The sequence below is a fragment of the Methylobacterium sp. C1 genome, from assembly GCF_001854385.1.
In the GTDB taxonomy this organism is placed as follows: domain Bacteria; phylum Pseudomonadota; class Alphaproteobacteria; order Rhizobiales; family Beijerinckiaceae; genus Methylobacterium; species Methylobacterium radiotolerans.
In genome coordinates this window covers 4613522-4725645 of sequence record NZ_CP017640.1, presented here as the reverse complement: position 1 = coordinate 4725645, position 112124 = coordinate 4613522, and the positions used below count along the sequence as shown (strand labels likewise).

105 protein-coding genes, 1 tRNA gene and 4 pseudogenes (1 of these 110 cut by a window edge) are annotated in these 112124 nt (G+C 72.3%); 62 read left to right on the top strand and 48 right to left on the bottom strand.

All coding sequences use genetic code 11. The features are described 5' to 3' along the window. A protein-coding gene (locus BKE41_RS21900; RefSeq protein ID WP_234740868.1) for a hypothetical protein crosses the window boundary here: on the top strand, window positions 1-66 show its 3' end. It extends 513 nt beyond the left edge of the window; the window shows 66 of its 579 coding nt (coding positions 514-579); its start codon lies beyond the left edge, outside the window; it ends in the stop codon at window positions 64-66. Further along, entirely contained in the window at window positions 63-305 is a 243-nt protein-coding gene (locus BKE41_RS30480) for a hypothetical protein (protein ID WP_083374401.1), read from the top strand. Before BKE41_RS21900 ends, BKE41_RS30480 begins: the two co-directional genes overlap by 4 nt. Window positions 306-577: 272 nt before the next feature. Here the strand turns inward: BKE41_RS30480 and BKE41_RS32625 are convergent. From BKE41_RS32625 to BKE41_RS21880, 4 genes and pseudogenes are all read right to left on the bottom strand, one after another. Then, window positions 578-769: pseudogene (locus BKE41_RS32625) on the bottom strand (DUF3734 domain-containing protein); the annotation flags it as partial. A gap of 240 nt (window positions 770-1009) precedes the next feature. Then, on the bottom strand, window positions 1010-1396 hold the full coding sequence (locus BKE41_RS21890; RefSeq protein WP_071000103.1) for a hypothetical protein: 387 nt from the start codon (window positions 1394-1396) through the stop codon (window positions 1010-1012). A gap of 165 nt (window positions 1397-1561) precedes the next feature. Continuing rightward, entirely contained in the window at window positions 1562-2116 is a 555-nt protein-coding gene (locus BKE41_RS32225) for a hypothetical protein (RefSeq protein WP_012321099.1), read from the bottom strand. A gap of 1092 nt (window positions 2117-3208) precedes the next feature. Continuing rightward, on the bottom strand, window positions 3209-3565 hold the full coding sequence (locus BKE41_RS21880) for a hypothetical protein (RefSeq protein WP_024828930.1): 357 nt from the start codon (window positions 3563-3565) through the stop codon (window positions 3209-3211). Between the two features lie 296 nt (window positions 3566-3861). Here BKE41_RS21880 and BKE41_RS21875 point away from each other — a divergent pair, with 296 nt between their 5' ends. Together BKE41_RS21875 and BKE41_RS31730 are read left to right on the top strand one after the other, a co-directional pair. Next, a complete protein-coding gene (locus BKE41_RS21875; protein ID WP_024828931.1) occupies window positions 3862-4128 on the top strand; it encodes a hypothetical protein in 267 nt (88 codons plus the stop codon). A 78-nt stretch (window positions 4129-4206) separates the two neighbouring features. Further along, the gene (locus BKE41_RS31730) at window positions 4207-4380 is read left to right on the top strand and encodes a hypothetical protein (RefSeq protein WP_012321096.1); all 174 of its coding nucleotides are present in this window, start codon (window positions 4207-4209) and stop codon (window positions 4378-4380) included. Between the two features lie 422 nt (window positions 4381-4802). On the opposite strand, the gene BKE41_RS21870 is transcribed toward BKE41_RS31730, so the two are convergent. After that, on the bottom strand, window positions 4803-5036 hold the full coding sequence (locus BKE41_RS21870; protein WP_063111290.1) for a DUF2171 domain-containing protein: 234 nt from the start codon (window positions 5034-5036) through the stop codon (window positions 4803-4805). A gap of 278 nt (window positions 5037-5314) precedes the next feature. Then, the gene (locus BKE41_RS21865; RefSeq protein WP_245295825.1) at window positions 5315-5839 is read right to left on the bottom strand and encodes a PAS domain-containing protein; all 525 of its coding nucleotides are present in this window, start codon (window positions 5837-5839) and stop codon (window positions 5315-5317) included. Window positions 5840-6561: 722 nt separating this feature from the next. Between BKE41_RS21865 and BKE41_RS21860 the strand changes: the two genes are divergently transcribed. From BKE41_RS21860 to BKE41_RS21855, 3 genes are all read left to right on the top strand, one after another. Next, window positions 6562-6792 carry a hypothetical protein gene (locus tag BKE41_RS21860; protein WP_012318280.1) on the top strand — a complete coding sequence of 77 codons (231 nt, stop codon included), beginning with the start codon at window positions 6562-6564 and terminating at the stop codon, window positions 6790-6792. A gap of 490 nt (window positions 6793-7282) precedes the next feature. Further along, window positions 7283-7480: a hypothetical protein gene (locus BKE41_RS31275; RefSeq protein WP_012321092.1), complete on the top strand. Its 198-nt coding sequence runs from the start codon at window positions 7283-7285 to the stop codon at window positions 7478-7480. A gap of 39 nt (window positions 7481-7519) precedes the next feature. Continuing rightward, window positions 7520-7990 carry a tellurite resistance TerB family protein gene (locus BKE41_RS21855; RefSeq protein ID WP_024828933.1) on the top strand — a complete coding sequence of 157 codons (471 nt, stop codon included), beginning with the start codon at window positions 7520-7522 and terminating at the stop codon, window positions 7988-7990. Here BKE41_RS21855 and BKE41_RS30470 read toward each other — a convergent pair. Both BKE41_RS30470 and BKE41_RS30465 read right to left on the bottom strand, forming a co-directional pair. Further along, window positions 7965-8204, bottom strand: coding sequence for a hypothetical protein (locus BKE41_RS30470; RefSeq protein WP_199825808.1), 240 nt, complete (start codon window positions 8202-8204; stop codon window positions 7965-7967). The two genes, BKE41_RS21855 and BKE41_RS30470, sit on opposite strands and share 26 nt — an antisense overlap. A gap of 16 nt (window positions 8205-8220) precedes the next feature. Next, complete coding sequence (locus BKE41_RS30465) at window positions 8221-8391, bottom strand: DUF3606 domain-containing protein (RefSeq protein WP_012321090.1); 171 nt, start codon at window positions 8389-8391, stop codon at window positions 8221-8223. A 477-nt stretch (window positions 8392-8868) separates the two neighbouring features. On the opposite strand from BKE41_RS30465, the gene BKE41_RS21850 reads away from it, so the two are divergent. Continuing rightward, the gene (locus tag BKE41_RS21850; RefSeq protein WP_012321089.1) at window positions 8869-9093 is read left to right on the top strand and encodes a hypothetical protein; all 225 of its coding nucleotides are present in this window, start codon (window positions 8869-8871) and stop codon (window positions 9091-9093) included. Window positions 9094-9123: 30 nt separating this feature from the next. Continuing rightward, the gene (locus BKE41_RS21845; RefSeq protein WP_012321088.1) at window positions 9124-9342 is read left to right on the top strand and encodes a hypothetical protein; all 219 of its coding nucleotides are present in this window, start codon (window positions 9124-9126) and stop codon (window positions 9340-9342) included. 54 nt (window positions 9343-9396) lie between these two features. Here BKE41_RS21845 and BKE41_RS32485 read toward each other — a convergent pair whose 3' ends face one another. The 3 genes from BKE41_RS32485 to BKE41_RS21835 all read right to left on the bottom strand — a co-directional run bounded on the left by BKE41_RS32485 (window position 9397) and on the right by BKE41_RS21835 (window position 10806). Continuing rightward, a complete protein-coding gene (locus tag BKE41_RS32485) occupies window positions 9397-9525 on the bottom strand; it encodes a hypothetical protein (protein ID WP_268821210.1) in 129 nt (42 codons plus the stop codon). A 174-nt stretch (window positions 9526-9699) separates the two neighbouring features. After that, window positions 9700-10053, bottom strand: coding sequence for a hypothetical protein (locus BKE41_RS21840; RefSeq protein WP_071000102.1), 354 nt, complete (start codon window positions 10051-10053; stop codon window positions 9700-9702). A gap of 676 nt (window positions 10054-10729) precedes the next feature. Then, window positions 10730-10806 (bottom strand) — tRNA-Arg (locus BKE41_RS21835). Between the two features lie 178 nt (window positions 10807-10984). Here BKE41_RS21835 and BKE41_RS21830 point away from each other — a divergent pair. Next, on the top strand, window positions 10985-11617 hold the full coding sequence (locus BKE41_RS21830; RefSeq protein WP_029359235.1) for a DUF4102 domain-containing protein: 633 nt from the start codon (window positions 10985-10987) through the stop codon (window positions 11615-11617). Window positions 11618-12269: 652 nt separating this feature from the next. Here the strand turns inward: BKE41_RS21830 and BKE41_RS21820 are convergent. The 3 genes and pseudogenes from BKE41_RS21820 to BKE41_RS21810 form a co-directional block, all read right to left on the bottom strand. Beyond that, entirely contained in the window at window positions 12270-12485 is a 216-nt protein-coding gene (locus BKE41_RS21820; RefSeq protein WP_012321069.1) for a hypothetical protein, read from the bottom strand. Window positions 12486-12697: 212 nt separating this feature from the next. Then, window positions 12698-13000, bottom strand: a pseudogene (locus tag BKE41_RS31725) (IS5/IS1182 family transposase); the annotation flags it as partial. A 413-nt stretch (window positions 13001-13413) separates the two neighbouring features. Further along, complete coding sequence (locus BKE41_RS21810) at window positions 13414-14118, bottom strand: IclR family transcriptional regulator (protein ID WP_041372383.1); 705 nt, start codon at window positions 14116-14118, stop codon at window positions 13414-13416. Between the two features lie 173 nt (window positions 14119-14291). Between BKE41_RS21810 and BKE41_RS21805 the strand changes: the two genes are divergently transcribed. From BKE41_RS21805 to BKE41_RS21770, 8 genes are all read left to right on the top strand, one after another. Then, complete coding sequence (locus tag BKE41_RS21805) at window positions 14292-15617, top strand: MFS transporter (RefSeq protein WP_012321067.1); 1326 nt, start codon at window positions 14292-14294, stop codon at window positions 15615-15617. A 5-nt stretch (window positions 15618-15622) separates the two neighbouring features. Beyond that, a complete protein-coding gene (locus tag BKE41_RS21800; RefSeq protein WP_071000735.1) occupies window positions 15623-18676 on the top strand; it encodes an FAD-binding and (Fe-S)-binding domain-containing protein in 3054 nt (1017 codons plus the stop codon). Between the two features lie 17 nt (window positions 18677-18693). Beyond that, the gene (locus BKE41_RS21795; RefSeq protein WP_012321065.1) at window positions 18694-19602 is read left to right on the top strand and encodes a DUF1932 domain-containing protein; all 909 of its coding nucleotides are present in this window, start codon (window positions 18694-18696) and stop codon (window positions 19600-19602) included. A 38-nt stretch (window positions 19603-19640) separates the two neighbouring features. Further along, on the top strand, window positions 19641-20315 hold the full coding sequence (locus BKE41_RS21790; protein ID WP_024828950.1) for an RraA family protein: 675 nt from the start codon (window positions 19641-19643) through the stop codon (window positions 20313-20315). 131 nt (window positions 20316-20446) lie between these two features. Then, entirely contained in the window at window positions 20447-21721 is a 1275-nt protein-coding gene (locus tag BKE41_RS21785) for an MFS transporter (protein WP_043074502.1), read from the top strand. 34 nt (window positions 21722-21755) lie between these two features. After that, a complete protein-coding gene (locus BKE41_RS21780) occupies window positions 21756-22676 on the top strand; it encodes an SMP-30/gluconolactonase/LRE family protein (RefSeq protein ID WP_024828951.1) in 921 nt (306 codons plus the stop codon). A gap of 13 nt (window positions 22677-22689) precedes the next feature. Continuing rightward, on the top strand, window positions 22690-23628 hold the full coding sequence (locus tag BKE41_RS21775; RefSeq protein ID WP_063111294.1) for an amidohydrolase family protein: 939 nt from the start codon (window positions 22690-22692) through the stop codon (window positions 23626-23628). Window positions 23629-23657: 29 nt separating this feature from the next. Continuing rightward, window positions 23658-24620 (top strand): amidohydrolase family protein, encoded by a 963-nt coding sequence (locus BKE41_RS21770; RefSeq protein ID WP_029359244.1) that lies wholly within the window; start codon window positions 23658-23660, stop codon window positions 24618-24620. 146 nt (window positions 24621-24766) lie between these two features. Here BKE41_RS21770 and BKE41_RS21765 read toward each other — a convergent pair whose 3' ends face one another. The 5 genes and pseudogenes from BKE41_RS21765 to BKE41_RS21745 form a co-directional block, all read right to left on the bottom strand. Then, the gene (locus BKE41_RS21765) at window positions 24767-26224 is read right to left on the bottom strand and encodes an MmgE/PrpD family protein (RefSeq protein ID WP_053621922.1); all 1458 of its coding nucleotides are present in this window, start codon (window positions 26222-26224) and stop codon (window positions 24767-24769) included. A 13-nt stretch (window positions 26225-26237) separates the two neighbouring features. Then, window positions 26238-27119, bottom strand: a pseudogene (locus BKE41_RS21760) (amidohydrolase family protein). 89 nt (window positions 27120-27208) lie between these two features. Further along, complete coding sequence (locus BKE41_RS21755) at window positions 27209-28450, bottom strand: CoA transferase (RefSeq protein WP_012321057.1); 1242 nt, start codon at window positions 28448-28450, stop codon at window positions 27209-27211. Next, entirely contained in the window at window positions 28447-29304 is an 858-nt protein-coding gene (locus tag BKE41_RS21750) for a CoA ester lyase (RefSeq protein WP_012321056.1), read from the bottom strand. The genes BKE41_RS21755 and BKE41_RS21750 overlap by 4 nt, the downstream gene beginning before the upstream one ends. A gap of 18 nt (window positions 29305-29322) precedes the next feature. Continuing rightward, the gene (locus BKE41_RS21745; RefSeq protein WP_071000100.1) at window positions 29323-30687 is read right to left on the bottom strand and encodes a 2-hydroxycarboxylate transporter family protein; all 1365 of its coding nucleotides are present in this window, start codon (window positions 30685-30687) and stop codon (window positions 29323-29325) included. A 129-nt stretch (window positions 30688-30816) separates the two neighbouring features. Here BKE41_RS21745 and BKE41_RS21740 point away from each other — a divergent pair, with 129 nt between their 5' ends. Both BKE41_RS21740 and BKE41_RS21735 read left to right on the top strand, forming a co-directional pair. Then, entirely contained in the window at window positions 30817-31764 is a 948-nt protein-coding gene (locus BKE41_RS21740) for a LysR family transcriptional regulator (protein ID WP_012321054.1), read from the top strand. A 404-nt stretch (window positions 31765-32168) separates the two neighbouring features. Next, on the top strand, window positions 32169-34394 hold the full coding sequence (locus tag BKE41_RS21735) for an FUSC family protein (protein ID WP_063111298.1): 2226 nt from the start codon (window positions 32169-32171) through the stop codon (window positions 34392-34394). Between the two features lie 66 nt (window positions 34395-34460). Here BKE41_RS21735 and BKE41_RS21730 read toward each other — a convergent pair whose 3' ends face one another. Further along, the gene (locus BKE41_RS21730; protein ID WP_012321052.1) at window positions 34461-34691 is read right to left on the bottom strand and encodes a hypothetical protein; all 231 of its coding nucleotides are present in this window, start codon (window positions 34689-34691) and stop codon (window positions 34461-34463) included. A 289-nt stretch (window positions 34692-34980) separates the two neighbouring features. Here BKE41_RS21730 and pth point away from each other — a divergent pair, with 289 nt between their 5' ends. The 3 genes from pth to BKE41_RS21715 all read left to right on the top strand — a co-directional run bounded on the left by pth (window position 34981) and on the right by BKE41_RS21715 (window position 37971). After that, the gene (pth, locus tag BKE41_RS21725) at window positions 34981-35589 is read left to right on the top strand and encodes an aminoacyl-tRNA hydrolase (RefSeq protein ID WP_071000734.1); all 609 of its coding nucleotides are present in this window, start codon (window positions 34981-34983) and stop codon (window positions 35587-35589) included. Window positions 35590-35816: 227 nt separating this feature from the next. Further along, entirely contained in the window at window positions 35817-36914 is a 1098-nt protein-coding gene (gene ychF / locus BKE41_RS21720) for a redox-regulated ATPase YchF (protein WP_012321050.1), read from the top strand. Window positions 36915-36981: 67 nt separating this feature from the next. Then, entirely contained in the window at window positions 36982-37971 is a 990-nt protein-coding gene (locus BKE41_RS21715) for a MaoC/PaaZ C-terminal domain-containing protein (protein WP_029359248.1), read from the top strand. A gap of 13 nt (window positions 37972-37984) precedes the next feature. Here the strand turns inward: BKE41_RS21715 and BKE41_RS21710 are convergent, their stop codons facing one another. Then, a complete protein-coding gene (locus BKE41_RS21710) occupies window positions 37985-38680 on the bottom strand; it encodes a class I SAM-dependent methyltransferase (RefSeq protein ID WP_012321048.1) in 696 nt (231 codons plus the stop codon). A 234-nt stretch (window positions 38681-38914) separates the two neighbouring features. Beyond that, entirely contained in the window at window positions 38915-40018 is a 1104-nt protein-coding gene (gene mtnA, locus BKE41_RS21705; RefSeq protein WP_012321047.1) for an S-methyl-5-thioribose-1-phosphate isomerase, read from the bottom strand. 169 nt (window positions 40019-40187) lie between these two features. Here mtnA and BKE41_RS21700 point away from each other — a divergent pair, with 169 nt between their 5' ends. The 6 genes from BKE41_RS21700 to BKE41_RS21675 all read left to right on the top strand — a co-directional run bounded on the left by BKE41_RS21700 (window position 40188) and on the right by BKE41_RS21675 (window position 45993). Next, the gene (locus BKE41_RS21700) at window positions 40188-42851 is read left to right on the top strand and encodes a DNA translocase FtsK (RefSeq protein ID WP_071000099.1); all 2664 of its coding nucleotides are present in this window, start codon (window positions 40188-40190) and stop codon (window positions 42849-42851) included. Between the two features lie 363 nt (window positions 42852-43214). Further along, window positions 43215-43697: an Hsp20 family protein gene (locus tag BKE41_RS21695; protein ID WP_012321045.1), complete on the top strand. Its 483-nt coding sequence runs from the start codon at window positions 43215-43217 to the stop codon at window positions 43695-43697. A 132-nt stretch (window positions 43698-43829) separates the two neighbouring features. Then, the gene (locus BKE41_RS21690; protein WP_012321044.1) at window positions 43830-44348 is read left to right on the top strand and encodes an Hsp20/alpha crystallin family protein; all 519 of its coding nucleotides are present in this window, start codon (window positions 43830-43832) and stop codon (window positions 44346-44348) included. A gap of 162 nt (window positions 44349-44510) precedes the next feature. After that, entirely contained in the window at window positions 44511-44930 is a 420-nt protein-coding gene (locus BKE41_RS21685; protein WP_029361625.1) for a hypothetical protein, read from the top strand. A 16-nt stretch (window positions 44931-44946) separates the two neighbouring features. Next, window positions 44947-45291, top strand: a complete 345-nt coding sequence (locus tag BKE41_RS21680) for a hypothetical protein (protein ID WP_043074483.1) — start codon at window positions 44947-44949, stop codon at window positions 45289-45291. 24 nt (window positions 45292-45315) lie between these two features. After that, window positions 45316-45993 carry an NADH dehydrogenase ubiquinone Fe-S protein 4 gene (locus BKE41_RS21675; RefSeq protein ID WP_071000098.1) on the top strand — a complete coding sequence of 226 codons (678 nt, stop codon included), beginning with the start codon at window positions 45316-45318 and terminating at the stop codon, window positions 45991-45993. A gap of 75 nt (window positions 45994-46068) precedes the next feature. On the opposite strand, the gene BKE41_RS21670 is transcribed toward BKE41_RS21675, so the two are convergent. From BKE41_RS21670 to BKE41_RS21660, 3 genes are all read right to left on the bottom strand, one after another. After that, the gene (locus BKE41_RS21670) at window positions 46069-47109 is read right to left on the bottom strand and encodes an aldose epimerase family protein (RefSeq protein ID WP_071000097.1); all 1041 of its coding nucleotides are present in this window, start codon (window positions 47107-47109) and stop codon (window positions 46069-46071) included. Between the two features lie 4 nt (window positions 47110-47113). Beyond that, window positions 47114-48385, bottom strand: a complete 1272-nt coding sequence (locus tag BKE41_RS21665) for a nuclease (protein ID WP_071000096.1) — start codon at window positions 48383-48385, stop codon at window positions 47114-47116. Between the two features lie 208 nt (window positions 48386-48593). Continuing rightward, complete coding sequence (locus BKE41_RS21660) at window positions 48594-49469, bottom strand: hypothetical protein (protein ID WP_071000733.1); 876 nt, start codon at window positions 49467-49469, stop codon at window positions 48594-48596. Between the two features lie 305 nt (window positions 49470-49774). On the opposite strand from BKE41_RS21660, the gene BKE41_RS21655 reads away from it, so the two are divergent. The 3 genes from BKE41_RS21655 to BKE41_RS21645 are packed head-to-tail and all read left to right on the top strand — an operon-like array spanning window position 49775 to window position 52306. Further along, a complete protein-coding gene (locus tag BKE41_RS21655; RefSeq protein ID WP_012321037.1) occupies window positions 49775-50728 on the top strand; it encodes a lipid kinase in 954 nt (317 codons plus the stop codon). After that, a complete protein-coding gene (locus BKE41_RS21650) occupies window positions 50725-51495 on the top strand; it encodes a TerC family protein (protein ID WP_012321036.1) in 771 nt (256 codons plus the stop codon). Before BKE41_RS21655 ends, BKE41_RS21650 begins: the two co-directional genes overlap by 4 nt. Before the next feature lie 16 nt (window positions 51496-51511). Next, window positions 51512-52306 (top strand): ABC transporter substrate-binding protein, encoded by a 795-nt coding sequence (locus BKE41_RS21645; RefSeq protein WP_083374395.1) that lies wholly within the window; start codon window positions 51512-51514, stop codon window positions 52304-52306. A 231-nt stretch (window positions 52307-52537) separates the two neighbouring features. Here the strand turns inward: BKE41_RS21645 and leuS are convergent, their stop codons facing one another. Further along, window positions 52538-55123: a leucine--tRNA ligase gene (gene leuS, locus BKE41_RS21640; protein ID WP_071000095.1), complete on the bottom strand. Its 2586-nt coding sequence runs from the start codon at window positions 55121-55123 to the stop codon at window positions 52538-52540. Window positions 55124-55581: 458 nt separating this feature from the next. On the opposite strand from leuS, the gene BKE41_RS21635 reads away from it, so the two are divergent. Then, on the top strand, window positions 55582-56289 hold the full coding sequence (locus tag BKE41_RS21635) for a YggS family pyridoxal phosphate-dependent enzyme (RefSeq protein ID WP_199825859.1): 708 nt from the start codon (window positions 55582-55584) through the stop codon (window positions 56287-56289). Between the two features lie 14 nt (window positions 56290-56303). On the opposite strand, the gene BKE41_RS21630 is transcribed toward BKE41_RS21635, so the two are convergent. Next, the gene (locus tag BKE41_RS21630) at window positions 56304-56861 is read right to left on the bottom strand and encodes a L,D-transpeptidase family protein (RefSeq protein WP_071000093.1); all 558 of its coding nucleotides are present in this window, start codon (window positions 56859-56861) and stop codon (window positions 56304-56306) included. A gap of 378 nt (window positions 56862-57239) precedes the next feature. On the opposite strand from BKE41_RS21630, the gene BKE41_RS21625 reads away from it, so the two are divergent. The 9 genes from BKE41_RS21625 to holA all read left to right on the top strand — a co-directional run bounded on the left by BKE41_RS21625 (window position 57240) and on the right by holA (window position 66509). Beyond that, complete coding sequence (locus tag BKE41_RS21625) at window positions 57240-57926, top strand: response regulator transcription factor (RefSeq protein WP_012321031.1); 687 nt, start codon at window positions 57240-57242, stop codon at window positions 57924-57926. Window positions 57927-57991: 65 nt separating this feature from the next. After that, entirely contained in the window at window positions 57992-58483 is a 492-nt protein-coding gene (locus BKE41_RS21620; protein WP_012321030.1) for a Crp/Fnr family transcriptional regulator, read from the top strand. A 36-nt stretch (window positions 58484-58519) separates the two neighbouring features. Beyond that, window positions 58520-59395, top strand: coding sequence for a 2,3,4,5-tetrahydropyridine-2,6-dicarboxylate N-succinyltransferase (gene dapD / locus BKE41_RS21615; RefSeq protein WP_071000092.1), 876 nt, complete (start codon window positions 58520-58522; stop codon window positions 59393-59395). Window positions 59396-59420: 25 nt separating this feature from the next. Continuing rightward, window positions 59421-60275 carry an alpha/beta hydrolase gene (locus BKE41_RS21610; RefSeq protein ID WP_071000091.1) on the top strand — a complete coding sequence of 285 codons (855 nt, stop codon included), beginning with the start codon at window positions 59421-59423 and terminating at the stop codon, window positions 60273-60275. 161 nt (window positions 60276-60436) lie between these two features. Further along, window positions 60437-61324, top strand: coding sequence for a phosphatase PAP2 family protein (locus BKE41_RS21605; protein ID WP_024828974.1), 888 nt, complete (start codon window positions 60437-60439; stop codon window positions 61322-61324). Window positions 61325-61454: 130 nt separating this feature from the next. Further along, window positions 61455-63686 carry a TonB-dependent siderophore receptor gene (locus BKE41_RS21600; protein ID WP_029361174.1) on the top strand — a complete coding sequence of 744 codons (2232 nt, stop codon included), beginning with the start codon at window positions 61455-61457 and terminating at the stop codon, window positions 63684-63686. Window positions 63687-63793: 107 nt separating this feature from the next. Beyond that, window positions 63794-64753 (top strand): AEC family transporter, encoded by a 960-nt coding sequence (locus BKE41_RS21595; protein WP_071000090.1) that lies wholly within the window; start codon window positions 63794-63796, stop codon window positions 64751-64753. A 166-nt stretch (window positions 64754-64919) separates the two neighbouring features. Next, on the top strand, window positions 64920-65465 hold the full coding sequence (lptE, locus tag BKE41_RS21590) for an LPS assembly lipoprotein LptE (RefSeq protein WP_071000089.1): 546 nt from the start codon (window positions 64920-64922) through the stop codon (window positions 65463-65465). Between the two features lie 6 nt (window positions 65466-65471). Continuing rightward, window positions 65472-66509 carry a DNA polymerase III subunit delta gene (gene holA / locus BKE41_RS21585; protein ID WP_024828977.1) on the top strand — a complete coding sequence of 346 codons (1038 nt, stop codon included), beginning with the start codon at window positions 65472-65474 and terminating at the stop codon, window positions 66507-66509. 6 nt (window positions 66510-66515) lie between these two features. On the opposite strand, the gene BKE41_RS21580 is transcribed toward holA, so the two are convergent. The 5 genes from BKE41_RS21580 to mnmG all read right to left on the bottom strand — a co-directional run bounded on the left by BKE41_RS21580 (window position 66516) and on the right by mnmG (window position 71633). After that, window positions 66516-67250, bottom strand: a complete 735-nt coding sequence (locus tag BKE41_RS21580) for a class I SAM-dependent methyltransferase (RefSeq protein ID WP_071000088.1) — start codon at window positions 67248-67250, stop codon at window positions 66516-66518. 40 nt (window positions 67251-67290) lie between these two features. Beyond that, on the bottom strand, window positions 67291-68184 hold the full coding sequence (locus BKE41_RS21575) for a ParB/RepB/Spo0J family partition protein (protein ID WP_024828979.1): 894 nt from the start codon (window positions 68182-68184) through the stop codon (window positions 67291-67293). Between the two features lie 61 nt (window positions 68185-68245). Further along, window positions 68246-69103 (bottom strand): ParA family protein, encoded by an 858-nt coding sequence (locus tag BKE41_RS21570; RefSeq protein ID WP_012321019.1) that lies wholly within the window; start codon window positions 69101-69103, stop codon window positions 68246-68248. Further along, window positions 69100-69735: a 16S rRNA (guanine(527)-N(7))-methyltransferase RsmG gene (rsmG, locus tag BKE41_RS21565; protein ID WP_071000087.1), complete on the bottom strand. Its 636-nt coding sequence runs from the start codon at window positions 69733-69735 to the stop codon at window positions 69100-69102. The genes BKE41_RS21570 and rsmG overlap by 4 nt, the downstream gene beginning before the upstream one ends. Continuing rightward, window positions 69732-71633 (bottom strand): tRNA uridine-5-carboxymethylaminomethyl(34) synthesis enzyme MnmG, encoded by a 1902-nt coding sequence (gene mnmG / locus BKE41_RS21560; RefSeq protein WP_071000086.1) that lies wholly within the window; start codon window positions 71631-71633, stop codon window positions 69732-69734. Before mnmG ends, rsmG begins: the two co-directional genes overlap by 4 nt. A gap of 406 nt (window positions 71634-72039) precedes the next feature. On the opposite strand from mnmG, the gene BKE41_RS31720 reads away from it, so the two are divergent. Then, window positions 72040-72189: a hypothetical protein gene (locus tag BKE41_RS31720; RefSeq protein WP_012321016.1), complete on the top strand. Its 150-nt coding sequence runs from the start codon at window positions 72040-72042 to the stop codon at window positions 72187-72189. Window positions 72190-72245: 56 nt separating this feature from the next. Here the strand turns inward: BKE41_RS31720 and BKE41_RS21555 are convergent, their stop codons facing one another. Both BKE41_RS21555 and BKE41_RS21550 read right to left on the bottom strand, forming a co-directional pair. After that, on the bottom strand, window positions 72246-72467 hold the full coding sequence (locus BKE41_RS21555) for a heavy-metal-associated domain-containing protein (protein WP_012321015.1): 222 nt from the start codon (window positions 72465-72467) through the stop codon (window positions 72246-72248). 67 nt (window positions 72468-72534) lie between these two features. Then, window positions 72535-73413 (bottom strand): MipA/OmpV family protein, encoded by an 879-nt coding sequence (locus BKE41_RS21550; protein ID WP_083374394.1) that lies wholly within the window; start codon window positions 73411-73413, stop codon window positions 72535-72537. 191 nt (window positions 73414-73604) lie between these two features. On the opposite strand from BKE41_RS21550, the gene BKE41_RS21545 reads away from it, so the two are divergent. Next, window positions 73605-75176, top strand: a complete 1572-nt coding sequence (locus tag BKE41_RS21545) for an EAL domain-containing protein (RefSeq protein ID WP_245295824.1) — start codon at window positions 73605-73607, stop codon at window positions 75174-75176. Window positions 75177-75203: 27 nt separating this feature from the next. Here BKE41_RS21545 and BKE41_RS21540 read toward each other — a convergent pair whose 3' ends face one another. The 5 genes from BKE41_RS21540 to bla all read right to left on the bottom strand — a co-directional run bounded on the left by BKE41_RS21540 (window position 75204) and on the right by bla (window position 79365). Further along, window positions 75204-76454, bottom strand: coding sequence for a porin (locus tag BKE41_RS21540; protein ID WP_245295823.1), 1251 nt, complete (start codon window positions 76452-76454; stop codon window positions 75204-75206). 153 nt (window positions 76455-76607) lie between these two features. Further along, complete coding sequence (gene panC / locus BKE41_RS21535; protein ID WP_059410247.1) at window positions 76608-77456, bottom strand: pantoate--beta-alanine ligase; 849 nt, start codon at window positions 77454-77456, stop codon at window positions 76608-76610. A 97-nt stretch (window positions 77457-77553) separates the two neighbouring features. After that, entirely contained in the window at window positions 77554-77910 is a 357-nt protein-coding gene (locus BKE41_RS21530) for a hypothetical protein (RefSeq protein ID WP_024828984.1), read from the bottom strand. A 67-nt stretch (window positions 77911-77977) separates the two neighbouring features. Beyond that, window positions 77978-78475, bottom strand: coding sequence for an aminoacyl-tRNA deacylase (locus BKE41_RS21525; RefSeq protein WP_053621252.1), 498 nt, complete (start codon window positions 78473-78475; stop codon window positions 77978-77980). Between the two features lie 11 nt (window positions 78476-78486). Continuing rightward, on the bottom strand, window positions 78487-79365 hold the full coding sequence (gene bla, locus BKE41_RS21520) for a class A beta-lactamase (RefSeq protein ID WP_071000084.1): 879 nt from the start codon (window positions 79363-79365) through the stop codon (window positions 78487-78489). Between the two features lie 121 nt (window positions 79366-79486). On the opposite strand from bla, the gene mnmE reads away from it, so the two are divergent. After that, a complete protein-coding gene (gene mnmE / locus BKE41_RS21515; protein ID WP_071000083.1) occupies window positions 79487-80812 on the top strand; it encodes a tRNA uridine-5-carboxymethylaminomethyl(34) synthesis GTPase MnmE in 1326 nt (441 codons plus the stop codon). A gap of 81 nt (window positions 80813-80893) precedes the next feature. Here the strand turns inward: mnmE and BKE41_RS21510 are convergent, their stop codons facing one another. Together BKE41_RS21510 and BKE41_RS21505 are read right to left on the bottom strand one after the other, a co-directional pair. After that, window positions 80894-81373: a hypothetical protein gene (locus BKE41_RS21510; protein ID WP_071000082.1), complete on the bottom strand. Its 480-nt coding sequence runs from the start codon at window positions 81371-81373 to the stop codon at window positions 80894-80896. A 196-nt stretch (window positions 81374-81569) separates the two neighbouring features. Then, window positions 81570-83192: an ABC-F family ATP-binding cassette domain-containing protein gene (locus BKE41_RS21505; RefSeq protein ID WP_053621249.1), complete on the bottom strand. Its 1623-nt coding sequence runs from the start codon at window positions 83190-83192 to the stop codon at window positions 81570-81572. A 194-nt stretch (window positions 83193-83386) separates the two neighbouring features. On the opposite strand from BKE41_RS21505, the gene BKE41_RS21500 reads away from it, so the two are divergent. Beyond that, entirely contained in the window at window positions 83387-83647 is a 261-nt protein-coding gene (locus tag BKE41_RS21500; protein ID WP_012321004.1) for a hypothetical protein, read from the top strand. A gap of 136 nt (window positions 83648-83783) precedes the next feature. Here BKE41_RS21500 and BKE41_RS21495 read toward each other — a convergent pair whose 3' ends face one another. Then, window positions 83784-84695 (bottom strand): neutral zinc metallopeptidase, encoded by a 912-nt coding sequence (locus tag BKE41_RS21495; RefSeq protein WP_024828987.1) that lies wholly within the window; start codon window positions 84693-84695, stop codon window positions 83784-83786. Between the two features lie 155 nt (window positions 84696-84850). Further along, complete coding sequence (locus BKE41_RS21490; RefSeq protein ID WP_107645310.1) at window positions 84851-85750, bottom strand: uracil-DNA glycosylase; 900 nt, start codon at window positions 85748-85750, stop codon at window positions 84851-84853. Between the two features lie 237 nt (window positions 85751-85987). Between BKE41_RS21490 and BKE41_RS21485 the strand changes: the two genes are divergently transcribed. The 4 genes from BKE41_RS21485 (at window position 85988) to BKE41_RS21470 (ending at window position 92911) form a co-directional block, all read left to right on the top strand. Next, a complete protein-coding gene (locus BKE41_RS21485; protein ID WP_024828989.1) occupies window positions 85988-87661 on the top strand; it encodes an electron transfer flavoprotein-ubiquinone oxidoreductase in 1674 nt (557 codons plus the stop codon). A gap of 328 nt (window positions 87662-87989) precedes the next feature. After that, a complete protein-coding gene (locus BKE41_RS21480) occupies window positions 87990-89858 on the top strand; it encodes a tetratricopeptide repeat protein (RefSeq protein WP_012321000.1) in 1869 nt (622 codons plus the stop codon). A gap of 168 nt (window positions 89859-90026) precedes the next feature. Then, window positions 90027-90977, top strand: coding sequence for an OmpA family protein (locus BKE41_RS21475; RefSeq protein WP_058606416.1), 951 nt, complete (start codon window positions 90027-90029; stop codon window positions 90975-90977). 260 nt (window positions 90978-91237) lie between these two features. Continuing rightward, window positions 91238-92911, top strand: a complete 1674-nt coding sequence (locus BKE41_RS21470) for a formate--tetrahydrofolate ligase (RefSeq protein WP_012320998.1) — start codon at window positions 91238-91240, stop codon at window positions 92909-92911. A gap of 81 nt (window positions 92912-92992) precedes the next feature. On the opposite strand, the gene BKE41_RS21465 is transcribed toward BKE41_RS21470, so the two are convergent. Beyond that, window positions 92993-94360, bottom strand: coding sequence for an 8-oxoguanine deaminase (locus BKE41_RS21465; RefSeq protein ID WP_012320997.1), 1368 nt, complete (start codon window positions 94358-94360; stop codon window positions 92993-92995). 216 nt (window positions 94361-94576) lie between these two features. Here BKE41_RS21465 and BKE41_RS21460 point away from each other — a divergent pair, with 216 nt between their 5' ends. Next, the gene (locus BKE41_RS21460) at window positions 94577-95095 is read left to right on the top strand and encodes a MarR family transcriptional regulator (protein ID WP_043074459.1); all 519 of its coding nucleotides are present in this window, start codon (window positions 94577-94579) and stop codon (window positions 95093-95095) included. Next, window positions 95092-95799, top strand: a complete 708-nt coding sequence (locus tag BKE41_RS21455) for a response regulator (RefSeq protein ID WP_012320995.1) — start codon at window positions 95092-95094, stop codon at window positions 95797-95799. The genes BKE41_RS21460 and BKE41_RS21455 overlap by 4 nt, the downstream gene beginning before the upstream one ends. A gap of 27 nt (window positions 95800-95826) precedes the next feature. Here BKE41_RS21455 and BKE41_RS21450 read toward each other — a convergent pair whose 3' ends face one another. Further along, complete coding sequence (locus tag BKE41_RS21450; RefSeq protein WP_012320994.1) at window positions 95827-96057, bottom strand: hypothetical protein; 231 nt, start codon at window positions 96055-96057, stop codon at window positions 95827-95829. A 101-nt stretch (window positions 96058-96158) separates the two neighbouring features. After that, window positions 96159-96983, bottom strand: a complete 825-nt coding sequence (locus BKE41_RS21445; protein ID WP_071000081.1) for a hydratase — start codon at window positions 96981-96983, stop codon at window positions 96159-96161. A 341-nt stretch (window positions 96984-97324) separates the two neighbouring features. Between BKE41_RS21445 and BKE41_RS21440 the strand changes: the two genes are divergently transcribed. The 8 genes and pseudogenes from BKE41_RS21440 (at window position 97325) to BKE41_RS21405 (ending at window position 108877) form a co-directional block, all read left to right on the top strand. After that, a complete protein-coding gene (locus tag BKE41_RS21440) occupies window positions 97325-99682 on the top strand; it encodes a TonB-dependent siderophore receptor (protein ID WP_071000080.1) in 2358 nt (785 codons plus the stop codon). A gap of 10 nt (window positions 99683-99692) precedes the next feature. Next, window positions 99693-101312 carry a PepSY-associated TM helix domain-containing protein gene (locus BKE41_RS21435; RefSeq protein WP_071000079.1) on the top strand — a complete coding sequence of 540 codons (1620 nt, stop codon included), beginning with the start codon at window positions 99693-99695 and terminating at the stop codon, window positions 101310-101312. Window positions 101313-101662: 350 nt separating this feature from the next. Beyond that, window positions 101663-102106: a nickel-responsive transcriptional regulator NikR gene (gene nikR / locus BKE41_RS21430; RefSeq protein WP_053621247.1), complete on the top strand. Its 444-nt coding sequence runs from the start codon at window positions 101663-101665 to the stop codon at window positions 102104-102106. Between the two features lie 316 nt (window positions 102107-102422). Continuing rightward, on the top strand, window positions 102423-104447 hold the full coding sequence (locus BKE41_RS21425) for a TonB-dependent receptor (protein WP_245295979.1): 2025 nt from the start codon (window positions 102423-102425) through the stop codon (window positions 104445-104447). A gap of 237 nt (window positions 104448-104684) precedes the next feature. Beyond that, window positions 104685-104927 carry a hypothetical protein gene (locus BKE41_RS21420; protein ID WP_071000078.1) on the top strand — a complete coding sequence of 81 codons (243 nt, stop codon included), beginning with the start codon at window positions 104685-104687 and terminating at the stop codon, window positions 104925-104927. Then, window positions 104924-105880, top strand: a complete 957-nt coding sequence (locus tag BKE41_RS21415; protein WP_071000077.1) for an aliphatic sulfonate ABC transporter substrate-binding protein — start codon at window positions 104924-104926, stop codon at window positions 105878-105880. The genes BKE41_RS21420 and BKE41_RS21415 overlap by 4 nt, the downstream gene beginning before the upstream one ends. A 439-nt stretch (window positions 105881-106319) precedes the next feature. Then, a pseudogene (locus tag BKE41_RS30455) lies at window positions 106320-106780 on the top strand (hypothetical protein); the annotation flags it as partial. Between the two features lie 405 nt (window positions 106781-107185). Continuing rightward, on the top strand, window positions 107186-108877 hold the full coding sequence (locus tag BKE41_RS21405) for a methyl-accepting chemotaxis protein (protein ID WP_058606401.1): 1692 nt from the start codon (window positions 107186-107188) through the stop codon (window positions 108875-108877). Window positions 108878-108882: 5 nt separating this feature from the next. Here BKE41_RS21405 and BKE41_RS21400 read toward each other — a convergent pair whose 3' ends face one another. Beyond that, entirely contained in the window at window positions 108883-109572 is a 690-nt protein-coding gene (locus BKE41_RS21400) for a DUF2239 family protein (protein WP_245295822.1), read from the bottom strand. Between the two features lie 72 nt (window positions 109573-109644). Between BKE41_RS21400 and BKE41_RS21395 the strand changes: the two genes are divergently transcribed. Next, window positions 109645-109980 (top strand): GIY-YIG nuclease family protein, encoded by a 336-nt coding sequence (locus tag BKE41_RS21395; protein WP_012320985.1) that lies wholly within the window; start codon window positions 109645-109647, stop codon window positions 109978-109980. Further along, window positions 109977-110936, top strand: coding sequence for an alpha/beta hydrolase (locus BKE41_RS21390; protein ID WP_071000074.1), 960 nt, complete (start codon window positions 109977-109979; stop codon window positions 110934-110936). Before BKE41_RS21395 ends, BKE41_RS21390 begins: the two co-directional genes overlap by 4 nt. A gap of 28 nt (window positions 110937-110964) precedes the next feature. On the opposite strand, the gene BKE41_RS21385 is transcribed toward BKE41_RS21390, so the two are convergent. Further along, a complete protein-coding gene (locus BKE41_RS21385) occupies window positions 110965-111900 on the bottom strand; it encodes a helix-turn-helix domain-containing protein (RefSeq protein WP_043074455.1) in 936 nt (311 codons plus the stop codon). Window positions 111901-112124: the final 224 nt, after the last annotated feature.

Below are 112124 nucleotides of genomic sequence, written 5' to 3'. Positions count from 1 at the left end.
CTCGAACGGTCCCCAGCCTATGGGGCCCGTCATCAGCAGTCCCCGGTTCGGGGGGCAGGCGGGTGATCGGCGGGACGCGGCACGACCATCGCCACGCCGCCGACATCTGCCGGGAGAACGGCTGGGGCGTAGGAACTCGCCTGATCGGCGACGCAGGTCTCGGGGCTACGGTGATCTGCATCACGGCGCTCGGCACAGAGGTGATGCTCGCACGCATGATCAGCCATGATGGCGATCCCGTTGTCTATTGCGGTGAGCAGGCCTGGCGCCTCGGAGCGCGCGATTGGTGCCGGATCGGGTGCTGACGTGACCTTGCTCAGAGTCGTGCGCCGGATGCCCCTGCGGTCGAGAAACCCGGGCGCGCCCAGTTCCCTGGACGTGGACTGCATCGGAGAAGTTCGGTCCCGAGGGCCGCTGCGGTGGCAGAGCCCTTGACGGACAAGCCGAAGCGGGCTGGCCGGGCACGCCGGGCCAGGAGGTTGGTGAGGCCTGATAGCTGTCAGGCCGAGCCTCACTCGATGTGGCGGAAGCGTTGCCCTTCAGGTCGGGGCTCGATCAGTCGGGCCAGCCTGGCCGCCATATCGCTGTGCCCTGCCGCCCAGCGATCGCGGATCGAGGAGGGCGAGTAGTCGAAGCTCTTGGTGGCAAGCTGGTCGGGGCCTGCTCGATAGACGAGGTGAAGCAGCGTCACCGCCGGACCGCTCGGATCGAGCTGTTGCCGCAGGTCGTACTCGCGCTTCAGGCCGGCGATCGCCCGGCGGGGGGCGCTCCCATGCAGAGCCTCATAGGCTCCGGCGTGATAGGCGCCCACCGCGTTTCCGCCCGCGAGCACGAGCACGAGATCCTGAGGCGATCCGGACCGGCTCTGGCGGTGGACATGCAGGCCATCCTCGCACGACGGACGCTGATTTTCCCGCGAAGCCGGAGCCCCGCGGAAGGTGAGTCGTCACGGGCTGAACCGCTCGAACGACCTGTCTGTTGCGGCTCCTATGGAAGCTTCACGCGGTTTCTACAGGAACCCGCTCCCCGAATGCCCCGCGAAGGCGTTTGCCCGCCGGATACAGCCGACCACGGTGCGCGGATCTCGGTGGCCCGACTGGTCCATGACGCGGGCGGGATCCGCCCCGCGCCCCGCGGCCGCGGTGATGTAGCCGGCGCGCAGGCCGCGCGCTCCAGAGGTCGACGCATCGAGGCCAGCTGCCGGGGCGACGCCGGCCTTGCGCCGGGCCCCCGTCATGGCAGCCCGCCCGCCATCATCGTCCGCCGGATCGGCGGCGCCGGCCAGCTTGTGCGCGCAGCGGATTGCCGCGAGCCGGCGGCCGAGCGTCGAGGCGGCGCGGCCGGCTACCGCTTCCGGGACGATGAACCCCGCTACAGCGTCCGGGCTCGCCGGCAACGGCCCGGACCCGCGCCGGGCGCACCGGTCCCGAAACGCGCGGGCATCCGACGGACAGGCCCGCACAATCGCGTCCGCCCTGCCGCCACGGTGATCGGCGCGAAGGAGGCTTCGGCCCCGGCTGGCAGCCTCGCCGCGACCCCCAGAGCCTCAGTAGGCCGACTGTCAGGCATCGTCCTCGGGCGCGAACACCTCGCCCTCCTCTGCCAGGCGCGTGTTGTCCGCGTCGGCCCGAAGCTCGCTCAATGCGCGATGCTCGGAGAGCAGGCGCCGCATCGTCCGATCCGCGTCCGAGCAATCGGCCGGCTCGGACGAGGCAGGGTCGCAGCCTTCGATCGTCTCGGCGGTCTGCCGATCGACCGCGGCACGCTCCTCTCGACTGAGCCCCGCGAGATCTCCGAGCCCCAGGTCGCGGGCAACATGGGCGGCGATCTCCTCGCGCTTGGCATGAAGGGCCAGAACACGCGCCTCTGCCGGGTCCTCGGCATCATCGCGCCCGACCTGTCGCGCGAGTGCGAGGCGCCAGCCGCGCGGGAGCGACGCGCCGCGCATCCGCATCCTGTCTGTGACGCTGGCCACCACGAGCTGCCAATGCTCGGGGCACAGCTCGGCGAGAGGTCTGCCCTGACCGAGGTTGCGTGCGGCCTGCTCGGCGGCCTCTGTCCACTCCGATGGCAGGGAGAGCGTCTCGGTCGGGATGACGACGGGTACCTCAGACATGCCGAACCCCTCCTGCTCACTTTACGACATACCAGCACCGGATGCCGGCCGCGCGCCAGTGACCGGCGACGCGATGCCTCCACCACACGCGCTATAACCGAGGTTTCACTTCTTCATTGCTCTGGCAGTTCACCCTGATTCTAACGTTTCAGAATGACGATTGTCGCAAAATACAGGGTCAGAGAGACACCTGCAATTGGACGTCTCGCCGTTCTGTCGCCACGTGCGCGCGGCGACGCCTGAGCATGAACGCTCGCGAGCAAGTCCAGCATTTCGGAAATGCCGCGATCCGTGTTCCTGGCGCGGACACCCGCTCCGAGGTCGGATCATCGGACCGGCGCGTGCTTCCGGTTCTCCCGGCAGACCGACGCGATCCATCTGCGCTGGGGCACGACCGACAAGGCGTGTCTGAGCTGTGGCTGCGCTCGTCCGTGCAGGTCTCGGCGCCCTGGCCGGCCCCGCCTAGGCCGTGCCGGCCGGTCCTGTGACCGGCATCTCGTCGCCGTCCGGCAGGCTGACCAACGTTCGGATGCGGCGCCATCAGGTGCGGCGACATTCCATGGCGCGGGTCCCGCAGCGGTAGCCCGGTGCGGGCTTCCGCGTGCGCTGCATCCGCCACCGGACCTCTCACCTTCGACATCGTGCAGAGCTACAGCGGCCGATGGCGAAGGCGGAGTCGATCAGCCACCGCCGCCGCCGCCGCCGCCGGTCCCGGGACCGCCGAGGTTGCCGTCCTTGTTCGGCGTGTTCCAATGGATAATGCCGTCGTCAGGCGGCCGCAGCGTCGTGGTTGGTGGCCGCAGGGATGAGAATGGCGGCGCCGCAATGGCCCCCCGAGGAGAAGTACTGCTGGCTCGATGGCGCCGCGCGAAAGCTTCGGTGCTCCAGAAACCTGCGAGCGCGACGACGAACCATCTGACCGCCGCGCCTCTCATGGTCGACCCGCCTCGTGCTGAGTTGCGCCACACAGCGGCGACGGCTGTGCGCAGGTTAGCGCACCCTCCGGCAGCGGCAACCTGTTCCGGCCTGCTGCGCCCTATCGGCCGGCGGGCTGTCTCGATGCCGAGGTAACCAAGCGGTCGGCCTCCGCACTCAGCAGCTCAACTTCCGGCCTTCCGCCATCCCGACCTTCCGGTAGTGTTCCAGCCCGGACTTGATTGCGCGACCGATGACAGCCCGGCGCACGTCCGGATTGCAGCGCAGATACTCCTCCTCGTTGAAGGCGTAGTCGCCACGTCCGCCCCGCGCGCCTCGGTCATAATCCCGATCGTAATCGCGGCGATCGCGCTCGCCGTAGCCGCGATCGCCGCGATCTCCGTAGCCTCTGTCGCGGGAGCCGTAATCGCCGCGGTCGTAACCGTAGTCGCGCCCGCCGTAGGGCTGCGCGAAGGCCGGAGCTACGCCGCTGAGGAGCGCCAAGCCGAGGACCGTCGTCGAGATCACCTTCATATCGCGTTCCTTGCTGCTGAGACTGTGGAACGCCCTCAGCGTAGGGTGGTTCGCTGCGAGCCGCCATCCCGGGCGCCGCGGCCACGACCGCGACGGCTGACAACCTATTCCGCGACGCGGTGCAGAACCATGGACGGCAGGTGGCCGAGACGGATGGGCAATCGGGCAATTCGTGACTGCTTAGGTTCTGCGTAATCCGAACCCTCGGCACTGCATGATTTCCCGTTGAGGTCGCGCCTTCGGGATGTATACCACTCTCGGTTGCATCAGTTGACCGGAACAGGGCGGCGCGTCCGATGCCCCAAGTCATCCTCGCACGCGGGCAACTGAGCGAGTGGTTGCCCAGGAGCAGTCCGGGTCTTCTGATCTTCGCGCTCGGCGCACTGCTATGGGTCTCGATCGTCCTCTGCATGCTGCCGATCACCGTGCTGGCATTTCCCGCTGGATGGATGTTCAGGAACAAGCCGCAATTGCACGCGAAAGCTGTGATGATCCTGGTCTGTATCGGAGCAGCCAATGTGGTGATCGCTCCGGCGAGTGCGCTCTATATTCTATATGCCTGAACGGCCGGCTGCGCGGGCGCTTCGCCGCGGGAACGGAGCTTGCGGCATCGACTCGGTACGCTGATTAGACGGTGAATTATGGCTCACATCGAGACAGTGTCGGTTCAGGATCAATCCACGCGTCCCTGGATGGACCGCTTTCTCACGATGATCATGGTTGCAGGCGGCGTGGCAACGGTGGCGTGGATCGCCGCGATCTTGGTCGCTGGCTGGCAAATGGCCGCGGTGCTGATGGGCCTGAGCGCAGTCTGACCGTCGTCCTCGCCACGGGGTCGCTGCCATCGCTTCCGGGCAGCCTGTTCCGCGACGCGGTGCAGGACCACGGGCGCCCGATTGCGCCGCTGAGTCGGTCAGCCTCCACCGATGCCACCTCAGGAGACCTCGGTCTCGGCGCTTTCCCGAGCGAGCCGCCTTGCTCGCAGCTCCGCTGCCCGCACTTCCAGCTCGTGCTTCTCGGCGTCGAGTTCCTTCTGGACCTGCTTTGCCAGCGTCCGGCGGGCCTCGTACCGGGCTGGCGGCGTCGGTAGATGGCCGAAGGGGCCGCGACCGCATCGAGTCTCGACGCCGCTCGATGCACGAAGCGGAGCCGGGCTGTCGGCTGAGCCGGGCGAGCCGTGATGATATGGCCGCCCGGAGAAGTTCTACGGTTCGCGTCCATCGTCGGCGCGGGCGTCTCAGGACGTCGACCACTCACGCATGACCTCATCCGCCGGCCGGTCCAGGCGAACCTTGCCGCCGTCGATCGATTGCACGAAATCGACCGGGATGAAGTGGTGCAGGCCACCGGCAGAGGCGTCCTTCTTCGTCAGCTTGATCTCGCCCTTATCGATGTGATCGACGGTCCCGACATGTTTGCCGTCCGAGCCGACCACCTCGGCATGCTCCTGGATCTGTGCGACATCGACCATCGGCTTCACTCCCTGTTGAGCTGCCGTAACCGGCGGCCGAACGGCGATGTTCCGGTTCGGTCGGTCGGCACCGACTGAGCTGGCGCTGAGCCATGTCATGGACGGGACAGCGGAGCCGCGTTAGCTCTCTGGCCTGGCCACAGTGATCCCGAGCGTCGGCGACTTGCGCCGCAAGTCCGAGGTGACGGACGACGAGATCGCGGCGGCGGCGACCGCCTACCTGAAGGACGAGAACGCCAAGCCGTTCGCCTTCGAGTCTGGCCACACCGATGCAAGTCTCAGTGGAAGCGGTCGCTGCCATCAGGCGAGATCATCTTGCGCGCCAGCAGAACGCCGGCCACCATCAACGCCTGCCGCAATATCGGCAGCATCTCCTTGGCGTGGTCCTGTTCGATCAGCCCGTGCGCGATCAGCAGATGGTCGGCGACCGCCTCCAGCGTCGAACCGGGCGGCGTTGCCGGATGCATGGGCGGCGGGACGAAGCGTGCGAGCGTTCCGTAGGCACCGATGGGTTCAGAACCGGTCGGGGTGATCTCTGTGAGTGATCCCAGATAACCCAGGAAGGTGTGGCCCGGCGGTCCATAGGAGGGGACGGCGCCAATCATCACCCAGGCGTAGCTGCCATCCGCACGACGCAGGCGGAGGCGCAGGCTGTATTCGCTCTGCTGATCACGGGCGGTGCGCAGGAAGGTGACGGCGGCCCCGTAATCCTCAGGATGGATGCAGGTGAGCCAGCCCAGTTCGGCGGCTGCCGTGGCGGCTTGGCCGGTGAACGCGGTCCACTCCGGGCTGACGTAGGTCACGCCGCCGTCCGCCCTCGTAACGAAGATCATCTGAAACGCCCCCAGCTCCGATTGTTCGGCGCCATCGAAGGCCGCACGTCGACGCCGAGACTGGTGAGCCTAACGAGGGCGACATCAGTATAATTCAACCGCTGCGATCGGTATCTGGCGGCGGCACGGCGCCGGAACAGAACTTTTCAGGCTTTGATTTTTCTCGTGTCATGGAAAAAGATCGATAAGCCTGGTTGGGCCGTTTTGAACCGGCTTGCCGATGTGCTGGGCGTTGCCCCAGAACATTTCTTCATCGATGCTTCGCCGACAGGTCCGGCCGCGAGCGCGGAGGAATGCATGCGCTGGTGGTCGGAAATCGCGACGGAGGAAGGGCGTCGGCAGGCTCTCCGAGCCCCTTCAGCGATCGTAGAACGTGATCGCGAGTAGCCCCAGCGAACGCTGCTCTGGCCGGTCGCAGAGGCCGTTCTACGACCGCGTTGACGGCGGAGTGAAGTCCCGGCCCTGCCTCCGCATCCGGGAATACAGAATAGCACCAGTAGCTCGCCGATGGGCAGGATGTGTCGCGGCGCACAAAACCCGGCGAACGATCGGCGGAGTACGCCGTTGAGAGGTCACAGCCGGCCAAGCACAGCCGCCGCGATCGAGACCGCCGCACCGACGATCTTCCTCACGCGACCCGACTGACCGGATGGCTTCCCCGCGAAGTCGAACGAACCCGCATGGAGATCGTCATGAAGCTGCATCTGCTCGCTGCGGCCGCCCTGGTCGCCGTCGCCACGCCCGCCCTGGCGCAGGGCATCGACAGCAGGCACAGCCCCTATCCGGCTTCGGCCTACTCGGGCTACGCCGGCAACGCCTCGGTGGTCCTGCCGGACATCTCGGTGACGCACTATCGCACCGCCCCGGCCTACCGGTACTCGGGCCAGCATGCCGGTGGCCCGGCCGACGCTTTGGCCCGCTGACGGCCGACACGACTGCGTCTCCCGCGAAGCTAGGTGAGACGCGGCCCCGGAACGTTCCGGGCGCCCGAGCCATGGTGTGGAAGCGCACCTGAGCGGGCGTCCAGCGCCACTTATGCACGCGACGAAGCCTAACGGCGGTTGTGCGCCGCACCGTGCAGGCTTAGGTCGGCGGTGCGAGACCGCGATGGCGTCGCGGTCTGGCAGCCCTTCCCAAGGGCGTTTCCTCCCAAGACTTCGGGCCGCTCCCTCGGGAGTGGCCTTTTTTCTGCGCGCCCGGTTGCTACAGCGACGCTTTCCCTCTGCCGACGGGCCCGAGGCGTTCGCGACACCGCACGGCGCTGTTGCAGGCGGACACGCCACGATGGCCCGCGACCCTGCCCGAGGTTGAGCGCAGCCGATCCGCTCGTGGCTCCCTCGAAGAGGCCGTTTTCGGGCTTCCTTCCGACCCGGCGCAAGGGTTCGCTAACCCTGCCGCACCAGGCTGGCGCGTATGTCGAAGCGTCCCCTCCGCACCTTCCGGGCCCTCCTATGGATCGCCGCCCTGATGCTGTGCTGCTTCTCCGCAGCCATGCTGGCCGAGGCGAACAGACCGAACACGGAAGGGGATCAGCGCCTCGCCGGCGATCCTGCCGTCACCGGCTCGGTGGCGCGCATGCGCTGGTGCGGCGCCGCGCCTTGGTGTCGTTAGCGATCCGTCTTCGATCCACCTCGCTCAGCAGCGCGTCACATGCCCCTCATACGAGACCTGCTCGCCCGCTTCCGCCAGACGGTGACCGCCTATGCCGGCGACGACGCGCTGATGCAGGCCGGCGTCTCCGCGGCTGCCAATGTCATCGTCGCCGACGGCGAGGTCGCGGGCGATGAACTGGAAACGGCCCTCGCCGGCGTCCTCGCCAGCCCGATCCTGGAGAAAGGCTACGACGTCCTGATGCTCGATGAGGCGCTACACGAGGCGATCGGTCGAGCCGGCACCCGGGCTGGCCGCGCGGAGAACCTGCGACGGGTCGCGGCGATTGCCGGTCGGCCCATGGACCAACGCGCGGGCGTGTTTCGAGTGGCGGCCGATGTGGCAGATCACGACGGCATCGCCGCGATCGAGCGCGCGGCCCTGTCCGAGATCGCCGCCGCGCTTCTCGTCGACGCGGATGCGCTCCGCGAAGCGGCGGCGCAGCCTAAGCGATCGCGGATGGCGGTGTAGCGCCATCGTCGACGAGCTCACCGATCAACGCCCACACCGCCTGATGCTCGGGGCCTCCGCGATCGGCGGCGAGAAAAGCCACCAATGCCACGTCGGTGACGTGTCCGCCCGAAGCTGGGTTGGCCTCGTGCCGGACGAAGCTGCGACCGTCGGACGGATCGCGCAGCAGGAGCCAGCGATCTCCGTTCGGACTCAGATAGAGGTCGCGGCTCAACGGCGGGCGGCCCATGTCAGCGGGCAGACTGACCGAGATACGCCGCGACGCTGGTGACGCGGGATCCGACCATCCTCACGGCCTTGCGCAGGCGGTCCTCGGTCACTCCGAAGTGCAGGGACCAATGCTCGCGGGCGGCGCGGTCGAAGACGTCGATGTGGGCCTTGTCGTGCAGCTCGGTGGGCATGGCTGAACCCGAGGATGTGGGAGCTACGATGGGTGTCCGGCTTTCAACGCCGAGCCACGATCCCGGTTGCAGCTATCGTCGTGCCCGCCGCGATCGCGCCGTGTTCGGCGCGCCTCCGGGGCGCACCGGCGGTGGCGGACCGCCGATCCCACTCCGTTCGAGCGTGCACCGCGTGCTGAACACCCTCTTGGCGCGTCTCGCTGTCCTCGCTGTCATGGCCGCCCACACCGTCTACAGGCTCGCGCGGCTGCCCTCGCCGACTCGTGCGCGGTCTGCTCCGGCACGGGGTTCGGCCAGCCTCGCCCACGGCGCACGAGCCCAGTCTTGTCCCCGAGCGGACGGCCCGCGTTGCGTATCGGTCCGCGCGTGGGATCGGACGCGTCCCCGGCCCGTGATCAGATCGAGGCGGGGCCGAGCGGCCGGGAACCCCGATTGCGCCTCGCGCCTTGGCTTCTCGCAACATCGAGGGAGGCCGGCATGGGTCAGGACGTCGACGCGGCGCGCGAGGCCTTCGGCACGGTACCGCCGGGCCGGCCGATCGGCGAGGTGGGGAAGCCGGATCCGGCGACTGGCGGAACCGGCCCGCACTCGCCGGGCAGTCCGGAGCCTGAGGCCGGCGTGGGGCCGGAAAGCGGCGGCTACGACAACCGACCGGATCTTCCCGGGCCCGACAACGCCAAGGGCGGTCACGGCGCCGGGTGACGCGTAACGATCCTCCCGGAGAGGCCACCGATGGAAGCCAGCGACCTGAGACACCCAACCTTCCGCGTGCTCACCTTCCGAGACGGGCGGCAGGTGATCGCCGAGGATGTGGAGACCGAGATCGCCGCGCGGACCCGCTTCGCTTCGGCCGTTGACCTCTGCGAGACCCGGGACGATGCCCACAGCCACCATGTCGAGCTGCGCGCCGGGTCGCGCGTGCTGGACAGGTGGCCCGGCACCGGCACCTGACGGCGCGGTGATCGTTCCGGCAGGCGTCGCGCGGGCCGCTCTGTAGCTCGGGGGCTAGTCTCGGATCTCCTCGACGTCGAGGCCGCCAGCGCGGAGGTCGTAGCAGCCGGCCTCGTGGGCCATGGCGTCGCGTGCCGCGAGCGGGTTCGTGGCCGATCCGGTCCAGAGGATGGCTCCCGTCACCTCGTGCCGGATCCGAAACACCTTCATCGCCGTCCGCCCGTGCCGAGCGCGCAGATCCGCGCGGCGGTGGCAGGCTGTTCCGGTATGGAGCGTGCGGCGCACGATCAGTGTGCCTTGCCGGTTCGGCGGCTGGTGACGCGGAGTTCCGCCTGCCCAGCCGCCGGCAGGTCGCTCCTAGTAGCGGCGCTCGCTGCTCGCGCTCATCCGCCTCGAGACGTAGTCGCCCGTATACGATTGCTGACCGAAGACCAGCCAGCCGAGACCGAAGCCGATCGCGCCCGCGATGAACAGGCCGGCCATCGTGCCGCTGTCCATGTCACTGACGGCGCGACTGCCCTGCCGATAGTAGCGGGACCCGTACTCGGAGGCGTTGTCCCACGCGTCCGAAGCCTTGTTCGTGGCATCCCGCAGCGTCTCTCTGGCCTGATCGGCGACGCCGGCACCGCCGCCGGCCGAGCCGCCGGCCTGGTCTGATCCTGGCCGGCCGTCAGATCGTCCGACCGGATCGTGTGAGCGGATGTCTGCCATGTCAGCTTTCCTCCTGCGCTCGCTTTTGAGCAGCTTGCGTGTTCCTCACCCCGCAGAGTGCCCATGACCAACGGTCCGGCTCGGCACGGTGCGGGAGTGGGCGCACGAGGGGGGAACCGGCCGATTGGCGGAGGTGATCCCTGCACGTGAAGTTCAGGCGCCTCGCCGGTTCCGGCTGAGGCCCGGTGCGGCGGGGGAACTGCATACCGCAGAGCGCCGGCTCACGGCCCATGCTTGCGGGCGGGATGTGCCGGTACTGGCCCTGATCCAGTTGGGCGCCAGGATGTCGCCGTTCTCGATGATGATCCAGGGCTTCGCGTCGTCCGCATCAATCGCCTCGGCCGCGGCTTGTTGCAGGACCAGATCCGCGCACGAGAGCGGGTCATCGGCGCTGTCGCCGTCGCCCGCGTTCGATCGCCGGCGGTCATGGTGCGGCTGCCTCGTTCCGAGGGCTTCGGCGCGCGCGGAGGACGGACCTGAGCGGCGGCGCTGGGCCGCGGCCAGGCTCAGCCGCCTCCTGGCCCGGCGGCTGTCGCGGGCGCGACGCGTCCCGTACCCCGCGCGCCCGCCCGCGTCGCTCCCGGCGGGAAACGGAGAGCCCGGATTCGGAGCTGTCCTGGCGCTGTCCCGGGGTTCTTGCCGCTGCGCAAACTCGGTGCCAACCCGTTGAAACACCTGGCGACCCCGGTAGGGCTCGAACCTACGACCTGCCGCTTAGAAGGCGGCTGCTCTATCCAGCTGAGCTACGGAGTCTGGTGCCAAAATCGTGGTAGCAGGCCCCCCGGTACCTGTCACCAAGAGACTCTGTCACAAGGCATTTCCCCTCTGCAGAGGCCCTCTGTCCGGGGCATTCGGGAGGGGGCACTTAACCCTGGGCCGACCGCGGCCCGGAGGTCCAGACGGAGGGCGGGGCCGACCACGTTTGCCACGGGTGCGCTCCGGGGTAGAGCGGGCGTCGACCCGGGAGCCGTGCAGGCCGAGGAAAGCCGCCGCGGTCCTCACCGGGACGCAGATCGACGACCTCATCGAGGAGGCCCGCGCGAACCGGACGCCTGCTCGGGACGTGAGCGTCGGCGGCTGCGCGGGTGCGACGCTCAGGCTGACGCCGACGGCAGCGGTCTATTCGATGCGTTTCCGGCACGCGGGTGAGCCGCTGCGAATCCGCCTCGGCGATGCGGGCGACTGGACGCCGGTGCAGGTGCGCTCCGCCGGGGCTGCGGTCCGCGCCCGTGTCGAGGGAGGCGCCGGTGTCCCAGACCCGGCCTGGATCGCACTCAAGCGGTCGGCGCTCGTGGCGAAGGCGGCCAGGGGCGAGGCGGTTGTCGTCCAGACCCACATGCCGAAGAACCGCGCCCCCAAGACGTGGACATACAGGCAGGCCCGGGACGCCTGGGTCGCGCACCTGGAGGCGGAGGCCGAGAGCCCGGCGCAGATCTACCGGCCCGACACCGTGCGGAACTACAGGTCTGTCATCGGCTGCCCCGCGATGCGGGCCCTCGACGACCGGTTCGTCTCCCGCAGCCCGGCGCCCGACGTGGCCGAGGCGGTGGCCGGCCTCGTGTGAGAGGGCAAGCGCTCCCAGGCACGGGACGTCGTCCGCGGCTCGAAGCGGTTCTGGGCCTGGATGGTCGAGCCCGGGCAAGTCCGCCTCAGAGGGTTGGGGGATCTGGTGGGAGGGGCACCGGAAGGTGGGCCAAGGTGCCCCGACGGCGCGGGACCCGTTCGCCGGTCGCCACGCCGTCCCTCTGCCCCCGGTCGTCTGGCGTCGCGTGCAGGCTTACGTCGAGCGCACCACCGACGTTGCCAGGGCGGCCGGGCGCCAGAGGTCCCCCTGGATGTTCCCCCTGGTTCGAGCTCGCCGCGCCGGCGGCCAAACGGACTGGCATCTCCACGAAGATACGCTGTGCGACGCCCCACGACGTCCGCAGGGCGTTCGCGTCCTACCTGCACGAGGAGGCGAGGATCTCCTCCGACCGCGTCGGGCTCGTCATGGACCGTGCGACGAGCGACCTGCCGCACGTCACCGACGACAACGGCATGGCCCGCCGGTACACCAGGGACGAGATCCTAGCCCTGAAGGCCAAGACCGAGCTCAAGGCGCAGCTTGTCGCCGAGCACCGGCGCCAGCGCGGCATCGGGGACGCTGCAGCCGAACGGGCCCGTCGGCGTTCCGCATCAGCGAAGGCTCACGCCGAGGGCCGGACCACTCGGCAGCGTCAGCGACGGGGACCGGTAGGAGGGGCCGAGCCTGCCTGAGCCCGGCGGTTTCGGCCGAGGGCCCGCGCCACGTCCGCCGGCCGCTCCGCCCGCACGAAGCCGGCCCGGCAGCGTTCGCGCCCGGAGGCTTCCGCCATGTCCTCGGCGAAGGCGCGCATCAGGGCGTCCCGCTCCTCGCCGGCCGCCGCGTCCCGCAGATCCTCGTAGCTGAGCATTGACCCCTCCGGATTTGAGAACAAAATAGGAACGACCTGGACGGCTTCAACGGGGGCGAAGGACGCGACGCGCGAATCTCGGGTTCTCGGCGAGTTCCCCTCTCGACGTGTCCGCGTGCCGTGCTGCTGGTGCCCCCGGCGGCGCGGGGACGACGACACTGAGCGGCTGTCCGCACGGCAGCCCCTTCGCGGAGGCTGCCCGTATGACGATCGACGAGGCGGCCGGTCAGCCACGTCGGCTCGACGTTGCGGCCGGCTTCACGCTCCGGGCGGCGGCTGGAGGCGACCTGATCGAGGTAGCCGTAGAGGTCGCGCTTCGGCAGCGTCGCCGGGTGGTAGCCGGGCCGGCCCGTCGCAGCTGGCACCACGCCCTCGAAACCCCGAACCGCGAGATCGAGTGCGTCCACGAACACGTCGACGACGCGCACCGGATCGTCCTCGGACAGGTAGGCGTCCAACCGGTTCGGCAGTGGCGTGACGTGGTCGCGATCCGCACCCCGGACGAACCGCGCCATACAAGCCTCCACAGGCACGCAGAGCCTATCCGAACTCCAACGTCCTCACACGGCCTCTACCCTGAGCGGCCGTCGAAGTGGTCCAGCCGAGCCCCTCGTCGGGCTCGTGAGATCGTGGAATTCGGCCAGCCGATCCGCCTCTCCCCGGCCGATGGCGGCCAGCAGCCGGCATAGCGTGGCGTCGTCGGCCAAGGTGGTTCGCCACAGAAACCGGGGCGCCTTCCGTGGGCCGCCCATCCTTTTGCTGCTCTAACCCGAGCGGCCTGACTGTGACGATGCGCGGCGGTCGGGGATGGCGGTGAGCGGAACGTCTGCGCGACGGTCTCTGGCACAGACGAGCGGGCACCGATCATGAGGTACGCCGCAGCGGCGAAGCACCGCTCGTCGAGCCGGCCCGTTAGCCGGGAACTGACTCAGAGCTGTGCTCCGAGCTCAGACGAGAGGCGTTCGCCGGCCTCTCGGAGCCGCGGCTTGAGAGTCTCGGCTCGCTCCGCGGTCAACCGAGACGCTGGACCGGACAGAGCGATGGCACCGATCAACCGCTGCTCTGTCCCGAACACGGGCATCGCGATCGACGCGACGTGAGGGTCGGTGATACCGGAAGAGTACAGGGGGACCTGAGCCGTCGAGCTTTCCGTAGCCCTCCGGTCGCCGAAAATCCTCAGAACCTGCGCGATGGCGGACTCGTCCATCGGCCGCATGTCGCCGGGGCGGACGTTCATCCGCAACGGTGACGGTGAGTCGGCACGGAACAGGCACAGCCGCTGGTTGCCCCGGCGGATGTAGAACGAGGCCGTCTCGAAGGACTCGGCGGCGAGCCGCTCCAGGACCGGGACGATCCGCTCCTCCAGGGCGAAGGATTGCTGGTAGACCGAGCCGATCCGGGCCGCCTCGACACCGAGGCGATAGCGCCCGTCGTCCAGGCGCTCGATCAGGTCGAACTTCTCCAGCGAGATGCACAGCCGCATGATCGTGCTCTTCACGAGCGACGTGCGGCGCGCGAGCTCGGAGAGTTCCAGAGCGTCGTCGCCCCGCCGGAACGCCGTCAGCACCGTCAGAACCCGATCGGCCGAAGCCACGCCCTCGAGATTGGGCCGCGCGCGCGCCTCCTTCGCCATCTCTTCGCACTCGTTCCGGTTTCGCGGGATTCGGGACACGCGATCCATAGCCACCGGCCTACCGCTCACCAAGCCGTGACGGGCCGCTTCCACGACATCGTTGACAACCGCCGCCGCGTGATGGATTAAAAACGAAACGCCGTTTCAAAACTGGCGATTCGGGAGTGGACGTCATGGCGCAAGGGCAGCAGTCCCGAGCTCCGGCCCACGCGGTCGACGAGCGGAACCTTCATCGCAAGATGATGCGGCGGATCCTGCCGTTCCTCTTCGTGTGCTACGTGGTCAGCTACCTGGACCGCGTGAATGTCGGCTTCGCCGCGCTCACGATGAACGCGCATATCGGGCTCACCGCGACGTCGTTCGGCATCGGCGCCGGGCTGTTCTTCCTCGGCTATTTCCTCGCCGAGATCCCCAGCAACCTGATCATGATGCGTGTCGGGGCCCGGCTCTGGATCGCCCGGATCATGATCACCTGGGGCCTCGTCTCGGCGGCGACGGCCTTCGTGACCGGGCCGATCCAGTTCGGCATCGCCCGGTTCCTCCTCGGCCTCGGCGAGGCCGGGTTCGTGCCGGGCGTCTTCCTCTACCTGAGTTTCTGGTTCCCCTCCGCCGTGCGCGCGCGGGCCACCTCTCTCTTCCTGCTCGGTATCCCGGTCGCCAACATCGTCGGCTCGCCGATCTCCGGCGCCCTGGTGCAGATCGAAGGCTTCGGCCTCGTGGGATGGCAGTGGCTCCTCATCCTCGAAGCCCTGCCGGCGGTGATCCTCGGCATCGTCTGCCTCTTCGTCCTCACCGACCGGCCGGAGAAGGCGCAGTGGCTCACGCCCGCGGAGCGTGACGTCCTCGTCGCCACGCTCGCGGCGGAGAAGGCGGCCATCGAGAAGAAGCATCCCATGACCCTGGCGCAGGCCCTGCGGAACTGGCGGGTGCTGACGCTGGCGGCGATCAATTTCTGCGCGATCATCGGCTCCCTCGGCGTTGGCCTGTGGCTGCCGCAGATGATCAAGCAGCTCGGGCTCGCGAGCTCGGTGGTCGGGGTCGTCGCCGCCATTCCCTATGTCTGCGGCGCGGTGGCGATGGTGGTGTGGGGCCGCGTCTCCGACCGGGGCGGTGACCGCACCATCTATCCGGCCCTGTCCCTGGCTCTCGGTGCCGTCGGCCTGACCGCGAGCACCCTGACCCCGACACCGGGCCTGACCATCGTGGCGCTCTGCGTCGCGGTGATGGGCATCAACTCGTACACGGCGACCTTCTGGGCCGTGCCCTCGGGCTTCCTCACCGGTCGCGCCGCGGCGGGCGGGATCGCGATGATCGTCTCGATCGGCAATCTCGGCGGCTTCGCCGGCCCGTACCTGATCGGCGTGATGCGCGAACTGTCCGGGGGATTCACCGCGCCGCTGCTGGCGGTCGGCGGGATCCTGCTCCTCGGCGCCCTGATGATGCTGGCCCTGGGGCGGCAGATCCGGCGGGACACAATCGCCGTCGCGGTCCCGGCGTGACCGCCATGATCCCGCCTCTCCCCTCCGGCCCGACGGTGACCTCGCTGACCGCGGCCTTCTGCGCCGAGCTGCGCGCGCGGGGCTTCGCGGGCGACCTGACGATGGCCGAGGCCGACCGCACCGTGCTCGCCACGGACAACTCGATCTACCAGATCATGCCGCAGGCCATCGCGTTCCCGCGGGACCGCGACGACCTCGTGCGCATCGCGACCCTGCTCGCCGAGGAGCGGTTCGTGGCGGTGCGGATCGCCCCCCGCGGCGGCGGGACGGGGACCAACGGCCAGTCCCTGACGGACGGGATCGTGGTCGACCTGTCGCGGCACATGAACCGCATCCTCGCCATCGACCCGGTGCGCCGCACGGCGCGGGTCGAGGCGGGTGTGGTGAAGGACCAGCTCAACGCGGCCTTGGCCGAGCACGGCCTGTTCTTCGCCCCCGAGCTCTCGACCTCCGACCGCGCCACCATCGGCGGGATGATCGCGACCGACGCCTGTGGTCAGGGCTCCTGCCTCTACGGCAAGACCCGCGACCACGTGCGCGCCCTCACCACGGTGCTCGCCGACGGCACCGTCTGGCATTCCGAGCCCCTCGACGCGGCCGGGCTGGAGGCCGCCCAGGGCCGGCCCGGTCTCGCGGGCGCCATCCACCGGGAGGTCGACAGGCTCCAGCGCGCGAACGCGGCGCTGATCGAGACGACCTTCCCGCCGCTGAACCGCTGCCTCACCGGCTACGACCTCGCCCATCTGCGCCGCGCCGACGGCCGCTTCGACCTCAACGCCGTGCTGTGCGGTTCGGAGGGCACGCTGGGCCTCCTCGCCGAGGCGACGCTCAACGTCCTTCCGCTGCCGCGCCACGTCGCGCTCGTGAACCTCCGCTACGACAGCTTCGACGCGGCCCTCCGCGACGCGCGGACCCTCGCGGCCTTCGGCGCGGCCTCGGTCGAGACGGTCGATTCCAAGGTGCTGGGTCTCGCCCAGCAGGATCCCGTCTGGGAGGGCGTCGCCGCCTACTTCCCGGAGGATGCCGGCGAGCGGGCCCGCGGCGTCAACCTGATCGAGTTCGTCGGCGACGGCGCGGAGGCGGTCGAGGCGGCGCTCGCCCGCCTCACGGCGACCCTGGACGAGGCCGGGACCGCCCACGGCCGGCGCGGCTACACGGTGGCCCGGGGCGAGGCGGAGGTCGGCCGCCTCTGGGCGATGCGCAAGAAGGCGGTCGGCCTGCTCGGCAACACCAAGGGCGACCGGCGGCCCATCGCCTTCGTCGAGGACACCGCCGTCCCGCCGGAGCATCTCGCCGACTACATCGCGGCGTTCCGCGACGCCCTCGACCGGCGCGGGCTCGAGTACGGCATGTTCGGCCACGTCGATGCCGGCGTGCTCCACGTCCGCCCGGCCATCGACATGAAGGCGCCCGGCGCCGAGGCGCTGGTCCGCGCCGTCACCGAGGACGTCGTCGCCCTGACGCGGCGCTACGGCGGGCTGCTCTGGGGCGAGCACGGCAAGGGCGTGCGCAGCGAGTTCTCGCCCCGCTTCTTCGGCCCGCTCTACCCCGTGCTGCAGGCGGTGAAGGCCGCCTTCGACCCGCGCAACCAGTTCAACCCCGGCAAGATCGCCGCCCCCGAGGGCGCGGCGCTCCTGACCGTCGACGGCGTGCCGACCAAGGGCCAGCGGGACCGGGCGATCCCGGAGGAGGTCCGGGCCGGCTACGACGAGGCGCTCCACTGCAACGGCAACGGCGCCTGCTTCAGCTGGGACCCGGACGAGGCGATGTGCCCGTCCTGGAAGGGCACCCGCGAGCGGCGCCACTCGCCGAAGGGCCGCGCCCAGCTGATGCGCGAGTGGCTGCGTCGGCTCGCCGCCGAGGGCCGCGACCCGCTGGAGGAAGCCCGGCGCCTGCGCGCCCGCCCGGGCTGGCGCGCCTTCCCGGCCCGCCTCGCCGCGACCCTGCGGCGGCGCGACGACTTCTCCCACGAGGTCCACGAGGCGATGGCGGGCTGCCTCGCCTGCAAGTCCTGCACGGGACAGTGCCCGATCAAGGTCGACGTTCCGACCTTCCGGGCGAAGTTCCTCGAACTCTATCACGGCCGCTACCTGCGGCCCCTGCGCCACCACGCCGTCGCCGCCCTGGAGATCGCCGTGCCGCAGCTGGCGCGGGCGCCCCGGCTCGCGAATGCGGCGACGTCCCTCGGGCTCGCGCGCGTGGTCGGCCTGGTCCACGTCCCGCGGCTGTCCGGGCTCGATCTGCACGAGGAGCTGAAGCGCCGCGGCGTGGCGCCGGCCGATGCGCGGACCCTGGGCCGCCTCCCGGAGGCCGAGCGGTTGACGAGCGTCATCGTCGTGCAGGACGCCTTCACCAGCCACTACGACACGCCCGTCCTCCTCGCCCTCCTCGACCTGCTGATCGGGCTCGGCCTGCGGCCCTGGCTCGCGCCCTATCGCCCGAACGGCAAGCCGCTGCATGTCCACGGCTTCCTCGGCCGGTTCGCGCGGCTGGCGGCGGCCAACGCCGACGACCTCGGCCGGCTCGCCGCGACGGGCGTCGACCTCGTCGGCCTCGACCCGTCGATGACGCTGACCTACCGCTCCGAGTACCGGCAGGCCCTGCCGGGGCGGGACCTGCCGCGGGTCCACCTCGTCCAGGAATGGCTCGCCGGCCGCCTCGACCGGGCCCGTCCGGCCTCCGGGTCCGAGCCCTACTGGCTGCTGCCCCACTGCACCGAGCGGGCGACGGCGCAGCCGGCGCTCGCCGATTGGACCGAGGTTTTCGCCGCCCTGGGATTGCGCCTGTCGGTCCTGCCTTCCGGCTGCTGCGGCATGGCCGGGACCTACGGCCACGAGGCCGAGCACCGGGCGATGTCGGAGCGGATCTACGGCCTCAGCTGGGCCGGTCACGTCGCCGGGAGGGGCCGCTCGGGCCGCCTCCTGGCGGACGGCTACTCGTGCCGCTCGCAGGTGAAGCTCGTCGACGGCCTGCGCCTGCCGCACCCCGTCGAGATCCTCCGCGACCACCTCGCCGCCGGCCCGCTGGCCTGCCGGCGGACCACCCCCCTCACCGCATAGCCCGACAGGAGCACAGCATGGCAGACCGCACGCAATTCCGTTTGGGCCTCGTCGGCTACGGCGAGATCGGCAGCACGCTCGGCGCGGGCCTGCGCGGTGCCGGCCTCGAGTCGATCGCCTGCTACGACAAGTACGCCTTCGACGGACCCTACGCGGACCTCATCCAGGCGCGGGCCAGGGACGCCGGCGTCACCCTCGTCCGCTCGAACGGGGACCTCGCCGAGGCGGCCGACCTGATCGTCAGCGTCACGCCGGGGGCCGCCTCGCTGGAGAGCGCCGACGCCTTCGCGCCGGTGCTGGCGAGCCGCCACACCTTCCTCGACTTCGCCTCGGCGACGCCGAAGATCAAGCAGGGTGTCGCGGCCAAGCTCGAAGCGACCGGCGCCCGCCTCGGCGACGGCTCGATCGAGGGCACGCCGCTGCACGGCTATTCCATGCGGATGCTGTCGAGCGGCCCGGCCGGCGAGCGGGTGCGCGACCTCCTCGTGCCGTGGGGGATGCAGATCGAGTTCACCGGCCCGGTGCTCGGCACCGCCTCGGGCATCAAGATCATCCGCTCGGTCCTGATCAAGGGGATCGAGGCGCTGACCGACGAGATGCTGCTCGCCGCCCATCAGTACGGGATCGACGAGATCGTCCTCGCCTCGGCCTCCAAGACCCTCGCCCGGCCGTGGATGGACACGGTCCAGAGCCTGACCCCGTCGGGGGTGATCCACGCCAAGCGCCGGGCCGAGGAACTGGAGATGTCGGCCGACGCCGTCGCCGATGCCGGCGTCGAGCCGATCATGGCCCGCGCCGTCGCCGAGCGCCTGCGCTGGAAGGCGAGCCTCGGCCTCAAGGACCACTTCAAGGGCGTCGTCCCCCGGACCTACCAGGAGGCCCTCGACGCCATGATCCTCAAGGCCGGCCTGAAGCCCGTCGCCTGACGCCCCACTCACCTCCCCGCATCGCAGGACGAACAGCCATGGCCATCGGTTTCAAGATCCACCCGCGCACCCGCACGGTCGACCCCGCCACCGTCGAGAAGTTCAAGGGCATCGCGGTCGCCAACATCAGCGACTCCATGAACCGGATGAGCCACGGCGGCGCGCGGATCCGGCCGCTCCACGCCGGCGGCGTGCTCAGCGGCGTCGCCCTGACGGTGCGGGTGCGCCCCGGCGACAACCTGATGATCCATGCCGCCTTGAACAGGGCGAAGCCCGGCGACGTCCTCGTGGTCGACGGCGACGGCGACCTGACGAACGCGCTGATGGGCGAGCTCATGATCTCCCACGCGCAGCAGATCGGTCTGGCCGGTGTGGTCCTGAACGGCGCGGTCCGCGATTACGGCTGGATCCGCATGAACGCGTTCCCGGTCTTCGCCGCCGGCATCACCCACCGCGGCCCCTACAAGAACGGGCCGGGCGAGGTGAACGCCACCATCGCCCTCGACGGCATGGTGATCGAGCCCGGCGACCTGATCGTCGGCGACGACGACGGCGTCGTCTGCGTGCCGTTCGACCAGACCGAGACGGTCTTCGCCGCCGCCGACAAGAAGCAGCAGGGCGAGGCCAAGACCATGGCGGCGATCCAGGCCGGCACCGTGGACCGCTCCTGGGTCGAGCGCGCCCTCGCGGAGGCGGGCTGCGAGGGGATCTGATCCCCTCCGGGCAGGACCGCACCACCGGGGCTCAAGGGCGCGGGACGTCACGCGAGCCGCATCTCGACAACAAGGGAGGTTGGGACGTGAACGTCTCCGAACACGCCAAGCATCCGCTCGAGGCCGCGACCATGCGCCGGGTCATTCTCCGGCTCGTGCCGTTCCTGATGCTCTGCTACTTCTTCGCGTTGCTGGATCGGGTGAACGTGGGCTTCGCCGCCCTGCAGATGAACAAGGATCTCGGGCTCACCCCGGCCATGTTCGGCTTCGCGGCGAGCCTGTTCTTCGTGTCCTACTTCCTGGTCGAAGTCCCGAGCAACCTCGCCCTGCAGAAGGTCGGGGCGCGGCGCTGGATCGCCCGGATCATGATCACCTGGGGCCTCGTCACCATCGGCATGGCCCTCGTGACCGGGCCCCACTCCCTCTACGTGATGCGCTTCATCCTGGGCGCGGCGGAGGCCGGGTTCTTCCCGGGCGCGATCCTCTACCTGACCTACTGGCTGCCGAGCGCCTACCGGGCGCGGATCCTGGCGACCTTCACGGTCTCGATCCCGCTGGCGACCTTCCTCGGCTCGCCCCTGTCGGTCACGCTCCTCGAACTCGACGGCCTGCTCGGCCTCAAGGGCTGGCAGTGGCTGTTCGTGCTGGAGGGCCTGCCGACCGTGTGCCTCGGCATCGCCTGCCTGTTCGTCCTGACCGACCGCCCCCGCGACGCGCGCTGGCTGAAGGACGACGAGCGCGCCTGGCTCGTCGGGCGCCTCGACGACGAGGCGGGCAAGCGCAAGCCCATCGGCCACATCTCCCTGTGGCAGCTCGCCCGCAACAAGTACTTCCTGACGATGGCTCTGGTCTGCTCCGGCGCCTCAGCGACGGGGAGCGTGCTGTCGGTCTGGCAGCCGCAGATGATCAAGTCCTTCGGCCTGACGAACCTCCAGACCGGCTTCGTCAACGCGATCCCCTACGGCATCGCCACGGTGCTGATGGTGCTCTGGGGCCGCCACTCCGACCGCCGGGGCGAGCGGCGCTGGCACACGGCGATCCCGCTGCTGCTCGCGTCCTTCGGGCTCGCGTATCTGAACCTCACCGCGGGCATCGCGACGGCCGTCATGGCCGTGACCTTCGCCCTCGTCGGCGCCTACTCCTTCAAGGGGCCGTTCTGGGCGCTCTCCGCCGGGTGGCTGTCCCCGGGGACGCTGGCGGCCGGGCTCGCCGGCATCAACGCCATCGCCAATCTGATCGGCGGCGGCCTGATGGTGAACGTGGTCGGCCTCGTGAAGGACGCCACCGGCAGCTTCGCCCTCGGGATGCTCCCCGTCGCCGCGCTGGATGCCGCCGCCGCGATCTGCGTGATCCTGATCAGCCGCGCCCATGCCCGCGAGGCCCGGACGGCGGCGCTGCCAGCCTGATCCACCGCTCCCGCACCCACACCGAGGCCACGCGATGTCGTTCTTCGCTCCCCCGCCGGCCGTGACGGCCGAGGTCTTCACGCGCCTGCCCGACCGCTTCCGCAAGGTCCGGCCGACAGCCTGGGCGAACGCCAACCGGGGCGGGCACGCCATCGACTCCTTCCTGGAGGGCCCCGTCTTCGACCGGGCCGGCCGGCTCTACGTCACCGACATTCCCTTCGGCCGGATCTTCCGCATCGACCCGGCCGGCGAATGGGAGCTCGTGGCCGAGTACGACGGCTGGCCGAACGGCCTGAAGATCCACCGCGACGGGCGGATCTTCATCACCTGCTACAGGCGCGGCCTGATGCTCCTCGATCCCGATACGGGGGCGGTGACGCCGTTCCTGGAGACGGCGGGCTCGGAGGGCTTTCGCGGGGTCAACGACCTGACCTTCGCGCGGAACGGCGACCTCTACTTCACCGACCAGGGCCAGACCGGGCTGCAGGACCCGACCGGCCGGGTCTACCGCCTGCGCCCCTCCGGCGAGCTGACCTGCCTCGTCGACACGATCCCGAGCCCGAACGGCATCGTCATCGACGATGCCATGGGGAGCCTGTTCGTGGCCGTGACCCGCGCCCAGCAGATCTGGCGGGTGCCCCTGAACGCCAGCGGCCTCGTCGCCAAGGTCGGCGTGTTCGCGCAGCTGCACGGCGGCCTCGGCGGTCCGGACGGCATCGCGCTCGATGCCGAGGGCTGCCTGATCGTCGCCCATACCGGGTTCGGCTCGATCTGGCGGCTGTCGCCGGTCGCCGAGCCGCTGCTGCGGGTGAAGTCTCCCGCCGGGATCTCGACCACCAACGTCGCCTACGGCGGCCCGGACGGCGCGACCCTGTTCATCACCGAATCCCAGACCGGCAGCATCCTGACGGCGCGGATGCCGTCCCCCGGCCAGACCCTCTTCTCGCATCACTGACCGGACCGGACGGATGACCCCCTCGATGACCCGCCGCGCGCACATCGCGGCCCTCGTGGCCGGCGCCGCCGGCGCCGCCGGCCTGCGGCCCGCAGCGGCGCAGACCGTCCCCTGGTCCTCGGGCACGGATCGGCCGACCTTCACCGTGCCGCCGGGCGCCACGGACTGCCACCACCACATCTACGATGCGCGCTTCCCGGCCGCGCCCGGTGCGACCCTGCGGCCGCCGGATGCGAGCGTCGCGGATTACAAGCTCCTGATGCGGCGCCTCGGCCTCACCCGGCACGTCGTGGTGCAGCCCTCGACCTACGGGGTCGACAACAGCCTCCTCGTCGAGTCGGTGAAGGCGTTCGGGCCGACCGCCCGGGGCATCGCGATGCTCGACGCCGCGGTCACGCCCGAGGAGCTGAAGCGCCTCGACGGGGCCGGCATCCGCGGCGTCCGGTTCGGGACGCGCCTGCCGGGCGGTGCGCCGATCACCGACATGGTGCCGGTTGCCCGGAAGATCGCCGAGCTCGGCTGGCACATCCAGCTGGTCTCCGACGGCGACAAGATCGTGGAGCTGGCCGACACCCTGAAGGGCCTGCCGGTCCCGGTCGTGTTCGACCACATGGGCCACCTGCCCGAACCCGCCGGCCCGGACCATCCGGGTTTCAAGGTCATCGCCGACCTGATCGACAAGAACGGCGCCTGGGTGAAGCTCACCGGTGCCTACATCCTCTCGAAGGTCGGGCCGCCGACCTACGCGGATCGCGGCCGCCTCGCCCGCGCCTACGTGGCGCTCGCCCCCGAACGGCTCGTCTGGGGCAGCGACTGGCCGCATCCGACCGCCGCGGCCGACGCGAAGCCGGACGATGCCGTGCTCATCGACCTGCTGGCGGTCTGGGCCCCCGACGAGGCGGTGCGAAACCGCATCCTCGTGGCCAATCCGGCCAAGCTCTACGGCTTCTGATCCGATCCGAGACGAGAGAGGCCTCGCCTATGCTCAGCCAAACCCGATCCCGGCGCACCGTCCTCCAGGGCGGCGCGGCGCTCGCCCTGGCCACGGCCGCCGACCTCCGTGACCGGCCGGCGGACGCCGCGGACGCCACGCCGTTCTCGTCGGGGACGGAGGCGCCGGCGATCGCCGTTCCGCCGAACGCCTGCGACTGCCACATCCACATCCTGTCGACCCGCTATCCGGCCTCGCCCCACTGGAAGGGCCAGCCGGTGCTGGACAGCGACGTCGCCGCCTACCGCCAGGTGCAGGCCCGCCTCGGGACGAGCCGGGTGGTGGTGGTGACGCCCTCGACCTACGGCACCGACAACCGCCCGACCCTCGACGGCGTGGCGCAGTTCGGCCCCTCGGCCCGCGCGGTGGTCGTGGTCGATCGCGACGTCACCGATGCCGAGCTTCGGACGATGGCGGGCCGGGGCGCGGTCGGCATCCGGGTGAACTTCGGCACGCCGCAATCCTGGGGGCCGACCACCGCGGAGCGTCTCGAGACGATGGCCCGCAAGGTCGCGCCGCTGGGCTGGCACGTCCAGATCTACGCGACCGGCGACACGATCGTGGAGCTCGAACCCGTCCTGAGCCGCCTGCCGACGCCCCTGGTCATCGATCATCTGGCGCGGCTCCCGCCGGACCAGGGCGTGAGCCATCCCGCCTACGCCGCGGTGCGCCGGCTGCTCGACGGCGGCCAGACGTGGATGAAGCTGTCGGGGGCCTACCTCAACACCGCGAGCGGACCGCCCGCCTATGCCGACGCGACGGCGGTGGCGAAGTCCTTCGCGGCCGCGGCCCCGGAGCGCGTGGTCTGGGGCAGCGACTGGCCGCACCGGGGCGAGAAGCACCTGCCCGACGACGCCCGGCTGCTCGACCTCCTGGCCGAATGGGTCCCCGACGACCGGGCGCGGGCGCGGGTTCTGGTCGATAATCCCGCGGCGCTGTACGGGTTCGGCTGAGCGAAGACGGAGGAGCAGATCCGGGCCCAAGCCGCGGTGATCGTGTCTGCTTCAGCGATCCTCCACGTCGCGTGACGCGGCCGAACGGGCTCGAAGCAGCCCGCCGATCCGGCCGAAAGCGGAAGGGACGCGCTTCTGCGGGTTGCTCAGGACAGGAGCGCGAGCAGACCGGACAGGTCGGGTCGTTCATCGATCGTCCAGAAGGCGTCGAGGACGCGACGCGCCTCGAGCGGATCGAGACGCTTGCCCGCGTTCATGCGAAACTTGCGTTCGACGTCGTCGCGGGTCATCGGCCTCGACACGAATCCCGGCACGTCGTCGACCTGCCTCACGATCTCGCGCCCATCCCTCAGCGTCGCGGTCAGTCGGTTCGGCACCGCTTTCGGCTGCATCGCCGTGAGGGCAGGGTCCTCGGCGACGGTGATCCGGTCAATGAGGGCGAGCAGGGCCGGATCGCTCAGCCTGTCGGGGGCGTAGCTGTCGTTGGTGATGGCTCCGTCGAGCATCGCCCGCGCGGTGATATAGGGCAGGCTGTGATCGGCGGTGTCCTTCGTCGTCGGGCGCCACTTCTCGCGGTCGCGGCCGGCGGTGACGTAGCCGAGATGGGTCGTGTCGATGCGCAGGCTCTGAACGGCGTCGACACCACCGGCTTCCGTGACGACGTCGATCGCCGCCGGGATCGCCGTCAGGCAATAGACCTGGGCCGGATAGGGCTTGATCCCGCATCGCGAGATCCGGAAGGGGCGCCCCTCACCGCCGAACGTCGCCACGTCGACGGTGAACGGGCCCGAGACCTGCTTGAAGAATCCGGCGCGGCCTTCGAAGATCGGCGCCGGGCCCGTGAGACCGGCGCGGGCGAGGCGCGCGGCGAACACGCCTGCGCGGGTCGCCTCGGCATCGGCCACGCCCTTCCAGTCCGAGAGCGTCTGGACGCGGGTCTGGTTCATGGCGATATGGCCGTTGATCGCGAGATTGACGGCCTGGGTCAGGGCTTCCGGGGAGAGACGCATCAGCCGGCCCGATGCCAGCGCGGAGGCAGGCAGGCAGTAGACCGGATGGTCCCAGCCACGCCCCGTTACTTCCGCGGCATCGAGCAGGCGGCAATTGATCTCGTAGGCGAGGGCGATCGAAGCGATCAGTTCGCGGCCGGTCGCACGCTCGGCCTCGGCGACGGCGAGGCAGGCGGCGATGGCGTCGCTGGGGTGACCGGGCTCGCGGCCGACATAGACGTCGTTGAAATCCGCGTAGCGGATGGCGACGCCGTTGGCGAAGGCTGCGAGTTCCGGGCTGCTCCGCCGGTCCGTGCCGAGCACCGTCGCGGCACCCGCTCCGTCGCTGAGCGCAATGTCCCGACAGATCCGCACCGGGCCGGCATCGAGGGCGGCGAGCCCGCATCCCAGCGCGTCGATCAGATGGACCTTCGCGGTCTCGACCGTGGCCGTGTCGAGATCCTCGAATCGCAGGGCGTGGGCGTAGGCCGCGAGCCGGTCGGCGAGGGGCGGCCCGTCACCGGAGGCGGCCCTCGCCGGTGCGGCGGCAAGGGATGCGGCCGCGGCCAGCCACGCGGCCACCTGACGGCGGGAGGGGTCGGTCGGGATCCGCATCGCGCCCTCCCGTTCAGGCGAAGCCGTAGAGCGTCGCCGGGTTGTCGACGAGGATCCTGTCGCGGGCAGCGGCGCTGCCGGCCCAGTCGGAGAGCAGGTCGAACAGCACCGCGTCGTCGGGCTTGTGCTTCTCCGTGACGTGCGGTCAGTCGCTACCCCAGACGAGGCGTTCGGGGGCGAGCCGCACGAAGGCCTGAGCGGTGCGCGTCGCGTCCGGATAGCCGGGCGGACCGGCCTCGGTGTTGAGGTAGGCGCCGGCGAGCTTCACCCAGGCCCGGCCCTTCTCGACCAGTCCGGCGATGGTCGCGAAGGCAGGATCGTCGGGCCCCCTGGCCGGGTCGAGGCGGCCCATGTGGTCGAATACGATGGGGCATGGCAGCCTGTTCAGCAGGGCCTCGTTCTCCCGGATCTGGTTCCCGGACATGTGCAACTGCACGTGCCAGCCGAGATCGGCGATGCGCTTGGCGAGCGGCTCGATCGTCGCGATGGGGGCCACCGTGTCGTTGGGATTCCACACGCTGAAGCGAAGGCCGCGGACGTAGCCGGCGTCGAGGCGCTTCAGCTCGACGTCGGTGACGTCCGGGCGCAGGACGGCGATGCCGCGCCCGTTCCCGCCGAAGCGCGCGAGGGCGTCCAGCAGACAGGTCGGGTCGGTGCCGTGATTCTTCGGCTGGACCGGCACGGCGCGGGTCGTGCCGAGACGCGCCTGGAGCAGGCGATACGCGTCGAAGGTCATGCCCGGGGGCTTGGGCGTGTCCGGCGGCGGGAAGCGCGCGTCGATGATGTGGAAGTGGCAATCGCAGGCCCGGGCCGGCGCACGATGGCGCGGCCGCTCGGTCCCGGCCGAGTTCGGCACCGATCCGTCGGTCGCGCGCGCCCAGTCGGACGTTGCCATGCCGGCCATGCCGGCCATGCCGGCCATGGCGGCCGCGACGAAGCCGCGGCGTGACAGCGTGGGCATTCCCAGCCTCCCTGTCATTGTCGTCAGCGGGCGTCGCCGCTGCGGACCACGCCCGCGGCGACGAGGTCGTCAAAGGCCGCGCCCGCGATGCCGATCTGCCCCAGCACCTCGCGGTTGTGCTGGCCGAGGGTGGGCGCGGGCGTGCGGATCGCGCCCGGCCGGTCGTGGAGCCGCGGCACGACGGCGTGCATGGGGATGAGCCCCATGTCGGGGTCGGGATAGTCGGCGATGAGTTCGCGCTCGACCACGTGCGGGTCGGCGACGAGCTTGGCCGCATCGTTGATCGGGCCGATCGTCACCTCGGCGGCCTCGAAGAACGCGACGTTCTCGTCCTGCGTCCGCTCCGCGATGAAGGCGCCGATGATCGCGTCGAGCTCGTCCACGTGGCGCAGCCGGTCGGCGTTGGTGCGGAAGCGCGGATCGTCCACGAGGTCGGGGCGCCCGATCGCCCGGAACAGGCGCTCGGCCATCTTCTGGATCGAGCCCGACAGGCCGACATAGAGCCCGTCGCTGCACCGGTAGGCGTTGCGCGGCGCCGAGTTCGTCGAGCGCGAGCCGGTCCGCGGCTTTCCCTTGCCGGTGAGCCGGTAATGGGCGGCCTGCGGGCTGAGGATCGCGAAGAGCGGATCCAGAAGCGGCAGATCGATCACCTGCCCCCGGCCGCCGTTCACCTCGACCTCGCGCAGGGCGATCATGGCGGCCGAGGCGCCGGTGAGTCCGGCGACGCCGTCCGCGAGGTACATCGGCGGCAGCACGGGCTCGCGGTCGGCGAAGCCGTTCATGGCGGCGAAGCCCGAGAAGCCCTCGATGACCGTGCCGAAGCCGGGCCGCTGCGCGTAGGGCCCGTCCTGCCCCCAGCCGGAGATGCGGATGATCGTCAATCCGGGATTGAGGGCGTGCAGAGACTCCGGCGCGAGGCCCATCGCTTCCAGCACCCCGGGGCGGAAGCTTTCGATCAGCATCTGGCAGGAGGGCACGAGCGCGCGGAGCACCTCGACGGCGCGGGGATCGCGCAGCGACAGGCACAGGCTCTTCTTGTTGCGGGCGTAGATCTTCCAGTGGGTCTCGACGCCCTCGGTCTTCCAGGCGCGCAGGGTGTCGCCCTCGGGGGGCTCGACCTTGATCACCTCGGCACCGAAATCGCCGAGCATCTGCGTCAGCACGTTGCCGGCGAAGAGCCGGGAGAGGTCGAGGATGCGCACCCCGTCGAGGATACCCCGGGCCTCGGGTCGGTAGGCGCGCCGGTGCAGTTCGCGCTCGGTCATGGGACTTCCGTCGCGGTGTGGAGATCGGACAGCGCCACGACGGCGCGGGCGCGGGCCAGGAAGGGCGGATCGATCATCCGCCCGTCCACGAGGATGGCGCCGAGACCCCGCGCCTCGGCCTCGGCGGCCGCCGCCAGGATGCGGCGCGACCACGCCACCGCGTCCGGGCTCGGCAGGAAGGCGGCGTTGGCGATGTCGACCTGGGACGGGTGGATGCAGGTCTTGCCCGCGAAGCCGTGGCGGCGGGCCGCCTCGCACTCGGCGCGGAAGGCCTCGGGGTCCCTCACCGCCGCGAAGGCTCCGTCATAGGCGGGCAGGCCGGCCTCGGCGGCGGCGAGCCGGACGGCGACGCGGATCTGAGCGAGGGCGGCTTCGTCGTGCCGGACGATGCCGCACGGCTCCAGCAGATCGGCGTAGCCGATCTGCAGGCCGGCGACGCGGGGATGGGCGCAGGCGAGGTCAGCCGCCCGGCGGAGGCTTCTCGGGGTCTCGATGTTGACGAGGAGGCGAATGCGACCCGTCGGATCGAGGCGGTCGAGGCGCGCGGCCGCCTCGATGATGGCGGCCGGATCCTCGACCATCGGCAGGTTGATGAGATCCGTGCGCGGCAGGGACACCGCCTCGAGGTCGCGCGCGAAATGCCCGGTGCCGGGGGCGTTGACCCGCACCACGACCGCCTTGCGCAGGGTGGTCGGCGCTTCCCGCAGATAGGTCGCGAGCGTGTCCCGCGCCTCGTCCTTGCGGGCTTCCGGCACGGCGTCCTCCAGGTCGAAGGAGAGGGCGTCGGCGGGGCCGGTGGCGGCCTTCGCGAACAATTCGGGCCGGGAGGCCGGGACGAACAGCTTGGAGCGCATCAGCACGGCGCGCCTCCGTCAGGCGATCTTGAAATGCGCCATCGCGACGATGGCCACGGTGACGGTGAGGGCCCCGCCGATCCGCGTCGCGACCTGGGCGAAGGGCATCAGTTCCATCCGCTCGGCGGCGGTCAGGATCATCACGTCGCCCGTGCCGCCGAGGCCGCTGTGGCAGGCGTTCACGATCGCGGTCTCGATCGGGTACATGGCGAGCCAGCGCCCGACGACGTAGCCGGTGCCGGTCAGCGCGAGCACGGTCGCCACGATGGTGACGAGGTTGGCCGGGTGGAACGCCTCGACCAGCTCGTGCCAGGGAGTCAGCGCCACCGCCGTGCTGAACAGCAGCGGATAGGTCACCGCCACCACGAAGAAGCGGAACACCACGCGGGCGCCTTCTTCCAGCGAGGCCGGAACCGCCCGCAGCAGCTTCGCGAGGACGACGAGGAACAGCATCGCCACCGGCGCGGGTAATCCGATCAGCGCGTGGATCAGCGTGCCGAAGACGTAGACGGCGATGCCGGTGATGCCGCCGGCCGCGACGGTGGCGACGTCGATCCCGGAGGTGTTGCGGTGAGCCGCACCGTGGTCGGCATCCGTGTCTCCGTCAGCGGCGGGCTGGAGCCGGCCGTTGCCGGTGAGGTCGGGGCGGCGCTTGCCCAGCGTGTTCAGGGCGCCGCAGATGACGATGGCGACGAGGTTCCCGAAGAACACCAGCGGCAGGATCTGCCCCAGCATCCCGCCGTGGTCGACGCCCAGCGCCTCCGCGTAGCCGACCGAGAGCGGGATCGCGCCCTCGCCGACGCCCCCGGCCATCACGGGCACCACGACGTAGAGGATCGACCGCCAGAAGCCGATGCCGACGAGCCAGCCGACACTTCCGCCCATGAGGAGGCCGGCGAGCGACCCCAGCGCCAGGGGCACGAAGATCTTGGCGAAGCCCTGGATCAGCACCCGACGGTCCATGCTCAGGATCGAGCCGACCACCACGGCAGTGATGAACAGGTAGATGAAGTTCGTCGACTTGGTGAAGGTCGTCACCGACTGCACCAGCGGCGCCGGCAGGAGCTGGTGGGCGACGAGGAACGAGGGCAGGAAGATCGTCACCAGGGACGATCCGCCGACCGCCCGCAGCAGCGGGATCCGCCGGCCGATCTCGGCGCAGGTGAAGCCCCCCGCGACCAGGACGGCGATCATCACCGTCACTTCGCCCGAGATCTTACCCCTGACGGCGAAGGCCGCGATGAGGGCCAGCAGCAGCACATAGACGGGCAGCGGGACGATGCCGACCCGCGTCTCCATGGCCTGAGTCCAGAAGGGTTTCGGCGTCGATATCGAGCGGGTCGAGGTCGCGACCGTGGACCCGGCAGCGGCACGCGCAGTCATCGTTTCCTCCGCATCGCCCCGTGTTCAGCCGGAGTCGCATCGTGTCGGGCAGGCGTCGCCCCGCGCCTTGTCCCGCAGCGGCATGGTCGAGTAAAATGAATTGATCGCATCAATTCATGACGTTCCGGCATGAAACTCCCCGTCGACGGTGTTCAGGCCTTCGTTCTCATCGCGGAGCTCGGCAGCTACCGCCGGGCGTCCGAGAGTCTCGGCTTGACCCAGACCGCGCTCACCCGGCGGATCCAGAAGCTCGAGGGCTTTCTCGGCGCGATGCTCCTCGACCGCACCACGCGGACGGTGCGCCTCAGCGCCGTCGGCCGCGAGTTCCTGCCGCTGGCCACGCGGCTCATCGCCGACTTCACCCAGGGGATCGAGCGCTTGCGCACGACCTCTCGGCTGGGCGTCGGCGACGTCACCGTCGCGACCGTCCAATCGATTGCCTTCCGTCGGATGCCGGCGGTTCTGCAGGCCTACGCGCGCGATCATCCGCAGAACCGGGTGCAGATCCTCGAACGCTCCGGCGCGCTGGTCACCGAAGCCGTGCGCAAGGGTGAGGCGGATTTCGGGATCCACATCCAGCAGGAGGCCGATGCCGATCTCCTCGAGGATCGGCTCGTGCGGGATCCGTTCGTGCTGATCTGCCACCGCAGCCATCCGCTGGCCGGACGGCGCGAGCTTCGGTGGACCGAGTTATCCGGTACGGATCTCGTGACGCTCGGCGGCGCCAGCGGCAACCGGGCGCGCGTCGAGGCTCAACTGGCAGCCGCGGACTTGCCGCCGCGCGGTCGGTTCGTGGTCGAGAGCACGCCGACCGCCCTGGCGCTGGTGTCGGCCGGCATCGGCGCCGCGATTCTCCCGGCGGCCCTCGGGGGCGCTTCTCCGCGCGACGATCTCGTTGAGGTCTTGCTGACCGAGCCCGCGATCTACCGCACGATCAGTCTGGTGCGCCGCCGCAATACCTCCCTGACGCCGGCCGCAGCCATGTTCTACGAGGCACTCAAGGCTGAACTGTCGACGGATCTCGATGAGTTTGCACTGCGAGGAGATCCGGGCGGCGCCGCCCTCCTGCGCCGATGAGGGCGTGCCGCCGGAAAATCTCGCTCTCGGGATCCGCCGTCAACGCCCTGCATGACCGGGAAGGGGCGCAACGCGGGACGGGCGGTTGGCGGAACAGGGCTGCCCGCGCCGCGTCCGGCGCATGACCGACGTCGGAGATACCGCGGAAGCCAAGCTGGAATGAGCCGGCTCTCGACCGGGCCCTCTCCCGGCTAAGGAGCTGCGATGGGTTTCCGGGCCGCCGTGGCAGCATCCGACTATCCTCGGGCGAGCGGTTCGCTGAGGATGCCGTGCGGCGATGTGCGGCGATGTGCGGCGATGTGCGGTGATGCGCAACGCTGCGCTGCACGCGCCCCGCGATCCCGCGCCGGCCGCGGGCCGGGGTTGCGCGCTGCCGCGGATCCGGTCAGGCCGGAGCGCGGTTCATGCCGGGGCGCCGCGCCCCCGTCGGGAGACCGAGCTTGACCGCGCCGAGTCCCACAGCCTCGCCCCCCGGACGTCTGCGGCGGCGCCGCCTCGCGGCCGGCCGGGGCAGCCTGAGCCGGCCCGGCGGCGACCTGCGGCGCCTGCCCACGGGTCTCGATCTCCGGAACGTGCGGCTCGTGGAGGGCGTGCGCGCCGCCTTCGCGTTCGGCGTCGTCATCCTCCTCAACATCTGGATCCAGTGGTCGCCGCTGCTGACCATGGCGCTCGCCGCCAACCTCGCCTGCTTCTGCGACAACGGCGGCCCGATGCGCGCGCGCCTGCGCGTCCTCACCGCCTTCTCGTTCCTCGGCGGCCTGCTCTGGGCCGGCCTCGGCCTGATCCAGCCCCTCGGCCTGCCGGTGGTCGTCCCGGTCGCCTGCGCGCTGATCTTCGCCTGCTCGTACGCGCGCGTCTGGAGCGTGCAGGCCCAGTCGGCCGGCAACGTGCTCGTGGTGGTGCTGTGCATCGCCCTCGACCGGCCGCTCGACGGGGCGCAGGCGGCCGTCACCGCGGCGATGTTCGCGGCCGGCGGTCTCTGGGCGACATTCCTGGCCCTGGTCATCTGGCGGCTGCACCCGTACCGCCCGGCCCACCGGGCCGTGGCGGAGGTCTGGCACAACCTCGCCCGGCTCTGCGGCGACCTCGAGCGGCTCGTCGCCCTGCCGGAGCCCGACACGGCCGCCTTCGACGGCCACGCGCGGGGCCACCGACGCGGCGTGCGGGCGAGCATCGAGACCGCCCGGACCATGATCCTCGACCTCGCCCGCTCCCGCGAGCGCGTCTCCGACCGCACCGCCCAGGCCCTGCTGCGTCTGGAGAGCGCCGAGCAGATCTTCGCTGCCCTGATCGCCGTGGGCGAACTGATCGACAGCCGCCCCGACGCGCGCCGCCGGGCGCTCGCCAAGGTGTTCCTGCGGCGCCTGCGCCCCCTGCTGGTGACCATCGCCCGGGCGATCCGCGACGACGTCAACCTCGACCTCGCCCGCCTGGAGCACTCCATCGCCCGGGTGGCCGAGGGCCTGTCGGAGGACCCGACCCTGGCCCGCCTCGCCGACCGGATCGTCGGGCGCGTGCGGATCGGCGCCAAGCTGTCGACGCCGGACGGCTACCGGCCCGGCGGCACGATCACGGAGGGCGGCAGCCTCGACCGCTGGACCCGCTACGTCGGGCCGCTGGCGCAGAACTTCACCCTGGCCTCGCCCAACCTGCGGCACGCCCTGCGGGCGAGCGCGGTCGCGGCGCCGGCGCTCGCCGCGACCCTGACCTACGCGGGCGCCTTCACGCACTGGCTGGTGATGACCGTGGTGCTCACCATGCAGCCCTTCTACGCGGCGACGTGGCAGCGGGCGCTGGAGCGGATCGGCGGCACGGTGCTGGGCGGCCTCGTGGGCGCCGTGCTCGCCTACTACGCCACGAGCCCGCTGGCGGAGGCCGGGCTGATCCTGGTGCTCAGCATCGTCGGCTTCGCGGCGCGCCAGATCTCCTACGGCTTCTTCGTCACCTGCCTGACGCCCCTCGTGGTGCTGCTCGTCGAACTGCTGGAGCCCGGCCACAGCTCCTGGGAGATCGTCGCCATGCGGGGCGGCTTCACGGTGCTGGGCGGCGTGATCGCGGTGGCGAGCTGCCTGGTGCTCTGGCCGATCTGGGAGCCCGATCAGGTCCGGCAGGAACTGCGCCGGGCGCTCAGGGCGCAGGCCGGCCTCGCCGAGGCGGTGCTCCGCGCGCCGCCCGGCGAGGGCCGCGAGACCGCGATCGCGGCGCAGAGCCGCGAGGCCGGCCTCGCCCTCAACGATCTGGAAGCGGCGCTGTCCCGCGCCCTGCAGCAGCCCCGGGCCGGCAGCCACCCGGAGGTGGAATCCGCCCTGGTGGCCGACGCGACCCTGCGCCGGATCAGCGCCCGGCTCATCGTCCTGCGGCACGCCCCGGAGGCGGCCGCCCCCGAGGCGGAGCCTTGGCGGGCCTGGATCAGCGCGACCCTGGCGGCCCTGGGTGCCGACAGGCCCGTGCCCGAGCGGCCCGCGCTGGATCGCGGGCAATCGCTCGTGCGCCTCGTCAGTCAGGTCGATCTTCTGGTCGGAACCCTGCGCCCCGGGGAGATCCGGGCCGCGGCGGGGGGCGATGGCGGGGCGCCGGAAACCGGGCGCGGGGCCGACGCGCGCGCGGGCCAGCCGGTCCTGCCGTCCTGACGGACGGGCCTGCCGAGCCCCGCGCGAGGGCCGGTCCCGCGGCGTTCCCGCGGGCCCGGTCTCCCGTCAGAACCGCGGCAGGGCGTTGGCCGGGCCGCCGGCATGCGGGCCGCTGTAGCGGTAGGCGGCCGCCCGCGCGGGACCGGCGTCGTTCCGGTACAGGGCGGGGGCGTTGCCGACCCAGCCCGAATAGGCCGAGGCCGGGTAGGGCGAGTGCTTCGAATCGAGGCCCTGCGCGAGGGCGGGCGTGGCGACCGCGGCGACCAGGGCGGCGGCGGCGAGCATGCGGACGGTCATGGTGATCTCCTAGTGTCTTCGTATGACTTCGACGGGAAGTCATCCGGTCAACCGTGTCGAGTGAGGAAGATCGTCGTCGCGATGCGCTGGGCGGCGGTCTTGATCGCTCCGGCTTTGCTTGGCCGAATGTGACCTCTCAACGGGGATACTCTGCCCCGGGTTCGCGCGCCGCCGTGCGCTGGCGCACGGGGAGACGCGGCGCGGGCCGGGAGGCCGGAGACCGGCCCGGCCGGGGATGCGTCCCGCGCCGAAGCGTGGCACAGACCGCGGCCTGAAAGGGATGCAGACCATGCGGCTGATCGTCGGCCTCGGAAACCCGGGCGCGCGCTACGCGGGCAACCGCCACAATATCGGCTTCCTCGCCGTCGAAGCGATCGCCCGCCAGCACCGGGCGAGCCCGTTCCGCCACCGCTTCCAGGGCGAGGCCGCCGAGGTGGTGCTGGGCACCGAGCGGGCGATCCTGCTGAAGCCCTCGACCTTCATGAACGAGTCCGGCCGCGCGGTCTCGGAGGCGCAGCGCTTCTACAAGATCCCGCTGGCCGACGTGATCGTGCTGCACGACGAGCTCGACCTCGCCCCCGCCAAGCTCCGGGTGAAGCGCGGCGGCGGCAATGCCGGCCATAACGGCCTGCGCTCGATCACCGCGCAGTGCGGCAACGACTACCGGAGGGTGCGGCTCGGCATCGGTCATCCCGGCGACAAGGCGCTGGTCCATGCCTACGTGCTCAACGATTTCGGCAAGGCCGAGCTGCCCTGGGTCGAGGATCTCTGCCGGGCGGTGGCCGACCACGCCGCCCTGCTCGCCGCCGGCGAGGACGCGAGCTTCCAGAACAAGGTCCACCTCGCCATGGCCGGCCGCGGCTGGGACGACGTGAAGACGCTGGGCGCCAGAAATTGACACGCCCACACGGGGACGGGATATCGGGGCGGGCGAGAGGGTCCGATGAAGGCGGTGCGCGTCGCGCCCGGCTGTCGGCGGTTCGATTGCCTCCCGGCGGCCGCGGCCCGGCGCGTCGGTGCCGCGCGTGCTCGACCGAGGACAGGGCGCGCGGCGTGTTCGCGGACCCGATTCTCATCAACCCATTCCGCGCGTCGCCCGACGACGCGCTGCGACGGAACTGACCCATGGGCTTCAAATGCGGCATCGTCGGCCTGCCGAACGTCGGCAAGTCGACCCTCTTCAACGCGCTGACGCAGACGGCGGCCGCCCAGGCGGCGAACTACCCGTTCTGCACCATCGAGCCGAATGTCGGCGAGGTGGCGGTGCCGGATCCGCGGCTGACTGACCTCGCCCGGATCGCGTCCTCGAAGGAGATCATCCCGACGCGGCTGACCTTCGTGGACATCGCCGGCCTCGTCCGCGGCGCCTCCAAGGGCGAGGGCCTGGGCAACCAGTTCCTGGCCAATATCCGCGAGGTCGACGCGATCGCCCACGTGGTCCGCTGCTTCACGGACGGCGACGTCACCCACGTGGAGGGCAAGGTCGATCCGGCCGCCGATATCGAGACCATCGAGACCGAGCTGATGCTCGCCGACCTCGACAGCCTGGAGCGCCGCGCCCAGTCGCTGGAGAAGAAGGCCAAGGGCGCCGACAAGGAGGCCAAGGAGACCCTCGACCTCGTCAACCGCGCCCTGCCGCTCCTGCGCGACGGCAAGCCCGCCCGCCTCGTGGAGCGCAAGCCCGACGAGGAGAGGCTGTTCCAGCAGCTCGGCCTGATGACCGCCAAGCCCGTCCTCTACGTCTGCAACGTCGACGAGGGCGACGCCGACAAGGGCAACGCCTACTCGGACGCGGTCTTCGCCCGCGCCAGGGCGGAGGGCGCCGTGGCGGTGGTGGTCTCGGCCAAGATCGAGAGCGAGATCGCCGTGATGCCGGAGGCCGACCAGGCCGAGTTCCTGGAGGCGGTGGGGCTCACCGAGCCGGGCCTGAACCGGGTGATCCGCGCCGGCTACGACCTGCTCGGCCTCGTCACCTACTTCACGGTCGGCCCCAAGGAGGCCCGCGCCTGGACGATCACCAAGGGCACCCGCGCCCCCGGGGCGGCCGGGGTGATCCACTCGGATTTCGAGAAGGGCTTCATCCGCGCCGAGACGATCGCGTTCAAGGATTACACGACCCTCAACGGCGAGGCCGGGGCCCGGGACGCCGGCAAGCTCCGGCTGGAGGGCAAGGATTACGTGGTGCAGGACGGCGACGTGCTGCACTTCCGCTTCGCCAACTGAGGCCGGTGCTGTCGGCACGGTGCGCGCGCTTCATCCCCGCCCCGCTGATCAACGAGACGAGCCCGCCATGCCCGATCCCGCCCTCGAAGACTTCTCCGTCGGCGACGTGATCGTCGGGGAGCCGCTGACGGTGACCCGCGACGACATCGTGGGCTTCGCGAAGGATTTCGACTTCCAGCCGTTCCACCTCGACGAGGCGGCGGCGGAGACGACCTTCGCGGGCCGGCTGATCGGCTCGGGCTGGCACACGGCGGCCCTGGGCATGCGGCTGCTCCAGCAGGGGCCGTTCCGGGGCGGCTCGTCGCTCGGCGCGCCGGGCATCGACGAGCTGCGCTGGCTCGCGCCGGTCCTGCCCGGCGACGCCCTGACGCTGACCTTCCGGGTCGCGGGCCTGCGCGACTCGGCCACGAAGCCCGGCCTCGGCTTCGTGACCGCCGAGCTCGCCCTCGGCAACCAGCGGGCTGAGACGGTGCTGACCCAGCGCTTCACCTTCATGCTCGCCCGCCGCGGCACCGACCCCCTGCCCCCGCGGCCGGTGGAGACCGGCGTGCCGGGGCCGGTCGCCGAGCCGGAGGATGCCGAGATCCTGCCGTTCCTGCGGGATGCCGAGATCGGGGCCGTGCGCGACCTGGGCGCCTACCCGTTCACCGCCGAGGCGATCGTGGCCTTTGCGCGGGCCTACGATCCGCAGGCCTTCCACCTCGACCACGACGCGGCCAGGCGCAGCCATTTCGGCGGCCTCTGCGCCTCCGGCTGGCACACGACCGCCGCCTACATGAACCGGATGCTCACGACCCGCGCCCGGGACGCCGCCTACACGGCCAGCCGCGGGCCGGTGCCGGAGGCGGGGCCCTCCCCCGGGTTCAAGAACCTGCGCTGGCTGAAGCCCGTCTACGCGGGCGACACGGTGCGCTTCAGCGCCAAGCTCACCGACAAGCGCGCCTCGGCGTCACGGCCCGGCTGGGGCCTGGCCTTCGCGCGCAACACCGGGGTGAACCAGCGCGGCGAGGCGGTCTTCGCCTTCGACAGCGCGGTCTTCCACCGCTGGGAGCCCTGAGCGGGCCGGGCCGTCAGGCCGGCGCCTTGCCGAGCACCGCGAGGGACTGGCCCAGATGCGCGCCCGACGGCCACGGCGCCGCCGTTCCGTCGAGGAACGTCACGCTGTCGAAGCCGATATGGTCCGCCCAGGTCTGCCAGACGCTGCGCTCGATGAACGTGTTGAGGTGCGGCACCGTGCTGGTGCGCTGCTCGCCGACCGTCTTGGTGAAGACGCCCCAGTGCGAGGCCATGCTGAACTCGAGGAACGAGGCCACGACGCGGCCGCCGGGCCTGAGGGCGCGGTGCATCTCCTCCAGGTAGATGTAGCACTCCGTGTGCAGGAGATGCGTGAACACGCTGAAGGCCGAGACGAGGTCGACGCTGCCGTCGGCGACCGGCAGCGACAGCGCCGTGTTCCTGGCGAAGCGGTAATCCTTGGGACAGCGGCGCTTGGCGTAGTCCAGCAGCTCCTGGACGACGTCGAGGCCGAGATACGCGACGGTGCCGGTGCGGGCGAGGTGAACCGCCAGGCGCCCGGAGCCGCAGCCGAAATCGACCACCGACTGGCCGTCCCGGAGCCCGAAATGGTGGAGGATCTCGCACTCGATCGCGCCGATCCGGTCGTAGTCGCCGCCCACCGCCACGCTCATCGCCTCGTCCAGGGGCAAGTCGCGCGTCAATTGGCGTACGTACGCCTCGTAATCCTCGACGAAATGAAATCTCGCCATCGCGGCCACCTCGAAGGCATCGAGATCGGACTGGGATGATCAGTCCGTCCGCCGTCGAGACGTGTTCTTCCCCGCGGCGGTCCAGCATCCGTTGTGCCGAACACCGTCGAGCCGGGGAAGCATCGGCGTGGATACGGGGCGCGAATTGCCCCCGAGGCTGCCTTTTCGGTCACACCGCGTTCGGGACGCCCCGGATACTGCGCCGGGCGGCCGCGGCCGCCCGGAACTCCGCCCTCACGCCGCGCTCCGGCGCTCCGGGTAGAGCCCGTACAGGCCCTCGCGGCTCGCGTCGCAGATGCCGCGCTCCGTGATGATCCCGGTCACGAGGCGCGACGGCGTCACGTCGAAGGCGGGGTTGGCCACCGGGCTGCCGGGGGAGACGACCTCGATCGTGGCGAAGCCGCCGTCGGGCAGCCGGCCGGTCATGTGGGTGACCTCGCGCCCGTCGCGCTCCTCGATCGGGATCTCCTTCACCCCGTCGTCGAGCGTCCAGTCGATGGTCGAGAACGGCAGGGCGGCGTAGAACGGCACGCCGTTGTCGTGGGCCGCCAGCGCCTTCAGGTAGGTGCCGATCTTGTTGCAGACGTCGCCGCTCGCCGTGGTCCGGTCCGAGCCGACGATGCAGAGGTCGACGTCGCCGTGCTGCATCAGGTGGCCGCCGGCATTGTCGGCGATGACCGTGTGCGGCACGCCGTGGCCGTTCAGCTCGAAGGCCGTGAGCGCGGCGCCCTGGCTGCGCGGCCGGGTCTCGTCGACCAGGACGTGGACCGGCACGCCCCGCTCGTGGGCGGCGTAGACCGGCGCGAGCGCCGTGCCCCAGTCCACCGTGGCCAGCCAGCCGGCATTGCAGTGGGTCAGCACGGTGATCGGCCGGTCGCCGCCCCGGGCCGCGTGGAGGTCGGCGATGATCTGGCCGCCGTGGGCGCCGATCGCGCGGCAGCTCGCCACGTCCTCCTCGGCGATGCGGCCGGCCTCCGCGAAGGCGCGGGCGAAGCGCTCGTCCGGCGCGGTCTGGCGCAGGTTGGCGGAGACCCGGTCCAGCGCCCAGCGCAGGTTGATCGCGGTCGGGCGGGTCGCCGCGAGCGTCGCCACCGCCCGGTCGATGCCGTCGTGGGAGGCGTCGGCCCGCATGGCGAGCGCCAGCCCGTAGGCGGCCGTGACGCCGATCAGGGGCGCGCCCCGCACGATCATCGTGCGGATCGCCACCGCGGCGTCCTCCAGCGTGGCGAGGCGCCTCAACTCGAACGCGAAGGGCAGGCGGGTCTGGTCGATCACCTGGACGCTGACGCCGTCGGGGTCCGGGAAGATCGTGCGGTAGGGCTGGCCGTCGATATTCATGGCCGCTCCTGTGCCACAGCGGGGCGGCTTTTGCATCCTCCCGGGCGCCGGCACGACGGCCTGGGGATGCCCCGCCCGGCGGCCGGTCAGCCTTCCTCAACCTTAGCGGGTCGTTAAGGCGCTCGTGCCTAGCCTCGGGGGTAAGTTCCCGTTTCGCGTCCGGTCCCGCATGCGCTCGCTTCGCCGTCCCGCATCGCCCTACGAGACTTTCGTCGACAGCGTTCGCCCGTTCCTGGGCAAGCGCCTGACGGAGCTCGGCGGCTTCGTGCTGTTCACCGGCGCGGTCGCCCTGACCGTGGCGCTGGCCACGTGGTCGATCGACGACCCGAGCCTGAACCACGCCACCGACCACGCCGCCCACAACGTCCTCGGCCAGCCGGGCGCCGTCGTGGCCGATCTCGCCATGCAGATCCTGGGCCTGGGCTCCCTGGCCTTCGTGCTGCCGCCGGTCCTCTGGGGCATCCGGCTGATGCGGGAGCGCGACCTGCCCGAGGGCGGCCTGCGCATCGCGCTCTGGATCATCGGCTTCTGCGCCGCCAGCGCGGTGGCGAGCGCGCTCCCGCCGACGACCCGCTGGCCGCTGCCCACCGGCCTCGGCGGCGTGGCCGGCGACGGCCTGCTGTCGATGGCGCGGGTGATCGTCGGCGCGGTCTCGTCGGCGGCAGCCCACCTCGTCGGCTTCGGCTACGCCGCGGTGGCGATCCTCAGCCTGACCGGCGCCTGCCGATTCGGCGCCGTCGAGGAGGAACCCCTGCACGACGACCCCTACCCCGTCCGGCGCGCGCCGGCGCGGGGCCGGGATTCGGGCCGGGACGAGCGCGAGGATTCCGACGAGCCGAGCCTCGGCCTCGTCGGTGTCGGCGCCCTGGCGCAGGGGCTGATGGGCCTGCGCGGCGCCGCGGCCGAGCGGATCGCCGCGTGGCGCGCGGGCCGGGCCGAGCCGATCGACGGCGCGTCGCCCGCCCTCGCGGCCCGCCGCGCCTTCACGGACGCCGATCTCCCCTGGGCCGACCACCTGCCCGAGGGCCGGCAGGCCGGCGCGAGCCGGCGCGAGCCCGTCTTCGACGCCTCCGAGGACGCCACCGCGGCGCCGGCCCGCCGCGCCGCGCCGCCGCGGGACGACGCGGAGGACGATCCGGACACGTTCGAGGCGCCGCAGCGCCCGATCCCGCCGCGGGCCGAGCCGACCGCGTCGCGGGTGGCCCCGCCGCCCGCCGCGCCCGTGCCGGCCCGGCGCGCCCCCGCGCCGCCGGTCCGCCCCGAGGATTACGCCCTGCCCGCCCTCGACCTGCTGGCGGCCCCCCGCGGCCCGTCCCAGGCGAGCCTGATCTCGGCCGATGCCCTGGAGCAGAACGCCACGCTGCTGGAGGCGACGCTCGGCGATTTCGGCGTGCGCGGCGACATCCTGGCGGTGCGGCCGGGCCCGGTCGTCACCCTCTATGAGCTCGAGCCCGCCCCCGGCACCAAGTCCAGCCGCGTGATCGCGCTCGCCGACGACATCGCCCGGTCGATGTCGGCGGTCTCGGCCCGCGTCGCGGTCGTGCCCGGCCGGAACGCCATCGGCATCGAGCTGCCGAACGCCAAGCGCGAGACGGTGTACCTGCGCGAACTCCTGGCCTCGACGGACTTCGCCGAGAGCAAGCACAAGCTGGCGCTGTGCCTCGGCAAGAACATCGGCGGCGAGCCGATCATCGCCGACCTCGCGCGCATGCCGCACCTGCTGGTGGCCGGCACCACCGGCTCGGGCAAGTCGGTGGCGATCAACACCATGATCCTCAGCCTGCTCTACCGGCTCAAGCCGGAGGAGTGCCGCCTGATCATGGTCGACCCGAAGATGCTGGAGCTGTCGGTCTACGACGGCATCCCGCACCTGCTCTCCCCCGTGGTCACCGACCCGAAGAAGGCGGTCATCGCCCTCAAGTGGGCCGTGCGCGAGATGGAGGAGCGCTACAAGAAGATGGCCAAGATCGCGGTGCGCAACATCGACGGCTACAACGCCCGGGTCGCCGAGGCGGCGGCGCGCGGCGAGGTGCTGACCCGGACCGTCCAGACCGGCTTCGACCGCCACACCGGCGAGGCGGTGTACGAGGACGAGGCGATGGACCTGGCGCCGCTGCCGTACATCGTGATCGTGGTCGACGAGATGGCCGACCTGATGATGGTGGCCGGCAAGGACATCGAGGGGGCGATCCAGCGTCTGGCGCAGATGGCGCGGGCGGCGGGCATCCACCTGATCATGGCCACGCAGCGGCCGTCGGTGGACGTGATCACCGGCACGATCAAGGCGAACTTCCCGACCCGGATCAGCTTCCAGGTGACGAGCAAGATCGACAGCCGCACGATCCTGGGCGAGATGGGCGCCGAGCAGCTTCTGGGCCAGGGCGACATGCTGTTCATGGCCGGCGGCGGGCGCACGACGCGCGTGCACGGGCCGTTCTGCTCGGACAGCGAGGTCGAGAGCGTGGTCGCCCACCTCAAGCGCCAGGGCCGCCCCAGCTACCTCGACGCCGTCACCGCCGACGACGAGGAGGGCGCGCCCGAGAAGGGCGGCGAGCGCGGCGGGAAGGGCAAGGCCGGCGCCGCGGAGCTCGAACTCGACGGCGCGGTGTTCGACCAGGGCTCCTTCGGCGAGGCCGGCGGCGACCTCTACGACCAGGCCGTGCAGGTGGTGCTGCGCGACCAGAAGGCGTCGACGAGCTACATCCAGCGCCGCCTGCAGATCGGCTACAACCGCGCCGCCTCCATCATGGAGCGGATGGAGATCGAGGGCATCGTCGGCCCGGCCAACCACGCCGGCAAGCGCGAGATCCTCGTGGAGGAGGCGGTCGGCTGAGAGCGGGGCCTGTGGCGTCCGCGGCGCCCCCCTCCCCTGCCGCCTGGGCAGGTTCGAGGCGCTGTCTGTGACGGAGCGCCCCTCGCCCCGGCGAGGGCGGGGCCACGCTCTCTCGACCTGACGCGCGTGCCGACCGGGACCGCGGGCCTGTGCAGCCCGCAGCTCAGGGGAGAGGCCGCACGGGGCGGGTCGCGGTATTCGACCACGCCTGCCCGACCCGAAAAAAAATCTCGCCCAGCGCGGAACTGATCGCTCGCCCGCACGTTACGCGCGTGCGAGGCCTGGAAACGGGCTCGCTCTGAGGGCGCCGGACACGGTGTCCGGTGCTGCTTGTAGTCACGTTGCTCGTCGGAGGATGTGGTTATGAGGACGTACGACGTTTCGCCCCTGTTCCGGTCGTCCATCGGGTTCGACCGTCTGTTCGAGCTGCTCAACCAGGCCGACCGCGTCGAGCCGTCGACCGCCTGGCCGCCCTACAACATCGAGAAAGTGGCCGAGGACCAGTACCGCATCACCATGGCGGTCGCGGGCTTCACGCCCGACGAGATCGAGCTGACCCAGCAGGACACCACGCTCCTCGTCTCGGGTCAGAAGGCCGCCCAGGAGGGTGAGAAGCACTACCTCTACCGCGGCATCGCGGCCCGCACCTTCCGCCAGACCTTCAATCTGGCCGAGCACGTGAAGGTCGTGGGCGCGTCCCTGGAGAACGGCCTGCTCACCGTCGCGCTGAAGCGCGAGGTGCCGGAGGCGCTGAAGCCCCGCCGCATCGCCATCGGCGGCACGACGGCCGCGTCCGGCCAGGACAACGCCCCGGCGCAGATCACCCGCGAGGCCAAGGCAGCCTGATCGGCAGCCTGATCCGGTGTCCCGGGCCGCGCGCCCGGCCACCCCCTTATCGACACGGATGACATCCCTCACGGGTCCGCGGACCCGCGGGCCCGTTCCCACGACTGCACCGCATTCGATGGAGCGAGGACCATGAGCGTGAGAGATCTGATTCCCTGGAACCGCACCAGCACCCCGGCGCCGACCGCCCTCGCGCAGGGGTCGGCCAGCCCCTTCCTGACGCTGCACCGGGAGATGAACCGCCTGTTCGACGACGTGTTCGGCGGGTTCGGCAGCGTGCCGAGCCTCGCGGGCCGCGGCTTCGGTTGGCCCCAGGTCGAGCTGGCGGAGGCGGACGGCGCGCTGCGCGTCTCCGCCGAGCTTCCCGGGCTCGACGAGAAGGACGTCGAACTGCTCATCGCGGACGGCGTCCTGACTCTGAAAGGCGAGAAGCGCGCGGAGACCACCGACAAGGACCGCGGCTATTCCGAGCGCAGCTACGGCCGCTTCGAGCGGTCGATCGCCCTGCCCGTGCCGGTGGAGGAGGAGAAGGCCGAGGCGACGTTCCGCAACGGCGTCCTCACCGTGACGCTGCCGCGCGCCGCCGAGGCGCCGGAGCGCCGCCGGCGCATCGCCATCAACGGCGCGGGCGCGCCGGTCGCCAAGCACTGAGCCGGTCCTGAGCCGGTCCTGAGCCGGTCCTGGGCCGGTCCTGGGCCTGTCCTGGCGGCGGCCGCCCCCGCGGCCGCGGACACGAACGCATGACGCGACGGCCGGCGGCCCCGACCAGGACCGACGGCCGCTCCAGCCTTTGCTCACGATGAGGAGGGTCGCATGCAGCCGATCGATACGAACCACGTCCAACCCGAGATCGCGCGCCTGGGTCCGGTGGCGGCCGCCAGCCTGAGGCCGCAGGCGGTCGAGCCGTTCGAGGCCTTCGTGGCGCCGGGCGACGTCTTCCGGCATCCGCGCGAGGTGCTGCGCTATCCCGGCCTGTCGCGGGCCGAGAAGCGGGCGATCCTGGCCTCCTGGGCCTCGGACGCCCGCGCGGTCGATTCCTGCCCGACGCTGCGCTGCCTGCCGGGCTGCCGGGCCGAGCCCGTGCCGCTGAGCGCGGTCCTGGAGGCGCTCCAGACGCTCGACGCGGGCCCGGCACCGCCCGCAGCCCCGGCGCCGCGCAGGCCGCCCGACCCGGCGGCGTTCATCCGCCGCTGGCGGCGCGGTCCGACCGGACCGGAGCCCCGGCTGAACTGAGCCGGGGAGGCGCGCGATGGCAACCTTCGACCTGTGGGGCGGGCACAGGGGCCTGTCCCGGTCGCGGCGCGGCCGGCGCGGAGGGCAGGTGCGGACCACCGACGGGACCGTGCTGGGCCGCTGGATCCTGTCCGCCGCCCTGTGCGTCGCCCTGGCGGCGCCCTGCCCGGCCCCCGCCCTGCCCTGGGTGCTGGCCGCCCTGCTGAGCCTGTCGGGCTTCGCGTGGCTCGGCCGGGCGCTCACGCAGGCCGGTCCGCCGGCCAACGCCCCGCACCTGACCGCCTGGGACGCGGCCCTGCTGTCCTTCGCGGCGAGCTTCGGCGTGCAAGCGGCGGCGCGGCTCGGCCTCTTCGGCGGCTGAGCGCGCCCCTTTCGGGAGGCAACCATGCAGGATGGGACGATCGGAATCGGACACAACAGCCCGCCCGGCCCGGCCGGCGCGCCGTGGCTCGCCGGTCGCCGGGCGCTGATCCGCCGGCGCGGGCGCTCCGTCGACACGGCGGGGCGCGCCCGGGCCGGGACGTGGCTTCTCACCTTCGAGCGGGAGACGCCGCCGGAGCGGGAGCCGCTGATGGGCTGGACCGGCGGGCGCGACACCCTCGCCGCGGAGGTGGTGCTGACGTTCCCGACGCGGGCGCGGGTGGTGGCCTACGCCGAGCGGCAGGGCCTCACCTACCGGATCGAGCCGGACCCGCCCGACGGCCGCCGGGCGGGGACCCTGCGGGTCTGGGGCGCGCACCGGGTCTCCCGGGCGCCGCCCGCGGGCCTGCCCGACCTGGAGCGCGCCCTGCTCAACCCGGCCGCGGTGTTCGACGCCCCGGCCGCGGTGCGCGATCATCCCCGGCTGCTGCCGAGCTGCAAGCGCGAGATCCTGCGGCGCTGGGCCTGGGACGAGTACCTGAAGGAGGTCGCCGCCGCCGAGGGCATGGCCGAGGGCGAGCCGTCGCGGCTCGACGCCGTGAAGGCCGCCCTCCTGGCGCTCGGCGAGGCGTGGCGCCCCGATCCCGCCGCGCCGGCCGCCGCGATCCCGGCGCCGCGGGCGGTCGACCGCGCGGCGGCCTGAGCGCGCGGGGACGACCGGTCCGGCCCTCCGCCGGTGGCGACGCCGCGCCCCCGGAAGGCCCGCGCGGTGCGGCCGTCACACGACCGAGAACCGGAACTCCGTGGCGGCCGCGAAGGTCTCGCCCGGCCGCAGGCCCGCGGACGGGAAGCCCGGCTGGTTCGGCGCGTCCGGAAAGCCCTGGGTCTCGAAGCAGACGCCGTCGCCCGAGCGGTAGATCCGCCCGGACGGACCGATCAGCCGCCCGTCGAGGTTGTTGCCGCTGTAGAGCTGCAGCGCCGGCTGGGTGGTCCAGACGTCGAGCCGCCGCCCGCTTCCGGGATCGACGCAGCTGGCGGCCGGCCGCAGCGTCCCGGCGGCCCCGCGCAGCGCGAAGGTGTGGTCGTAGCCCTTGGCGTAGGTGAGCTGCGGGTCTCCGGCGCGGATCCGCGCCTCCAGGGCCCGCGGCGTGCGGAAGTCGAACGGCGTCCCGGCGACCGGCAGGAGCGCGCCGGTGGGGATCTGGGTCGGGTCGGTCGGCGCGAAGGCGTCCGCCTCGACCTGCACGAGTTGGTCGAGGACGCTGCCCGTCCCCTCGCCGGCGAGGTTGAAGTAGCTGTGATTCGTGAGGTTCAGGATCGTGGGCCGGTCGGTCACCGCGGCGTAGTCGACGCGCAGCACGCCGTCCTCGGGCAGGCTGTAGGTGACGCGGACGTCGAGATTGCCGGGAAACCCCTCCTCCCCGTCCGGCGAGCGGCGGACCAGGACGAGGCGCGCCGCGTCGGAGAACTCCGCCCGCCACAGGCGCCGGCCGAAATTCTCCGGGCCCCCGTGGAGGGTGTTGGGGGCCTCGTTCACCGGCAATCGGTAGCCGTGCCCGTCGAGGCTGAAGCGCCCGCCCGCGATGCGGTTCGCGTAGCGGCCGACGATCGCGCCGAAGCTCGGGCTCACGGTCTCGTAGCCCGCCAGGGTGCCGAGGCCGAGCACGACGTTGGCCGGATGGCCGGCGCGGTCGGGCACCTCGATCGCCGTGACGGCCGCACCGTACTCGATGACGGCGACGCGCAGGCTGCCCCGGCTCAGGGTGTGGCGGCTGACCGATCGGCCGTCCGCCGTCGTGCCGAACGGTTCGGCCGGCATCCGGCTAGCGCTTCCAGACGCCGAGCCGCTCGCTCCGGGCGTGGTCCTCGGCCGCGACCAGCTCGGGGCTCGCCTCCGGAGAGGCGCGACCGCCGCCGTTGAACAGCACCACCTCGGAGAGGTCGCGCCCGTCGACGAGGCAGTTCATGTTGGCGCTGCCGGGGGCCGGCTGGCAGGTCACCGGCCGGTTGCCGATGTACCGGGCCAGTTCCTCCGCCTGGCCGCCCCGCACCCACTCGACGCCGAACAGGTGCACGACCTTGCCGCCGACCTTGAGGGTCGCGGTGTCGATCACCTGGGCCTGTCCGGTCACGGCGTTCGGCGGCAGCGGCGCGTCGGGCTCGGACTCGCCGCCGGTCTCGGGGGGCGGCGTCACCGTGTCGGGGGCCGAGGCGGGCGGGTTCGCGGGCCGTGCGTTCGGCGCGGGGGTGCTCGGCGCCTCCGTGCGGGAGCCGGTCGGGGCGGCGGGACGCCCGGGTTCGGGCGCGGAGCGGTCCAGCACGACCCCCGCGGCGAGGACCGCCACCAGCGTGCCGGCGACGGCGCCCAGGAGCAGGCGGCGCTGCCGGCGCGCGCCGTCGTCGGCCCCGTCTCCCCCGAGGCCGAGCCGGTCGCGCAGGTGGCCGAGGCCGCCGCGCAGCGTCTCTCCGAACCGTCCCGGGCCGCTGTTCCAGGCGGCGGTCGGATCCGCGGCCGGGGCGGGCGCGGCCTCCGCGTCGGCGGCCGCGCCCGCCGGGCGGGCGAAGCGGCCGCGCAGGTTCGTCCGCAGGCTGGCGAAGCGGCCGGCGGCGTTCTGCGCGAGCGCGCGGCCCTGCTCGGAGGAGCGCTCCGCCAGGGAGCGCGCCCGCTCGGACTGGGTCCCGACGAAGCGGGCGGTCGCGGCCTTCATCTCGTAGGCGCCGCTCAGCAGGGACGAATCGCGGGCCTCCTCGGCGGTCCGCGGGGCCGGTTCGGGCTCGGGCTCCGGCGGCAGGAACAGGGCGGGATGGCGCGCGCGCAGCTCCGCGATCAGGTCCGCGAGGGTCATCGGCTCGGACGTGTCGTCCCGCCGCCGCACGGCCCCCTGGCGGTCGAGGACGCGGAGGCCGGTTCCGGCCTCGTCGGGGGCGCAGGCGGCCTCGGCCAGCAACTCGAGGGTCCGGACCGCGACGGGGCGCGGACGCGCGCGCGCGATCTCGGCCCGGATCGTCTCGCGCAGGGCGAGGCGGCCGGGACTGTCGAGGACCGGCCGGGCCGGCTCCGCCTCCTGTTTCTCCACCACCGTTGAAGACGTCATTCACCCGATCCCGGCATCACCGACGCGCGGCGCGAAGGAGGCCCGACCGCACCTCCTGACGAAGCCCGCCCGCGGGCGCCTCACGGAACGCCCGACCACCGGGACCGATCCCACGACACGCCCCCAGCCCGCTTCCCTGCACGCCCTTCCGCGAGTCCCCCCGCAAGCCCGTGCCCGCCGCGGGGCGGCGGACCGCGATGCGGGGCTCTTACGCCTTGCCGGGCGACGCGGCCAGGGTTCCGGCCTGAATGCTCCGCCGCAGGACGCGGCCGGTCTCGCCGAGGATGTAAGGCCGCGTGCCGGCGAAGCCCACCTCCAGAACCAGTTCGGCCTCGCCGCTGGAGACGGCGCCCCGGCCCGGATTGGCGGTCCGGAAATCCACGAGCGCGCGGATCGTGCAGGTCTCGGCGTCGCAGGCGGCGCGCATCGCCCGCGGCTCGTAGCGCCGCTCGGGCCAGCGCTGGACGAAGCTGCGCTTCTCGGCGACGAGGGCCGCCGTGGTGATCGGCCGCCCGTAGAAGCGCACGCGGGTCGCGTAGTACTGGGTCGCGGCGCCGACCATGGTGTCGCTCGAGCCCGAGACGGTGGCGAGGTAGCGCGTCGTCAGCGCCCGGGCGGCGGCGGCGCGCTCCGCCGGCGCACCCGGCGCCGGGGTGACCGCGGCCGGCGTCTCGGCGAGCCGGTGCGGGTGGCGCGCGGCGTGGTGCAGGGGCTCCCGGACCGGCGGGCGCTCCAGGGCGGCCGCCCGCTTCGGGCCCGGCGCGCGCGTCGCCGCCGCCTTCGGCAGGGCATCCTCGCCCGGCTCGGGTCTGGCGGCCTGCCGGACCGGTTCGGCGGCGCGCGCGCCATCGGGCTGCGCCTTCGCGCGGGCGGCGACCGCGTCCTGCCCCCGCGGATCGACGGCCGTCGCCGGCGCCTTCGCCGCTTCCGTCCCCGCAGTCCGCGCCGGACCCTGCGCCGGTGCGGCGGCCCGGGGCGGCGGGTCCACCCAGGCGCTCTGGGCGGCGGCACCGCCCGCGAGGGCGAACGGCAGGAGCGCGCCGAGGGCGAGAACCTGGGGACGGACGGGACGTGTGGCGGACATCGGTGCCTTCCTGGCGGCCGGGGCGGGCATCATGGAGAACGCGCCCGCGTGGGTGAGGGGTTCCACGAAGGGCTCGGGCGCGCCCACATCCTGCCGAACTCTGCGACGTCGGCCAGCCCGGGATTGCGGGGATGATGGGGTTGCGTTCGTGCGTTTGGGTACCAAGTCGGGGACAGTCTTGGCCTCTGGCCGCTTCCGGGTTCCGATACCGCGTTCCAGACCGCCCGCTCCCTGCCGTGCCCCGAGGATCCCTTGTCCCGACCTGAGACCGAGTCGCCCCCCGGCCCGCTTCCCGGGGGCACGCGATGAGCACGCAAAGGCGTCGGGCCCTGCTGCTCTGCAACGCCAAGGCGCGCAACGGCGCCCTGGATCTGGACGAGGTGCGGGGAATCCTGCGGGCGGGCGGCATCGAGCCGGAGGAGCCGCCGCCGGAGGCCGATTGCCGCGACGTGATCCGTGACCGGGCCGGCGCGGTCGACCTCGTGATCCTCGGCGGCGGCGACGGCACCATGAACTACGCCGCGCCCGCCCTGGTGGAGAGCGGTCTGCCCTTCGCGATCCTGCCGCTCGGCACGGCCAACGACCTCGCCCGCTCCCTCAACCTGCCGCTCGACCCCCTGGCGGCGGCCCGCTTCATCCCGACCGCGCAGGCGCGGCCGGTGGATCTCGGCTGGGTCAACGGCCACTACTACTTCAACGTGGCGAGCATCGGCTTCTCGGCGGAGCTCGCCGGCGAGCTGACCGCCGAATCCAAGAAGACCTGGGGCGTGCTCGGCTACGCGGTGGCGGCGGTGCGGGTGCTGCGCCGGGTCCGGCCCTTCACGGTGACGATCGAGCACGACGGGGTGGTCGAGAAGGTCACCACCATCCAGGTCTCGGTGGGCAACGGCCGCCACTACGGCGGTGGCATGACCGTGGAGGAGAGTGCCGCGGTCGACGACGGCAAGCTCGATTTCTACAGCCTGGAGATCAATCACTGGTGGCGTCTCCTCGCGCTGCTGCCCGCCCTGCGGCGGGGAACGCAGGGGCGGGCGGGCGACGTGCGGGCGTTCCACACGCGGGAGATCCGGCTCTCGACCCGCAAGCCGCGGCCGGTGAACACCGACGGCGAGCTGACCACGCACACGCCCGCCCACTTCAAGGTCTTCCCGAAGATCCTGCAGGTCCTGGCCCCCGAACCGGTGCGCGGTCCCACCCCCTTCGACCTCACCGCCCTGGGCAACCGCCTGTTCCCGACCAGCGAGGCGCCCCGCCTGTGACCGACCTGATCGAGCTCGCCAGCCAGCCCGCCGTCTGGGCCGCGCTCGCCACCCTGGTGGTGATGGAGGTGGTGCTCGGTGTCGACAACCTGATCTTCATCTCGATCCTGACCAACAAGCTGCCGGCCGAGCAGCAGACCCGGGCGCGGCGCATCGGGATCGGGCTCGCGCTGATCCTGCGCCTGGGGCTGCTCGGCACCGTGGCGTTCATCGTCCACCTGACCGAGCCGGTCTTCGCGGTGTTCGGCCAGGCCTTCTCCTGGCGCGACCTGATCCTGATCGGGGGCGGCCTGTTCCTGCTCTGGAAGGCCACCAAGGAGATCCACCACACGGTGGATCCGGAGCCCGAGACCGCGGGGGCGACCGGCGGCACGATCGGCTTCGGCGCGGCGATCGGCCAGATCCTGCTGCTCGACCTCGTCTTCTCGATCGACTCGATCATCACGGCGGTCGGCATGACCGAGCACGTGCCGGTGATGATGGTGGCGGTGGTGGTCGCCGTGGTGGTGATGCTGGTCGCCGCCGAGCCGCTCTCGGCCTTCATCGCCCGGAACCCCACCGTGGTGATGCTGGCCCTCGGCTTCCTGATCATGATCGGCATGACGCTGATCGCCGAGGGGTTCGGCGCCCACGTGCCGAAGGGCTACATCTACACCGCGATGGCCTTCTCGGCCGGCGTCGAGGGCCTCAACATGCTGGCCCGCCGGCGCCGCCGTCCCGCCCGGGACGGCGCCTCCCCGTCGACCGGGCCGTCGCGGCGCGCCTGAGGGCGGGACGAGCGTCATGCGGATCCGCGCGGCCCTCCTCCTCCCGCTCCTCCGGCTCCTCCCCACCGCCGCGCACGCGGAGCCGAGACCGATGACGCCCGATCCGACGGTCCTGCACGACCTCGCCCCCACCGGCACGCTCCGGGCGGCGATCAACCTCGGCAACCCGGTCCTGGCCCAGGGCGGCGCCGACGGCCCGGCGGGGGTTTCGGTCGATCTCGCGCGGGCGCTGGCGGCCCGGCTCGGCGTGCCGGTGGCGTTCGTGACCTTCCCGGGGGCGGGCGCGGTCTCGGGCTCGGCGGGCTCCGGGACCTGGGACATCTGCTTCCTGGCGATCGACCCGAAGCGGGCCGAGGGGATCGCCTTCACGGAGCCCTACGTGCTGATCGCCGGCAGCTACCTCGTGCCGGCCGCCTCGCCGATCCGATCCCCGGAGGCGGTGGACCGCGACGGCGTGCGCGTCTCGGTGGGGCGCGGGAGCGCCTACGACCTGTTCCTGAGCCGGGCCCTGACGCGCGCCACCCTGGTGCGGGCCCCGACCTCGGCCGAGGCGGTCACGGCCTTCGCCCGCGACGGGCTCGACGTCGCGGCCGGGGTGCACCAGCCCCTCGCCGCCTACGCGGCGGCGCACCCGGAGGTGCGGCTGCTGCCGGGGCACTTCATGGAGATCCCGCAGGCGATGGGACTGCCGGTCGGGCACCCGGCGGGAGCCGCCTATCTCGCGGATTTCGTCGCGCGGGCGAAGCGCGACGGGCTGGTGCGGCGCGGCCTGGAAGCCAGCGGACAGGATCCGGATCTGGCCGCGCCGTGAGAGGCGAGCCGGATCGTCGAACCGGCCAGCGGTCACGGTGCCTTCACCGGGGGTGAGGATTCGATACCGGGTCGGGGTGAGATCCTCCGGCAGGGCTCACCCGCTCCGTCATCACGCGCGAGGCGAAGTGATCCAGGCCGGCGCGACCTCCCTGTGACCGTCACGCGACCCCGGATCGCTTCGCTCCGCTCGCGAAGACGGCAGGAGCGGAGCGACCGGGCGGATGTCGGATCACACCACCAGGTTCACGATCCGCCCCGGCACGACGATCACCTTCCGCGGTGCCTTGCCCTCCAGCACCTTCTGGACGGCCTCCAGCGCCAGGGTCGCGGCCTCGACGGCCGCGGCGTCGGCGTCGCGCGGCACGGTGACGTCCGCGCGCTTCTTGCCGTTGATCTGGACCGGCAGGGTGATCTCGTCCTCGACCAGCAGCGCGGCCTCGGTCTCCGGCCACGGCGCCTGGGCGACGAGGCCGCCGCGGCCGAGGACGGACCAGCACTCCTCGGCGAGGTGCGGCATCATCGGGGCGATGAGCTGGACCAGGATCCCGGCGGCCTCCTTGGCGGCGGCCGGCGAGACCGGGCCGCGCAGGCCGTCCTCCAGGGCGTTGGCCAGGGTGTAGATGTGGGCGACGCAGCGGTTGAAGCGCAGGCGCTCGATATCGTCCTGCACGGAGGCGAGCGCCCGGTGGGCGGCCTTGCGCAGAGCGAGATCCGCGGCGCCGTCGCCTTTCGCCTGCCCGGCGGCGTTCACCAAGCGCCAGACCTTCTGGACGAACCGGGCCGCGCCCTGCACGCCCTCCTCGGTCCAGATCACGTCGCGCTCCGGCGGCGAGTCGGACAGCATGAACCAGCGCGCCGTGTCGGCCCCGTAGCTCGCGATGATGTCGTCGGGGTCGACCACGTTCTTCTTCGATTTCGACATCTTCTCGATCGGGCCGATCGCGATCGGCGCCTGAGTTTTCACGTGAAACGCGCGGCGCTCGCCCTCCTCGGTGGCGAAGCGGATCTCGGCCGGCGGCACCCAGGCGCCGGCTGCGTCCTTGTAGGTCTCGTGGACCACCATGCCCTGCGTGAACAGGCCGGCGAAGGGCTCGGCGACGCCGGCCCAGCCGGTCTCGCGCATCGCACGCATGAAGAACCGGGCGTAGAGCAGGTGCAGGATCGCGTGCTCGATGCCACCGATATACTGGTCCACGGCGAGCCAGCGATCGACCACTGCGCGGTCGGTGGGCGCGTCCGCCAGCCAGGGCGCCGTGAAGCGGGCGTAGTACCAGGACGAGTCGACGAACGTGTCCATCGTGTCGGTCTCGCGCCGGGCCGCCGCGCCGCAATGCGGGCAGGGCACGCTCCGCCACGCGGCGTCGCGCTCCAGTGGGTTGCCGGGCTGGTCGAAGGACACCTCCTCGGGCAGCTTCACCGGCAGGTCGGCCACCGGCACCGGCACTGGGCCGCAGCTGTCGCAGTGGATGATCGGGATCGGGCAGCCCCAGTAGCGCTGCCGGGACACGCCCCAGTCGCGCAGGCGGAACTGGACCTTGCGCCTGGCGATCCCCGCCCCTTCCAGCCGCCGGGCCACGGCCTCGAACGCCTCGCCGGTGCCCATCCCGTCCAGGAAGCGCGAGTTGATCATCCGCCCGTCCTCGACATAGGCGGTGTCGGTGATCACGAACGTCGCCGGGTCCTGCCCTTCCGGGCAGACCACCGGCGTGTTGCCGAGCCCGTACTTGTTGGCGAAGTCGAGGTCGCGCTGGTCGTGCGCCGGGCAGCCGAACACCGCGCCGGTGCCGTACTCCATCAGCACGAAGTTCGCCACGTAGACCGGCAGCTCCCAGGACGGGTCCAGGGGATGGCGCACGGTGAGGCCGGTGTCGAAACCGTGCTTCTCGGCGGTGTCGATCGCGGCCTGGGCGGTGCCGGTGCGGCGGCACTCCTCGATAAAGGTCTGCAGCTCCGGCCTGCCCTCGGCCAGAGCGGCCGCCAGGGGATGATCGGCCGCGATCGCCAGGAACTTGGCGCCGAACAGGGTGTCGGGCCGGGTCGTGTAGACGGTCACCGTGTCGGGCGCGCCGGCGACCGGCCGGGCGAGGCCGAACTGGACCTCCAGGCCTTCCGAGCGGCCGATCCAGTTCTTCTGCATCAGCCGGACCTTCTCCGGCCAGCGGTCCAGCCCGTCGAGAGCCGTCAGCAGGTCCTCGGCGAAGTCGGTGATCTTGAAGAACCACTGGGTGAGCTCGCGCTGCTCCACCAGGGCGCCGGAGCGCCAGCCGCGCCCGTCGATCACCTGCTCGTTGGCCAGGACCGTGTGGTCCACCGGGTCCCAGTTCACCTTGGCGGTGCGGCGGGTGACGAGGCCCTTCTCCAGGAAGTCCAGGAACATGCGCTGCTGGTGCTTGTAGTAGTCGGGATCGCAGGTCGCGATCTCCCGGCTCCAGTCGAGCGACAGCCCCATGGCCTTCAGCTGGTCGCGCATCGACGCGATGTTGGCGTAGGTCCAGTCCCGCGGGTTGACCTTGCGCTCCATGGCGGCGTTCTCGGCCGGCAGGCCGAAGGCGTCCCAGCCCATCGGGTGCAGGACGTTGAAGCCGCGGGCGCGCTTGTAGCGGGCGACCACGTCGCCCATCGCGTAGTTGCGGACGTGGCCCATGTGGATGCGCCCCGACGGGTAGGGGAACATCTCGAGCACGTAGTATTTCGGGCGGGGATCGGAATTGTCGGTCTCGAACAGCCGCTTCTCGGCCCAGGCCTCCTGCCAGCGCGGCTCGGCATCCTTGGCGTTGTAGCGCTCGACGGGCTGGGGGGCGGTGCTGGCGGTCATGGATCCGGCTGGGTCAGGGGCTCGTCGGTCATTCCGAAGGATGACCACGGCACGGTCGCGCCGCGATAGCATATCTGCGCCGCAGCCGGTCAACGCGGCGCGCGATTCGGACTTGCGCGGGGCGCGCGAACGCATAGGTCCTTCCGCAGCAGAGACGGTACACGGGAGCGGCCGGCCCTGGGCTGATTCCATCCCTCCCCGCATCCCGCGATGCCCGCGTCGGCGGGCCTCGAAGGAGGGCTCCAGGGATCGCAGCGGCCGGCTGGAGCGCTCCTTCGCGGCCTCCGCTGCGCTCCGGCACCTCGGGATGAGGGGTCTGAGCTGGACAGCTGGGTCGCCGGGAAGGTGCCGCCGAGGTGTTGTGTACCGTGGGGCGCCTGGTTCGGCGTCCGGCAGCGATAGGACGGCCCGCTATGGACGACGCGATCACCGACCCGAACCCGCCCGCGACGGACGGGATGGGCCAGCGGACCGACAAGCTCCCCGTCGGCCAGGCCGACGTCGCCGCCGGTCTCGCCGAGGTGCGGGCGGCGATCGTCCGCGCCGCCGAGGATTCGGAGCGCGATCCCGCCGAGATCCAGCTCGTCGCGGTCTCCAAGACCGTGCCGGCCGAGGGGATCCTGCCCGCGCTCAAGGCCGGCCATCGGGTCTTCGGCGAGAACTACGTCCAGGAATCCGTGGCGAAGTGGCCGGATCTCCGGGCCCGGTTCCCGGACGTGGAGCTGCACCTCGTCGGGCCGCTGCAATCCAACAAGGCCCGGGAGGCGGTGGCCCTGTTCGACGTGATCCACTCCCTCGACCGGCTGTCGCTCGCGGCGGCGCTGGCCAAGGAGATCGAGCGGTCCGGCCGGACCCCGAAGCTGCTGATCCAGGTCAACACCGGCGCGGAGCCGCAGAAGGGCGGCGTGCTCCCGGACCAGCTCGCCACCCTCCTGTCGGAGTGCCGGGAGACCCACGGGCTGGCGATCCAGGGCCTGATGTGCATCCCCCCGGCCGAGGACCCGCCCTCGGCCCACTTCGCCCTGCTGGCCCGGCTGGCGAAGGCGCACAACCTGCCGATCCTCTCCATGGGCATGAGCGCCGACTTCCCGGCGGCGATCCAGCTCGGCGCCACCCATGTCCGGGTCGGGACCGCGATCTTCGGGGCCCGGACCCGGAAGGCCTGAGCCGGACGCGCGCCTCAGCCGATCCGCAGGTGCGTCCGCGGCCCGAGGCGGCGGAGCAGGCGCAGCAGGTCGGCCCGGGCCAGGGCGACGCAGCCCTCGGTGGGGCGGTAGCCGTCCCGGGCGATGTGCAGGAAGATCGCCGAGCCCCGCCCCTTCCGGATCGGGGCACGGTTGTAGTCGAGGTCGATCACCACGTCGTAGAGCCCGTCGTCCCGCCACATCGATTCGGCGCTGACCCCCGGGGCCGGCAGGCGGATCGGCCGATTGTAGCGGCGGTCCCGGCTCTCGTCGCACCAACCGTCGTCGGGGCGGGTCGCCCGCAGGGGCAGCAGCGTGCGCGGCCGGATCGCGAGATGATCGGGCCGGTAGGCGCCGCCGCGCAGGCGGAACCGCCCGCGCGGCGAGGCGCCGTCGCCCTCGCGCTTGTCGCAAACGATGCCGCCCGCCCCGAGGGCGCAGGGAAACACCGCCCGACCGACGAGCAGCTGCCCGCGCCGCCGGTCCCCGACGAGGGCGCGCACGCGGATCTCTCCCAAGGTCAGGCGGATGGGTCCCCCGCTCGGCCGCCGCATGTCCGTCCTCCCGAATCCGTCCGGTCCCGCGGGCCTTATGCCCGGGATCCGTACTTCGAACCGGTGAAAAATTGCGCGCAAGGCAACTTCCGGCCACAAACGGCGCCCTATCTCTCGGCCGAACCCGGGCCGCCGAGCCGGGATTCGGGAGCGCGCCAGCCCTCCGCCTCGCCGCGGGGACCGACGACCTGATCCCGGAGCGGCGTGCCCCGTTCCCGCAGCCCGTTCGCCGGCGCGCTTGTCACGGCGGCGAAAGGATGCGGAAACACAAGCCTGGGTAGGGTCGTCGCGCGATCCTGCCGCGATCTGACATCATCGCATGCTGCACCCGGCAGGCCGCCCCTCGCCCCTCCCGCAGCACGCACTGGGGCCCGGACGATGCCGAACGCCTACCGCCTGCTGATCTGCGACGACGACGCGATCCTGCGCGACACCCTGACCGAGCAGCTCGATCTCTGCGACGAATTCACGGTCTTCACCGAGGCCAACGCCGCGGACGCGATCCGGCGGGTCGCCGCGGAGCGGATCGACCTCGCCGTGATGGATGTCGGCCTGCCCGACCTCGACGGGCGCGAGGCCGTGCGCCGGATGCGCGCCGGCGGCTTCCGCGGCCCGGTGATCATGCTGACGGCCCAGGATTCCGAGGCGGACCACGTCGAGGGCCTGGAGGCCGGCGCCAACGACTACGTCACCAAGCCGTTCAAGTTCGGCATCCTTCTGGCCCGGATCCGCGCCCACCTGCGCAGCCACGAGGCCTCCGAGGACGCGGTCTTCCAGATCGGCCCCTACACGTTCCGCCCGGGGGCCAAGCTCCTCGTCGGCGAGCGCGGCTCCAAGCTGAAGCTCACCGAGAAGGAGACCGCGATCCTGCGCTTCCTCTACCGGGCGGGCCGGGCCGTGGTGAACCGCGACACCCTGCTGGCCGAGGTCTGGGGCTACAACGCCCAGGTGACCACGCACACGCTGGAGACGCATATCTACCGGCTGCGCCAGAAGATCGAGCCGAACCCCGCCACCGCCGCGATCCTCGTGACCGAGGGTGGCGGATACAAGTTGCTGCCCTGACGAATTGAAGCTTTACGTGTAGGCGATCCGGCGGGTTCGCGTATGCGCAGGGTGGTGAGGCGTTCTTGGGGCTCGACGACGATATCGCGATCCTCGCGGCCGCGCCGCTGTTCGGCTTCCTCGACCGGGACGCCCTGCGCCTGCTGACCTTCGCGGCGGAGCGGCGCGACCTCGCCGACGGCGACCTGCTCTTCGCCCGCGGCGACCCGGCCGATGGCGGCTTCGTGGTCATGGCGGGCACGATCCGGCTGGAGCCCCGGCTCGCGGGGGCCGAGCCGGTGCGGGCCGGGCGCTCGGCCCTGATCGGCCAGCTCGCCCTGTTCGTGCGCGGGACGCGCCCGACCGAGGCCCGGGCCGAGGGGAGCGCCGCGGTGATGCGGATCACCCCGATGCTGATGCGCCGCGTGCTGGAGGAGTTTCCCGCCGCCGCGCAGGCCGTCCACGACACCCTGGCGGACGACCTCGCCGATCTGGTGACCGATCTCGATCAGGTGCGCGAACTGCTCGAGATCATCGACGGCATCTCCTCAGGTGACAGCTCCGGTGGCCGCTTGTAAGCACGGGCTCCCGCCGCAAGAGTTCTGATCCGTTCCATGTCCCAGGCCGGCAAGCCCCATTCCGATCTCGCCCATTCCGATCTCGCCCAGACCATCGAAGCCGCCTGGGAAGACCGCGCCAACGTGTCGACCGCGACCCGGGGCGCGGTGCGCGAGGCGGTCGAGGCGGCCCTGGAGCTGCTCGATTCGGGCAAGGCCCGCGTCGCCGAGAAGTCCGGCAACCGCGACTGGGTGGTGAACCAATGGCTGAAGAAGGCGGTGCTGCTCTCCTTCCGCCTCAACGACATGGCGACGATCGAGGGCGGCCCCGGCGGCGCGCCCTGGTGGGACAAGGTCGCGTCGAAATTCGCCGGCTGGGGCGAGGCCGACTTCCGCGCCGCGGGCCTGCGCGCCGTCCCGGGCTGCTTCGTCCGCCGGGGCTCCTACATCGCCCCCGGCGCCGTGCTGATGCCGAGCTTCGTCAATCTCGGCGCGCATGTCGGCGAGGGCACGATGGTCGACACCTGGGTGACGATCGGCTCCTGCGCGCAGGTGGGGAAGAACTGCCACATCTCGGGCGGTGCCGGCATCGCGGGCGTTCTGGAGCCGCTGCAGGCGAACCCGGTGATCATCGAGGACGACTGCTTCATCGGCGCCCGCGCCGAGGTGGCGGAGGGCGTCATCGTCGGCCAGGGCAGCGTCCTGTCCATGGGCGTCTATATCGGCGCCTCCACCAAGATCGTCGACCGGACCACCGGCGAGGTCATGTACGGCCGGGTGCCGCCCTACTCGGTGGTCGTCTCGGGCACGATGCCCGGCAAGGCGCTGCCGGACGGCACGCCGGGCCCGGGCCTCTACTGCGCGGTGATCGTCAAGCGCGTCGATGCCGGCACGCGGTCCAAGACCGCCATCAACGAGCTGCTGCGCACCTGAACATCCGGAAGCTGGCGGGAGCGCGATGGAGACGTCGGAGCTGACCCTCACGGTGGCGGGCCGGACGGTGCCGACCCCCTGCGACCGGATCGGGGCGGGGCCGGACGCGCTCCTGCTCCCGGCCCTGTCGACCATCTCGGCGCGGGCCGAGATGCGCGGCCTCGCCGGCCTGCTGGGGACGCAGTACCGCTGCCACGTCCCCGACTGGCCGGGCTTCGGCGCCCGGCCGCGGGCGCGGGTCCCCCTCGCCCCGGCGACCTTCCACGCCTTCCTGGACGCCCTGCTGGCCGCCGCGCCCGGCCCCTACGCCCTCGGCGTCGCGGCCGGCCACGCCGCCGGCTACCTGGTCGCGGCGGCGCGGCGCCACCCGCGGGCCTTCGAGCGGCTGGTCCTGGTGGCCCCGACCTGGCGGGGACCGCTGCCCACCGCGATGCCGGGCCGGGCGCACTGGTTCCCGCGCATCCGCCGGGCCGTGGAGGCCCCGGTCCTCGGCGAGGCGCTCTACCGGATCAACATCAGCCCGCCGATCATCGGCCGGATGATGCGCGCCCACGTCTACGCCGACGCGGCCCGGGTCACGCCGGCGGTGATCCGCGACAAGCACGCCATCACCCGTCAGCGCAACGGCCGCTTCGGCACCGCGGCCTTCGTCACCGGGGGCCTCGACCCGGTCGGCAGCCGCGACGCCTTCCTGGCCCTGTTCGGCGACGGCCTGCCGCCGACCCTGGTGCTGCGGCCCGCGGGCGCCCCCCGGCGCTCGGGCGCCGAGATGGACGCCCTCATCGCCGACGGTCGCGTGACCGGCGCCGCGATCCCCGGTGCCCTGAGCCCGCACGAGGAGCACCCGGACGCCGTGGCCGCCGCGATCCGGGCGGCGTGAGCGCGGTGCGCGGCCCGGGGCGGGTGACAGGCGGCCCGGATCGCCGCCGCCTCGCCCTGGACAGGCGTGTGTGCCTGTGCAGGGACTGAAGCGGCCGGCTGAGCCGTTCGTCCGGCAGCGGGCGCGCCCCGCAGATTCCATCCGATAGAGCCCCGGATCCGATGCTGCGCACGCCGTCCCTGCCCCTCCTCGCCCCGGCCGCCCTCGCCCTCCTCCTGGCCGTCGCGGCCCGCGCCGAGGATTCCCCGCGCCCGGCCCCCGCGGCCCCCTCGGCAACACCCGCGGCCCCGTCCCTCGGCGCCGACACGCTGAAGCCCGGCAAGCCGGCCGTGAAGCCCTACCTGGCCGAAGGAGCGGTGCCGGACGCCGTCCAGTTCCTGCCCTCCCCGCCGGCCCACGACGCGCCCCTCGACAAGGCCGACCGGGCGGCCTTCAGCAGCACCCGCGCCCTCAAGGGGACGCCCCGCTGGGAGCTCGCCGCCAACGACGTGTCGGAGGGGGCCGCCGCCGTGCTGGAGAACTTCGCCTGCGTGCTCGGCACCCGGATCGATCAGGCGCGGGTGCCGGCGGTGATCAACCTCCTCGAGCGCGCCCGGCTCGATCTCGCGCGGGCGACGCGGGGGCCCAAGGTCCATTACCGCCGCCTGCGCCCGTTCGTCGGCAACGAGGCGCCGATCTGCGTGCAGCGCAGCCAGGCCCTGGCCGACAGCTTCAGCTACCCCTCGGGCCACGCCACGCAGGGCTGGGCCTACGCGCTGATCCTCGCGTCCCTGGTGCCCGAGAAGGCGACCCCGATCCTGGCCCGCGGCCGGGCCTACGGCGAGAGCCGGATCGTGTGCGGCGTGCACTGGCTCAGCGACGTGGCGGCGGGGCGCCTGACCGGCACCGCGGTCTTCGCCGCCCTGATGGGCGACGCGACCTTCCGGGCCGATCTCGACAGGGCCCGCGCCGAGCTTCGCGCGGCCCTCGCGGGCCCCGGGACGGTTCCCGATCAGGCCGCCTGCACCCGGGAGGCCACCGCCCTGCGGGAGCCGCCGCTCGAGTTCTAGGCTCGAACCGCTCCAGATTTGAACGCTTCTAAGTGTGTGATTTGCAACACGTTTTCGGCTTGATCAAGAGACCGTGAGTAATGGTACCTGAGCTCCAGGCGCCGTCTGTAGGCGTGTTTCTGGGTCTCCGATGTCGCTTCGTTCCGCTCAGTCCGGCCTCCTCCTCGCCACCACCGCTCTGACCACCGTCGCCTTCGTTCGGGCCGCCGCCGCGCAGGACGCCGCCGTCCAGCTCAACGAGATCTCCGTGGAGGCCACCCGGCCGGCCATCGCGGCCCCCGCGGGATCCGGCATCGGCGGCGGCAATGTCAGCGGCGGCGACGGCGGCAGCGCGGCCACCAGCGGCGGCGGCGGCGGACCCTCCGGCGTCACCGGCTACGTGGCGCGCGTGAGCCCCACGGCGACGAAGACCAACACGCCCCTGATCGAGACCCCGCAATCGGTCTCGGTGGTCACCCGCGAGCAGCTCAACGACCGCAACGTGCAGGATCTGGCCCAGGCGATTGCCTACACGCCGGGCGTGTCGAGCAGCGTGTTCGGCTTCGACCCGCGCTACGATGCCTTCTACATCCGCGGCTTCAGCGCGACCTACAACGGCATCTTCCGCGACGGCCTGCGCCTCAACGCCGTCGGCCTGACGATCCCGCGCAGCGAGCCCTACGGGCTGGAGGCGGTCACCATCCTGAGAGGGCCGGCCTCGGGACTCTACGGTCTCGGCTCGCCCGGCGGCATCGTCGACTCGACCTCGAAGCGCCCGGTCTTCGTGCCCTTCGGCGAGGTGCAGTTTCAGGCCGGCAACTACGACCGCTTCCAGGGCAATTTCGACATCGGCGGCCCGGTGGCGGGCACCGACGGGACGTTGGCCTACCGCGTGACCGGGGTGAAGCGCCAGTCCAACACCTACCTGCCCGGCGGAGACGACGACCGCACCTTCATCGCCCCGTCCTTCACGTGGCGACCGGATTCCGACACCAGCTTCACGTTCCTCAGCGAGTATTTCGAGTCGCGCCTGCCGGGAACGTCGTTCTTCTACAACGATCCGGGCTTCCGGGTGACCAATTTCTACTCCGGTGACCCGGCGTTCAATCAGTACAAGCAGCAGCAATATCGCATCGGCTACGCTTTCGAGCACAAATTCTCGCCGGATCTGATCTTCCGTCAGAACTTTCGCTACTATGATGTCCGCGCGGATTACGATTACACGTCGATCACGGGACTCAATCCTGCCCGAACCCTGGGCTCGCGGACGGCCGGCGCCTACCTGGACACGCTGAGCCAGATCTCCCTCGACAACCAACTCGAAGGCCACTTCACCACCGGTCCGATCCAGCACACCCTGATCGGCGGGGTCGATTACGCCCATTACGACTACACGCGCGCCTTCGGCTTCGGTGCCGCGCCGGATCTCAACCTCCTGACCTTGAACTACGGGCAGCAGGTCATCGCCCGGCCGCGTTACACGAACTTCCAGAGCCAGGCGCAGGATCAGATCGGTGCCTACTTGCAGGAACAGGCCAAGCTCGGGCGCTTCGTCCTGACCCTCACCGGCCGGCACGACTGGGTCTTCCAGAACACGAGCGACCAGACGGCCGGCACGGTCGCCAACCAGACCGACCGGGCCTTCTCGGGCCGTATCGGGCTGAATTACCTGCTCACCGATTTCCTGGTGCCCTACGCCAGCTACGCCACGACCTTCACGCCGCAGGTCGGCATCGACGTGAACGGGAACCCGTTCAAGGCCGCGACCGGCGACCAGATCGAGGCCGGCGTGAAGGTGGCCATCCCGAACACCAACATCACGACGTCGTTCTCAGGATTCGACATCGTGCAATCGTCGCTCCTGCGGCAGGATCCCAATAACATCGCCAATCAGGTCGCGACCGGGTCGGTGGAGTCCAAGGGATTCGAGGCCGAACTGACGGCCAATTTCGCGCCGGGAACCAACCTGACGCTGTCCTACACCCATCTCGATCTTCGCTACCTGCGCCAGACCTCCCTGGTCACGGGTCGGCCGATCGACGGCAACGCCCTCTCGGGCATCCCGGGCGACAGCTTCACCGCCTTCGGAACCTATCTGTTCGCGCCCTCCTCGCCGCTGGCCGGCCTGCAACTGGGCGGCGGTATCCGCTACGCCGGGACGAGTTTCGCCGACGACGAGAACACCGTCCGCAACCCGACCGTGACCCTGTTCGACGCGCTGGTCGCCTACGATTTCGCGGCCCTCGACCCGAAATACAGGGGCTTCCGCGCGCAGATCAACGCCACCAACATCTTCGACCGCAGCTACACGACCTGCCAGGCCGGCTTCTGCTATCGCGGCGCGCCCGCGACGGTCATCGGCAGCCTGATCTACCGCTGGTAGTTTGCGGGGGCGGGGGCCGCGGCATGGCAGGTCCCCGTCCGCGGCACTGGAGCCGGGATCGGAAACCGTCCTAAGGCCGGAGCATCGTCCTCCGACCCGGACCCGCCATGCTCTCGACCCTGCTGGTCGTGCTGCCGATCTTCGCGCTGATCTTCGCCGGCTGGCTGACGCGGCGGATCGGAGTGCTCGGAGCCGCCGCCACCACCGAGCTCAACCGGTTCGTGGTCTTCCTGGCCCTGCCGGCGCTCCTGTTCGACGTGACCGCGCACGCCCACTGGAGCGCCATCTGGAAGCCCGGCTTCATCGGCGCCTTCGGGCTCAGCAGCCTCGCGGTCTTCGGTCTCACCGTGATGATCCGGCGCGGGGCGGGGAGGCCGCTGGCCGACGCCGCGGTCGACGGCCTCAACGCCGGCTACGCCAATACCGGCTTCATGGGCTTCCCGCTGGCGCTGGTCGCCTTCGGGCCGGAGGCGCTCGCGCCCACCACGGTGGCGGCGATCCTCACGGTCTGCGGCGTGTTCGCGGTGGCGATCGTGCTGATTGAGACCGGTCTGCGGCGCGAGGCGGCCGCCACGGGCCGCGGCGGCGGGGCCCGCCGGCCGGTCTGGTGGACGGTTATCCGCTCCCTCGTGCGCAACCCGCTGCTGGTGGCGCCGGCGCTGGGCGCCCTGGTGCCGAGCGCCGGGCTGACCGTGCCGGAGGCGGTGGCCACGTTCCTGAAGCTCCTCGGCGGCGCGGCGGCGCCCTGCGCCCTGGTGGCGCTCGGCCTGTTCCTGGCCCAGGCCCGCCACACCGGGGGCGGGCAGGGGCGCACCGCCGCGCTGCTCGTCGGCCTGAAGCTCGCGCTCCACCCGCTCCTGGCCTACGGCCTCGGCCGCTACCTGTTCGACCTGCCCCCGCTCCTGCTCCACACCGCCGTGCTCATGGCCGCCCTCCCCACCGGCACCGGGCCGTTCATGCTGGCCGAGTTCTACCGGCGCGAGGCCGACCTGACCGCCACCGTGGTGCTGGCCTCCACCGTGCTGGCCATCGTCACGGTCTCGGCCTACCTCTCGGCGATCGCCTAGGCGTCGCCACCCCCCGGCGCTCCGGCGCTCCGCGGCCTCACGGTCGGAAACGGGACGATCACGCTCTTGCCGCAGAGGAATCGTAACGTTTGCCCCGTAGCGTCGTGGCGCGGCACGCCGTGTCCGCGCTAGAACGATCCGACAGGCAGGGGCGGAACGACGGCGGATGGTGGGTTCGGGAGTTTCCATCGCGGGGCGTATCACCCGCCTCGCCTGCGCGACGGGCCTGGCGCTGAGCCTCTCGGCCTGCTTCCGGCCGCTCTACGGGCCGACCGCCTCGGGAGAATCCGTCCAGGCGCTGCTCGCCTCGGTGCAGGTCGACGACGTGGCGATGGCCCAGGGCCAGGAGCGCCTCGGCCACTACCTGCGCAGCGAGCTGGTCTTCGACCTCGACGGGTCCGGCCATCCGGCGACCAAGCGCTACCGGCTCAAGCTCTCGGGCTCCGAGATCGTGCAGACCCCGATCGTCTCGTCCACCACCGGCCGCGCCGAGGCCGGCACCCTGGTGGCCAACATCAAGTACAGCCTGGAGGACATGGCCGGCACCAAGGTCTACACCGAGGGTGTCGCCACCTCGACCGCGACCTACGACCGCTCGGTCCAGCGCTTCGCCAGCCAGCGGGCGGCGCGGGACGCCGAGATCCGGCTGGCGAGCGTGCTGTCCGATCAGATCAAGAGCCGCCTCGCGGCCGTGCTCTCGACAAAGCCGTAACCCGACGTGACGGCAGTCAAGGCCGGCGAGATCGAGGGGCTGATCCGGCGCGGGCCCGATCCGCGCATCCCCGTCATCCTGGTCTTCGGGCCCGATACCGGTCTGGTGACCGAGCGGGCCCGGAAGCTCGCCGAGGATTTCGTCGACGATCCGGCCGATCCCTTCGCGCTGGTGCGGATCGACGGCGACGCCCTGGCCGCCGATCCGGGCCGGCTGTGCGACGAGGCCGGGACGATGGGCCTGTTCGGCGGCCGCCGGTCGATCTGGGTCCGGCCCGGCACGCGCAACTACGCGCCCGCCGTCGAGGCGGTGCTGGGCGCGACCGTCGCCGACGCCCGCATCGTGGTGGAGGCCGGCGACCTCGCCAAGAACAACCCGCTCCGCACCCTCTGCGAGCGCTCGCCGAAGGCGCTCGCGATCCCCTGCTACGCCGACGACGAGCGGACCCTCTCGGACCTGATCGAGCGCACCCTCCAGGAGCGCGGCCTGCGCATCGACCGCGCCGCCCGGGAGGTCCTGGCCCGCAGCCTCGGCGGCGACCGTCGCGCGAGCCTGATGGAGATCGAGAAGCTCGCCCTCTACGCCGCGGGGGAGGGGGACAAGACCGTGACCCTCGAGCACGTCGAGGCCGTCACCAGCGACGTCGCGGCGAGCGTGCTCAACACCCTGATCGACGCCGCCTTCGACGGCCGCCGCGAGGCGGTGGAGCGCGACTACCGCCGCTTCCGGCACGAGGGCCTCGATCCGGGCGTGGTGCTGGGCTCGGCGCTGCGGCACGCCCTGACACTGCTCACCACCCGCCTCGACAATCCCGAGAAGACGCCCGCCATGATGGCCGCGACCTGGCGGGGCCTGCATTTCAAGCGCAAGGCCAGCATCGAGGGCCAGCTCGGCGCGTGGCCGCCCGGCACCCTCCGCCAGGCCGTCGCGGCCCTGCAGGAGGCCGTCCTCGCCTGCCGGCGGGCCGAGCCCGACCTGGCCCACGCGCTGGCCTCGGCGGCCCTCCTGCGGGTCGCGGAGGCGGGGGCACGGCGGCGGCGCTAGCCGGGCTCAGGCGCCGTCCGCGCCCCCGGCACGGCGGCGCGCGAGCCAAGCGCCCCAGAACAGGCTGAAGAAGAAGCGGGTCGGCGTCCCGAAGCCGGCGGCATCCAGCAGGTCCGCGACGGCCTCCTCGGAGTGGGGCGGGTCGGCGCCCTGCAGGATCTTCCCGCGCCGGGCCTCGATCTCGTCGGCGCCGGCGCCCTGCTGGCGCCAGCGCTCGCCCCAGGCCGCCAGGAGCAGGGGCTGGCTCGCGTAGGCGTAGTGGTTGCCGGCGAGCACCAGGGGCGCCCCCGGCCTCAGGTGTCCGGCGATGGCGTGCAGGATCGCCCGCTTCTCCGCGTCGCCCGGCAGATGGTGGAGCACGCCGATCAGGGTCGCGGCGTCGTAGGTCGCGTCGCGGGGGAGGGCCTCCACCGGGCCGCGGACGATCTCGGTCCGGTCGGCGAGTCCGTCCCGCTCCAGCCGCGCGACCGTCAGGTCCATCATGGCGCTGGAGGGGTCGACGGCGGTGAAGCGCCAGGCCGGCTCGAGGGCCGCCGCGGTGACGATCTCCGTGCCGCCCCCGCCCGCGCCGACGACCAGCAGCCGCGCGGGCGCGCCGCGACCCAGGGCGGCGGCGAGCATGCAGGCGGCGAGCTCGTGGCAGGCGTCGTAGCCCGCCAGGGCGATCCGGCTCTGCTGCGCGTACGCCCCGGCCCGGTCGGCGTCGAACTTCCGCGCCGCCGCGCCGCCCTGCTCGGCCAAGCTCCGCTCCTCCGCTCTACGGGGCGCCGACGGCGCCGCCTCAGGCGTCCGAGACCTTGAACCGGTTGAGCAGGGCCTGCAGCTCGTCCTGGGTCTCGTAGCGGATGCGGATCTCGCCCGAATCGGCGTCCTTCGGCTTGTAGGAGACCGGGACGCCGAGCGCCCGGTGGATCCGCAGCTCCAGGTCGCGCACCGTCGCGGGGCGCTCGGCCGAGAGGCGCGGGCGCCCCGGGCGCGGCGTCTCGGCCGGGGCAGCCTCCGCGGAGGCGATGGCCTCCACGTCCCGGACCGACAGGCTCTCGGCCACGACGCGGCGCGCCGTCGCCTCGGGATCGCGCACGGCCAGCAGCGCGCGGGCGTGGCCGGCGGTCAGCTCGCCGGCGGTGACCCGCTCCTGCACGGACAGCGGCAGGTTGAGCAGCCGGAGCGTGTTGGCGAGGTGGCTGCGGCTCTTGCCCAGGATCTCGGCCAGCTCCTTCTGGGTGTACGAGAAATCCTTCATCAGGCGCTCGTACCCGGACGCCTCCTCGATCGCGTTGAGGTCCGTGCGCTGGACGTTCTCCAGGATGGCGAATTCCAGCGAGCCGCGGTCGTCGATCTCGACCACCACCACCGGCACCTCGTCGAGGCCGGCGCGCTGGGCGGCCCGCCAGCGCCGCTCGCCGGCCACGATCTCGTAGGTCCCGGGCACGTCGCCGATCGGGCGGACCACGATCGGCTGGATGATGCCCCGCTGACCGATCGAGGCCGCCAGCTCGGACAGCTCCGTCTCGGCGAAGCTCCGGCGCGGGTTGCGCGGGTTGGCGCGCAGGAACTCGATCTGAACCCTGCGCTGCTCCTCGGCCTTGGCCGAGGCGCGGCCGGCCTCGTTGAAGTCACCGATCAGCGCCGCGAGCCCGCGCCCCAGTCGAGGCTTCGCCCCCTCCTCCGCCATGATCGCCACCCGTGTCACGCTCCACACTCGCCCCTCGTACCGGGAGGGGGACTCAAATCCGTCAGGCCGCGGCCGGAACCCGGCCCTCGCGCTGGATCACCTCCGAGGCGAGGCGCAGGTAGGCCTGACTGCCGGCGCATTTCAGGTCGTACAGCAGCGCCGGCTTGCCGTGCGAGGGCGCCTCGGAGATCCGGACATTGCGGGGGATCACGGTCTCGTAGACCTTGTCGCCCATGAACCCGCGCACGTCCGCCACGACCTGGGCGGAGAGGTTGTTGCGCGGGTCGAACATCGTCAGCACGATGCCCTGGATCGTCAGCTTCGGGTTCAGGGCGCCGCGGACCTGCTCGACGGTGCGCAGCAGCTGGCTGAGGCCCTCCAGGGCGAAGAACTCGCACTGCAGCGGCACCAGCACCGCGTCGGCGGCCGCCAGCGCGTTGATGGTCAGCAGGTTGAGCGAGGGCGGGCAGTCGATCAGGACGTAGCTGATCCGGCTCAGGCTCGGCGCCTGGGTCAGGCTCTTCAGGACGCCGCGCAGCCGGTGCGCCCGGTCGGGGAGGGTGGCCAGCTCCAGCTCCAGGCCGAGGAGGTCCATGGTCGAGGGCGCCAGCGACAGCCGCGGCACGGCGGTGGGGACCACGGCCTGCGCCAGGGAGGCCTCGCCGGCCATGACCTCGTAGGTCGAGACCCGGCGCTTGGCGCGGTCGATCCCGAGGCCCGTGGAGGCGTTGCCCTGCGGGTCGAGGTCGATCACCAGCACGTCCTCGCCGATCGCCGCCAGGGCGGTGCCGAGGTTGATCGCCGTCGTGGTCTTGCCGACGCCGCCCTTCTGGTTGGCGAGCGCCAGCACGCGCAGAGGGCGTCGCATGGATGAATCCATGGACCGGTCGGCGGGATCGCCGAGGATCGCTTCGCTCATCGGTGGCTCGGGGCGGCGAGGGCAGTGACGCGCACGATCCGGGCTTCGGAATCGGTCCGGCTCGGCACGAGGTCGTTAACGACTCTCCACTGCGCGCCGGCCTGGGTCAATTCGGCTTGTACGTCCCGCCCCTTCGGAAACAGGCCGGTGGTGCCCGTTTTCAACAGAGGCTCGGTCCAGGCGAGGAGCTGCGTCATCGGGGCGAGGGCGCGGGCGCAGACCACGTCGGTCCCGCCGTACTCACCGATCACCGCCTCGATCCGCGCGTTGCGCACCCGGGCCGGGGCCTCGGTCAGCCGGGCGGTCTCGGTGAGGAAGGCGCATTTGCGCGCGTTGCTCTCCACGAGGTCGACCCGGACGCCGCGCTCCCGGCCGGCGATGGCCAGGATCAGGCCCGGGATGCCCGCCCCGGAGCCGAGATCGAGCCACGTGCGGGCCTCCGGCGCGAGGTCGAGCAGTTGCAGCGCGTCGTCGATATGGCGGCTCCAAACCTCCGTCAGGGTCGCGGGGCCGACGAGGTTCTTGATGGGCTGCCAGCGTCGCAGCTGCGCCACGTAGAAGTCGAGCCGCTCCGCTGTTTCACGTGAAACACCGGCCGCCGCCAGGACACGGGCGCGATCCGGATCGCTCATGCCGGGTGCCGGTCCACGGGGGCCGACGGCGCGCGCGCGCCGCGCCTTGCGTGGGCGGCCAGGAGGGTGAGGGCCGCCGGGGTGACGCCCTCGATCCGGGCCGCCTGCCCCAGGGTCCCGGGGCGCACGGTCTCGAGCTTCACCCGCATCTCGTTCGAGAGGCCGCTGATCGCCGCGTAGTCGAGCCCCGGCGGCAGGCGCACCGCCTCGTCCCGGCGGAAGGCCGCGATGTCGGCGTTCTGGCGGTCGAGGTAGACCGCGTAGGTCGCGTCGGTCTTCATCCGGTCGGCGATCCGCGGGGGGACCTCCGCCAGGTCCGGCCACACCGCCGCCAAGTCCGCCCATCCGATCTCCGGGTACGCGAGCAGCTGGAAGCCGGTGCGGCGGATGCCGTCGCGGTTGAGGCTGATCCCGTGGGGCGCGGCCTGGCTGGGCGTCAGGCTCACCGCGTCGAGGCGGGCGCGGGCCGCGCCGAGCGCCGCCTGGCCGGCCGCGAACTGGGTCGCCCGGTGTCCCCCGACGCAGCCGAGCGCGATCCCGCGCGGCGTCAGCCGGGCGTCGGCGTTGTCGACCCGCAGGGACAGCCGGTACTCCGAGCGCGAGGTGAACATCCGGTACGGCTCGCTGACCCCCTGGGTCACGAGGTCGTCGATCATCACGCCGAGATACGACTCGGCCCGGTCGAAGCCCGCGATGCCGAGGCCGCCCGCGTGCCGGGCGGCATTGAGGCCGGCCACCAGGCCCTGGCCGGCGGCCTCCTCGTAGCCCGTGGTCCCGTTGATCTGGCCGGCCAGGAACAGGCCCGGCAGGCGCTTCACCTGGAGGCCGAGATCGAGCTCCCGGGGATCGACGTAGTCGTACTCGATGGCGTAGCCCGGCCGCAGGATCTCGACCCGCTCCAGGCCCGGGATCAGCCGCACGAGGTCGCGTTGCACCGCCTCCGGCAGCGCCGTCGAGATGCCGTTCGGGTAGATGGTGGGATCGTCGAGCCCTTCAGGTTCCAGGAAAATCTGGTGGCCCTCCCGGTCGCCGAAGCGCACCACCTTGTCCTCGATCGACGGGCAGTAGCGCGGGCCCCGGCTGGCGATGCCGCCGGAATACATCGGCGAGCGGTGCAGGTTGGCGCGGATCAGGTCGTGGACGGCCCGAGTGGTCCGGGTGATGCCGCAGCGGATCTGCGGGTTGGTGATCCGCTCGGTCAGCGTCGAGAACGGCACCGGCTCGGCGTCGGCCTCCTGCATCTCCAGGCCGGACCAGTCGATGGTCCGCCCGTCGAGGCGCGGGGGCGTGCCGGTCTTCAGGCGCCCGAGGCGGAGGCCGAGGCGTTCGAGGGTCTGGGCCAGCCCGACCGCCGGCGCCTCGCCGACGCGGCCCGCCGGGATCTGCCGCTCGCCGATATGGATCAGGCCGCGCAGGAAGGTGCCGGTGGTCAGCACCACCGCGCCGCAGGCGAGGGTCCGCCCGTCCGCCAGGACGAGGCCGCAGAGGCGGCCCTCGGCGTCGAAGGCCAGATCCTCGCACGCGCCCGCGACCACGGTGAGGCCGGCGGTCTCGGCCACGGCGGCCTGCATGGCGGCCGCGTAGAGCTTGCGGTCGGCCTGGGTGCGCGGACCGCGCACCGCCGGTCCCTTGCGGCGGTTGAGCAGGCGGAACTGGATGCCGGCCGCGTCGGCGACCCGGCCCATCAGCCCGTCCAGGGCATCGACCTCGCGGACGAGGTGGCCCTTGCCGAGGCCGCCGATCGCCGGGTTGCAGGACATCGCGCCGATCGTCGCGGGATCGTGGGTGACCAGCGCGGTGCGCGCGCCGCAGCGCGCGGCGGCGGCGGCGGCCTCGACGCCGGCATGGCCGCCGCCGACGACCGCGACGTCGAACCGTGCGGAGGAGGTGGTGAGCATCGGGTACCGAGCAGCCTTTCGCAGATATTCCGCCGCGGGTGCGGGCGGCGCGCGCGCCGTGCACGGCCCGCGCGCGCGGGGACCGGCGGATCTGCCGGGAGGTCTAAGCGCGCCCGGGCGCGGCGGTCAACGCGTCCGGATCCCGCGCGCCTGGGACGGCGCCCCGCACGGCAGGACTCATCTGAATGCGGTATTCAACACCCGAGCCGCGGAAAGATCTGTTGTTCCCGCGGGCGTTGCTGGAGAAGGCTCTGCGATGACTTGCCCGCAATCTCTTGCCAGCCGCTCCGGGCCGTGCAAATCTTGCGCCGTGACGCGATCCTGAGCGGACAACGCCGTTCGCCAGGCCCACGAGAGGGACCGGTTTCGCCGCGCCGCGGAGCGACGCGCGAGGAGGAGACTCAAGATGTCGTCGCTGACAATCGGCCTGGGCGCCGCCTGTTGCGCGGCCGGCGCCGCCGCCCATTTCCTCGACCGCACCAAGCGCAAGGAAGGCCTGTTCGGCCTCGCGGGCTTCGCCCTGTTGCTGACCGGGATGTTCCTGAGCCGCTCCTGAGAGGGGGCCGCGCACGGGGCGCTCCGGCGTCCGCGGCCTCGGGAGGCCGCGGCGGCTCAGCCGGTCATGGCCGTCGCGGTGTAGCCGGCCTTGGTCAGGGCTTCGGCGATGGTGAGCGCCTGCGCGTCGGTGCGGATCGCCACGCGCGCGGCGTCCCGGTCGACCCGCACGTCGGCGGCGGGATCGACCCGCTTCACCGTGCGGGTCACCGCAGCGGCGCAGCCGTCGCAGGTCATGCCCTCGACTCGCATCAGCAGGTCGGCGCGCGTCTCGTCCATTCGGGCCTCCATGGCGTGTCCCCGGAATGTCGGGACCCGGCGGGGCCGGCGCAAGCCGGGGCGCGGCTCAGAACAGCGCCGGCATGCGGAAGGCGTAATCGACGCGCAGGCCGAACTGGTACTGGTTGGGGTTGCCGAACGGGCGCCGCACCAGCGGGCTGTCGCCGGAGGCGCCCAGGATCCGGGTGTAGCCGGCATAGGCCGTGTAGGACCAAGTCTCACTCTGGGTGTAGGTCACGCCGCCGAGCACGCCCGCCGAGTAGAAGCTGCGCGGGTCGTAGGGGGTGACGCGCCCGTTCAGCGCCGCCTCGATCGGCGAGACGCCGAAGTATTTCCGGGCGTAGCTGGCGTCGCCGACGTTCAGGCGCGGCCCGACGGAGAACAGGAACTTCTCCGCCGGGATCAGGTAGTCGGCCGCCACCGAGCCGACCGTGCCGTGGTGGCCGTAGAGGCCCTGGCGCACCTCGACGCGGGTCCGGATGAACGAGACCGGGTAGAACTCCGCGAACACGCCCGGCTCCACGGCGAAGCGGGCGTCGCGGAAGCCGTACAGGTGGCGCCTGTCGTCGCCGTAGTAGCGCCCCGGCACGAAGCGCGCGGTCGGGCCGATCCGGAACGACTCGGTGTCGAACAGCGACAGGCTGAACCCGTCATCCGGCGTCGAGAAGCGGCGCGGCTCGCCCACCCGGCGGACATCGATCGAGGGATAGCCGACGGCCGTATAGTCGCTGGCGCCCGGATAGCGCGGCACGGCCTGGATCGAGCCGCTCAGCGTGACGATCCAAGTGTTGGGATCGACCATCGCGAAGGTCGGCGTGGTGCGCGGAAGATCCGCGTTGAGATCGGCGGCCCGCGGCGCCGTCGTGCCGAAGGCCGCGAGGAGCGCGCCGGCGCCGAGAACGGCGCGATATCGGGGAGTACGCGGGGGGACGGGCGTCATGGCCACGCTTTATGATCCTTTTTCATCCCGTCCGCATTCGCAAGCCGCGCAACCCTCCCCGGATCGCCCCGCAATCGGGTCCGCCGTGATGAATCCGCAACGTTCCAGCGGGCGCCGGCGTCACACCGCCCGGAATTAACAGGCGGTGGCGCTCCATCGCGGTCCCTAAGCCTTGCCGGGCAGGGTGCGGGTGGCCAATGATCCTGCGATTCGGTTCGCGCCCGGTGGGGATCGCTCGGGATGTCCCCCGGCGACCGGCGCGCGTTCCTGGCAGGTGTTCAGACGATGGTCCCGGTCCTCGGCCGGTACGCGGGGCTGCTGACGGTCGGCCTTCTCGGGCTCGTCGTGTTCGGGCCGCTCGCGGTGTTCCTGCCGCTCTGGAGTGCCCTGACGCTCGGCGCCGCGGCCGCCGCGGCGGGCGGTCTCGCCCTCACCCGTATCGCCACCCTCAAGGCGCGCTGCGAGAAGCTGTCCGGCGAGGTCGACCTGCTGTCCCGGCGCCTGCTCAAGGTCGAGACGGCGGCCGCGACCGCGGCGGCCCAGCCGCGGCCCGAGGCCGCGGAGGCCGCCCTGCGGGCGCAGATCGAGGAACTGACCGTCGAGTTCGGGCTCCTCAGCGGGATCGTCCGCGACCTCACCACGGTCGTGAGCGCCCAGGATGCCGAGATCGCGGGCCTCAAGGCGCGGCCGGCGATCGGGCCCGGAATCGCGCCCGCCGAGGCGCCCCGGCCGCAGACCGCGGCGGCGCCCGCCGCTGGCCTTCCGGACGCCGCCGCCCCGTCGCTGCCGCAGCCGAGGGCCCGGCCGCCCCGCTCGAGCGGGTCCCGCCCGGGCCGCAGCCGGCTCCGGCCGACCGGCAGCCCGCCCCGGACCCGACGCCGGCCGTCCCGGCGCGGCCGATCCCGCCGCGGCCGATCCCGCCCCGGCCCGCGGCCGCGCCCGCCGACGAGGGCGCGATCGTCGCGGCCTTCGAGGGCGACGGCCTGGAGATCCACCTGCAGCCGGTCGTCACCCTGCCGCAGCGCAAGGTGGTGGCCTACGAGGCGCTGGCCCGGCTGCGGATCGGCGGCCCCGGCGCGCCGCCGGCCGAGCCCGAGGTGTTCCTGCCGGTGCTGGAGCGCCACGGGCGCACCACCGAACTCGACCGCCGCATGCTCCAACGGGCCACGATCGTGGCGCGCCACCTCGCCCGGCGCGGCAGCGAGACCCTGCTGACCTACGGGCTGTCGCCGCTGTCGCTGTTCGAGCCCGGCCTCCTGCGCGAGCTGGCCCGCACGGCCGCCGACGATCCGGCCCTGGCCGGCCTGACCATCGCGCTGCCGCAGGAGAGCTGGCGCCGTCTCGACGCCGGCCAGCGGGGCCTGCTCGCGCCCCTGCAGGGTCGGATCGGGTTCAGCCTCGACCGTCCGTACGACCTCCGGTTCGACGCGGCCGAGCTGGCGGCGCTCGGCATCGGGCAGGTCAAGGTGCCGGCCGAGATGCTGCTCCGGCCCGGCACGAGTCGCGGCAGCCTGTCGGACATCGCCCTCGAGGACACCGCGCCGGCCCTGGCCCGGGCCGGGATCCGCGTCGTCGCCACGGGCGTCGCCGACGAGGCCGACGTCCCGGACCTGATCGATCTCGACGTGCCGTTCGCGCAGGGGACAGCTTTCGCGGCCCCGCGGCCGGTGCGCGCGGAGGTCCTGGCGGCCCCGCCCGCCGAGGAGCCGACGCCCCCGCCGGAGCCCGAGCGGCGCCCGTTCCGGTCGGTCCTGCGCCGGGCCGTGTGAGGGCTTCGGGCCGCCCGCCGAGCCGCGTCACCAGTAGATCTGCAGGCGCGCGATCACCGTGTCGACCGAGAACGGGCGGGTGCCGAGGGTGTCGGACTGGGCCTCCCCCGGCCGCACGCGCCCGTGGACGACGTTCCCGATCAGCCGCAGGTTGGGCTCGGGATACCAGCTCAGGCCGAGGGTCACGTCCTGCTCCATGCCCCCGCGGAAACCGCGGGCGTCCAGGTCGACGGCGCTGTAGCGCGCCGCCAGCTCGAACACGCCGATCCCGCCCCGGGAGAGCCGCTGCGCCTCCGGAACCGTCACGCCCCGGAAGGTCGCGTAGGTCGTGCCGCTCTGCGGCGTCAGCGCGTAGGCGCGGCCCTCGCCGTTGAGCACCAGGGCCGCCTCGACATAGCCGCCCTGGAAATCGAGCGCGGCGCCGGGCTGGCCGGGACCGGGGAACGGCTGCAGCTCGGCCCGGATGTACTCGGCCTGCACCAGGAGCGGGCCGCGGCGATAGGCCAGCTCGGCGCCGAGGCGCGACACGCTGGCGGCGTCGGGGAGATCGCCGGTATCCACCAGGGGGCGCTCGAACAGGAAGGCGCCGGCGGGGCTGGAGAAGCCGAAGGCGCCGTCCGACCGCGACCGGGTGCGGAAGACCCCGGCGAGCCCGAGATGCAGGGTCTCGTCCCCGGTCATGATCGGCGCGACGGTGGCGCGGGCCGCCACCGCGACGCCGTCCCCGTCGATGCCGCTGCTGGCGGCGTTGCCGAACACGCCGGCCACAGCGGTCCAGTTCTTCCCGTGATGTCCGGCCGCGAAACCGAAGCGGCGCTCCGGCACGAGGGCGTTGGCCACCGAGCGCTCGGCGAACAGCGTGTCGTTGTTGCTCTGCAGCCATTCCAGGCTGAAGGGCTCCTTCATGTTGCCGAGGGTCAGGATCGTGTCCGGCACCCCCTTCCAGGCGACCAGCGCGTCGTTGATCGGCAGCATCGGGTCGGCGAAATCGTACTGGAAGGCGATCACCCAGTCGCGGCCGATGGTCAGCGTCGGCTCGATCCAGGCCCGGCGCACGGCGACGTTGTCGGGGAAGGCCTCGGGCAGGTCCGGCCGGCCGAAGCCCGCCGCGCCGCCGTCGATGTGCAGCCGGCCGCCGATCTGGAGCTTCACGTCGGGTTCGGGAAAGGTGAGGGTCAGCCCCTTCGCGTCGTAGCGCAGGCGCTCGCCGGAGGGGCCGGCCATCCCCTCGAGCGCGTCCTCGCCGGCGCCGGCGGGACCCGCCAGGGCGAGGGACACGGCCAGTACGGCCGGTGCGGTGCGCGTTCCGATCACGGGAGCAGCAGAGAACAGGTCGGCCGGGCGGCGCCAATCACTTGGCGCAGTCAAAGCCGGAAATCCGCGCGTCGTGGCCCGGCGGCCACGACCGCCGGCGGCCGGACCGGCGCCGGCCTAGACGGCGCGATTGTCGATCAGCCGGGTCCGGCCCAGGAAGGCCGCGGCGATCACCCGGGCCGGGCCGTCGACCCGCTCCACCGGGACCAGGGTCCGGGCGTCGCAGACCGCGAGGTACTGGACGCGGAACCCCGCCGCCTCCAGCGCCGCCCGCCCGGCGGCGATCCGGCCGGCCACGGGGGTGCCGCTGCGGGACGCGGAGGCGATCTCCGACAAGACGGCGTGGAGCTTCGGGGCGACGGCCCGCTCCTCGGCCGAGAGGTAGCGGTTGCGCGACGACAGCGCGAGGCCGTCGGGCTCGCGCACGGTCGGCACGCCGCGGATCTCCACCGGGAGGTCGAGATCCGCCGCCACCTGCTGGAGCACGCGGAGCTGCTGGAAGTCCTTCTCGCCGAACAGGGCGACGTCCGGCCGGACCTGGTTGAGGAGCTTGGTCACCACCGTGGCGACGCCGGCGAAGTGGCCGGGCCGGAACGGCCCGCACAGGCCGTCGGTCAGGCCGGCGACCTCGATCCGGGTGGCGAAGCCCGGCGGGTACATGGTCTCGACGCTGGGCGTCCAGGCGGCGTCCGCGCCGGCTCGCGCCAGCAGGGCCAGGTCCGCGTCGAGGTCGCGGGGGTAGCGGGCGAAATCCTCGTTCGGGCCGAACTGGGTCGGATTGACGAAGATGCTGGCGACGGTCCGGCGGCCGATCCGCCGCGCCTCGGCCACGAGGGCGAGGTGCCCGTCGTGCAGGGCCCCCATGGTGGGGATCAGGACGACGCGCTCGCCCGCCGCGCGCCACGCCGCGACGCATCCGCGCAGGGCGGCGAGGTCGCGGAAGGACTGGAAGGTCGACTCGGACACGGCACGGGCTCCGGGGGAGGGTGGGGCCGGTCTAGAGCATGATGGGGAGCGGTGGAATCCGGCAGTCCGGTCACGGTCCGCGCGGTCCCGGTCGGCGTCAGGGGCAGTAGGGCAGGAGTGAGCGTCCGAACGGGTCGTCCACGCCGGGCGGCGGCGTGAAGCCGTAGTAGCTCGGATGCCCCAGGCCGTACTCGGAGCCGACATAGCTCGGATCGTCCGGGGCGTTGGTGGGCACGGGCGCCCGCCGGGGCGTGCAGCCCATCGGCGCGGGACGGGACCGGAGGGCGTAGACCGGCCGACGATCGAGGCCGTCGTTGCGCGGGAAGAAGCGGGGGCTGCCACCCGCGCCCGTCTCGACGCCGCCGCGGATGTCGAGGTCGGCCGCGCGGCCCGATCCGGCGAGCAGCAGGACGAATCCGAGCGCCGTCACCGCCCTGCGCGTCGTCGCCCGCATGCCGCCTCCATTCCAGCCGGAAGGCGGCACCGTGCGACGGCAGGGTAAACGGACGCTTACCGCGGGATCACGCGAGCGGCACGACGAGGGCGTTCAGGACGCCGACGAGGTCGCCCTCGGTCAGCCGGATCTGCAAGCCCCGGCCGCCGCCGTTGACGTGGATCTCGGCCGCCGGGTCGGTCAGGGATCCGGCGTCGATCGCCGTCGGGAAGGGGCGCTTCTGACCCAGGGGGCTGATCCCGCCGACATGGTAGCCGGTCAGCCGCTCGGCGTCGGCCGGCTTGAGCATGGACGCGGCCTTGCCCGAGAAGGCGGCGGCGACCCGCTTCATCGACACCTCCTTGTCGGAGGCCACGAGCAGGCAGACCGTCCGTCCGTCCACCGACGCCATCAGGGTCTTCAGCACGCGTCCCGGGTCCACACCGAGCGCCTCCGCGGCCTGCAGGCCGATGCGCGGGGCGTCCGGATCGTACGCGTAGACGTGGAGGCCGTGGCGGATGCCGGCCTTGTCGAGGGCGAGCGTGGCGCGGGTCGTCTTGGCAGATGTCTTGGCGGGCGTCTTCATGGCTCGTTCGGTCAGGTGGACTGGGCGCGCGCGGCGATGAGGCGGGCGATCTCCGCGTAGGCCGCCGCGCAGGTGTCGGGGGAGGCCGTCGATCCCGTGACGTAGACCGCCACGAGGATCGGCGCACGCCCCGGCGGCCGCAGGATCGCCACGTCGTTGACGGTGCCGTTGTCGCCGCTCCCGGTCTTGTCGCCCGCGCTCCAATCCGGCGGCAGGCCGGCCCGCAGGCGTTTCCGGCCGGTCTCGCAGGCGACCATCCAGGCCTCCAGCCGGTCGCGCGAGGCCGGCGACAGGGTCGTCCCGAGGAGGATCCGACCCAGGGTCGCCCGCATGGCGTCCGGCGTGGTCGTGTCGCGCGGGTCGCCGGGCAGGGCGGTGTTGAGGGTCGGCTCGGTCCGGTCGAGGCGGGTGACGGGATCGCCGGTCGTCCGCAGCCACGCGGTCAGCGCTGCGGGGCCGCCGAGATCCGCCAGGAGCAGGTTGGCGGCCGCGTTGTCGCTCCAGACCAGCGTCGCCGCGCACAGGTCGGCGACGCTCATCCGCCCGGTCCCGCCGCCGGCCTCCAGCGCCTTCCGGGTGACCGGGGCGTAGCTCAGGAGATCGCCGGGACCGTAGGTGACGATCCGGCCGAGGGTCTCGCGGCCGGCATCGACCCGCGCCAGGACCGCCGCCACCGCCAGGACCTTGAAGGTGCTGCACATCGGGAAGCGCGCGTCGGCGCGGTAGGCGGCGAGGACGCGGTCCGCCGAGGCGGCCGCGATCCCGAGGCGGCCACCGAGTCGGCGCTCGATCGCGGTCCAGTCCGGCTCCGCCTCGACGGCGCGCGCGGGGAGGGCGAAGGGCGCGGCGAGCAGGCCGAGGCCGACGGCGCGGCGGGTCCAGACGATCATGGCATCCCCGTTCGAGATCGCGGCCGCGCGCCCGGGCGCGTCACCGCGACGCCGGGATGGTATAGGGCGGCCGCGCGTGTTTCACGTGAAACTCCGCCCCTCCGCGCGGCCCTGTGGGACCATGAACGACACCGACACGCTCTTCGCCCCGGCCAGCGGCTTCGGCCGGGCCGCCGTCGCGGTCATCCGCATCAGCGGCCCGGCCGCGGGCGGCGTGCTCGCCACCCTGGGCGGCCGCCTGCCGACCCCGCGGCGGCTGTCCCTGCGGAGCCTCAGGGATCCGCGGGACGGCACCGAGCTCGACCGGGCGCTGGTGGCGTGGTTTCCCGGGCCGGACACCTACAGCGGCGAGGATATGGCGGAGCTGCACCTCCACGGCGGCGCGGCCGTGCGGATGCGCGTCCTCGCGACCCTCGCCCGCCTTCCCGGATGCCGGGCGGCCGAGCCCGGGGCGTTCACGCGGCGGGCGGTCCTCAACGGCCGGATGGATCTCGCCGAGGCGGAGGCCGTCGCCGACCTGATCGACGCCGAGACCGAGGGCCAGCGCCGGCAGGCCCTGCGCCAGCTCGACGGCGCGCTCAGCCGGCAGGTGGCCGCGTGGCGCGCGGAGGCGATCGACTGCCTCGCCGCCGCGGAGGCCGCGCTCGACTTCGCCGACGAGGGGGACGTGGACGATGCCGGGCTCGACGCCGCGCTGTTCGACCGCGCCGCGCGCCTGCGGGACGCGGTCGCCGCGACGCTGCGCGACGGCCACCGCGGCGAGCGCCTGCGCGAAGGCTTCACGGTGGTGCTGGCGGGGGCGCCCAACAGCGGGAAGTCGACCCTGCTGAACGCCCTGAGCCGGCGGGACGTCGCCATCGTGTCGGACAGCCCGGGGACGACCCGGGACGCCATCGAGGTGCGGCTCGACCTCGGCGGCCTGCCGGTCCTCCTGGTCGACACGGCCGGGCTCCGCGAGACCGCGGAGCCGATCGAGGCGCAGGGCATCGTGCGGACCCGGGCGCGGATCGACACGGCCGATCTGGTGGTCGCCCTCGTGCCCCCCGGCGGTGCTGTCCCGGATCTCGGGCCGGGACGCCGTCCGATCCTGATCGTCCGCACGAAGGCCGATCTTTTTGCCGGCTCACAGCCCGCCGGCGACTCGGCCGACGTGACGGTCTCCGCACAGACCGGCGCCGGCATGGGCACCCTGCTCGACGCGATCCAGGCCGCGGCCGAGGACGGTCTCGGCACCGGCGACGCGCTGATCACCCGTGCCCGTCACAGGGCCGCGCTGGAGGCCTGCGTGGCCCATCTCGACCGCGTCTCCGGGAGCGCCGGCGGTCTGCCGGAGCTGGCCGCGGAGGACCTGCGGCTCGCGGTCCGGGCGCTGGGCGAGGTGGCCGGCCATGTCGGCGTCGAGGACGTCCTCGACCGGCTGTTCAGCGGCTTCTGCATCGGGAAGTAGATCTGTAGCTGGCAACCCATCGGGGCGGAAACCGGCCCGGCCGGGCGCCGTCGCCGGCTCCCGCAGCCCTGCGCGGCGGCGCTACCGGGGAATCCGCAGGATCCGCGGCCGCCAGATCCCGAGCGCGACGTTCGCGGTCGCGACCGCCAGCAGGACCCACAGGGTGCCGCGCTCGCCGGTCAGCGAGACGGCCAGCGCCGCCGGATCGCCGAGGCCCGCGAGCGCGCGGGCGCTCCGCTCCGCCTCCTGCTTCATCGGGCCCTGCACGTAGACCAGCCCGCCCTCGAACATCAGGACCCCGGTGGCGAGCTTCAGCCAGGCCCACCCGGCATTGAGGAAGGTGCGGTTCAGCGCCATCGCCAGCAGGCCGGACATCAGCGTCACCGCCAGGGCGGGCAGGAAGATCCAGGTGGCGACGGCGCCCATGGCGCCCCGCGTCGCCGCGTAGCCCGCCAGGGCGGACGGCGCGGGCGACAGGCTCAGCATGACGACCAAGGACGCCATGGCCCCCAGCAGCCCCGCGGACCCCATCGTGTGGAGGAACTTCAGCAGGCGTCGCACGGCGTCTCACCCGGGCCGTTTCGGCGCAGCCTAGCGCGGGGCATCGGGGGGCGATAGCGGCGCGCCGGTCGCAGGGCTTCCGGCCGAATCCCCCGCCGTCCCCGCGAGCGGAGCGACGCCGTCCAGCCGCGCCACGCTGATCGAGGTCGCGCTGCCCTGGGGCGCCTCGCTGCGCTCGCGACGACGGCGTGGCCCCTCAGCTGCGCAGGCCGGGCGCCTCCTGGCCGGTGCGGGCCACGTACTCGGTGTAGCCGCCGCCGTACTGGTGGATGCCCTCCGGGGTCACCTCGAGCACCCGGTTCGAGAGGGCGGCCAGAAAATGCCGGTCGTGGGACACGAACAGCATCGTCCCCTCATAGTTGGCCAGCGCCTCGATCAGCATCTCCTTGGTGCCCATGTCGAGGTGGTTGGTCGGCTCGTCGAGCACCAGGAAGTTCGGCGGGTCGTAGAGCATCAGCGCCATGACCAGCCGGGCCTTCTCGCCGCCCGAGAGCACCCGGCAGCGCTTCTCGACGTCGTCGCCCGAGAAGCCGAAGCAGCCGGCCAGCGCCCGCAGGGACCCCTGGCCGGCCTGCGGGAAGGCATCCTCCAGGGTCTGGAACACGGTGCGGTCGCCGTCGAGCAGGTCCATGGCGTGCTGGGCGAAGTAGCCGAGCTTCACGCTGCCGCCGACCGTGACCGAGCCGTCGTCGGGCGCGGTGGTGCCGGTGACGAGCTTCAGCAGCGTCGACTTGCCGGCGCCGTTGATGCCCATCACGCACCAGCGCTCCTTGCGCCGCACCGAGAAGTCGAGCCCCTCGTAGATCGTGCGGCTGCCGTAGCGCTTGTTCACGCCCTTGAGCATCACGACGTCGTCGCCCGAGCGGGGCGCCGGCTGGAACTCGAACGCCACCGATTGCCGCCGCCGGGGCGGCTCGACCCGCTCGATCTTGTCGAGCTTCTTCACCCGGCTCTGCACCTGGGCGGCGTGGGAGGCCCGGGCCTTGAACCGCTCGATGAAGGCGATCTCCTTCGCCAGCATGGCCTGCTGGCGCTCGTACTGCGCCTGGGCCTGCGCCTCGTTGAGCTTCCGCTGGCCCTCGTAGAAGGCGTAGTCGCCCGAGTAGGTGGTGAGCGCGCCGGCGTCGATCTCGATGATCTTGGTGACGATGCGGTTCATGAACTCGCGGTCGTGCGAGGTCATCAGCAGGGCGCCGTCGTAGCCCTTCAGGAACGATTCGAGCCAGATCAGGCTCTCGATGTCGAGGTGGTTCGACGGCTCGTCGAGGAGCATCACGTCCGGGCGCATCAGCAGGATGCGGGCGAGGGCGACGCGCATCTTCCAGCCGCCCGAGAGGGCGCCGACGTCGCCGTCCATCATCTCCTGGCTGAAGCTCAGCCCGTCGAGCACCTCGCGGGCCCGGCCCTCCAGGGCGTAGCCGTCGAGCTCCTCGAACCGGGCCTGGACCTCGCCGTAGCGCTCGACCAGGGCGTCCATCTCGTCGGCGCGGTCCGGGTCGGCGAGCGCCGCGCCGAGCTCGGCGAGCTCGGCCGCCACCGCGCTCACCGGGCCGGCGCCGTCCATCACCTCGGTGACGACGCTGCGCCCCGACATCTCGCCGACATCCTGACTGAAATAGCCGATGGTGATGCCCCGGTCGGCGGCGACCTGCCCCTCGTCGGGCTGCTCCTGGCCGATGATCATCCGGAACAGGGTGGTCTTGCCGGCCCCGTTCGGGCCGACCAGGCCGACCTTCTCGCCCCGCTGCAGGGCGGCCGAGGCCTCGATGAAGACGAGCTGCCGCCCGTTCTGCTTGGTGATCTTGTCCAGGCGTATCATGGGGCGGGCGCTGTCCGGGAGGTCGCTGTCCGGAAGGTGTCCGGGAGTATCCCGGCCGCTTACGGCATCGGCCGACGCGGCGCAAAGGCGGGGTGCCGCAGTGCGGGATAACGCTTGCGTCCGGCGCAGGCCTGGGCGCATCCCGGGACCCAGGATCAGGCTCGGCCGTTGCCCTGGGCAACAAGAGGATCGCGATGCTGTTCGGTTGGTGGATGACGGGCCTGGACATGGCCATGCTGGGGCTGGAGGCGCAGGGCGTCATCGCGCAGCGCATGGCGATGTTCGCCCTCGGCGGCCCGGCGGCCCAGGCCGAGGCGCAGCTCATGGTGACCGAGAAGATGCTGGCCGCCGGCGAGGCGGCGCTCATGCTCGCCGCGGGCGCCTCGAACGGCAAGGTGATCCGCAGCTACCGGCGGAAGGTCCAGGCCAACGCCCGGCGGCTGAGCCGGGGCTGAGGCGCGTGCCCGCCGGGTTTGATCGCGAACGCGGCGCGGCGATCCAGCGGCGCCGCAGCGGACGACGGCGTGCTGCCCCGGGCCGCGTCGCTCCGCTCGCGACGACGGAGCCAGCTCGCGCAGCCGCGAGCCGGCCTCAGTTGTTGGCCGTCCGGAACGTGTCGCAGGACTTGGTCTGGCCGCTCTTGTAGCCGGCCATGAACCAGCGCTGGCGCTGGGCCGAGGAGCCGTGGGTGAAGGAATCCGGCACCACGTAGCCCCGCGAGCGCTGCTGGAGCGCGTCGTCGCCGATCTGCGCGGCGGCGTTCAGCGCCTCGTCGATGTCGCCCTTGTCGAGCTCGGCGTACTTGTCGTTGGAGTTCTTGGCCCAGACGCCGGCGAGGCAGTCGGCCATCAGCTCGATCCGCACCGAGAGGGCGTTCGCCTCGGTCTTGCTGGAGGCCTGCTGCTGGCGGGCCTGGACCTTGCCGAGGATGCCGAGCACGTCCTGGACGTGGTGGCCGACCTCGTGGGCGATCACGTACGCGTAGGCGAAGTCGCCCTTCACGCCGAACTTCGAGGCCATCTCCTTGAAGAAGCCGGTGTCCAGATAGACCTTCTTGTCGAGCGGGCAGTAGAACGGGCCCATGGCGGCCTGGGCCGAGCCGCAGCCGGAGCGGGTGCCGCCGGTGTAGAGCACCAGCGTCGTCGGGGTGTACTGCTTGCCGGTCTGCTGCGGCAGGATCTGGCTCCACACGTCCTCGGTGTTGCCGAGGATCTTCGAGGCGAACCGGCCGCTCTCGTCGGTGGGCGCCTGGCGCCGCTTGGCCTGGGTCTGCGGGTCGACCTGCTCCTGCTGGCTGCGGCCGCCGCCGCCGATCTGCTGGGCCCCGCCGATCAGGATCGCCGGGTTAATGCCCGTGAAGTAGCTGATGATCAGCAGCACCACGATGGTGCCGATGCCGAGCCCGCCGGCGCCGCCGCCGGGAAAGCCCATGCCGCCCCCGCCGCCGCCTTCACCGCGCCGATCCTCGACGTTGTCCGAGCTGCGTAGATCTTCCCAGCGCATGGTTGGGTCCCGCCATCGATGCTGCGCCGGCCGCCCCGGGCAGCCCACGATTTGCTGTGCGTCGTCGTGTCCGGCCGCCGGGGCACCGGCAGCGGGAACGAAGCTCTAATGGCGGGAGGGGAGAGCCGGTTCCGTCACCCCGGTCAAGCTCGCGGTCACGCTTTCCCGTCGAGGAGGGCGCGCAGGGACCGGAAATCCCGCCACGCCAGCCGCTTCTGGACCGGCTGGCGCAGCAGGAAGGCGGGGTGGAGGGTGGCGAGCAGCTTCACCTCGCGGTTCGGCAGCTTGTACGGGAACAGCCGGCCGCGGGTCCGCAGGATGCCGTCCTTGGTGCCGGTCAGCGTCTGGGTCGCGGGCGCGCCGAGGCAGACGATGATGTCCGGGTCGACGAGTTCGATCTGGCGCTCCACGAAGGGCCGGCAGACCGCCACCTCCTGGGGGGTCGGGTTGCGGTTGCCCGGCGGCCGCCAGGGCACGATGTTGCCGATATAGGCGCTCGTCCGGTCGAGCCCGACCGCCTTCATCATCTTGTCGAGGAGCTGGCCCGAGCGGCCCATGAACGGCTTGCCGATCCGGTCCTCGTCGGCGCCGGGCGCCTCGCCGAGAAACATCACCCGCGCCTCGGGATTGCCGTCGGCGAAGACGAGGTTCTTCGCCGTGAAGCGCAGCGGGCAGGCGTCGAAATCCGCGAGAATCCGCTCGAGCTCGTCGAGGGACTTGGCCTGCCGCGCCCGGGCGCGGGCGTCGCTCGCGGCCTCGTCGGGCTGGGCGCTGGCGGCGCGGCCGAAGGTGCGCGGCGCCGCGGCCGGCGGGGCCGGCGGGGCCGAGCCCGGGGGCGGCACGAGCCTGTTGGCGACGGGGCTGACGGGCTGCTCGGCGGCCCGGGGCGCTGCACGGCGCGGCGCGCGCAGGGTAGGCGCGGGCGCGTCGGCCTCGCTGAAGCGGTCGTGCGGGTGCTCGTCGAGCGCCGCGTCGGCACCGGCCTCCACGTGGAAGTCGAGATAGGCGATCAGGTCGGCTTGCGCGTCGGTGGAGCTCGGCATGGGACTCAGCATGTGGGATCGCCGGGGCCTGTGGACAACTCGCCGAATCGCTCCGGGTGGCAAGGACTTGCGTGACCGAACAGCGCGGCGCGGCACAGCGCTGTGACGCCGTTCCCCGCGGCAAAGGGAACTTTGCCTCGAGCTTGAGCGTCGGCAACTTGCCTTTCTAGCTTGGAATCGCTTGAGACGGCATCAGGAAGGCCGGCCCGGCGACGAACCGGGCGCCGGAACAAGAAAAGGAACCTGAGGATGGCGCTGCCCGAACGCGAGAGCATGGATTTCGACGTGGTCGTGGTGGGCGCCGGCCCGGCCGGCCTCGCCACCGCGATCCGCCTGAAGCAGCGCGCCGCCGAGATCGGCGAGGAGATCTCGGTCGTCGTCGTCGAGAAGGGCTCGGAGGTCGGCGCCCACATCCTGTCGGGGGCGGTGATCGACCCGATCGGCCTGGATCGCCTGCTGCCCGAGTGGCGCACCGACCCGGAGCGTCCGCTGAAGACCGAGGTCCAGCGCGACGAGTTCATGATGCTCACCAAGAACAGCGGCATCACCCTGCCGAACGTGTTCTTCCCCAAGCTGATGTCGAACCACGGCAACTTCGTCGGCTCGCTGTCCAACACCTGCAAGTATCTCGGCGTGCAGGCCGAGGCGCTCGGCGTCGAGATCTATCCGGGCTTCCCGGCCTCCGAGGTGCTGTTCGACGAAAACGGCGCCGTGGCGGGCATCGCCACGGGCGATCTCGGCATCGGCAAGTCCGGCGAGCCGCGCGACGACTACACCCGCGGCATGGAGCTGCGCGGCAAGTACACGGTGTTCGGCGAGGGCGCCCGGGGCAACCTGACCAAGGGGCTGATCCGGCGCTTCGAGCTCAACCGGCACAGCGACCACTTCAAGTACGGGCTCGGCGTGAAGGAGCTCTGGCAGCTCGCCCCCGGCAAGTTCGAGCCCGGCCTCGTGCAGCACACGATGGGCTGGCCGCTGCCCAACAGGGCCGGCGGCGGCTCATGGCTCTATCACTTCGACGACCACCTGCTCTCGGTCGGCTTCGTCACGCACCTGAACTACGAGAACCCGACCCTGTCGCCGTTCGAGGAGTTCCAGCGCTTCAAGACCCACCCGATGATCGCCGAGACCTTCGAGGGCGCCAAGCGCATCGGCTACGGCGCGCGGGCCATCATGGAGGGCGGCTGGCAGTCCGTGCCGAAGCTGGTCTTCCCGGGTGGGTGCCTCGTCGGCTGCTCGGCGGGCTTCGTGAACGTGCCGCGGATCAAGGGCTCGCACAACGCGATCCTGTCCGGCATGCAGGCGGCCGACGCCATCGCGGACGCCCTGAAGGCGGGCCGCGCCGGCGACGAGCTCACCGCCTACGAGGCCGGCTGGCGCGACAGCCCGATCGGGCAGGACCTGAAGGCGGTGCGCAACGTCAAGCCGCTCTGGTCCAAGTACGGGACGCTGGTCGGCGTGGGGCTCGGCGGGATCGACATGTGGGCGACCAGCATCCTCGGCGCCTCGCCGTTCGGCACGCTCTCGCACGGCAAGCCGGATCACGCCTGCCTCAAGCCGCTCTCGGAGGTGACGCCGATCGTCTACCCGAAGCCGGACGGCAAGCTGACCTTCGACCGGCTCTCCTCGGTCTACCTGTCGAACACCAACCACGAGGAGGACCAGCCGCCCCACCTGAAGGTCCGCGACCTGGAGCTGCAGAAGCGCTCCGAGCACGACGTCTACGGCGGGCCCTCGGGCCGCTACTGCCCGGCCGGCGTCTACGAGTGGGTGGAGGATGCCTCCGCCAGCGACGGGGTGCGCTACCAGATCAACGCGCAGAACTGCGTCCACTGCAAGACCTGCGACATCAAGGATCCGAACCAGAACATCGACTGGGTGACGCCGGAGGGCCCGGGCGGGCCGAACTACCCGAACATGTGAGGCGGAGCTTCGCCGGAGCTTCGCCGGAGCTTCGTCGGAGCGCCTCGGGCGCTCGGTCGTCCTCGCGCGCGGAGCGATCCGGCGGCGCCCCGCTTGCCGCGGTCGCGCATCTCTGGGTCGCTTCGCTTCGCCCGCGATGACGGAGGCGTGACCCGGGGCGGGGACGGGTCACCGAGCCCCGGCGCTTCCCGATCGGGAGGCGCGCCATCCTTTCGCCTTGCGGGGCTGGCGGGATGGGTTCAGTGTCCCCAACGTTTTTTCGGGGATGCCCCGCCATTCTCGCGCCCGGCCCTCTCGTGAGCCGGCGCCCAGGAGCCGCGATCGGTTCATGATGATGACACGCGCCCGCCGGAGCGTTTCGGCGCTCGCCCTGCTGCTCGCCGCCGGGCTTCCGCAGACCGTGCTCGCGGCGCAGCCGAAGGAATCGACCCCGGTGCTCGACTACGAGCCCGCGGACTCGCTCGAGGGCAACTTCCTCTCCGCCTACATCGCGGGCGCGTCGCGGGACACGGCGGCGGCGGCGACCTTCTACCGCGAGGCGGTGAAGGCCGACCCGCGCAACGCGGAACTCGTCGAGCGCGCCTTCATCTCGCTGCTGGCCGACGGTGCCCTGCCGGACGCGTTCCGCACCGCCGAGAAGCTGATCGCCCGCGATCCGACCAACGGCCTCGCCAACCTCTCCCTCGGGGTGCGCCAGATCAAGGCCGGCCAGTGGGCCGCCGCCCGCCAGAACTTCTCCCGGAGCGGCCGGGGTGCTGCGACCGACCTGACCGCGACGCTGCTGACCGCGTGGTCCTACGCGGGCGCGGGCGACGGCAAGAAGGCGCTGGAGACGGTCAACAAGCTCCGGGGCGAGCGCTACTACAACACCTTCCGCGACTACCACGCCGGCCTGATCGCCTCGGTGACCGGCGACAACGCCGAGGCCGAGCGCCGGCTCAAGGCCGCCTACGACGCCGACCACAACACCCTGCGCATCGTCGACGCCTACGCCCGGATGGAGGCCAGCCTCGGCCGCACCGACCTGGCGATCCAGGCCTATTCCGACTTCGACCAGCTCTCGCCGCGCCACCCGCTCGTGCGCGACGCCCTCGAGAAGCTGAAGGAGGGCAAGCCGCTCACCCGGCTGATCGGCACCGCCCAGGAGGGCGCCGCCGAGGTGCTGTACGGGCTCGGCTCGGCCGGCTCGACCCAGGGCGACGAGCTGCCCGCGGTGATCTACCTGCGGCTGGCGCTCTACCTCGCCCCCGACCACGCCCTCGCGCGGCTGACGCTCGCCGACACGCTGGACCGGATGAAGCAGCCCGAGCGCGCCAACGAGGCCTACGCGCAGATCCCGGCCAACTCCCCGCTCAAGCTCAACGCCGACATCCAGATCGGCCTGAACCTGGAGCAGATGGGCAAGGGCGACGAGGCGCTCGCCCATCTCGACGCGGCGATGAAAGCCCACCCGGACGACATCGACGTCATCACGGCGCTCGGCAACGTCCAGCGCGCCCGCAAGAAGTACGAGGAGGCGGCGGCCACCTACACCCGCGCCATCGACCTGATCGGCGACCGGCCGCAATCCAACTACTGGACGACCTACTATTTCCGCGGCACCGCCTACGAGCGCGCCAAGCAGTGGCCGAAGGCCGAGGCCGACCTGAAGAAGGCCCTGTCGCTGGTGCCCGCCAACCAGCCCGCCGCCAAGGCGCAGGTGATGAACTACCTCGGCTATTCCTGGGTCGACCAGAACATCAACATCGACGAGGCGTTCAAGCTGCTGCAGCAGGCCGCCGACGCGAGCCCCCGGGACGGCATGATCGTCGACAGCCTCGGCTGGGCCTATTACCGCCTCGGCCGCTGGGACGACGCGGTGCGCGAGCTGGAGAAGGCGGTCGAGCTGAAGCCCGGCGATCCGACCATCAACGACCACCTCGGCGACGCCTACTGGCGCTCGGGCCGGCGCCTCGAGGGCAAGTTCCAGTGGCAGCACGCCAAGGACCTGAACCCCGAGCCGGACGACCTCGCGCAGATCAACGCGAAGCTGAAGGACGGGCTGCCCGACATCGAGAAGCCGACCGCCACCGCCGAGACGGTGCCGGCCCCGGTCGCCGCCCCGCACAACGCCGAGAACCCGGAGCTGCCGAAGGGCGCGCCCCAGCCGCACGAGGCGCCGGGCTCGGCCGACAAGGCCAAGAAGTCGGGGGGCTAGGGCTCCCGCCCGATCCCGCCTCGGGGCGGTGCGGCTGCCGCGCCGTCCCGACGATCGTCCGCCGGCCCGTCGCGGCTTCGGGCGCCCGGGGCCGTAGGTCGTGAGACCTAATTGCCTCCCGATTGGCCCCCGCTATCGTCGCGCCTCCGCAACGTGCCGGAGTGCGACGTGAGAGCGCTGAAGCCTGTCCGGATCCTGCTGACCCTCGCCTGCGCGGCGTCCGGGATCGGGGCCGCACCCGCGCGCGCGCAGGACGCGCCGGCGGCCTTCGCGATCGATGCGGTGCCCGTCTCGGACGCGCCGCTCGGCCGCTTCCCCTACTTCGCGCTGCCCGACGGCTACCAGCCGCTGAACCCGCCCGAGACGCGCGCGTTCGGGCATTTCCCGTTCTGGACCGGGACGGCGCTGCACGACGTCGAGGGCCGGGTCTTCCTGTCCCTGATCGGCCCCAGGGAGGGCAAGACCTACGCCTCCTACGAGCTGAGGAAGAACATCGAGGCCGTGCTGACCCAGGCCGGCGGCCGGAAGATCGCCGACGGCCGGATCCCCGGCTCCGTGACCGAGACGCTGCCGGAGGACATCCGGGTCGGGATGTACGAGGGCCTGGGCAACGTCTACGGCGCGCCGGTGCAGACCTGGGTGATCCGCCGCCCGGACCGGCAGATCTGGGTGCATTTCGTGCCCGACAGCAACGGCGCGGCCTGGACGATCCTCGAGACGAAGCCGTTCGTCCAGACCGCCGCCCTCCTGCCCGCCGAGCGGCTGAAGCAGGATCTCGACAAGACCGGGAAGGCGGTGATCCAGGTCAACTTCGCCACCGACAGGACCGAGATCCTGCCGGCCTCCGCCCCGCAGATCGACGCGGTGGCGGCCCTGCTGCGGACGGATCCCGGCCTGCGGCTCGCCATCAACGGCTACACGGACGGGGCCGGGGCCGCCGCGCACAACCAAGCCCTGTCCGACGGCCGCGCCAAGGCGGTCGTGGCGAGGCTCGTCGGCGCCGGCATCGCGAAGGACCGGCTGAGGGCCGAGGGCTTCGGGGCCGCCAGCCCGGTCGCCTCCAACGACAGCGCGGCGGGGCGGGCGCAGAACCGGCGCGTCGAGCTGGTCAAGTTCTGACGGGCGCGGATGGCGGGCGCCGCTCGACGCCGGTCTCGGACGGCCGATCCGGGCCCGCTCCGGCGCCTGAGCAGGGGACAGCGCGATCGACAAGAGTATTTTGTCCGCCAGCTCATAAAAATCGACGCGCATTTTCGCGGGCTTTGACGCACAGTGCGTGGCCGTTCGCGGGCGGCCATGCCGCAGCCCGCACGGCAGGAGATTCGCACGGCAAGAGCCGGCGGGCGGGCAGCGTGCCCGCGACCCAGGGAGGAAGGCCCATGCCGTCAGACATCGAGATTGCCCGCGCCGCGACCCTGAAGCCGATCGCGCAGGTCGCCGAGAAGCTCGGCATCCCGGATGACGCGCTCCACAATTACGGCAAGCACATCGCCAAGATCGACCACGGCTACATCGCCGGGCTGGAGAGCCGGAAGCCCGGCAAGCTCGTGCTGGTGACGGCGATCTCCCCGACCCCGGCCGGCGAGGGCAAGACCACCACCACGGTGGGCCTCGGCGACGCGCTGAACCGCATCGGCGAGAAGACCATGATCTGCCTGCGCGAGCCCTCGCTCGGGCCGTGCTTCGGCATGAAAGGGGGCGCTGCCGGCGGCGGCAAGGCGCAGGTCGTGCCGATGGAGCAGATCAACCTGCACTTCACCGGCGACTTCCACGCCATCACGTCGGCCCACAGCCTCGCGGCCGCGCTGATCGACAACCACGTCTACTGGGCGAACGAGCTCAACATCGACGTCCGCCGCATCCACTGGCGCCGGGTCGTCGACATGAACGACCGCGCGCTGCGCGCGATCACCCAGTCGCTGGGCGGCGTCGCCAACGGCTTCCCCCGCGAGGACGGGTTCGACATCACGGTGGCCTCCGAGGTGATGGCGGTGTTCTGCCTCGCCAAGGACCTCGCCGACCTGGAGGAGCGCCTCGGCCGGATCGTCATCGCCGAGACCCGCGACCGCAAGCTCGTCACCCTCAAGGACGTGAAGGCGACCGGCGCCATGACGGTGCTGCTCAAGGACGCCCTGCAGCCGAACCTCGTGCAGACGCTCGAGGGCAACCCGGCGCTGATCCACGGCGGCCCCTTCGCCAACATCGCCCACGGATGCAACTCGGTGATCGCCACGCGGGCCGGCCTGCGGCTCGCCGACTACACCGTGACGGAGGCCGGCTTCGGCGCCGATCTCGGCGCCGAGAAGTTCCTGGACATCAAGTGCCGGCAGGCGGGGCTGACCCCGTCGGCCGTGGTGGTGGTGGCGACGATCCGCGCCCTCAAGATGCACGGCGGCGTCGACAAGAAGAACCTCGGGGCCGAGAACATCGACGCCCTGGAGAAGGGCTTCGCCAACCTCGCCCGGCACGTCACCAACCTGCGCGGCTTCGGCCTGCCGGTGGTGGTCGGCGTCAACCACTTCCACGCCGACACCGAGGCCGAGCACGCCAAGCTCAAGGAACTGTGCCGCGAGCGGCTCGACGTCGAGGCGATCACCTGCCGCCACTGGGCCGAGGGCGGCGCCGGGGCCGAGGAGCTCGCCCGCGCGGTGGTGAAGCTCAGCCAGGCCGAGCCGGCGCCGATCCGCCACGCCTACGAGACCGAGAGCCGCCTCACCGACAAGATCCGGGCGATCGCCACCAAGCTGTACGGCGCCGCCGACATCCAGATCGAGACGAAGGCCGCCGGCAAGCTCGCCACCTTCGAGAAGGACGGCTACGGCCACCTGCCGATCTGCATGGCCAAGACCCAGTACTCGTTCTCCACCGACCCGACCCTGATGGGCGCCCCCGAGGGCCACATCGTCGGCGTGCGCGACGTCCGCCTCTCGGCCGGCGCCGGCTTCGTGGTGGCGATCTGCGGGGAGATCATGACCATGCCGGGCCTGCCCCGGGTGCCGGCCGCCGACACGATCCGGCTGGACGCCAACGGCCAGATCGACGGGCTGTTCTGAGGATCGCGCGCGGGGCCCGCCCACGGGCGGGCCCCGCCGTTCGTCTTCGCGAGCGGAGCGGGCCGGATCGGGGGCCGCGCGCTACGCGGTCCCGAACAGCTCCACCGCCAGCCGGGAATGGGCCTCGCGGAGCGCGCCGAGATCGACCCCGAGCGGCTGCCCGTCGATCACCCGCCACTGACCCGCAACCATCACCCGGTCGGCCCGGGTGGCGCCGCACAGGACCAGGGCCGCCAGCGGGTCGTGGGCGCCGGAGAAGCGCAGCTCGTCCAGGGTGAACAGCGCGAGGTCGGCCTCGCGACCCGGCGCGATCCGGCCGATGTCGGAGCGGCCGAGGCAGGCGGCCGAGCCCTCGGTCGCCCAGCGCAGGGCGTCCAGGTGCGTCACGGCCTCCGCCCCGTAGCTGAGCCGGTTGATCAGCAGGGCGTGGCGCACGCCCTCCATCAGGTTCGAGCTGTCGTTCGAGGCCGAGCCGTCGACGCCGAGGCCCACGGGCGCGCCCGCCGCCTCCAGCTCGCAGGTGCGGCATCTGCCCGAGGCCAGGGTCATGTTCGAGGTCGGGCAGTGGCAGACGCCCACGCCGGCCCTGCCGAGCCGCGCGACCTCGGCATCGTCGAAGTGGATGCCGTGGGCGAGCCAGACCCGGTCGCTCAGCCAGCCGACCTCTTCGAGGTACTCCACCGGGCGGCAGCCGAACATCTGCTGGCAGTAGGCGTCCTCGTCCCGCGTCTCGCCGAGATGGGTGTGCAGCCGGCACCCGTGCCGGGCCGCGAGCGCCGCGCTCTCGCGCATCAGGCGCCCGGTCACCGCGAAGGGCGAGCAGGGGGCGAGCGCGACCTGCACCATCGCGCCGGGGCCGGGGTCGTGGAACAGGTTCAGCACCCGCTCGCAATCGGCGAGGATCGCGTCGTCGTCCTGGGTCAGGCTCTCGGGCGGCAGACCGCCCTCGCGGTCGGACAGGCTCATGGAGCCGCGGGTGATCGCGGCCCGGACCCCGAGGCTCCGCGCCTCCGCGACCTGGATGTCCATCGACGCTTCCAGGCCCTTCGGGAACAGGTAGTGGTGGTCGCCCGCCGTGGTGCAACCCGAGAGCAGCAGTTCGGTGAAGGCGACCCGGGTGGCGAGCCGGAACGCCTCGGGGGTGATCCGCCCCCAGACGGTGTAGAGCGCCTTCAGCCAGGGGAAGAGCGGCTTGTTGATCGCCAGCGGATGGGCGCGGGTCAGCGTCTGGAAGGCGTGGTGGTGGGTGTTGATGAGCCCCGGGATGACCACGTGGCGCGACGCGTCGAAGACCGCGTCGACGGGCGCGGCGGGCCGCGCGCCCGCCGGCACGCACTCGACGATCCGGGTGCCCGCCACGACGATCCCGCCGCCGGCGCCCTCGGCCAGGACGGCGCGCGGATCGCGGATCCAGAGGCGGTCCGGTCCCGGTTCAGCTGCCTCGGCCATGCGCGTCCGCTCCCGTCGCCCGAGGGGCCTGCGTAGCGGAGGTGCCGGACCGGCGGCAATCCCGCGGGATCGCGCTTGGGGATCCGCGTCGGTCGGCGCCCCGGCCGCCCCGGCCAGGGTTGACGGGCCCGGGCCGCCTTGAGAAACGTCATGGGGACTGACCTATCACCCGTTGGGAGCGGCCGCGCCGTGACACGGACAGCCCCGCGCGAGGAGATGTTCGCGCCGAAACCCGTCCCGGGCGCCGCCCTCGGCAGCGACGACCTGATCGAGCTCCTGTTCTTCGCCTACCGGGACTTCGTCGGCGATCCGGACCGGATCCTGGCCGCCTACGGCTTCGGCCGCGCCCACCACCGGGTGCTGCACTTCGTCGACCGCTACCCGGGCCTCACGATCGCCGAGCTCCTCGACATCCTGCGCATCACCAAGCAGAGCCTGAACCGGGTGCTCAAGGACCTGATCGGGCAGGGCTACGTCGCGCAGAAGCCCGGTTCCAGCGACCGCCGCCAGCGCCTCCTCTACTGCACCGAGGCCGGGGCCGGGCTCGCGGCCGACCTCACCCGGGTCCAGGCCCGCCGCCTCGCCCGGGCGCTCGCGGCGCCGGATGCCCGGGGCTCCCCGGAGGACTTCCTGATGGCGATGATCGAGCCGGAGGACCGGCCGGCGGTCCAGCGCCTGATGGCGCGGCGCGGGGGCGGGGCCGAGGGGCGCCTCGGCGCGGAGGAGCCCGCGTGAGCCACGCTGCCCGGTCCGACCTGCCCGACGAGGCACCCCACGTCCTCGTGGTCGACGACGACCGCCGCCTGCGCGAGCTGCTCGCCCGCTACCTCACCGACCAGGGCTTCCGGGTCACCGCGGCGGCGAGCGCCGCGGAGGCGCGGGCCCGGGCCCAGAGCGTCGTGTTCGACGCCATGGTGCTCGACGTGATGATGCCCGGCGAGAACGGCTTCGACTACGCGCGCAGCGTGCGCGAGACCTCCCGGGTGCCGATCCTGATGCTCACGGCGCGCTCCAACCCGAACGACCGGGTGATGGGGCTGGAGATCGGCGCGGACGATTACCTGCCGAAGCCGTTCGAGCCGCGGGAGCTGACGCTGCGGCTCAACAACATCATCAAGCGCAGCGCGCGGCCCCGCCCGGCCTCCGCCGAGGCGGTCACCTTCGGGCCGTTCGCGTTCCGGATCGACCGGGGCGAGCTGCGCCGGGACGACGAGCTGATCCGCATCACCGAGCGCGAGCGCGAGATCCTGACGATCCTGGCGGCGGCGGGCGGCGCCAATGTCGAGCGCGAGCAGCTCGCCGGGCCAGGGGGCGCCGCGGCGGAGCGGACCGTCGACGTGCAGATCAACCGCCTGCGCCGCAAGACCGAGGTCGACCCCGCCAACCCGGTCTTCCTGCAGACCGTGCGGGGCGTCGGCTACCGGCTCGCGGTCGACTGAGCCGCGCGCGGGCCGGCGCCGGGCGGCTCAGACCACCCGCGGCGCGTCGGGCTTCAGCTTGAGGGCCTTGGCGATCCGGGTGGACAGGCTGCCTACGATGGCGAGGCTGGCCGACGGGGCGGCGAGGGCGCGGACGGCCTCCAGCGCCTCCTCGGCGCTGGGCTTCATCACCGCGTAGACCGTGGCGCCGGGCGCCGCGCCCTCCGCGGTGACGGAGACGAGGAAGGTCGTGTGGCGTCGCCGCAGGCGTCCAGGCATGGTCCAGCATTTGGCATGTCGGCTAACCATCACCAATGCCCGAGTCCCGGAGCCGGCCGGGAAACTGCACGAACCCGGCACGATAACGCGTGCCGGGCCTTTCAGCTCAGGGCAAGGTCGATGCCGGGAAGCGGCAGCCCGTCGAGCCGCGCGCGCCAGCGCTGACCGGCGGCGACCGGAAGCGCGTCCGTCAGCGTGCCCGTCGTGACGACGGTCCCGGCCGCGAGCGGCGCGGCCGCCGGATCGTTAGCCAGCGCATCGACGAGGTGGGCCAGGGCGGCGAGCGGCCCCGTCCCGAGCACGCAGCGGCCGCCGCCCCGGTCCGCGACGGCCTCGTCCCGGAGCAGGTCGACGGTGAAGCCCGCGAGGTCGCCGATCCAGGCCGATCGCGCGTCCGGGGAGATCCGCACCCGCTCGCCCACCACCAGCAGCCCGTGCAGGCCGAAGGCCGCGACCGTGTCGGGCGCCGCGAAGCGCCAGCCGGGGTAGAGCGACTGCACGATCTCGAAGCCGCTCGCCGCCCAGTCGAGGCAGGCGATCAGCGCCTCGGCATCCATGCCGGGCTCGGGCGCGCGCGCCAGCCCGAACACGATCTCAGGCTCGATCCGCGGCTCGACGAAGGCGGCGAGCGGGACCGGCCCAGTCAGCGCGGCCCGGTCGCGCAGGGTCGTGTCGTAGACGTGCCCCCAGATCGGCGCCCGGACGCCGTAGCGCTCCCACAGGGTCGTGTTGGTGAAGCCGATCTTGTAGCCGACGGGCCGCTCGCCGCGCTCCCCGCGCAGGACCCGGACCGCCTCGGCGACCCGGTAGGCCGCCGGCAGGTCGAGGGTCGGATCCCAGTCGGTCAGCGGCGCGATCGGGCGGCGATGCTCGTGCGCGGCCAGGATCGTGCGGGCATGGGCCGCGGCGGAGATCGGCTCGGTCATCGGCGAACGGCGTGAGGGCCGACGGGGTGACATCCGCGTCGGGCCGCCTTGATCGCGGCGCCGCCGATCTTACGCAGGGCCGTCACCGCCGTGAACGCGCGATTTGTCCCCGCCTCGCCGGCCGCCGGTGCCCTCAAACCTGCGGCGGCCGCGGCGTGCCGGAGGACCGGGTCGCGGTCGGCCGATGCCCGGAATGCCGGCCCGGCCGCATATTCTCATTAGATAAATACCAAACTACGTTTCTGGAATATGTGTCTTCGGGGGCACATTCCGCTCACGGATCCGTGATAGCTGGGACTCGGCGCCTATTCGCCCAGTATTTGTAGTTTAGAGTCGGTGTAATGTCGAGATCTGTTGGCGGGCTGACCGCGTCGCGCGCGTACGATCATGCGGAGAGGCTGCTCCGGATCGGGTTTGTATCGTCGACATCTCTGCTCGCCCTCGGAACGGCCGCGATCGCCCAGCCCGCGCCCGTCCCGCCCCCGCCCGCCACGGACATCGAACTGTCCGAACTGAGCGTGATGGGCGAGGCGCGCGGGCGCAGCCTGAACAGCGATCTGTACGGGCGCGGCGGGGCGACCGGGCCGGTGCCCGGCTACGTCGCCAGCCGCAGCACGGTCGGCACGAAGACCGACACGCCGATCCTGGAGACGGCGCAGTCGGTGTCGGTCATCGGGCGCCAGCAGATCGAGGACCAGAACGCCCTGACCATCAACCAGGCGCTGCGCTTCACGCCGAGCGTCACCACCGAGCAGCGGGGCGGCGCCGGCTCGACGCGCCTGGAGCAGTTCTACATCCGCGGCTTCACCGCGCCGATCTTCCTCGACAACATGGCGCTGCCCACGAACCGCGACGCCTTCCCCAGCGTCGATCCCTACCGCCTGGAGCGGGTCGACATCATCAAGGGGCCGGCCTCGGTCCTCTACGGGCAGTCCGGTCCGGGCGGCCTCGTCAACCTCGTCTCGAAGGTCCCGCAATTCGTCCGCCACGGCGAGATCTTCGTCCAGGGCGGCGGCTTCAGCGAGGTCCGCGGCGGCTTCGACGTCGGCGGGCCGATCCAATCCGACATCCCCGGCCTCGCCGACCAGTTCGCCTACCGGGTCATCGGCCTCGGCTGGAACGGCGACGGGCCGGCCGTGACCACCAAGGTCGAGCGCGCCTTCATCAATCCGAGCCTCACGTGGCGGCCCTCCGCCGACACCTCGCTCACCATCATCGCCAACTACCAGCGCGACCCGTTCTCGGGCTTCTACGGCGGCTTCCCGGCCGTCGGCACGGTGTTCCCGCGCAACTTCGGCAACGGCGTCTTCGGCCGGCTGCCGGTGAACTTCTACGACGGCGACCGCAACATCGAGCGCTCCGACCGCACCCAGGCCTCCATCGAGTACCTGTTCGACCACCGGATCACCGAGAACCTGCGCTTCCACTCGGCCGGCCGCTACCTGCGCTCGAACGGCGACTACCGGAGCGTGTTCACGACCTTCGGCGACGTCAACGGCCCGTACACGAGCGGCCCGACCATCGGCCGCTCGGTCGGCGGCACCCAGGTCGACATCGAAGCCTACACGATGGACAACAACTTCATCGCCGATTTCGACACCGGCCCGATCGCCCACACGGCGCTGCTCGGCGTCGACCACCGGACCTTCAGCACGCGGTCGGTCACCGGCCCGTTCCCGGCGACGACGGGCCTGAACGCCCTCGCCCCCGACCACGACCTGCCGATCCGGTTCCCCGCCTTCACGTCGACCTCGCGGATCGACGCGCAGCAGACCGGCGTGTACTTCCAGGATCAGGCGAAGTTCGACCGCTTCATCCTGACGCTCGGCGGCCGCTACGACACCGCCCGGCAGACCGGCCCGACCCGCACCTTCGCGCCGAACGGGCTGACCATCCAGGACGTGCCGGCCGAGGCTTTCACCGGCCGCGCCAGCCTGCTCTACCTGTTCGACAGCGGCGTCGCCCCGTACGTCTCCTACAGCGAGGCGTTCGAGCCGATCGTCAACGGGCGGATCTTCGACACGGCGTTCGGCTCGGCCGGGCGCATCCCCGTCCCGATCGCCAGCGACCAGTACGAGGCCGGCATCAAGTACCAGCCCCCCGGCACCGACATCCTGCTGACCACCGCGTTCTTCGACATCCGCCGCTCGAACGCCACCACCACCGACCCGGTCAATCCCGGCTTCGTCGTGCAGACCGGCGAGGTCGGCGTGCAGGGCGTCGAGTTCGAGGCGCGGGCCACCCTCGCCGAGGGCCTCAGCCTGATCGGCGGCTTCTCGCTCCTCGACATCCGCAACGTCCGCGACACCGGCTTCACCACGAACGACCTGACCCGCCGGCAGGTGCCGCTCCAGGGCCTGCGGCCGGTGCAGGTGCCGGACACGACGGCCTCGCTGTTCGTCGACTACCGCTTCACCAGCGGCCCGCTCATCGGCCTCGGCCTCGGCGGCGGCGTGCGCTACCTCGGCCCGTCCTGGGGCGATCCGGCCAACACCTTCCAGGTGCCCGAGAGCGTGCTGGTCGACGCCGTCGCCTCCTACGACATGAAGCACCTCGACCCGCGGCTGACGGGGCTCACGGCGCAGATCAACGTGCAGAACCTGCTCGACGAGCGCTACGTGACCGGCTGCTTCACCTACTCGGGCTGCTATTACGGCCTGCCGCGCACGGTCTACGCGACCCTGCGCTACCGCTGGTGAGGCGGTCGCCGTGCGCAAGACCTTCCGGCAGTCGATGGCGTGGCTCCACGCCTGGTCGGGCCTCGTCGTCGGCTGGGTGCTGTTCGCCGTCTTCGTGACGGGCACGGCGAGCTACTACCGGCCGGAGATCTCGCAGTGGATGCGGCCCGAGCTCCGCACCGACCGGACCTTCGGGGCGGCGGAGCTCGCGGCGGCGGCCGAGCGCGGCGTCGCCCACCTGCAGGCCCACGCGGGCGGCGCGCGGACGTGGTTCCTCGCGCTGCCGCGGCCGGACCGGCCGGTGCTGGAGCTGTTCTGGCGGACCGGCCCGGGCCGGCCGCCCGGCCACGTCCTCCTAGATCCCGACAGCGGCGCGCCGGCGGCGGTGCGGGCGACGCGCGGCGGCGACTTCCTCTACCGCTTCCACTTCGAGCTGAACCTGCCGCCGCTCTGGGGCCGCTGGATCGTCGGCGCCTGCGCGATGATCATGCTGGTGGCGCTGATCTCGGGCCTCGTCACGCACCGGCGCATCTTCGCCGACTTCTTCACCTTCCGCCGGGACAAGTCCGCCCAGCGGGGCTGGCTCGACGCGCACAACGTCACGGGCGTCCTCGCCCTGCCGTTCCACCTGATGATCACCTATACCGGGCTCGCCACCCTCATGCTGATGTACGTGCCCTGGGGCCTGAACACGGCCTATCGCGGCGGCAGCCAGCGCTACTTCGCCGAATCCGGCCAGATCACCGCGCCGCGCCCGCCCGCCGGTCAGCCCGGCACGCTGGCGCCGGTCGGGCCGCTGGTGGTCCGCGCGCTGGCGATGCGGCCGGAGCCCCTGGAGCGGATCACCATCGTCAACCCGAAGGACGCCAACGCCACGGTGGTGGCGGTGTTCGAGGAGCCGCACGGCCTCTCCCACGAGCATCCGCAGATCGCCTTCGACGGCGTGACGGGCGCGGTCCTGGAGGTGCGCGCGGGCGGCCTGCGGCCGGCGACCAAGACGTTCACCGCGATGGTCGGCCTGCACGAGGCGCACTTCGCCGGCCCGGCCCTGCGGGTGCTGTTCTTCCTGTGCGGCGTGGCCGGCAGCGCCATGGTGGCGACCGGGCTGCTGCTCTGGGCCGTGGCGCGCCTGCCCAAGGGGGACGCGCCCGGGGGCTTCGGCCTGCGGCTCGTCCAGGGCCTGAACGTCGCCACGATCGCCGGCCTGCCCGCGGCCGTCGCCGCCTATTTCCTGGCCAACCGGCTCCTGCCGGCCGCGCTGCCCGCGCGGGCGGAGTGGGAGGTCGGGGCCTTCTTCGCCGTCTGGCTGCTCGTCGCCGCGGCGGCGCTCCTGCGCCCGGCCGGGCGGGTCTGGCCGGAGACGCTGACGGCGGCGGCCGGGCTGTACGGCGCCGTCGCGGCCGCCGATGTCGGGCGCCTCGTCGCGCGCCGGCTCGGCGGCGACGCGCCGGTCGAGCCGGTCTTCCTCGCCTTCGACGGCGCGATGCTGGCCCTCGCCGCCCTCTTCCTGCTCGCGGTCCGCACGATCGCGCGGCGCGGCGGAGCGTCCCGCGGCCCCGCGAAGGCCGCGGGGCTCTCGATCGCGGGGCACGCGCGGCGGGACCGGGCCCGGCCCGGCATGCCGGTACCGGGAGATCGTGAGCCGATATGATAAAATTGAACTGGTATATTGAACCCAGTGCGGCGAATTAATTCAAAATAACTCCCGAAACCTGACATATATCGGATGCGCGTCGACTGTATCTGTGCAGAATGGTTCGGCCGGCATGCCAGCCGGTCGCGCCTGTGTCGTCGATTTTCACGCCCTTGATCCTTCGGCCCAGGCGTTCCAGCGCGGTCCATCCCAAGCGCACGCTGGACATGTCCCCGAGACCCAGAACTCGAGCCTCGAGGCGCGGCCCTCGGGGCTCTTTTTCTGCCGCGCTGGGCGATGCGGGCCCGGCGGCTGTTCACGGGCCCCGCGTCCCCGTACCAGAAGGCCACGGGAGCGGCAGGACGGGCATGCAGCGCATCACCATCACCATCGACGACGCCCTGCTGACGGCGGTCGACGACCTCTGCGCGCGGCGCGGCTACGGCAGCCGCTCGGAGGCGGTGCGCGACATCGTCCGCGACGCCCTGGCGCCGGCCCGCGCCGCGGAGACCGGCGGATCGGCGGCCTGCTACGGGGCCCTGAGCTACGTCTACAGCCACGGCACCCGCGACCTGGCCCGCCGGCTGACCGGCGAGGGGCATGAGCACGGCGTCTCGATCGCCAGCCTGCACGTGCACCTGAACCACGACGCGTGCCTCGAGGTGGCGGTGCTGCGCGGGCCGCCGGCCCGGATGCAGAGCTACGCCGACGCCGTCGTCACGCAGCGCGGCGTCCGCTACGGCCACCTGCACCTCATCCCAGAGGGCGACGACGCGCCGACCCGTCCGGGCCACGGCGACGGCCCGGAGTGAGGGCCGCGCCCGGACGGCGTCCCGAGGGCGGTTCGACTGCGCCCCGCGGGCAACACGACGGCGCCGATCCGCCGGTGTGAATTTTTCGTATGTTTATCATACGCGCGGCGTGCGAGGGTCCGAGGATCGCCACGCCTCCTCCGATCCGCCGGTGTCCCGCCCGATCTCCCGCCACCCTCCTGCCGCTCCCGGCCGCCGCGCCGTGACGCGGCTGCTCGCCGCGGGCGGTCTCGCCGTCGCGACCGGCGGGCGCGGCTGGGCGGCGCCGGATACCGGTGCCCCGGCAGCCTCCGCCGTGACCCTGTCCGAGATCTCGGTGGTCTCGGCTGCGCCCCCGGTCGTCCCCGCGGCCGGCACGCCCGGCGCCAGCGCCGGCTACGTCGGCGGCGTCACCGGGATCGGCGGCTCCCTGCTGACCGTCGACGCGGCCAGCGCCGGCCTCATCGGCGGCGCGGCCCTCAACGCCCGCCCGGTGACGCGCCCCGGCGAGGTGCTGGAGGCGGTGCCGGGCCTGATCGTCACCCAGCACAGCGGGGAGGGGAAGGCCAACCAGTACTTCCTGCGCGGCTTCAACCTCGACCACGGGACCGACATCGCCATCAGCGTCGACGGCATGCCGGTCAACATGCGCACCCACGCCCACGGCCAGGGCTACGCCGACCTCAACTTCCTCATCCCCGAACTCGTCGGCGCGGTGGAGTATCACAAGGGACCGTACTTCGTGCGCGACGGCGACTTCGCCTCCGCGGGCTCGGTGCGCCTCGACTATCTCGACACCGTTCAGAAGAACCTCGCGCTGACCACGATCGGCAGCTTCGGCTACAAGCGGGGCCTGTCGATCGCCTCGGTGCCGGTGGGCGAGGGCAACCTGCTCGTGGCCGGCGAGGCGCAGGTCTACGACGGGCCGTGGGCCGTCCCGGACGCGCTGCGCAAGCTCAACGGCGTCGCCCGCTACAGCCAGGGCACGGCGCTGGACGGGTTCGCGGTCACCGGCATGGCCTACGCGTCCCGCTGGACGGCCACCAACCAGATCCCGGAGCGGGCCGTCGGCGCGGGGCTGATCGGCCGCTACGGCACCCTCAACCCCACGGATGGCGGCGACACCGGCCGGTTCTCGCTCTCGGGGCGGTTCAGCGCCACGGACGACACCGGGATCACGCGGGCCTCGGCCTACGTGATCCGCTACCAGATGAACCTGTTCAACGACTTCACCTACTTCCTCAACGATCCCGTCGGCGGCGACCAGTTCCACCAGCTCGACCAGCGCGTCCTCGGCGGCGGCGAGGTGCTGCACATCTTCCAGGGCGACCTGTTCGGCCGGCCGCTGGAGGTCGAGGTCGGCGCCCAGACCCGGACGGACTCGATCCGCGTCGGCCTGTTCAACACCGCCGTCCGCCGGTACCGGTCGACCGTGCTCGACGACCGCGTGCTGGAATCGAGCGGCGCCCTCTACCTGGACACGCGGGTGCGCTGGACCCCGTGGCTGCGCACGAGCGTCGGCCTGCGGGCGGACGGCTACTACGCCGATGTCCGCTCCGACACGCCGGCGAATTCCGGCCGGGCCACCGACGGCATCGTCAACCCGAAGCTCGGCCTCGTGCTCGGGCCCTGGTCCGACACCGAGATCTACGTGAATTACGGCGGCGGCTTCCACTCGAACGACGCGCGCGGCGTCACCGCCACGGTCGATCCCGCGAGTCCCCTGTTCAACATCACCCGGTCGCCCTTCCTGGTGCCCTCCACGGGCTACGAGCTGGGCCTGCGCAACCGCTCGATCGCCGGGCTGGAGACGAGCCTCGCCCTGTTCCGGCTCGACTTCGCCTCGGAGAACATCTTCCAGGGCGACACCGGCACCACGGAGCCGAGCCGCCCGACCCGGCGCTTCGGCGTCGAGTGGACGAACCGGTACGCGCTGACGCCGTGGCTCGCCCTGGACGGGGATCTGACGATCACCAACGCCCGGTTCTCCCGCTACGACCCGGCGGGCAACCGGGTCCCGGAAGCCCCCACGACCATCGCGTCGGCGGGGGTGACCTTCGGTGAGCCCCTCGGCTGGTTCGGGTCGCTCCGCTTCCGCTACTTCGGGCCGCGCCCGTTGATCGAGGACAACTCGATCCGCTCGCGGTCGACCGCCCTCGTCAACGGCCGGATCGGCTACGCCTTCGGCAATGGCGTGAGCGTCTCGCTGGACGTGCTGAACCTGACCAACAGCAGGTCCGACCAGATCACCTACGCGTACGCGTCCCGCCTGCCGGGTGAGCCCGCCGAGGGGCTGATCGACCGCGTCTTCCATCCCGTCGAGCCCACGGCCGTGCGCCTGACGATCGCCGGACGGTTCTGACCGCCGGCGCCGGCGCGATTCGCCGCTTCCCGCGCGTCGACCCGGCCGCCGCGCCGCACTCTCCGCGACGGAGGTGCAGGTTCCGCACGGGCATCGCTTCGGCCTTCCGGCATCCCTCGCCCCAGTAAGACCTTCCCGCCGGCACGGGAACTACGGAAGCTCCTTCTGCCGGCCGCGCGCTATCCTGAGATCGTCTCGGGAAAGTCCCGGATGTCCTGCCGCGCCGGATCGTGCCGCATGCCCCCCATCGATGCCTATCCCGACGACGAGAGGCGCGCTGGATCGCGCCGACGCGGTCCGGATCGCGCCGACGCGGTCCGGATCGGGCCGGAGGCGGATCCCGTGCGGATCGCGGCGCTCCGGCCCCGGGTGGAGGCGGTCCGCCCGACCCCCGACCTCCTGCGTCGTCCGCGGGCCGTGACCGGCCGGTTCGGGCCGGTCGAACCGCCCGCTCACCCCGCGACGGAGGTCCCCGCGTGACGACAACACGACGCCGCGCCGCGGCCCTGATCCTCGCCCTCGGGGCGGGCCTCGCCACCGGCGCGGCCGCGCAGGACGCGGCGCCGAAGGAGTTCCGGATCGGCTACCAGAAGGTCGGCGTGGTCGTGGTGGCGCGCCGGCAGGGCGTCATCGAGACGCGTCTGGCGCCGCAGGGCGTCGCCGTCCGCTGGGTCGAGTTCCAGGCCGGGCCGCCGCTGCTGGAGGCCCTCAACGCGGGCAGCATCGATTTCGGCTTCGCCGGGGACACGCCGCCGATCTTCGCGCAGGCGGCCGGCAACGATCTCGTCTATGTCGGCGCCTCGGTGCTGTCCGGCGACGGCGAGGCCGTCGTGGTGAAGGCGAGCTCGGCGATCCGCACCGTCGCCGACCTCAAGGGCCGGACCGTCGCGGTGGCGCGGGGCACCAGTTCGCACAACCTGCTGGTGACGGCCCTGGAGAAGGCGGGCCTCGCCTTCTCCGATGTCAGGCCCGCCTACCTGCTGCCCTCCGACGCCGGCGCCGCCTTCGCGAACGGCAGCGTCGACGCCTGGGTGATCTGGGATCCCTACCTCGCCCTGGCGCAGGCGCACGACGACACGCGGGTCCTCACCACCTCGCGGCAGACCCACGCCGTCTCGGACTTCTTCCTGGCGCGCCGGAGCTTCGCCGACCGTTACCCGGGGATCGTCACGGCGACGGTGGCGGCGCTGGTGGACGCGGCCGCCTGGGCGGAGGCCCACCGGGATCAGGTCGCGCAGGTGCTGTCGAGCGTGACCGGCGTCCCGTACCCGATCGAGACGGTCGTCGCCGCGCGCTCCGAGTTCGGCGTCGGCCCGGTCACGGACGCGCTCGCGGCCAAGCAGCAATCGACCGCCGACCGGTTCCACCGGCTCGGGCTGCTCCCGCGGCCGATCCAGGTCCGGGACGCGCTCTGGACGCCGCCGCGGACCTGACGGACCCGCGGCGCGGAGGGTTCCCCCGCGGGTCGATCCGGCTTCCCGTGCGTGCCGGCGCTCCGGATGGAGAACCGCGCCGCGCTGAGCGCGGCGCGGCCGTCATGGCGCGCACCCCCGTCGAGATCCCGCCTCGGCGCGGGCGGACGCGCCCCCCACCGGATCAAGGGCCGCGAGAAGCTCACGGTCGGCATCATCCTGTCGGGGGCGCCGTTCGGGGACACCGCCTCCGCGGCGGCCCTGACTTCCGGCCGCCCGTGGCCCGCCGGGCCGGTGCGGGCCTATGTCGAGCCCGCGCAGCACGCCGATGCCGGTCCAGCGCATGGTCGCGTTCTTCGCGCTGAACATGCTCCCGTCCCGGGCGCTGGGCGGCGCGGCGCACGCCCCGTTCAGCCCCGTCGTCTCGGTGGTGGCGGTGATGCCGGACTTCCTGCCGGTGATCGGCCACGCGCCGGCATCCTACGACCTCGACGGGCCCCTGCCCGACCTGCCGGTCTCGGACCAGGGCCGCAGCCGCGCCGAACGCCGCACCGCCCTGGCGCGCCGGGAGGGCCTGACCATCCGCCGGGCCGCCCTGCGAGTGGCGGCGGGTCGCGGCCACCACGTGATCGTCGGCATCGCCGCGGACGTGGCCGACCGCGTGCAGGCCAGGTTCGAGACGGGGGCGCGGCCGACGGCATCACCGTCATGCCGCCCGTCTTCCCCGACGGCCTCAGCGACTTCGTGCGCGAAGTCGTGCGGCTGCCGCAGGCGCGGGGCCTGTTCCGGACGGCGTATGCGGCCGGGCCGGACACCGCGCCCGGGAGTCGCACCGGGGCTGTTGCGCATCGGCGACACCGTGCCCGTCGCTGCGCGCGCCCCGGGAACCCGGTCGGCCTCAGGGCGTTCGCCGGCCCATGAATGCCGCTGAGCCCGCCCGGAACCTGTCCTGGGGAGACGTCTTCCTCGCGCTCTGCGTCGGCGCCTCCTGCGCGCTCGCCCTCCTCGCGCTGCTCTAGCGCGCGGCGCCCCCCCGCGCGGGACGGGGGAGAGCGGGGATGGTCGCAAGAGTAATCCGGTTGTCGGGTAGGGCGACTCAGAGAAAGAGCTAATCAACTTTAGTTGACCGCAGACAAATCCGTTCAAAGACCGCCTGGATATAAATATTAAGACTTTCCGAGCGAAGTGTAGGCTGCTTGGTGGGCTGCCTGTGAGGGCGGGAAGCCGGTCCAGGCTCACCCCTTCGTGCCCGTGCGGCCGCCCGACCGTCTGCGCTCCGGCAGGCGCCGTCGCGGACGTGCGGGATGCCTCGTCCAGGACCGGATCATGCGCCTTCACCTGACAGTCAAAGCGTCGCTCCTCGCCGCCTTCGGCCTCCTCGCGCTCCTGTGCGCCGGCCAGGCCGTTCTCACGACCCTCACGCTCTCCGGGATCCGGGCCAACGTCACGGGCGTCGCCACGAACTGGCTCCCCTCCGTCGTGGCGATCACCAACATCCGCGCCGCGGCCTCGGATGTGCGCATCAAGCAGTTGCGCACGCTGACCCTGTCCGGCAGTCCCGAGACGCGGGCCGACAACGCGCGGCAGACCGAACAGGCCGTCGCGGCGCTCGCCGCCGCCCGGAAGGCCTACGAGCCGCTGATCTCGTCGGACGCGGAGCGGGCCCTCTACGACGCCTTCGGCGCCACCTGGGAGCGCTACCAGACCGTCGGCCGCGAGGCGGCGCGCCTGGCGGAGGCGGGCCAGGGTGCCGACGGCATCCGGCTCATGGCCGACCCGGCCAACATCGATCTCTACAACGAGGCCCGCGACACGCTGGCCAAGGACGTCGCCCTGAACGAGCGCGGCGCGCACGCGGACGCCGAGAGCGCCATGGCGGCGACGGATTTCGCGACCCTGACGGCCTATCTCTCCGCCGCGCTGAGCGTGCTGGCGGCCTGCGGCGCCACCGCGTTCGTGCTGCTGCGCGTGTCCCGCCCGATCCAGGCGATGACGGGCGCGATGACCGTCCTGGCCGCGGGCGACACGGGGGGCGAGGTGCCCCACCGCGCGCGCCGCGACGAGGTCGGCGCGATGGCGGCGGCCGTTCAGGTGTTCAAGGACAACCTGATCCGCACCCGCCGTCTGGAGGACGAGACCGCGCAGGCGCGCCTGGCCGCCGAGGAGCAGCGCAAGGCCGGCATGCGGCAGATGGCCGACGACTTCGAGGCCGCGGTCGGCGGGATCATCGGCACGGTGTCGTCCTCCGCGACCGAGCTGCAGGCGACCGCGCAGGCGATGACCGCCACCGCCACCGAGACCGCCAGCCAGTCGACGACCGTGGCGGCGGCGGCCGAGGAAGCCGCCTCCAACGTCAGCACGGTCGCGGCGGCGGCCGAGGAGCTCGGCTCGTCGGTGCAGGAGATCGGCCGGCAGGTGCAGGGCTCGGCCAGCCTCGCGCACCTCGCGGTGAGCGAGGCCGATCAGACCGGTCTCCGCGTGCAGGAACTCAGCGCCGCCGTCACCCGCATCGGCGACGTGGTCGGGCTGATCTCGAACATCGCCGGCCAGACCAACCTGCTGGCGCTCAACGCCACCATCGAGGCGGCCCGGGCCGGGGCCGCCGGCAAGGGCTTCGCGGTGGTCGCCTCCGAGGTCAAGGCGCTGGCCGAGCAGACCGCCAGGGCGACGCACGAGATCTCCGGCCAGATCGCGCAGATCCAGGCCTCGACCGGGCAGGCGGTCACGTCGATCGCCGGCATCACCGGCCGGATCCGCGAGATCAGCGGCGTGGCGACCTCGATCGCCGCCGCGGTCGAGCAGCAGGGTGCGGCGACCCAGGAGATCGTCCGCAACGTGGCGCAGGCCTCGACCGGCACCAGCGAGGTGACGGGCAACATGGCCGGGGTGGCGCAGGCGTCGGAGGAGACGGGGGCCGCGGCCGGCCAGGTCCTCGACGCGGCCTCGGAGCTGTCGCGGCAATCCGAGCATCTCGGCGCCGAGGTCGGCCGCTTCCTCGCGACCGTCCGCGCCGCCTGAGCGCGTCAGGGCCGGGTGCGCGACGGCGCATCCGGACCCGCCGACGGGGCGGCCGGGGCCGCGAGCTTCAGCGCGTGGTCCCGGATGTCGGGGGGCCACGCCGCCATGCGGCCGGCGAAGCCCGCGCCGTCGCCGGCGAAGAGCGCCCGGATCACCTCCTCGAAACCGGGGCGATCGCCCGCCACGGCGGCGAGGAAGCGGTAGGCGGCCTCGCGGGCAGCCCGCACCCGGGCCTGTCCGTCATCCGTGCGCCGCGCCTCGTCGACGAGGCGCCGCAGCGCCTGCGAGGCGCCGCCGGGCTGCGCCGCGAGCCACTCCCACTGACGGGGGAGCAGCGTCACCTCGCGGGCGATCACGCCGAGCTTGGGGCGACCGCGGCCCCGCGCGGCGCCCTCGGAGTCGGGCCGGCTCCCGCGACCGCTCGCGGCGGCGTCCGCCGCTTCGCGCCGGGCGAGCCGAGCGACGACGTCCGCCGCGGTGCCGCGCAGGTCGAGGTCGACGACGGAACCGGACCGATCGTCGAAGGTCAGGACCGGGTCGCCGCCCTCCGCCGCCAGCGCCTTCACGGCGAGCGCCACGTCGCGCAGGGCGCCGCTGGCGAGCCGCCGCGGGCCCACGAAGGCGGTGAAGGTCGGCCGTCCCTCGTCCGGCACGGCAGACCCGTCCGAGCCTTGCCCGAGCCTGTCCTGGTCCATTATTTTACCCGGGTAATATTGCCTGCGTCCGTGCTCTTCGATAGCATCGCTGCCGGAGTGAGAGGACGTCCGATGCCGAGAGAGGCCCGGAAGGCGGCCGTGAACGCCTACAAGGATCGCGCGGTCGAGGCCGGCATCTACGCGATCCGCTGCGCGGCCACCGGCGAGACCTGGGTCGGCGGAGCCCCCGACCTGCCGGCCATCAGGAATCGCCTCTGGTTCACCCTGCGCCTGGGCACGAACACGCACCGCACGCTCCAGGACGCCTGGAACCGGCACGGCGCCGACGCCTTCGCGTTCGAGATCGTCGAGCGGCTGGACGAGGAGGCGAGCGGCTACGTCAGGGACCGGGCGATGAGGGAGCACCTGACCCGATGGGCGGACCGCCTGGGGGCGGTCCGGATATGAGTGCGCCGGACGCGTCGGGGCACCTGCCGGCCAACGGCGTCACCCTGGCCTATGACTGCTTCGGCGACGCGGCCGCCGAGACGATCCTCCTGATCGCCGGTCTCGGGACGCAGATGATCCGCTGGACCGAGGCCTTCTGCCGGGCGCTGGCGGAGCGCGGCTTCCGGGTCGTGCGGTTCGACAACCGCGATTCGGGGCGCTCGACCGCCTTCACCCCGCACGGCGCCACGGACTTCGCGGCCTTGTCGGCGGCGCTGGCCGAAGGTCGGCGGCCGGACCTCGCCTACACGCTGGCCGACATGGCGCAGGACGCGGTCGGGCTGCTCGATGCCCTGTCGGTCCGCCGCGCCCACGTCGTCGGCCGCTCCATGGGCGGCATGATCGCCCAGATCCTGGCGAGCGAGCATCCCGCGCGGGTTGGATCCCTCACCGCGATCATGTCGAGCACGGGCAACCCGGGCCTGCCCCCGGCCGCGCCCGACGCGATGGCCCTGATGATGCGGCCCGCCCCCGACCCGTCGCTGGACGAGGCGGGCTTCGTCGCGCAGGCCGTCGCCGTCGCCCGGCGGCTGGCCGGCCGGTCCGACCCTCTGGACGAGGCGGCGTACCGGGCACTCATCCGCGCGGAGCTGCGCCGCGGCTACGTCCCGGGCGGCTTCGGACGGCAGCTCGCCGCGCTGGTCCTCGCGGGCGACCGACGCGCCCGGTTGGCGGCGATCCGCGCGCCGACCCTCGTGGTGCACGGGACCGAGGATCCCCTGTTCCCGCTCGCCTGCGGGCAGGACATTGCCGACTCGATCCCCGGCGCGGCCTGGCTGCCCATCCAGGGGATGGGACACGACCTGCCGCCGTCGCTGCACGGCCCCATCGCCGAAGCGATCGCGCGAACCGCGCGCCGCGCGACCCCGTCGGTGCCGGGCGAACAGCCGGCCATCGATCCGGGGCGCGGCGCGTGACGGCTCGGCCGCGGCGGTCCCGGTCGCATCAGCCGCCGCTGCGCGAGGCGCGGTAGTCGCGCGGCGTCAGGCCGTAGGCCTCCCGGAAGGCACGGCTGAGCTGGGCGCTGCTCCCGAAGCCGTAGGCCTCCCCGATCTCGCCGATCGACCGCGGCTCCAGCGGATTGTCGAGGGCGGCCCGCACGGCCGCGAGGCGCTGCCGCGCGCGGTAGCGTGCCACCCCGCCTTCCGGTTCGAACAGGCGGTAGAGCTGGGAGCGCGATATGCCGAGCGCCCGCGCCATCGCGTCGATCCGGGGCGGCGCGGCGAGCTGGCCGCGGATGAGCCGCTTCGCGGTCCTGAGCCGGGCGGCCTCGAGCGGTGCGGCCGCGCGGGCCGCCCCGTCCAGGCTCGGGCGCGCGCAGGCCGCGACCATGTGGAGCGTGGCCTGGGCGATATGGGCCGCGTCGGTCGCGGTGATCGCGTCGCTGTGCGCCGCCAGGCTCCGGATGTGGTCGGCGAGGAGGTGGCCCGCGCCGCCGGACAGGATCAGCCCGTGCATCGCGTCCTCGTCCGGCAGCACGGTCGCGATCGCGGCGCGCGAGACCGCCAGGATCAGCGAGTCCGTTTCCGGAACCCGGCTGCGGCGGTACGGCTGCGACAGGTCGTTGAGGCTGACCGCGCCCGCCGGAACCTCCACCACGCCCCGTTCGGTCTCGACGCTGTAGGCGTGCCGGCTCAGGTGCAGGACGAAGCCGTCCTGTCCGTCGCGCCGGATCTGGGACCGGGACCGCGCGGGCCCCTGCGGCGCGGCGTTCATGACGCGCAGGGCCATCGGGCCGATCAGCGTCGTCTCGATCCGGCCCGTGAAGCCGTGCGGATCGGCGTCGAGGTCGTGGGCCGAGAACAGCGCCCGCCACGCGGCGAACCGGTCGCGCTCCGGCAGGGCATCCGTGGTGAAGAGGGACCGGGGTACGAAGTTCACGGCGGGACCGACGACCGAGGGTTGGCGATTTTACCTTACGTTGCGCATCCGGCCAGTCCCTATCGGACACAATCTACGATCGCCCGCAGCCGGCCCCGGCGGGGCGGCCGCGGGGGCCCCTGATCCACCGCGCGACCGCGGTGGCGCCGGTGCGCGCAGGCCCCGGAGCCGCACGGGCTTGCACGAAACATAACGCGTTATATAAAACGGGGCCGGGAGGACCA

Excerpts from the sequence above, each read along its gene's own strand:
- BKE41_RS21775 (WP_063111294.1), top strand. The coding sequence starts at position 22,690 with ATGACCCCCTCGATGACCCGCCGCGCGCACATCGCGGCCCTCGTGGCC.
- BKE41_RS21645 (WP_083374395.1), top strand. The coding sequence starts at position 51,512 with ATGCGGATCCGCGCGGCCCTCCTCCTCCCGCTCCTCCGGCTCCTCCCC.
- BKE41_RS21700 (WP_071000099.1), top strand. The coding sequence starts at position 40,188 with ATGCGCTCGCTTCGCCGTCCCGCATCGCCCTACGAGACTTTCGTCGAC.
- BKE41_RS21715 (WP_029359248.1), top strand. The coding sequence starts at position 36,982 with ATGCCCGATCCCGCCCTCGAAGACTTCTCCGTCGGCGACGTGATCGTC.
- BKE41_RS21555 (WP_012321015.1), bottom strand. The coding sequence starts at position 72,467 with ATGGACGAGACGCGCGCCGACCTGCTGATGCGAGTCGAGGGCATGACC.
- rsmG (WP_071000087.1), bottom strand. The coding sequence starts at position 69,735 with ATGAGCGATCCGGATCGCGCCCGTGTCCTGGCGGCGGCCGGTGTTTCA.
- BKE41_RS21740 (WP_012321054.1), top strand. The coding sequence starts at position 30,817 with ATGAAACTCCCCGTCGACGGTGTTCAGGCCTTCGTTCTCATCGCGGAG.
- BKE41_RS21800 (WP_071000735.1), top strand. The coding sequence starts at position 15,623 with ATGATCCCGCCTCTCCCCTCCGGCCCGACGGTGACCTCGCTGACCGCG.
- BKE41_RS21875 (WP_024828931.1), top strand. The coding sequence starts at position 3,862 with ATGCCCCAAGTCATCCTCGCACGCGGGCAACTGAGCGAGTGGTTGCCC.
- BKE41_RS21570 (WP_012321019.1), bottom strand. The coding sequence starts at position 69,103 with ATGAGCGAAGCGATCCTCGGCGATCCCGCCGACCGGTCCATGGATTCA.
- BKE41_RS21530 (WP_024828984.1), bottom strand. The coding sequence starts at position 77,910 with ATGCGGGCGACGACGCGCAGGGCGGTGACGGCGCTCGGATTCGTCCTG.
- BKE41_RS21495 (WP_024828987.1), bottom strand. The coding sequence starts at position 84,695 with ATGCGCTGGGAAGATCTACGCAGCTCGGACAACGTCGAGGATCGGCGC.
- BKE41_RS30465 (WP_012321090.1), bottom strand. The coding sequence starts at position 8,391 with ATGCCCACCGAGCTGCACGACAAGGCCCACATCGACGTCTTCGACCGC.
- BKE41_RS21880 (WP_024828930.1), bottom strand. The coding sequence starts at position 3,565 with ATGAAGGTGATCTCGACGACGGTCCTCGGCTTGGCGCTCCTCAGCGGC.
- BKE41_RS32225 (WP_012321099.1), bottom strand. The coding sequence starts at position 2,116 with ATGTCTGAGGTACCCGTCGTCATCCCGACCGAGACGCTCTCCCTGCCA.
- BKE41_RS21810 (WP_041372383.1), bottom strand. The coding sequence starts at position 14,118 with ATGGCGAAGGAGGCGCGCGCGCGGCCCAATCTCGAGGGCGTGGCTTCG.
- BKE41_RS21610 (WP_071000091.1), top strand. The coding sequence starts at position 59,421 with ATGGAGACGTCGGAGCTGACCCTCACGGTGGCGGGCCGGACGGTGCCG.
- BKE41_RS21450 (WP_012320994.1), bottom strand. The coding sequence starts at position 96,057 with ATGCCTGGACGCCTGCGGCGACGCCACACGACCTTCCTCGTCTCCGTC.
- BKE41_RS21465 (WP_012320997.1), bottom strand. The coding sequence starts at position 94,360 with ATGGCCGAGGCAGCTGAACCGGGACCGGACCGCCTCTGGATCCGCGAT.
- BKE41_RS21390 (WP_071000074.1), top strand. The coding sequence starts at position 109,977 with ATGAGTGCGCCGGACGCGTCGGGGCACCTGCCGGCCAACGGCGTCACC.
- BKE41_RS21625 (WP_012321031.1), top strand. The coding sequence starts at position 57,240 with ATGCCGAACGCCTACCGCCTGCTGATCTGCGACGACGACGCGATCCTG.
- nikR (WP_053621247.1), top strand. The coding sequence starts at position 101,663 with ATGCAGCGCATCACCATCACCATCGACGACGCCCTGCTGACGGCGGTC.
- BKE41_RS21750 (WP_012321056.1), bottom strand. The coding sequence starts at position 29,304 with ATGCGCTCCAAGCTGTTCGTCCCGGCCTCCCGGCCCGAATTGTTCGCG.
- BKE41_RS21745 (WP_071000100.1), bottom strand. The coding sequence starts at position 30,687 with ATGACTGCGCGTGCCGCTGCCGGGTCCACGGTCGCGACCTCGACCCGC.
- BKE41_RS21690 (WP_012321044.1), top strand. The coding sequence starts at position 43,830 with ATGAGCGTGAGAGATCTGATTCCCTGGAACCGCACCAGCACCCCGGCG.
- BKE41_RS21485 (WP_024828989.1), top strand. The coding sequence starts at position 85,988 with ATGGCGCTGCCCGAACGCGAGAGCATGGATTTCGACGTGGTCGTGGTG.
- BKE41_RS21545 (WP_245295824.1), top strand. The coding sequence starts at position 73,605 with ATGATCCTGCGATTCGGTTCGCGCCCGGTGGGGATCGCTCGGGATGTC.
- BKE41_RS21490 (WP_107645310.1), bottom strand. The coding sequence starts at position 85,750 with ATGCTGAGTCCCATGCCGAGCTCCACCGACGCGCAAGCCGACCTGATC.
- BKE41_RS21695 (WP_012321045.1), top strand. The coding sequence starts at position 43,215 with ATGAGGACGTACGACGTTTCGCCCCTGTTCCGGTCGTCCATCGGGTTC.
- BKE41_RS21790 (WP_024828950.1), top strand. The coding sequence starts at position 19,641 with ATGGCCATCGGTTTCAAGATCCACCCGCGCACCCGCACGGTCGACCCC.
- BKE41_RS21600 (WP_029361174.1), top strand. The coding sequence starts at position 61,455 with ATGTCGCTTCGTTCCGCTCAGTCCGGCCTCCTCCTCGCCACCACCGCT.
- BKE41_RS21785 (WP_043074502.1), top strand. The coding sequence starts at position 20,447 with ATGCGCCGGGTCATTCTCCGGCTCGTGCCGTTCCTGATGCTCTGCTAC.
- BKE41_RS21755 (WP_012321057.1), bottom strand. The coding sequence starts at position 28,450 with ATGACCGAGCGCGAACTGCACCGGCGCGCCTACCGACCCGAGGCCCGG.
- dapD (WP_071000092.1), top strand. The coding sequence starts at position 58,520 with ATGTCCCAGGCCGGCAAGCCCCATTCCGATCTCGCCCATTCCGATCTC.
- BKE41_RS21680 (WP_043074483.1), top strand. The coding sequence starts at position 44,947 with ATGGCAACCTTCGACCTGTGGGGCGGGCACAGGGGCCTGTCCCGGTCG.
- BKE41_RS21685 (WP_029361625.1), top strand. The coding sequence starts at position 44,511 with ATGCAGCCGATCGATACGAACCACGTCCAACCCGAGATCGCGCGCCTG.
- BKE41_RS21445 (WP_071000081.1), bottom strand. The coding sequence starts at position 96,983 with ATGACCGAGCCGATCTCCGCCGCGGCCCATGCCCGCACGATCCTGGCC.
- BKE41_RS31720 (WP_012321016.1), top strand. The coding sequence starts at position 72,040 with ATGTCGTCGCTGACAATCGGCCTGGGCGCCGCCTGTTGCGCGGCCGGC.
- BKE41_RS21735 (WP_063111298.1), top strand. The coding sequence starts at position 32,169 with ATGCCGGGGCGCCGCGCCCCCGTCGGGAGACCGAGCTTGACCGCGCCG.
- BKE41_RS21710 (WP_012321048.1), bottom strand. The coding sequence starts at position 38,680 with ATGGCGAGATTTCATTTCGTCGAGGATTACGAGGCGTACGTACGCCAA.
- BKE41_RS21480 (WP_012321000.1), top strand. The coding sequence starts at position 87,990 with ATGATGATGACACGCGCCCGCCGGAGCGTTTCGGCGCTCGCCCTGCTG.
- BKE41_RS21405 (WP_058606401.1), top strand. The coding sequence starts at position 107,186 with ATGCGCCTTCACCTGACAGTCAAAGCGTCGCTCCTCGCCGCCTTCGGC.
- BKE41_RS21820 (WP_012321069.1), bottom strand. The coding sequence starts at position 12,485 with ATGCTCAGCTACGAGGATCTGCGGGACGCGGCGGCCGGCGAGGAGCGG.
- BKE41_RS21420 (WP_071000078.1), top strand. The coding sequence starts at position 104,685 with ATGCCCCCCATCGATGCCTATCCCGACGACGAGAGGCGCGCTGGATCG.
- pth (WP_071000734.1), top strand. The coding sequence starts at position 34,981 with ATGCGGCTGATCGTCGGCCTCGGAAACCCGGGCGCGCGCTACGCGGGC.
- BKE41_RS21660 (WP_071000733.1), bottom strand. The coding sequence starts at position 49,469 with ATGTCCGCCACACGTCCCGTCCGTCCCCAGGTTCTCGCCCTCGGCGCG.
- BKE41_RS31275 (WP_012321092.1), top strand. The coding sequence starts at position 7,283 with ATGTCGAAGCGTCCCCTCCGCACCTTCCGGGCCCTCCTATGGATCGCC.
- mnmE (WP_071000083.1), top strand. The coding sequence starts at position 79,487 with ATGAACGACACCGACACGCTCTTCGCCCCGGCCAGCGGCTTCGGCCGG.
- BKE41_RS21675 (WP_071000098.1), top strand. The coding sequence starts at position 45,316 with ATGCAGGATGGGACGATCGGAATCGGACACAACAGCCCGCCCGGCCCG.
- mtnA (WP_012321047.1), bottom strand. The coding sequence starts at position 40,018 with ATGAATATCGACGGCCAGCCCTACCGCACGATCTTCCCGGACCCCGAC.
- BKE41_RS21400 (WP_245295822.1), bottom strand. The coding sequence starts at position 109,572 with ATGGACCAGGACAGGCTCGGGCAAGGCTCGGACGGGTCTGCCGTGCCG.
- BKE41_RS21595 (WP_071000090.1), top strand. The coding sequence starts at position 63,794 with ATGCTCTCGACCCTGCTGGTCGTGCTGCCGATCTTCGCGCTGATCTTC.
- BKE41_RS21500 (WP_012321004.1), top strand. The coding sequence starts at position 83,387 with ATGCTGTTCGGTTGGTGGATGACGGGCCTGGACATGGCCATGCTGGGG.
- BKE41_RS21850 (WP_012321089.1), top strand. The coding sequence starts at position 8,869 with ATGGGTCAGGACGTCGACGCGGCGCGCGAGGCCTTCGGCACGGTACCG.
- BKE41_RS21765 (WP_053621922.1), bottom strand. The coding sequence starts at position 26,224 with ATGCGGATCCCGACCGACCCCTCCCGCCGTCAGGTGGCCGCGTGGCTG.
- BKE41_RS21575 (WP_024828979.1), bottom strand. The coding sequence starts at position 68,184 with ATGGCGGAGGAGGGGGCGAAGCCTCGACTGGGGCGCGGGCTCGCGGCG.
- BKE41_RS21840 (WP_071000102.1), bottom strand. The coding sequence starts at position 10,053 with ATGGCAGACATCCGCTCACACGATCCGGTCGGACGATCTGACGGCCGG.
- mnmG (WP_071000086.1), bottom strand. The coding sequence starts at position 71,633 with ATGCTCACCACCTCCTCCGCACGGTTCGACGTCGCGGTCGTCGGCGGC.
- lptE (WP_071000089.1), top strand. The coding sequence starts at position 64,920 with ATGGTGGGTTCGGGAGTTTCCATCGCGGGGCGTATCACCCGCCTCGCC.
- BKE41_RS21665 (WP_071000096.1), bottom strand. The coding sequence starts at position 48,385 with ATGACGTCTTCAACGGTGGTGGAGAAACAGGAGGCGGAGCCGGCCCGG.
- BKE41_RS21805 (WP_012321067.1), top strand. The coding sequence starts at position 14,292 with ATGGCGCAAGGGCAGCAGTCCCGAGCTCCGGCCCACGCGGTCGACGAG.
- BKE41_RS21630 (WP_071000093.1), bottom strand. The coding sequence starts at position 56,861 with ATGCGGCGGCCGAGCGGGGGACCCATCCGCCTGACCTTGGGAGAGATC.
- BKE41_RS21525 (WP_053621252.1), bottom strand. The coding sequence starts at position 78,475 with ATGAAGACGCCCGCCAAGACATCTGCCAAGACGACCCGCGCCACGCTC.
- BKE41_RS21395 (WP_012320985.1), top strand. The coding sequence starts at position 109,645 with ATGCCGAGAGAGGCCCGGAAGGCGGCCGTGAACGCCTACAAGGATCGC.
- BKE41_RS21870 (WP_063111290.1), bottom strand. The coding sequence starts at position 5,036 with ATGGTCGATGTCGCACAGATCCAGGAGCATGCCGAGGTGGTCGGCTCG.
- BKE41_RS21855 (WP_024828933.1), top strand. The coding sequence starts at position 7,520 with ATGCCCCTCATACGAGACCTGCTCGCCCGCTTCCGCCAGACGGTGACC.
- BKE41_RS21505 (WP_053621249.1), bottom strand. The coding sequence starts at position 83,192 with ATGATACGCCTGGACAAGATCACCAAGCAGAACGGGCGGCAGCTCGTC.
- BKE41_RS21795 (WP_012321065.1), top strand. The coding sequence starts at position 18,694 with ATGGCAGACCGCACGCAATTCCGTTTGGGCCTCGTCGGCTACGGCGAG.
- BKE41_RS21670 (WP_071000097.1), bottom strand. The coding sequence starts at position 47,109 with ATGCCGGCCGAACCGTTCGGCACGACGGCGGACGGCCGATCGGTCAGC.
- BKE41_RS21470 (WP_012320998.1), top strand. The coding sequence starts at position 91,238 with ATGCCGTCAGACATCGAGATTGCCCGCGCCGCGACCCTGAAGCCGATC.
- bla (WP_071000084.1), bottom strand. The coding sequence starts at position 79,365 with ATGATCGTCTGGACCCGCCGCGCCGTCGGCCTCGGCCTGCTCGCCGCG.
- BKE41_RS21655 (WP_012321037.1), top strand. The coding sequence starts at position 49,775 with ATGAGCACGCAAAGGCGTCGGGCCCTGCTGCTCTGCAACGCCAAGGCG.
- ychF (WP_012321050.1), top strand. The coding sequence starts at position 35,817 with ATGGGCTTCAAATGCGGCATCGTCGGCCTGCCGAACGTCGGCAAGTCG.
- BKE41_RS21845 (WP_012321088.1), top strand. The coding sequence starts at position 9,124 with ATGGAAGCCAGCGACCTGAGACACCCAACCTTCCGCGTGCTCACCTTC.
- leuS (WP_071000095.1), bottom strand. The coding sequence starts at position 55,123 with ATGACCGCCAGCACCGCCCCCCAGCCCGTCGAGCGCTACAACGCCAAG.
- BKE41_RS21780 (WP_024828951.1), top strand. The coding sequence starts at position 21,756 with ATGTCGTTCTTCGCTCCCCCGCCGGCCGTGACGGCCGAGGTCTTCACG.
- BKE41_RS21730 (WP_012321052.1), bottom strand. The coding sequence starts at position 34,691 with ATGACCGTCCGCATGCTCGCCGCCGCCGCCCTGGTCGCCGCGGTCGCC.
- BKE41_RS21440 (WP_071000080.1), top strand. The coding sequence starts at position 97,325 with ATGTCGAGATCTGTTGGCGGGCTGACCGCGTCGCGCGCGTACGATCAT.
- BKE41_RS31730 (WP_012321096.1), top strand. The coding sequence starts at position 4,207 with ATGGCTCACATCGAGACAGTGTCGGTTCAGGATCAATCCACGCGTCCC.
- BKE41_RS21770 (WP_029359244.1), top strand. The coding sequence starts at position 23,658 with ATGCTCAGCCAAACCCGATCCCGGCGCACCGTCCTCCAGGGCGGCGCG.
- BKE41_RS21460 (WP_043074459.1), top strand. The coding sequence starts at position 94,577 with ATGTTCGCGCCGAAACCCGTCCCGGGCGCCGCCCTCGGCAGCGACGAC.
- BKE41_RS21605 (WP_024828974.1), top strand. The coding sequence starts at position 60,437 with ATGCTGCGCACGCCGTCCCTGCCCCTCCTCGCCCCGGCCGCCCTCGCC.
- BKE41_RS21860 (WP_012318280.1), top strand. The coding sequence starts at position 6,562 with ATGAAGCTGCATCTGCTCGCTGCGGCCGCCCTGGTCGCCGTCGCCACG.
- BKE41_RS21635 (WP_199825859.1), top strand. The coding sequence starts at position 55,582 with ATGGGCCAGCGGACCGACAAGCTCCCCGTCGGCCAGGCCGACGTCGCC.